The following is a 111484-nucleotide window of genomic DNA, read 5'->3' as shown; positions in this document are numbered from 1 at the left end:
GGAATGGGACACATGGCACAGCGCGTCGAGACTCCGTTCGGGTTCAGCTCCACCGCCGCCGAGGTGCTCGCCGGGGTGGACCTGACCGGCAGGCGCGCGATCATCACCGGCGGCGCGGGCGGAATCGGTGTGGAGACCGCCCGTGCCCTCGCCGGCGCGGGTGCGGAGGTCGTGTTGGCGGTCCGCCGCACCAGCGTCGCCGAAACGGCCATCGCGGACATCACGGCGACAACGGGAAACACCGCCATCAGCGCCCGGGAACTCGACCTGGCCGACCAGGGATCGGTGCGCAGGTTCGTCGACGGGTGGGACCAGCCCCTGCACATCCTGGTCAACAACGCCGGGATCATGGCGCTGCCGCACCTGCAGCACACCGCCGAGGGCTGGGAGATGCAGTTCGCCACCAACTACCTGGGCCACTTCGCGCTGACCCTCGGGCTGCACGACGCGTTGGCCGCCGCCGGTGGCGCCCGCGTCGTCTCGGTCGCCTCCAGCGGGCACCTGTTCTCCCCCGTCATCTTCGACGACCCGCACTTCCGATTCCGCCCGTACGACCCGTTCCTCGCCTACGGGCAGTCCAAGACCGCGGAGGTGCTGCTCGCCGTCGAGGCGACCCGGCGCTGGTCCGGCGAGGGCATCTACGCCAACGCGCTGAACCCGGGCGCCATCGCGACCGGCCTCCAGAAGCACACCGGCGGGCTGCGAACGCCCAAGGAACAGCACAAGACCCCGGAGCAGGGCGCCGCGACCACCGCCCTGCTGGCGGGCTCGCCGTTGGTCGACGGCGTCGGCGGGCGCTACTTCGAGGACGTCACCGAGGCCCCGGTGGTCGACGAGATGCCTGCGAACTACGCGGGCGTCGCCCGGTACGCGCTCGATCCGGCCAACGCGCAGCGGCTGTGGGACGTGGCCGTCGGGCTCCTCAGCTGAGAACACCCCGGCGGTCTGCTGCGCGACTGGCGCAGACCGGGGCGCACCGGTCATTCGCCGGTACGCCCCGCCCCGAGGGACCGGTGTGTCAGCTCGCGGGCACCACGTTCATCACGTACTGGCCTTCCACGTTTCCGGGCAGCGAGAAGTTGGCCACGATGAAGGTCTCCCACCACTTCGTGCCCTGGCCGGCGACCCGCCCTACGCCGAGCTTCGTGGTGTTCTTCCAGACCAGTGCGGTGAAGTGCCCGATGGGCTTCGCGGGGTCGATGGGTTCGCCCGTGGCGAAGTTGTAGTTGCTGTGCTCGGCGTACCAGTTGTCCACCGCGGCAGTTCCCGAGCCCGCCGTGGGGCCGGTTGAGGCGCCCGCCCACGACGCGTTCTCACCGGTGTCCGGTCGAAGGTCCTCGTGGGTGAGCTTGGTCTTCTCGGCCATGAAGGACGCCCTCGACTTCGCATACTCCACGAGTTCCGGGTCGAGGGTGAGCGGCGACGATCCGTGCCGCGCCCGCAGTTCGTTGACCTTGGTCAGCACCTCTTGCAGGAACTCGTCGTTGGTTCGATCGGAGAATCCAGCTCGCATGATGTGACACCCTTCTTCGGAAGACGAACGGCGGGAGATCTGCCCCCTGGCGGGTGGCTCGCCCTGGACGGCTCGCACCGGGGCTGGCCGGCCATCGGCAGCCTTCCATTCGCCAACGCGAAAAGGCCGTCACTGAAGGTGACAGAACAATGACAGAGAGACAAGTCGGGCTCTCGCCGATGAACCGGTGCGGAGACGCTGCGGCGAATCTGGCCGCAGCGCCCCAGGTGACCGGGGCAGCCGGGCTTGGACGTGGGCGTCAGCGCCACGTTGTGCCAGGCCCGGAACGACATCAGTGGCGGGACAGCGAATTTCCTGTCCTCTGCCACAACGGCAATTTCGCACCCCGCCACGTTGACCTCGAGACTTGCGCCCGCGCCTCGTCGTCGTCACCGTCGAGGCGGCGTGGGGACTAACGTTCGGGAAAGTCACGCTAACCTGCGCAAACGTCTCGGCGGCATGATCTTTCGGGTGGATCTGTCCGAGCAGATCCTGGAGGTGATGAGCTGGCACCCGGATTTCCCGGCGGCGTTCACCTCGGTGACCGGCGGCCGGGCCCGGCTGGCGGACCTCCACGTCTCGGTGGCGGCGCTGCTGACGGCGCACTCACTCAACGTCGGACTGTCCCCAGTGATCGACGACGAGATCCCGGCGCTGACCCGGGGCCGGCTGGCCCACGTCGATCAGCACTACCTGCGCCCGGACACCTACGCGGCGGCCAACGCGGTGCTCATCGACGCCCAGGCCGGCATCGGCCTGGCGCAGGCATGGGGTGGTGGGCTGGTCGCCGCGGTCGACGGGGTCCGGTTCGTGGTGCCGGTGCGCAGCATCGACGCCCGGCCGAACCACGCTCAGGTCAGGAGCGGCGAACCCCGTTTCTACTATGGGCCGATGGCATCGATCAAGCAGTTCCAGGTCACCTTCGATTGCGCGGAACCGGAGCGCCTCGCTCGCTTCTGGTGCGAGGTGTTGGGGTACGTCGTACCTCCGCCACCAGACGGGTTTGCAACGTGGGATGACTTCAAGCGCTCGCTGCCACTTGAGCAACAGGACGCATGGTTTGCCTGCGTTGACCCCTCAGGGGTGGGACCGCGACTGTACTTCCAGCGCGTCCCTGAAGGAAAAAGCGCCAAGAACCGGCTGCATCTTGACGTGCGGGTCGGCACCGGACTCGTGGGTGAAGAGCGCCTCGCCGCACTTGAGGCCGAGTGTGCACGGCTGGTCCCGCTTGGCGCGGTACACGTGCAAACGCTGTATGACGGCAATGATGCGTGCATCCCGATGCAGGACATCGAGGGCAACGAGTTCTGTCTCGACTGAGTGGCCGCGAACGCGACACCCTCGCAAATCGACCGGTGCAGTCGCCATAAAGAGGGGCCGACGCCCCTGGCCCCGAGGCGGCGGCGTCACTCTCCGGTCGGTCCCCCGGCGAGCTCGGCGACCACGTCGAGGTGACCGAGGTGGCGGGCGTACTCCTGGACCAGGTGGAACAGCACCCGCTCCAGCGACGCCGGGGCCGCGCCGTTCCAGCGCTCCCCCGGCGCGCCGACGTCTGCCAGGTCGTGCGCCGTCACCACCGCCGTGGTGTGCGCGCCCTGCGCCCGCAGCGCCGCCACCAGGTCCTCCCGCGTCTCGTCGGGGGCGACGTACCAGCGATCCGCGCGGCGGTCGCCCCACGGCTGCGCGACGTCCCGGCCCTGGAAACCCCACTCGATCCAGCGCCGCTCGACGTGCCGCAGATGCGTGAGCAACTCCAGCGGGGTCCACCCGGACGGCAGCCGGCTGCGCCGCAGCTCCGACTCGGCCAACGCCGACACCCTGGCCACCATGGACTCGCGGAAGTAGTCCAGGTAGCGCAGGAAGACCTCGGTGCGGCTGCCGGCCGGGTCGGTCGGCTCGGGAAAGGGGATCACGACCCGGTCGGCAGGTCGCGGGCACGCTGGCGCACACCCGCCCCGCCGTACGGGTAGTCACCCACCAGCGGGGCGCTGGCCTCGTCGAGCAACCGCATCTGCTCGGCGTCGAGGACCAGGTCCGCGGCGGTCAGGTTGTCGTCGAGCTGCTCGCTGGTGCGCGCGCCGAGGATCACCGAGGTGACCGCCGGTCGGGCCGCCAGCCACGCCAACGCCACCGCCGACCGGGACACGCCACGTTCCTTGGCGACCCGGCCGACCGCGTCGAGCACCCGCCAGGTGCGCTCCTCGGCGTTGCGACCGGCGTACGCCTCCACGCCGCGCTGCGGGTTCTCACCGAGCCGGGTCGCGCCGGTGGGCGTGCTGTCGCGCTGGTACTTGCCGGTCAGCCAGCCACCACCCAACGGCGACCACGGCAGGATGCCGATGCCCTCGTTCTCGCAGACCGGCACCAGCTCGAACTCGATCTCCCGGGCCAGCAGGTTGTACTGCGGTTGCAGGGTCACGATCGGGGTGAGGTTGAGGTGCTGGGTGAGCAGGGCGGCCTTCTGCAACTGCCAACCGGTGAAGTTACTGACCCCCGCGTAGTGGATCTTGCCGGCGCGTACCGCGTCGTCGAAGAACCGCAGCGTCTCCGGCAGTGGGGTGAGCGGGTCCCAGGCGTGCGCCTGGTAGAGGTCGACGGCCTCGACGCCGAGCCGACGCAGGCTGGCGTCCAGGGCGCGGGTGAGGTGCACCCGGGACAGACCGGCGTCGTTCGCCCCCGGGCCCATCGGGAACCGCCCCTTGGTGGCGATCACCAGTCGGTCGCGTAGGTCGGGCCGGGCCCGCAGCCAGCGCCCGACGATGCTCTCGGAGACACCTGTGGAGTAGACGTCGGCGGTGTCCAGGAAGGTGCCCCCGGCCTCGACGAACCGGTCCAGTTGGGCGAAGCTGCCGGCCTCGTCGGTCTCCGCACCGAAAGTCATCGTGCCCAGACACAGGGTCGACACCACCGTGCCGGTGCCGCCCAGAGTGCGATAGCGCATATCGTCCTTTCGGTCCGAGTCCAGAAGCCGATCTTCGCACCCGGCTCGCCCACCTGCACGGGCAGGCCGCCGGAGCCTGCCACGGGCACCCGCGCGGCCGGCCCGCCCGTCATCATGTGCGCATGAGCGAGCCCGCGATCGACACCGACCGGCCGCAGCGTCCAGCCCAGACGGCACCGCCGACGCTGCCACCGGAGCCCGGTGCGCCCACGCGCGGGCCGTGGCTGGTGGCCCTGGCGACGAGTGTGGTCCTGCTGCTGCTCGCCGGCCGCTACGGCTATCACCGCGACGAGTTGTACTTCCTGCTCGCCGGCCGACACCTCGACTGGGGCTACGTCGACCAGGGCCCGCTGGTCCCGGTGCTCGCCCGCCTCCTGGACACGATCGCGCCGGGCAACCTGGTGATCCTGCGCACCCCGTCGGCGTTGCTGGCCGGCGGGGCGGTCCTGCTGGTCGCCGCCATCGCCCGCGAGTGGGGCGCCGGTCGGGGCGCCCAGACCTGCGCGGCGGTGCTGGCCGCACTGTCCGGCATCGTGCTCGCCAGCGGGCACCTGCTCAGCACCACCACCGTCGACCTGCTGGTCTGGCTGGCCGCGGCGTGGTGCGCGGTGCGGTTGTTGCGCTCCGGCGACAGCCGCTGGGCGCTGGGCATCGGGCTGGCGCTCGGCGTGGGCATGCTCAGCAAGGTGCTGCCCGCGCTGCTGGCCGTGGGCCTGATCGCCGGGGTGCTCATCGCCGGGCCCCGTCGGCTGCTGCGCGACAGGTGGGTGCTCGCCGCCGCCGGGGTCGCCGTGCTGCTGGCCGCACCCAACCTGATCTGGCAGGCGGCGCACGGCTTCCCGCAGCTCGGCGTGGCAGCCTCCATCTCCGACGGTGACAGCTCCTACAGTGGCCGCCTCGACGCGTTCACCCTCCAGTTCGTCATCATCAGCCCGTACGCCGTACCGATCTGGATCGCCGGCCTCGTCGCGCTGCTGCGCCGCCCGGCGTGGCGGGCCTACCGGGCGGTGGGCTGGGCCTGGTTGGTCGTGTTCGGCATCGTGTTGATCGCCGGTGGCAAGGGTTACTACGACGCGCCGCTGCTGCTGGTGCTCACCGCCGCCGGTGCGGTGGTGACGGTCGCGTGGGCGTCGCGAGGGTCGGTCCGGCTGCGTCGGGGGCTGCTCGCGCTCGGCGTGGTGCCGTTGCTGCTGCCCAACATCGTGCTGTTGCTGCCGGTGCTGCCGGCCGAGCGGTTGCCCGGGTTCGTGGTCGACGTCAACTACGACGCCGGTGAGACGATCGGCTGGCCGGCGTTCGCCGACTCGGTGGCCGCCGTCCATCGTGGGCTGACGCCCGAGGAGCGCTCCCGGGCGGTCATCCTGACCGACAACTACGGCGAGGCCGGCGCGCTGGCCCGCTACGGTCCGACCCGTGAGCTGCCCCGGGCCTACTCGGGGCACAACAGCATGGCCGACTTCGGTCAGCCGCCAGCCAGCGCGGACGTGGTCATCGCGGTCGGCTGGGAGCGTGCCGACCCGCTGACCGCCTGGTTCGACGAGTGCGCGCTCGCCGGGCGGGTGGACCAGCGGGTCGAGGTGGAGAACGACGAGAACGACGGCCCGATCCACGTGTGCCGAGGGCTGCGGCGTCCGTGGGCGCAGATCTGGGACAGCGAGGTACGCCACACGGGCTGAGCGTGGTCAGCCCGTGCCGCCTGTCAACCAGGCCTGGATGCCGGCCAGTGCCTCGGGGCCGGAGGTCGCGTCGACGTCGCCGGCGAGGTCGGCGATCGTGACGGCGGCGAGTGCCTGGCGCCACGCGTCCTCGGCCGCCCACATGGCGCGGGCGACCGGGCACGGCGTGGTGCAGGCGTCGGCCGGCGTCGCGAACGGGCCGCGCTGGCGGATCTCGGTGCAGACGAAGGTCGGGCCGGGGCCGTCGATGGCCTGGACCACGTCGAGCAGGGTGATGCTCTGCGGTGCGCGGGTCAGCACGTAGCCGCCCGACTTGCCCTGCACGGAGTGGATCAGGCCGGCGCGGGCCAGGGCCTGGAGCTGCTTGGCGAGGTAGCTGCCGGAGACGTCGTGCAGTTCCGCCAGTTTGGCCGCCGAAACGGGTGTGCGGCTGGCCGTCAGCACCACGCAGCAGTGCAGGGCCCACTCGACCCCGCCGGACATCTTCATGTCGTCACCCTAGTCACACCGCTACTCGGACTCACTGTGTCCGAGTATAGTTCTCGGACAAGAGAGGTCCGAGTATCGGCTGAACCTCAGCGGTCGGACCTCACAGTCACGGGAAGGTGCATGGTTATGAAGATCGCCGTACTGGGCGGGACCGGCCTCATCGGGTCACAGGTCGTCAAGATCTTGCAGGCGGCAGGGCACGACGCGGTGCCACTCTCGCTCTCCACCGGGGTGGACCTGCTCACCGGGCAGGGCCTGGCCGACGCCCTCACCGGCGCCGAGGTCGTCGTCAACCTGACGAACTCGCCGACCTTCGACGACGCCTCCCCCGCCTTTTTCCAGACGACCATGGACAACCTCCTGGACGCAGCCGCCCGCGCGGGTGTCGGTCACGCGGTGGTGCTCTCCATCGTCGGCGTCGACCAGGTGCCCGACCTGGCCTACTACCGCGCCAAGGTCCTCCAGGAGGACATCCTCAAGGCCGGTCCCGTCCCGTACTCGATCGTCCGCGCCACCCAGTTCTTCGAGTTCGTCGAGGCGATCCTGTCCTGGACGGCCGACGACACCACCGTCCGGCTGCCCCGTACCCCCGTGCAGCCGATGGCCGCCGCCGACGTGGCGCAGGCCGTCGCCCAGGTCAGCATGGGCGCACCCCTGCGCGGCGTCCGCAACGTCGCCGGGCCCGACGTCTTCACCCTCGACGAGCTGGGGCGGATCACGCTGGCCGCACGCGGTGACAAGCGCACCGTCACCACCGACGACAGCGCCGGCATGTTCGCCGCCGCACCCGGTGCGGCCCTCGTCGCCGCCGACGACGCCGTCATCGCACCCACCGCCTACCGGGAGTGGCTCGCACGCTGACCCCGGCTCCGAACCGAACGGCGGGTGACAGCGCCCCGAGACGATCGTCGACTCGGGGCGCCCACCTCACCACCGGTACCGCCGCCACCGCCACCGCCCTGCCCTCCTTTACCGTCGGCTATTCGATTGCGTTCTTGACGGATGTTGGTTTCTGTTCCGGAATGGAGCTGTCTACAGTGCCGATGTCATGAGCCGGCGGTGGCCGCTCACCGGACGGGCCGAGGAACTGCGGTACATCGCTGCCGCCAGCCGGCGCTCCTCCGGGCCGCGTGGCGTGGTGCTCGCCGGGGCAGCCGGGGTTGGCAAGACACGGCTCGCGCGGGAGGCGCTCGACATCCTCGCCACCCGCGGTGTGAGCCCACGCTGGGTCACCGGCAACGCCTCGGCCCAGAGCCTGCCGCTCGGTGCGTTCGCCAGCGTGCTCGGCGACATCGAGCCAGGCCCGACCCGCCTGGTCAGCGCGACAATCACCGCGCTGCTCACCGGCGCACAGGCGGGCGTGGTGGTCGTGGTCGACGACGCACACCTGCTTGACGAGTTGTCCGCGCTTGTCGTGCACGAGCTGGTGATGAGTGCGGCTGCGCCGGTCGTGTTGACCCTGCGCAGCGGCGAGCCGGCGCCGGACGCCGTCACGAGACTCTGGAAGGACGGGCACCTGGAGCGGCTGGAGGTGCAGCCGCTCTCCGAGGCCGAGACCACCGGGCTGCTGGAGTCCGTGGTCGGCGGGCCGGTGGACAGCCACGCCGTCCGGCGGCTGTGGGCGCTGGCCCGGGGCAACACGTTGTTCCTGCGCCAACTCGTCGACGACGAACTGGCGGCCGGGCACCTGGCGGCGACGAACGGCGTGTGGCGCTGGTCGGGGCGGCCGGCGATGTCGGCGGGCCTGACCGACCTGATCCGGGCTCGGATGGGTGCCCTGCCGGAGGGACTCGTCGACGTCGTCGACGTGCTGGCGCTGAGCGAGCCGCTCGGGGTGCCGGTGCTGGCCGCGCTGACTGGCTCGGGCCAGGTCGAGGAGGCTGAGATCCGTGGGCTCGTCGAGCTGCGCCCGGACGGGCGGCGCTGGCAGGCCCGACTCGCACACCCGCTGTACGGGGAGGTCCGCCGCGCCGGGATCGGCCAACTGCGAGCCCGGCGGATGCGGGGCGAGATCGCCACGGCACTGGCTGGCACCGGCGGGCGCCGGGCCGATGACACGCTGCGCCGGGCCATGTTGACGGTGGAGTCGGACCTGCCGCCGGACCCCCGTCTGCTCACCCTGGCCGCCCGCGACGCGATCCGGCTGCTGGACATCGCCGCCGCCGAGCGGCTTGCCCGGGCCGCGACCGACTCGGGCGGTGGGACCGAGGCGCGGCAGACCCTGGCGCTGGCCCTGTCGTGGCTCAACCGCGGCGCCGACGCCGAGATCGAGTTCGCGGCGCTGGCCGAGCGGGCCGGCAGCGTCGAGGAACAGCTCACGATCGCAGTGCCTCGGGTGGCGAACCTGTTCTGGCCCGGGCGTAGCCCAGGGCGGGCCGAGGCGGTGCTGGCCGGGGTCGCGACCGCGACGAACCGGACCAGTCTGCACGTGGTCGCCGTCGCCCAGGCTGTGATCGACGTCTTCCTCGGCCGACCGGCCGAGCCCGGCGTGACGGCCTCGGTGGCGGCGCTTGCCGTACCCGACCTGCCCGACGTGGGCATCCTGCTCGCCTCGTACGGCGTCACCGTCGGCCTCGGGGTGCTCGGCCGGGCCAACGAGATCGGCCCGATCGCGGCTCGGGCATACGCTGCCGCCCCGCAGTCCGTCGGCACCGCGGTCGGCGCATTCGGGCTGTGCGACATCCACCTGTCCGCGCTGCACCTCGCCGGTTACCTGGGTGAGATGGACGGCCTCGCCCAGCTGCACTACCGGCGGGCGGCCGACATGCCGGGCCACTCCCGACTGCGCGGGGTCGCGCTGCTCGGACACGCCGCGCGCTACCAGGGCCGCCTACGGACGGCAATCCGCAACCTGCGTGAGGCGTGGGCCGGGTTCGCGAACGTCGACACCGAAGGGTACAGCTTCCGCACCCTGCTCAGCCTGACTCACGCCCTCGCCATGGCGGGGGACGCGCCGGCGGCCCGGCAGGCGCTCGGGTGGCTGGAGGAGCAGCGGCATCCCAGCTTCGCGTTCTGCGACCCCGAGGTTCTGCTGGCCCACGCGTGGGTGTCGGCCGCGGAGGGCTCGCTCACCGAAGCGGTCCGGCTGGCCCGGGACAGCGCGGTGCTTGCCGCGACCCGGGGGCATCCCGGCTACGAGGTGCTGGCGCTGCATGCGGCGGTGCGGTTCGGCGACCGGACGGTGGCCGCCCGGCTGGCCGAGCTCGCGACGGTGGTCAACGGCCCACGGGCGCCGGCCGCGGCCGAGCACGCCGCCGCGCTGGCCGCCGACGACGGTGACGCACTGCGCACGGCATCCGTCCGGCTGGAGGAGATGGGTGACCGGCCAGCCGCCGCCGACGCGACGAGCCACGCCGCCGCCGCGTACCGGCGCCGGCACCAGGACGTCACCGCCGATACCGCCGCCGCCCGAGCCCACCGGCTGGCCGAAGAGTCCGAGGGTGCCCGCACGCCGGGCCTGGCCCTCGCCCGCCCGCTGCCGCTCACCGACCGGGAGCGCGAGATCGTCACGCTCGCGGCCGAGGGCCTGTCCAACCGGGCGATCGCCGATCGGCTCGTCGTCTCGGTGCGCACGATCGAGGGACACCTGTACCGGGCAAGCGCCAAGCTCGGCACCAGCAACCGCGCCGAGTTCGGAGACCGGCTGCGGGGCGCCTGAGCGTTACTGCCCGGTGGGCGTCCGGCCGAAAATGCCCTCAAGTTTCGCCTCGGCTACCGCCAGCAGCGGGCCGACCGCCTCTGGCTCCACGCCGAGCCGCCGCGCGATAACGTCGTCGGGCTCGCCTGCGTCGTGCAGCCGCAGCCCGAGCTCATACGCCGCAGGCAGCTGCCGCAGGGCCTCCGCCCGTCGATCCGCAAAGTCCATACCGCCCATGTTCGTCCCGCAGGCCGTCATCCGCACGAGTAGCACTCCACCCGGACGCGCGGCGATTCGAGTACGCCGCTACTCGTGACCCCTGGCGGTGCCCGGCTCGATGCTGACAGCCATGGTGGACGACTGGCATCGCTACTTCGCCGATGTGGTAGTCAGCGGGGACAGCAACGAGATCGACGTCGCGGCCCGCGCCGCGATCGACGCCCGGGCGAGCGGCGCGACCGAGGCGCAGGCGAAGACGGCCGGCCGGGCCGCGGCGAAGAGTTACCGCGAGGGCGGCACCCCGCCGCGGGCCACGCGCACGGAGGCGCGAGCACAGGCGTGGACCGGCGCACCGGCCCAGCCGAACACGAGGACGCGGACGGCGGCCCGCGACGACTGGCCCGCGCTGTTCGCGCCACGGCTGTTCCAGCCGCCGCAGCGATGGGGCTGGCAGGCCGCGGACCTGGTCGAGGCCGTACCGTCGGCGTCGCTGGCGACCCTCGGACCCAAGCCGGTGTGGGTCGACCCGCCGCACCCCGACGCGAGTGCGCTCTACGGGCGGCGGGCCGGGGCGATGCGCAAGGTCGTGGTGCGCTCGACCCTCGCGGTGCTGATGTTCCTCGCGTTCGGCGTCTACCAGGTGACGATCGAGAGCACCGTGTCGGGCTACGGCGGCGGCGACGCGATGAAGGTGTACGGCTACGCGCTGCCCGCGGCCGGTCTCCTGCTCGCGCTGTGGGTGCTGGGCGCACTCGCCCAGGTCCGGCGCACGAACGCGGACCTCGACCGGTTCAAGCAGCCCTACGTGGCTCTGCGTAAGGCCGAGAGACAACGGCACGACCAGGCGCTGCGGGAGTGGACGGACGCCAAGCGGCGCCACGACGACGCGGCCAAGGCGTCCCGGCAGGCGCAGGCACGGCAGCAGAGCGGACCGCAGTGGTACCCGGTGCGCCCGGTGTCGGAACCGGCGAGGGTCGATGTGATCGGCGGCGACCCGGCCCGCTACGGCTGGGCCTGCCTGCTCGTCCTGCTCGGTACGTCGCTGCTGTCCGCCGGGCATCGGTTGGCGGTGCTCGACCTGACCGGGCAGGAGGTGGGCGGCGAGTTGGTCCGGCTGGCGGCCGCGCGCGGGTTGGACACCCGCTGGGCCGTCCTGGACGGTGCGACCGACTTCGACCTGTTCACCGGCCTCACCAACGACGAGATCGCCGACAGTCTGGCCTACGTCCTCACCGACCGCCCGGACGCGGCCGGCCGCTCCGGCGGCGGCGAGCAGTTGCACGAGCGGGTGCTGGCCGTCGAGGTGCTGCGCACGGTGCTCGCAAGCCTGGACCGGCCGGTGACGCTCGCCCGGCTGGCCGCCGGGCTGCGCGTGCTGCGCCGTGGCGCGGAAACCGAGCTGCTGACACCGACGGAGCTCGAGCGACTGGTGGCCAGCATCGGCGACATCGACCAGAACGACTGGACCGGACGGCAGCTACGGCTGTGGGCCGCGCACCTCGACCTGCTGCACGACGTCGCGCCGGGCGGCGCGCGTCCACTGTGGGCTCGGCTTGACGTGTCGGTGCTTGCCACGCCCGGCGGCAAGGACGACCGCAAGGAGCTCATCGACCGGCTGCTGCTCCAGCTGGTACGCCACGCGATCGCGGACAACACCCTGCGCGGCCGTCAGCTCGTGGTGATCGGCGCCGACCGGCTCGGCGGCTCAGCCGTGCGGGCGCTGTCCGAGCAGGCCCGGGTGGCGGGCGTACGGCTCGTGCTCTTCCTCGATCAGCCCCAGGACGACCTGGAGAAGATCGTGGGTACCGGTGGCGCGGTGTGCATCATGAAGATGTACAACCACAAGGACGCGAACATCGCCGCCGAGTTCATCGGCAAGGGCTACAGGTTTGTCGTCAACCAGCTCAGCCACTCCGAGGGCCGGACGTTCAGCGACGGCGGCGGCGACAGTTTCTCCGCGACCACCAACGCCGGCACCAACTCGTCCAAGTCATTCCTGAAGTCCTCAAGCGGGCTCTCCGATTCCCGCGGGCACACCTGGGCCGGCAACCGCTCCTGGTCGACTGCGGAAAACCTCGGCTCCTCGACCACCACCGCCCGGGTGTACGAGTTCATCACCGAGCCACAGGCGATCCTCGGCATGGACACCACCGAGTTCATCCTCGTCGACAGTTCCACCGGCGGCCGGCAGGTCGTCATGGCCAACTGCTACCCGCCGATCTGCTTGTCGGACCGCGTCTCGGGCACGATGGCGCCGCCCCGGGTCACGCCTTGACCGGCCCGACGCCCTGGTCGGGCATCGAGTTCCGTCAGGTCACGGAGGTCCCGGCCGCCGACCGCCGCGAGCAACCGCCACAGGACGGTCAGCGGCCCGTACCACCGGACGACGCGGACGGCGCGGTGCTGGCCGCACTCGGCGGCGCCCACTCGACACTGCTCGCGGCCGGCGGCCCGGCCCCGGCACTGCTGGCGGCGTGGGCCCGTGACGAGACCGGCCAGGTGCGCTTCCTGCTCGGCGGCCGGCCTCGCCTGCCGCTGGTCGTGGAGCCCGCCGAGCCGGGCGGACGGCCCCCGGAACTGCTGTTCCCGCCCGGCGCGCGGGCGTTTCCGCTGCCCGCCGGAGCCGAGTCCGTGTTGCTGAACTTCCCGCACTGGGAGCTGGCCGCCGGGCGGCCGGACGCGCTGTGGGCGCCGGCGTCGTCGAAGTCGGTGCCCGGGCAACGCCGCCGGGGGTCGTTCCAGCAGCACGTGGCGCACCTGCGCGAGCCGTTCGCCTGGGTGGTGGTCGCCGAGCCGTTGCGCCCACCGGAGGTGCAGCCCCACCTGGACCGGTTGGTGAGCGAGATCCTGCCGCTGTCACGGGGCGAGGTCGGCGAGGCGAAGCGGGTCGAGCTGGAACGCAAGCAGGCCCGGCACCGCGAGCTGTCCCGCTCCCAGAACGGCCACGTCTGGCGGATCCGGGTGCTGGTCGGGGCGGGGACCCGGGCCGCGGCGCAGCGTACGGCGGGTGTGCTGTGTGCGGCCGCGGACCTGGCCGACCAGCCGTACACGATGTTCCCGGCCGGCCCGGCCGAGCACCCGGGGGACGGGCGCGCCGCGTTCGTGGCGAGCACGGACCTGTTGGTCGCGTTGACCCGGCCGCCACGCCGCGAGGTGAGCGGGATCCGGGTGACCGAGCCGCACCGGTTCGACGTGACGCCTGAGCGGCCGCCGACGGGCCCGGCCGCGGGTGCACTGCTGCTCGGTCACGTGCTCGACACGGCGTACGCGCGGGTCGGTGGGCTTGAGGTCAGCACGGAGTCGCTGAACCGGCACACATTCGTCTGCGGCGCGACCGGCAGCGGCAAATCCTGGACCGTCCGACACCTGCTCACCGAGGTGACCCGGCTGGGACTGCCGTGGCTGGTGATCGAGCCGGCCAAGGCCGAGTACCGGCGAATGGCGAGCCGGCTGCGCTCCCTGGGCGGCGACCACGATGTCGTGGTGATCCGCCCGGGTGACCCCTCGGTGCCGCCGGCCGGGTTCAACCCACTCGTGCCGGCGGCCGTCCACACCGCCGCGGGTACGCTGCGCCGCTTCCCGTTGCAGACCCACCTGGACCTCATGCGCGCCCTGTTTCTCACAGCGTTCGAACCGCACGAGCCTTTCCCCCAGATCCTCGCCGCTGCGCTGACTCGCTCGTATGAGGATCTCGGCTGGGACCTCGTGGTCGGCACGCCCACCCGCGACGGCGCGCGGCCACGTTATCCCACACTCGCCGACCTACAGCGGGTCGCGACGGAGGTCGTTGCGGGCCTCGGCTACGGCAGGGAAATGGCCGCCGACGTGCACGGCTTCATCACCACCCGGCTGTCGAGCCTGCGCCTGGGCACCACCGGCCGCTTCTTCCAGGGCGGTCATCCGCTGGACTTCGAGCGGCTGTTGCGCAGCCGGGTCGTGTTCGAGATCGAGGACGTCGGCGACGACGCGGACAAGGCATTCCTCATGGGCGCGCTGCTCATCCAGCTCACCGAGCACCTTCGGCTGCTGCGCGGCGACAACACGGGCAACGAGTTGCACCACCTCACAGTCATCGAGGAGGCGCACCGCCTACTGCGCCGGCCCGAGGGCGACAAGGCGGGCGTGGCGGCCAAGGGCGTGGAGATGTTCGCGGCACTGCTCGCCGAGGTCCGCGCGTACGGCGAGGCGCTTGTCGTGGTCGAGCAGATCCCGAGCAAACTCATTCCGGACGTCATCAAGAACACCGCGGTGAAGGTCGTGCACCGCCTGCCGGCCGAGGACGACCGCCGCAGCGTCGGCGCGACGATGAATCTCGACCGGGACCAGACGCGGTCGGTGGTGTCACTCAACAGCGGTGAGAGCGCGGTGTTCACCGACGGCATGGACCGCCCCGTGCTGGTGGCGATCCCCGACGGCCGTGCCGCCGAATCGGCGCGCGGCGCGGTCGCGCCGGTGGACGGTCTGATCGGCCGCCGCGGTGTCACCTGCGGGCGGCACTGTGTGAATCGGGCGTGCACGCTCGGCGAGATGGCCGCCGCGCGCCGCCTGCTCGCGCAGTGGCCGGTGCTCACACTGCTCACCGAGTTGACCGTGTTCGCGCATCTGGCGAACCAGCTCAACCCGACGCTGACCCCGGGTGAGCGCCGCCTCCTCGCCGACCTCGACCCTCGACTGCTCGACTGCGCGCTCGCCCACGCCGTCGACGACGCGGTCGCCGTACGGTCCGGGCAACTCCAGCCGGACACCGCTGCCGATGACCTGGCCCACCACTGCGTCTCGGTGCTGCGCGACTCGGTGGCCCAGGACGGCGCCAACCACTGCCCCGACGACGACTGGGGCTTCATCGGGATGCCCTACCGCTGGGCGCCGGTCAAGCAGGAGCTGGACTGGTCGAAGGCCGGGGAGGACCGCCACCCGGACTCGGCGGTCTGGGAGCACCGCTTCGGGCGCTCGATTCCCGGCGACCACTGCTACCACCAGTTGCAGGCCGTGGCGGCCTGGGTCGCGCAGGACGACCGGGAGCAGAGGACCCGTGACGCGGTGACGTTCGGGACGCTGCGCCCGTCGGCGATCGAGGCGGTCATCGGGGGCATCGTCGCCGACGGTGAGAGCTGGGACGACCGCGCCGCCGCCGCGCTGGGCTGGTTCACCGACGCCAATTGGACGCTCCTGCATCTCGTGCCCCGAGACCGCCAGCCAGAGGAGAAATGATCTATGCCAATCGATACTCCGCGACCGCCGGACGTTCCGCAGCCGCCGCCCGCGCAGCAGCGACCCGACCCGACCGCACAGGCCCGCTGGCGCGACAGCAACGAGGCCACCATGACCCGGCGCCCGGAGAAGACGCCCGACACCCACCAGGGCCGCCCCGACGCCGGCCGCCCCGACGCGGGCCGAGTCGGCCCAACCAGGCTGGAGGCGGCCAGTCCGCGGCAACCCGGGCTGGTCGGCGCCGACCGGCAGGGGGTCCCACCGAACGCCGACCACAGGGCCTGGCGCGATGCCACGCACGTCGTGCACGAGACCAGGGATGTCAACCAGTTCCGTGTCGACGGACGCGTCGACATGCAGCGTTTACAGAACGGGTTCACGCAGGAGGTGAAGCAACTCGCGGCCGAGCGCAAGGCGGCCGGCCACCATGGCGTGGTGCTCCTGGACGTGCGGTTGAAGAACGTCGCGACCGGCAAGGGCAGCGAGGCGCAGAGCATCGAGAAGACCCTCAAGTCAGTCGGCGCGAAGGAGGGAATCCTCGTCCGCGTCTCCGTGGTAACCAACCGTCAACTGACGACGACCGACGGCAAGCTGATCGCGCCAGTGCATCCCCGAGGGCCCGAACCGCCGCGACCGCCCGACACGACTCAGACCGGACCTGTCCCGAAGCCGGAGGTTCGCAAGGGCGACCAGCCGCGGCAGCAGCCAACTCGAACGGCCCCGGTGCACGTCCCACCGCCCCCGGTGCACATCCCACCGCCACCTCACCAGCCACCGTATGACCCCCGCCGCCGTTAGGAAGGTCCATGTCACCGACCGATCGCCCGCAACCGCAGGAGGTACCGCCCAGGATTGATCCGCCGCCCGCGCGCGTGTCGCAGGACTCCTGGCAGCTCAAGCACGAGGCGACGATGACTCCGCGCCCGGGCCGCCCCGCCCACACCGCCCCGACCGCGCCGATCCCGACGGCGCCGATCCCGACGGCGCCGATCCCGACCGACCTGACCAGGGCGGCCCGGGAGATCCGTGGCTGGGTGGCCGCCGAGCGTAAGCCCGCCACCGAGGCCGAGCGGCTCATCCCCGCGAACCCCGCTGACCGCGAGCACAACGCCCGCGTGTCCTACACGGTCAACTGGGCGCTGCAGAAGGCGGGCGCGGCGCCCGGCCGGGACTACCCGCCGGCCCGGTGGGAGGCCCTGGCCGAGAAAGCGCTGTGGACGGTCACCGCCCTGCGGCAGTCGGACGCGAAGATCGGATCCTCCGAGAGCCTCATTCTCAGAGACGCGCAGCGCTACCTGTACGGCACTCTCGGCGACGCCTGGCTGGAACGGCACGTGATCCGGAAGTACCACGTGCCGCCCAAGGTCGGGCCCGTGATACCGGGAAAGGCCATCGACCGCGGCTACGAGTACGTCGTCAAGCCGGCCGACATCGCGTACAACTCGTTGACCGAGGAACTCACCGGCAGCAACCCCGGAGCCGGCCGCGGCAAGCCCGGGTTTCCGCACAGCCGACCCGGCGGCGAGGCATGGTACGACCGCGGCCAGGCCCGCCGGGCCCAGTCGGACCTAGCCAGCGGCCCGGCGCCCGCGCCGTTCGTCCGCACGGTCCCCGAACCGGCCCCCGCACCCGCCGACACGGCGGCGGAGCTGGCCGCGCCGCCCGGACATGTCGACCTCGGTCACGGTGAGTCGGTGAACCTCGAGACCGGTCGCTACACGCCCGGCTTCGGGCCCAAGTACTGACACCGGGATTGCGAATCGGTACACCGGTTAGTGCCGAAAACGATCTCGCGTCGAGGTTTCACGGAAACTGTCGTTTTCCGATAGGCCTAGTTTGACCCGGGGTCCAATCAGGGTGGCCCCAAAGCCAGGGGCATCTGGATACTCAACCTCATCGACCCTAGGGCCAACTGATCAGTGCCGCAGCAGGCCGGTCGTGTGGATCGGCTCCAGGTGACCGGTGGGCGGCGCGCTGCGGTGCAGCTCCAGACCGACGTCGACGACGACGGAACGCTCCATCGTCACGACCTGCGCCAACGGAACCCACCGCGCCAGGTCGGTCGACCCACCCGTCTCGGGCCGAAGCTCACCGCCGACGATCCCGGCCCGGTAGAAAACCGCCACCATGTGTAGGTCGACAACGCCCGAGTCGTCGTAGGACTGCACCTGCCTGGTCCGCGAGTTTACGCCGAGCAACTGCTCGACCCGCGCCTCGTACCCCGTCTCCTCGGCGACCTCGCGCACGACGGCGTCGAACGGATCCTCGGCGTGCTCGACCCCTCCGCCCGGCAGCGTCCAGTGCCGCCGAGCCCCGTCGGGCGACACCCAACGGGCGAGCAGCAGACGATCGTCGCGCAGACACACCGCGTACGCGGCGACCCGAAGCCGTTGTGTGGTCACAGTGACCAGGGTAGGTGTCTACCTGCCGACCGGCCTGCTCGTCGCCGCCCGGGCAGGACTACCCTCGCCGGTATGCCGGATTCTCGCCTGCTGCGCATCGGTACCCGCAACTCCCCGATGGCGCTGGCCCAGGTCGAACGGGTCCGCGCGCTGCTCGCCGACCGGCACCCCGACATCTCCGTCGAGGTGCTGTCGATGTCCACAAGCGGGGACCGCTGGCACGGCGACCTGGCCGCGCTGGGCGGCAAGGGCGCGTTCACCAAGGAGGTGGACGCCGCGCTGCTCGCCGGGCACGTCGACCTGGTCGTGCACTGCGTCAAGGACGTCCCCGGGGACCGGCCGGCACCAGCCGGGACGGTGATGGCCGCCTACCTGGCCCGCGACGACGTCCGGGACTGCCTCGTGCACCCGTCCGGCCTGCCGATCGAGCACCTGCCCGCCGGCACCCGGATCGGCACCTCCGCGGTACGGCGGGTCGCGCAGTTGGCCCTGCACTGGCCGCACCTGACGCCGGTGCCCATCCGCGGCAACGCGAACAGCCGACTGGCCAAACTCGACGCCGGCGACACCTACGACGCGCTGCTGCTCGCGGTCTCCGGGCTGCGACGGATCGGCCAGGCCGCTCGGATCACCCACCCGATCGACGTCGACACGATGGTCCCCGCCGTCGGCTCCGGCACCCTGGTCCTGCAGTGCCGCGACGACGACACCCGCACCCGGGACCTGGCCGCCAGCCTCGGCGACCCACGGGCACAGCGGGAGACCGTGGCCGAACGGACCATGCTGCACATCCTGCAGGGCAACTGCCACTCCCCCATCGCCGCGCTCGCCCGCACCGAACCGGACGGCCGCCTCGGCCTGCGGGCACGGGTGATCAGCCTGGACGGCAAGACGGTGCTCGACGTGCACGAGTGGGCGGCGGACCCGATCACCCTCGGCACCTCGGTCGCCGCGGCCCTGCTCCGGCAGGGCGCCCGTGACCTCCTCGAACTACCCGCCTGACCTAACCTGGCGAGATGCTGTCGCAGCTGACGGGTCTGTCCCGACATTTCACGGAGGAGACGCTGCGCGCGTACCTCATCGATCGTTCGGTGCGACGAGACGACGGCTGCCTGATCGTGCGCGGCTACGGCAGCCAGCGGGGCGTGCACCAGAAGGTCGCCGGGAGGGCGTGGGCGCACATCACGGCCTACGTCGTCTTCGTGGGTGGTTACGACCCCGAGCTGGACGTGCGCCACCTCTGTGGCACGCCGGACTGCATCGAACCCACCCACCTGCGCCAGGTGACCCACGCCGAGACCTGCCGCGACCGCGCCCAGCAGCCGCTCTGCCGCAACGGGCACGAGCGGGAGATCGATCCCACGAGCGGTCGATACCGCAAGGTGTGCCGAGTGTGTAACAGCGAGGCCCAGAAGAGGTGGCGCGCGCGCCAGTCCGCGGAGGTCGCCGCCGCACGGGCTGCCCACGGGCGGTAGGTGGGCGGACCGCGCACCGCGCCATGTCCGAGCTGGTCCATCCCGCCGCGCGATGCCGGCGGGGCGTCGGCGATGCTGTGGGCGTGGAGTACGTGTCCAGAGTGCCGCGACCGCCGCTGGACGGGCTGATCGACGACCTCTACTACCTGGAGGGTGTGCCGCCGTACGCCCGACTGACGCTGCCGCCGCCGTCGGCGTTGCTCATCGTCAACCTCGGGGCGCCGTTCCGCATTCGTGGCGGCACCGACGTCGAGACGGGCGACTACGCCGACGGTTGCGTGGTCACCATGCCCACCCGCGCGTGGGAGTTCGGCTACCCACTCTGGACCCGGTCCGTCGGCGTGCACTTCAAGCCGTGGGGGCTGGCACCGTTCCTGCCGATGCCCGCGGCCGAGCTGTCTGACCGACCGGTGACGGTGGAGCAGGTCTGGGGCCGACCCGCCATCGCCGAGTTGCGGGACCGGCTGGCCACGGCGGCCGGGCCGGACGAGATGCTGACGCTGATCGAGGACGAGTTGATGCGACGGCTGTGCGAGACCCCCGGTCTGGGGCTGGTCCGCCACACGAGCAGCGTCATCGCGGCGACCAGCGGGGCGGTGGCGATCGGCGACGTGCGGGCGGCAGCCGGTGTCAGCAGCACTCACCTGGTGCAGCGGTTCAAGGAGCTCATCGGCGTCACACCGAAACGGTTGGCCCGCACCTACCGCTTCGCCACCACCGTGCTCTCGATCGACCCCACCGGCCCGATCGACTGGGGCGACCTCGCCGGTGGCGCGGGCTACTTCGACCAGGCCCACTTCGGCCACGAGTTTCGGGCGTTCACCGGGCTCACGCCGACCCGCTACGTCGAAGTCCGGCGGCGGTTCCTGCGCGAACATCCCGGCCACGTGCTGGACAACTGGCCGCTGCCGGCCGATTGATTTCTTACAAGAACGCCAGCTCACGACACGCTAACTTGAAGGCTCCCAGAGCAGAGGAGAGCCCCGTGGGCAAGGTGGTCATGTACGGCTCGGTGTCGGTGGACGGCTTCATCGCCGACGAGAATGACCAGCCCGGGCCGCTGTTCGACTGGTTGTCCAGCGGTGACGTCCCGTTGGACGAGAGCGGCGCGTTGACGGTGTCGCAGACGTCCTACGACTACACCCGGCCGTACTGGGACCAGATCGGAGTCACGATCGCCGGCCGCCACGTCTTCGACATGACGGACGGCTGGGACGGGAAGCCGCCGAGCGGGATCGACCACGTGGTCGTCGTGACGCACCGGCCGCAGCCCGAGGGCTGGGATCCCGAGGCGCCGTTTCACTTCGTCGACGGCGTCGAGGCAGCCGTGGCCAAGGCGCGGGAGCTCGCGGGTGACCGCGTCGTCGAGGTCGCCGCTGGCGACGTCGGTGGCCAGGTGCTGGCCGCGGGCCTGGTCGACGAGGTGCGTATGGACGTCGTACCCGTCGTGTTCGGGTCCGGCAAGCGCTACTTCGGGTCGGTCGACGCGCAGCACCTGTTGGAGGATCCGGACGTGGTGATCCAGGGCAACCGGGTGCTTCACCTGCGCTATCCGGTGCGGACGGCCGCCAGCGGCTGATCCAGCGATTGTCGCTCGGGTTGACGACCTGGGATGCTGGTTCGCACGGGCAGCATGATCGCCGCCAGATGGTGGCCTTCAGGAGAGCGGATTCGATGAAGTTTCTTCTCACGTCGTCGGGCATCTGCAACCCGAGCATCTCCAACGCGCTCGTCGACCTGCTGGGCAAGCCGATCGCCGAGGCCACGGCCCTGTTCGTCCCCACCGGTGTCTACCCCTTCCCCGGTGGAGCCGAGCGGGCGTGGAAGGCGATCCACGGCCGGGCTTCGATCCCGCTGTCCCAGCTCGGTTGGAAATCCCTGGGGATTCTGGAGCTCACCGCGCTGCCAACCATTCGACAAGAGAACTGGGTCCCGGCGGTCCGGGAGGCCGATGCCCTCCTGGTCTGGGGCGGCGACGTGCTGTACCTGACCTACTGGCTGCGCCAGTCGGGCCTGGCCGACCTCCTGCCGTCGCTGAGTGACACGGTCTACGTGGGGGTCAGCGCCGGAAGCATCGCGGTCACCCCGTACAACTGCGACGCCGACTTCGACCTCGGATTCGTCCCTGACGGCAGTGACATGGCGCAGGGTGCCGAACGGGCGTTGGGGCTTGTGGATTTCACGCTGTACCCCCACCTCAATCACCCGGACATGGAGGACACGGACCTGTCCACCATCCAGAAGTGGGCGTCCGGAATCCCGGTCCCGACCTACGCCATCGACGACAACACCGCCGTCAAGGTGGTCGATGGCACAGTTGAGGTCGTCTCCGAAGGCGACTGGAAACTGATCAATCCCTGACCGAGACGTCCCTTCAGCCGAGCCAGCCCCTACCGGGTGGGCCCATTCTCGCTCATCTCGATCCTCGTCGGCCGAGGTCAACCTTGGTGAGGACCGGTCGGGTCACGTCCTGGTTGTCGATGACGACGTGCGCGCGTTCGTGCGGCGTACAGGCGGCGAAGTACAGCCGCTGGCCGCCGACGTAGCGGCCGACGCTGGGATGGTCGGGATCCGGGTGCGAGCCGTCGCGTCCGGCCATCCGGGCCACGGTGACCGCGAACGGCGCGTCGAGAAAGACGGAGAAGTCCCAGAACTCCACCAGCTCGTCGCGGTGCAGGAACAGCCCGTCGACGATGAGTACGGTGCCGGGCGCCGCGGTCCGCCATGCAGGATCCAGAACCTCGTCGGTCCGAAGATCGTGGACAGCAGGGCGGTAACGGCGTGAGCCCCCGGGGCCGAACGGCTCCAGCACGTTGTGGATGAGGGCTTCCTGGTCGTAGCTGTCGAGCCAGAAGCCTTCCGGCGAATCCCGGCCCCGGCGATGCCGCACAGCCCGACGGTGATGAAAGTCGTCCGCCGACACGTGCACGACGTCACGGCCCCGGCCGCTCAGCGACGCGGCCCACTCGCCAGCGAACGTCGACTTACCCACCCCGTCGACCCCGTCGACGGCCACCCGTACGCACTGCGGCGCGGGGAACGTCGGAACCATGCCGGCAACATCGTCAAGCAACTGCGCCCGCACGACGCCCACGCCATTCCTCCATCCCTGACCGGAAGCTCAACACGCCCCACGGATCGAGGAAGTCATTCTGGCAGACCACGTCTGTCGGGGCAGGGCAAGCGGCGACCGACCACAATCACACCAGGCTGATCCATTACGCACAAGAACTGTCATTATGATGTAGTGATGTTTCGTCCTATTTGTAACGGGGAATTATCGAATTACTGTTACCGACAATTTGATAATCGGCACGAACGGCGGCTGTGAGTCGGGTGTTGGTAGGACGCGTGTCACCGGGGCCGGCGCCCAACTGGTCACCAAGCTCGACCGGCTCGGCAGGTCTTCTCTGCCGTGGTCAGCGGATGCCACCATGTGGCCATGCCCACGTCGGTCGAGGGAACCATGAGTGGCTACCTCGATGTCGTTGCCACCTGGCTGGCCGGGAAGCCGACGAGCGGCCTCTCCCTCTGGGGACACACCATGTTCTGGTGGGGACGGCTGGGCAAGGTCCTGCAGTTCGCGGCGGCGCTGGTCGCCATTGTCGATCTGTTGAGCCCCAACTGGTTACGGGCTCGCCGTGACTCCGCAGGGAGACGGGCACGCCTTGCTATAACCCGTGGCGGTCGGCGCCGACAACTCCGTCGGATCATGATCCGACGCGCCGAGATCCGCGCGGACTTCTTCATCGTTACGATCCACGCGCAGGGACGGACGCGGGCATCGGTCACATTCAGCGTGGTGCGGGTGCCGCCGGCTCGGGTACCGAGAGGCCTCAACCTGACGCTGGACGCGTACCGAGACCACCATCGCCGGATCATCGACCAGGCCGCGGACGAACACCCGTGTTCCGATCAACACGAATCGCCGTGCTCGACGCAACAGATGTATCTGAGGCGCGCTACAGATCAACTGCTGACCGAGCAGCTTCCGCCATCCCAACGCCATCTGATCGCTGACGCTGACGTGACCGAGGCCGGCGGCAGCTTCGGCTGGATTGTCATCGGGTTTGCTCTTGTGCTGATCGGCGGCGTGGCACAGGCTCCGCTGTTGGCTGTGGTCGGGATCGGCATCATCCCGCTCATGTGGCTCCCCTTCCAGGTACGGCTGTGGGGGATAACGCAGTGGCACCGCCTGCGTGGCCGGCTGGAGCAGGGCCTCAGACAGGAGATGACCGGGTCTGCCGACTCTCAGCCGTTCCGAAGGCTCAGGCTGCTGGCGTTACTACTGTTCATCGTCGGCGTTCACTTTGACCTGCTCGCATCGTGACAGCTGTGCGGGCGACGCGACTGCACCCCGCCCAGCCTGCTGCAAGCGCCCGACGACCCGTCATGGTTTGCGTACCGGTTGAGCTGGGTCAGGTGGTGGCAGGCCGCAGCCAGCGATCGAACCAGGCGCGGGTCCGGCGCAGAACGTCGAGTTGGTGCTGGCGTTCCCGGATCGAGTGGCCCTCTCTCGGGTAGACCACGAACTCGTGCTCGACGTCGAAGTGGCGCAGCGCCCGGTGCAGGTACACGGCCTGGCCGAGGGGAACGTTGGTGTCCTCGGCACCGTGCAGGATGAGCACCGGAGTACGGATGCGGCTGGCGAAGGAGATCGGGCTGACCGCGTCGTGCGGGTGGGGGCCGACGCCGGACCAGCCGGTGCTGCCACCGAGCGCGGCCTCGAACTGGCCGTTCTCCCCGGTCGCGGCGAGCATCCCCCAGTCGACGACGCCGGCGCCGACCAGCGCGGCGCGGAAGCGGTCGCTCTGCGCGATGCCCCACGCGGACAGGAAACCGCCGTGGCTCCAACCGGCGATGCCCAGCCGGTCGGGGTCGGCGATGCCCTCGGCGACGAGCAGGTCGACGCCGGTCAGGATGTCGGTCCACTCCTGCTGTCCAACCCGGCCGGCGACACCTGCGGCGAACTCGTGACCATGGCCTTGGCCGCCGCGCGGGTTGGGCAGGAACACCGCGTAGCCGGCGGCGGCCAGCCACTGCGCGCTGGGAAACCAGAACAACTGGCAACGATCGGCGTACCGCTCGTACGGGCCGCCGTGCGCGATCGTGACCAGCGGGAACGGGCCGTCCGACGCGGTTCTTCCGACCGGCAGGACGAGCAGGCCGTCCAGGTCGAGGCCGTCGGCGGCGCGGTAGGTCAGCGGTTGTTGCGTGCCGAGTACGACACCGTCCAGTTCCGGGCGGGTGTTGGTGATCCTGCGCAGCGGCCCGGTTGGCGCTCCGAGGTGGACGTTCGGGGGTTGGTAGCGGGTGCCGGTGAGAACCGCGATTTCTTCGCCGGTGGGCGTGGTGCTGAGGTTGTCGAGGCGTCCGGGGTGCCGCGACAGGGTCGTGAAGTCGGTGGGATCGAGCCGGGCCAGGGTCGTGTCCAGGCCGTCGGCGAACACCACCAGCGGGGCGGCTCCGGTCTGGCAGAGTTCGGTGGGGCACATCGCAAGACCAGCCGTACGGTTGCGCAGGACGCGGCTGTCCACGGCCAGGTCGAACGCGGCGGTGCCGGCCTGTAGCGCCGGTGGGGTGAGCGCGAGGTAACCGAGGTGCCAACCGTCCTCACTCGGCCACCAGACCAGTGAGCGCGCGTCTGCCGCGACCGGCCCGAGGGCCTGCGCAGTGCCGGTCGTGGGGTCGAACAGGTGCAGTTGGCCGGTACGCGGGCCGTAGTCGTTGTCGGCGCTGGCTGCGGTCAACACGGCGAGTGGGCCGCCGTCGGGACGTTGTCGCAGCTCCACGACGTGCCGGTCGGCGAACACGTTCGGGGTGGTGATCCGGCCGGTGCGCAGGTCGAGTAGCCGCAACCGGGCACACGGTTCGCGCTCGCCGACCACGACGGCGTCGTCACGGTCGCGGGCGCGGCGCACGTCCTGCTCGGTGGGTTCGTCCTCGGCGAGCAGCGCGACCAGGTTGGGGTCGGTCAGCGGCAGGTAATCGATGATGCCGGCGCGCCAACTGGTCAACGTGGTCGTCCTGGCGTCGGCGAGGGTGAGCCCGTGCAGCTGCGGGGTGCCACGGTCGGCGCGGTCGGACAGGAAGAACAGCGTCGCCGAGTCGGCCGACCAGCGTGGCCGGGACTCGGTTGCGGTGTCGGCGGTCGCCCGGCGCGACGCGACGGTGCCATCGGTGTCGACGAGCCACAGTTCGGTGTCGAGGTGGTCATCGGTCCGACTGAGGGGTGCGAGAACGTAGCAGAGCAGGCGCCCGTTCGGGGCGAGCGTCGGGGCCTGCGGGGCACGACCGTCGACCACGAGCTCGGCGGTCAGACCCGTCATGCGTTCAGTCTGTCAGCATCGACAGAACATGCGAGCGCTGCGGTGCCGGTTCGAGGCACGTGCCTCAGCGCTCCGTACGTCGACCTCGGCGGTGTTGGACGATCCGGTGGTCAGGATCCTGGGTGGGCACCCGGCCCGGGCAGCAGATCGATGTCCGTGGCCCGCATCGGCTGTTCGCACTCCGAGCACCGTAGTTCCACGTAGCTGATCTTGCCGCAGGCGTGGTGGCGGTAGAGCACCGGCGGGCCGGCGTCGCCCGCCGTCCACCGGTCACCCCACCGCACCATGACGAGCAGCAGGTCACACAGCTCCGTGCCCTTGTCGGTGAGCAGGTATTCGTGCCGGACCGGCCGGGCAGAATACTCACGTCGGGTCAGGACGCCCTGTTCGACAAGCCAGTTCAGCCGCTCGGCGAGCACCTTGCGGGACATGCCGAGGCCTCGCTGGAGTTGCTCGAAGCGGTGCGTGCCGGCGTAGACGTCCCGCAGGATCAGCGGAGACCACGGCTCACCGATGACGTCGAGGGTGCGGGCGATGGAGCATGCCATGGCGCCGAACTGCGTTCGCTGCATGGGACCACGATACGCAAGGTAGTTCCTTCAAGGAACTGACTCTGTTAGCGTCACCTCAGTCCATCCCCTCAAGGAACGGACTGCCCCTGTCCCCCACGACGAAGGAGGCCCGCATGAACCACCCGCCGATCGTGGCGACCGAGGACTGGCAAGACGCGGTGAACACCTTGCGCGTCCAGGAAAAGGCACTCACCCGCCAGCTCGACGCAGTGGCCGCGGCGCGTCGCCGACTGCCGATGACGCCGGTGGAGCAGGACTACGTGTTCGAGGGCCCGAGCGGGTCAGCCACTTTGAGTGACCTGTTCCAAGGGCGCCGCCAGCTCATCGTGTACACCTTCATGTGGCACGGCGGCGACGCCGTCTGCTCCGGCTGCTCGTTGTTCACCGACAACGTCGGACACCCGGCCCACCTCAACGCCCGCGACGTCACCCTGGCGTTGACGTCCCATGGCCCACTGGACGACCTGCTGGCGCTGCGGCGGCGGATGGGTTGGGACCTGCCCTGGTACTCGTCGCTGAACAACAGCTTCAACGCCGACATGGGAACCGGTGACGGTTTCGCGCTGAACGTCTTCCTCCGCGTCGACGACCGAATCTTCCGCACCTACACCACCACCTCCCGGGGCGTAGAGCGGCTCGGCAGTAACTGGACCTTCCTCGACCTGACACCGTACGGCCGCCAGGAGACCTGGGAGGACTCGCCGGAAGGCTGGCCGCAGACCCAGCCCTACCAGTGGTGGCGGCTGCACGACGAGTACGACACGACAAACGCTCCGTCATGACAGTCGGCACGCCAGTCGCTGAGCCCGCTGGCGGTTCAACCGCGCCTGACGTGCCGGCGGTGCCATCAGCGGACGGGCTCGGAGTGGAGCGAGAGCGTCGCCCCGAGCCCGTCCGCTGGCCTGGGATCAGTGGGCGGGCTCGCCGAACCAGCGGGAGAGGTGCTCGTCCAGATCCCGTTGATCCTCACCGACCCAGGCGACGTGACCATCGGGGCGGAGCAGGACACCCGGGACGTCCAGCTCCGCGGTGGGATCCGCCAGGTGATCGACCCGGTCCGACCAGCCGTCGAGGGTCAGGCGTTCCGTGCGGTCCAGCAGCAGGCCCCGGCCGCCGTGCAGCAGACCGTAGAGGTTGCCCTGTTTGACAGCGATGTCGCGCAGGCGGCGGCCGAGCAGGTCGGAGCCCGTCCCGAAGTCGTACCGGATGCCGATCCCGGTGATCTTCTCGATCAGATGGCGGTTCACCTCGTCGAGGTCCATCAGTTCGGTGAGCAGCCTGCGTACGGCCTGTGGGCCCGGTTCGGGGGACAGCAGTTCCACCTGCGCGCGGGTGTTGTCCAGCACGTCCTCGGCGACCGGATGACGTTCGGCCTGGTAGGTGTCCAGCAGCGTCTCCGGCGCCCAGCCCCGGACCTGTGCGGCCAGCTTCCAGCCGAGGTTGACCGCGTCCTGTACGCCCAGGTTGAGGCCCTGCCCGCCGATGGGTGGATGGATGTGTGCCGCGTCGCCGGCCAGCAGCACCCGCCCGACCCGATACCGTTCGGCCAGCCGGGTGGCATCCCCGAAGCGGGACAGCCAGCGCGGAGAGTGCACGCCGAAATCGGTCCCGGCGATGGCGCGCAACTGTTGTTGGAAGTCCTCGATGGTGGGTGGCTCCGCCCGGTCGCTGATCCCTGCGGCGGGGACCACCACGCTGTAGACGCCGTTGCCGAAGGGCCGGAGCCAGAAGGGGCGACGCGTTTCGCTGATCTCGGCCACCTTCGCGGCGACCTCCTCCGGTGGCGCGCCTACTTCCATCTCGCCCATCAGCGTCTCGGTCCGAGCGGGCTCGCCGGGGAAGCCGACACCGAGCAGTTTGCGTACCGTGCTGCGCGCGCCGTCGCAGCCGACGAGGTAGCGCGACCGCAGCCGCTCCCCGTCTGCCAGTGTGGTGGTCACGCCCTCGTCGTCCTGCTCGACACCGGCGACCGCGCAACCGCGCCGGACCTGCGCACCCAGTGCGATCGCGTGTTCTTCGAGCAGGTTCACGATGACCGGCTGCGGAATACCCAGCAGATAGGCGTACGCGGAATCCAGGCCCTTGGGCTCGGGTTTGGCGATGGCGGCGAAGAAGCCGGCGGCCGGACGCCGTCGTCCGTGCGGGAGGATGCGATCCAACAGACCGCGCATCGCCATCAGCTCAAGGCTGCGAATGTGCAGACCGACGATGCGGACGAACGACGCGGGCTCGGTGTCCTTCTCCAGAACGAGGACCCGTACGTCGTGCAGCCGTAGTTCGGCGGCGAGCATGGCACCGGTGGGCCCGCATCCGACGATGATCACGTCGAAGTCCAGGGATGCGCGGTCGGCGGGGACGTGCAGAGCAGGCATGGTGTCGCCTTTCGAGAGTGCCTTGGTGGCGAGGCGCTCCCGGCGACACCTACGTCAGTCGCTCGGCCATGACGGGAGGGGGAGCACCCACATCGATACAGCGTTCATGGGTCTCACCTCCTCGGGCGGTGTCACGGTCAGCTGCAAGCTACAAGCCGAGCGGCCTGCCCGTCGAGTCATATTCCCAGCGAGCGGTGCAGCCACTCCGTCATGAGCGCGCGTTCGGCGTCGCTGAGCCCCGGGAGCTCGGGCACCACAGTGGCGAAGGTGACCGCCACCGCCCGCACTGTCGTGTCGGGTGTCGCCGGGGTGTTCACCAGGATGCTGCCGAGCACGGCCTCGAACATGGCGTCACTCAGACCACTGTCGCGCTGCTGCGGGGGCGTCGCCAGGAGCGCGAGAATGGTGCCGTTGCCGGCGGCGTGGATCATCATGAGGGCCCGCTGCTCGTCGACCCGCAGCAGGCCGGTCGCGGCCAGTCGTCGCACGCGGATGCGCAGCACCTCGATGCCCGCGGCCGTCGCCGACGACGGACCGCCGCGCCCTCGCGTGCCGATGAGGGCGTACAGCTCAGGATTGGCCAGGCCGAACTCGACGTGCACCCGCCACCCGTGGCGCAGGTCCGCCACCGGGTCAGCCTCGGCGGCTTGGACGGCAGCCGCCTTGGCAGCGACGTAGGTGGCCATGACGTGTTCCGCGACGGCATCGATCAGGCCGTCCTTGTCACCGAAGAGGCGGTAGATGGTGGGTGCCTGCACACCCGCGGCCTCGGCCACGGCGCGCGTCGTCACCGCGTTCGCGCCCTTGTCACGCAGCAGTTGGCTGGCTGCCGTGACGATGCCGAGCCGTACGTCGTCCCGGGTTGCCGTGTCCTGCGCCGGAGTCATGAATCAATGCTAACAGCAACTTGTTATCCTCGGACTATCGCTGCTAACGTTGCGACGCTAACGCCGATAACAAGGAGTGCTCATCATGATCGTCATCACCGGCGCCACCGGTCAGCTCGGCTCCCAGATCGTCGATCGGCTCCTCGATCGGGTTCCCGCCGAGACCGTGGGCGTCAGCGTGCGCGACGTGACCAGGGCCGCGGGTCTCGCTGCGCGCGGCGTACGGGTCCGCGCCGGAGACTTCACCGAACCGGCCACGTTGCAACACGCCTTCGAGGGCGCCGAGAAGGTCCTCGTCGTGTCCGCTGCCATCCGCGGCAGCGGTGCGGTCACCGCGAACCTGGCCGCCATCGACGCCGCCCACGCCGCCGGAGCCAAGCGCATCCTCTACACCAGCCACCAGGCGGCATCCCGGGACTCGCTCTTCCCCGCCCAGCTCACGCACGCCGCGACCGAGGAGCACCTGGCCGGGCTGGGCGTCCCCTTCACCGCGCTGCGCAACGGCTTCTACGCGAGCACTCTCAGCTTCGCCATCGGTACGGCGCTGGAGACCGGTCAGCTCGTGGCACCGGCGGACGGTCCGGTCTCCTGGACCGCACACGCCGACCTGGCCGAGGCGGCGGCCGTCGCCCTCACCGAGGACGGTGCGCTCGACGGGGTCACCGCCCCGCTGACCGCGCCGGAGATGCTCGACCTCGAAGCGGTGGCCGGCGTCCTGAGTGCCATCACGGGCCGCACCATCAGGCGCGTCGTCCCGGACGACGACCAGTGGCGGGCCGAGGCCATCGCGCGGGGCCTCCCGGCGGCGGCAGCCGACTTCACCCTCGGCATGTACCGTGCGGCGCGCCGCGGCGAGTTCGCCGTCACCGACCCGACACTGGAGACTCTCATCGGGCGCCGCCCGACGTCCGTCCGCTCGGTGCTCGACGTCATCGCCGCCCAGGCCTGAGGGGCGCGAGCTCGCCGGGGCTGACTCAGCGGATCGGGGTCGACGGCCCGGCCGCGTCCTCCGTGCGGATGGCCGGCCAGCGACCGCCCGGACGTGTCGTCACCCACCGTGGGCCGGGGCCAGGCCAGCTCGTCAGCCCGCGCCACGTGTGCCCGGGCACCGGGCTGGCGCGGCTGTCGCATGGGCAGGACCACACCCTGGTGGACGGGCGCCGGGGCGCTTGTCAGGTGCGGGCTGGAGAGGAGTCCGACTACCACCGCGTCGCCCTGCGGGTGTGGGCCGTCCCAGGACGACTCCGACCAGGACGAGTGCCAGCCCGCACACCTGCTGGACTGTCAGCACATCTCCGGCTACTGCCGTGCCGAGCAGCACGCCCGTGACAGGGTTGAGCAGTCCGACCAGGCCCACGGTCCCCGCGGGCAGGTGCCGTAGCCCGGTGAACCAGGCGACGAAGGCCAGCGCGGTGGCGACGAGGGTGACGTAGCCGAACGCGAGCAGTGCCGGTGCGGAGAGTGCGGGCGGTGGGCCCTCCACGGCTGCGGCGACAGGCAGCAGGAACAGCCCTCCGGCGGTGAGTTGCCAGGCGGTCGAGGCGAGCACGTCAGTACCGGTGTCGTTCCACCGTTTGGTCAGGATGTGGCCGAATGCCGACACGAGCATGGCCGCGGCCGAGGCGAGGACTCCCGGCGCGCTCACTCCTCCTGTCCCCGTGAGCAGCATGAGGCAGACCCCGCCGAGCCCGATCGCGGCGCCGGCCAGGTGCGCGATGCCTGGCCGCTCGGAGACGAGAGTCCAGGCGATGAGCATCATGGCCAGCGGGGACACCGCCATGACGGTCGAGGCGATGCTCGTCGGGAGGAGCTGTGAGGCGGCGTAGACGAGCACGAAGAACACGCTCACATTGAGCAGCCCGAGCACTGCGGAACGCCACCACCACGCACCGCGCGGTCCCTGTCTGCACATACCCAGCAGAACGAGGCCGGCGGGCAGCGCCCGCAAGGCCGCTCCGTAGAGAGGGCTGTCGGGTGGTAGGAATTCATGGGTGACGTAGTAATTCGTGCCCCAGGCCACCGGTGCGACAGCGGTCAGGGCCACCCACCGCAAATTAGCTTCCACGGAAGACAATATAGCTTCTTAGGAAGCTATATTGGTGTGCATGGACGACCCGCAACCGCCCGACCGCGTGGCCCGCATCCAGGCCGACTGGCGCCGCGAGCGGCCCGACCTCGACATCTCCCCGCAGGGCGTGATCGGCCGGCTGCACCGCCTGGCCGGTTATCTCACCGAAGAACTCTGCCTCGTCTACGGGCGCTACGGACTCAGCGAGGGAGAGTTCGACGTTCTGTGCGCACTGCGGCGCGTCGGCGAGCCCTATGAGCGCGCGCCCGGCGAACTCGCCGCACACACCATGGTCACCACCGGCGCGATGACGAAGCGAATCGACCGACTAGAACGGGCCGGACTAGTCACCCGCCGCCGATCCGACGACGACCAGCGCGGCCGGATCGTGGCCCTCACCCAGCCCGGTCGCGAACTGATCGACCAGGCATTCACCGACCACATGCACAACGAACGCCGCCTGCTGAGCCTGCTGACGACCGCCGAGACCACGGCACTTGAGGGACTGCTCACCACCTGGATCTCACACGTGGAAAATCTGCGTCCGTCCGGCAGCAGGTAACGCGACCGGCGCCGAAAGGCCGAGCGGGTACGCGAGCCGTCACGCCTACAGTCGGTGTGGCGGCTCGCACACGCAGGAGGTGCAGGGACCTGGCGATCGGCCGGTAGCGCACGATCGCGCCCCCGAGCGGGCCGCCAGGCCACCACCCTCCAGCCAAGCCCCGCTGCCTGGTCGTCGTGGCTCAGTTCGCGCCGGCGGGCCGGACCAGTGACGGCGGCAGCTCGGCCGTGGCCAACGTCTGGAAGCACGGACGAAGCAGCTCGATGATCCGGTCGGGTGAGGCGTCCGCGAGTCGGCCGAGTCGCAGCAGGTAACGCTCGATGATCACGCCGTGGACGATTGCGCTGAGCAGGCTGGCGCGTAGTTCGGCGTCCTCGGTGGGAATCGCGGTGATGATCTGGCTGAGCTGGGGCTCGGCGGCGGCTCGGTACCGCTCGGCGGCGTCGGTGTTGGTGAGCATGGAACGCAGGACCGCGAGTGAGGCGACCGGTTCGCCGTCCAGGCGGCTGGCGAGCGAGGCGAGCAGGACGTCGACGATCTCTTCACCACCGCCGCTGGGCAGCTCGTCGGCGGGCAGCTCGGCGGCGCGGGAGAAGAGGTTGTCCTTGGTGCCGTAGTAGTGCATCACCAGGCCGGCGTCGACCCCGGCCGCCCTGGCCACGGCACGGATCGTGGTGCGCTCGAAGCCGAGTTCGGCGAACATCTGCCGGGCCGCCGTCAGGATGCTGTCCTCGGTCTGGCGGCGTTGCTGGGCTCGCGTCAACCGGGGGCTCGGTTCGGTCACCCGGTCATTCTACGGTTGTTGACCGGCCTTCTCGTTCGTTCTACGCTCGTTCAATCAACGCCTGTTCAACCAACGCTGGCCACCTGGGAGGTCGCGATGACATTCTCGTCCCGCACGGTCGTCGAGAAGGTCCTGCAGGCCGGCCGCGAGGTCGACATCGAGACATTCGTGGAATTGATGGCGCCGGACGGATACATCGAATGGCCGTACCGTCCGCCAGGCGTGCCCGGCCGCGTGCGGGGGCGTGCGGAGGTGCGCCGTCACCTCACGCAGACAGCCGGCTCCTTCGTCACGTTCGACGAATACCGCAACGTGATGCTGCACGAAACCACCGACCCCGAGGTCATCATCGTGGAGTACGAGGTGTACGGCAGCGTCGTCGCCACCGGCAGGCCGTTCGAGCAGACGGTGATCGCGGTCATTCGAGTCCGCAACGGGCAGATCATGTCCTATCGCGACTACATCAACCCCCTGCCCCTGGTCGAGGCGATGGCCAACGTCACGGCCCCGCCGACCGGCGGGGTCGTCTAAATCAGACCGAACCGCCGCTGGGCACTCACCGTGGCGTACACGTGGCAACCAGCGTCGTCAGGGGCGGCGTAGGCGCAGGGCGACGAAGCTCGGGCGCTCGGTCAACCGCTCGTAGCGCTCCGGGTTGATGGTGCGTAGCGTCTCGACCGCCCTCGGCTCGACCAGCCGCTCGAGCACGAACCCGGCGTCGAGCACCTCGGTCACCAGGGACTCGAGGGTCATCCGCTGGAAGCGCACAACGATCCCGTCGCCCACCGGGAACTCGACCCAGCTCTCGTCGAAGTACGATCCGCCGAAGTACCGCCAGTCCGAGGTCGGATGTATCGCCGACAGCAGGAACCAGCCGCCCGGCCGCAGCACTCGCCGCACCTCGCCGAGGAACCGGACACGGTCGGTCAGGTGATGCAGTACCAGCGCGCAGACGACCCCGTCGAACGACGCGTCGGCCGCGAACTCCAGCGGGGCGTCCAGGTCGTGCTGCTGCACGTCGGCGCGATCGCCGAGCAGAGCTCGGGCGTGCCGGACCAGCGTCGCGCTGCCGTCCACCGCCACCACCTCGGCTCCCCGGCCGACCAACTCGGCCGCGTAGTGGCCGCCGCCGCATCCGGCGTCCAGGATCCGGAGACCGGCGACGTCGCCGGCGAGTGACAGCATGGCCGGCCGGTCCGTGTAGGCGTTGTGCGGACCGTCGGCGGCGTGTGCCGCGAAGACGTCACCGGCCTGGCCGTGATACGCGTGGGCTGCGGGCATCCGGGAAGCGTGCCCGGGTGCTGGCGCGGGCCGCAACCTGAATCGGCGTCAACGCTGGCCCACGGCGGCGTGTGGCCGGCATCGCCGCCCGGGGCTGACGGGCTCGCTGGGAGATCACCGGCGCCGTCAATCCTGCGGCGGCGGACCGGATGGTCGACGGCCGCTGGCCCGGCAGAGCAAGGCCCACGCCCCGCTCTGCCGGGTCATCCGGACCGTCGACGAGATGAAACGCACCGGCCGCGCACCGATGAGAAATCCGCCGCCACGCCGTCGGTTCTGTTGGCCCTTACGCACCGGTGAAAGGATTAACGACCATGACCGACGCCAGACGGCTGGGCGCCGACGAGGCCACGTTCATCGCTGCGGTCCGCGCGGAGGATTCCGGGCGGTTCGCGCTCCTGACCGAGCGCCACCGGCGTGAGCTGCAGGTGCACTGCTACCGGATGCTCGCGAACTACGAGGACGCTCAGGACATGACGCAGGAGACGTTCCTGCGAGCGTGGCACAAGCGGGAGTCGTTCAAGGGTCACGCGGCCCTGCGGACCTGGCTGTACCGGATCGCGACGAACGCCTGCCTCGACTTCCTGGAGAAGCGCAACGACCGCACACCCGTGCCGTCCGGGCTGCCGGACCCCGACTCCGAAGTGCCGTACCTGCAGCCGTACCCCGACCGGATGCTCCCCGAGGACCCGCAGGAGTCGGTGGTGGCACGGGAGACGATCGAGCTGGCGTTCATCGTCGCCGTCCAGCACCTGCCGCCGCGGCAGCGGGCGGTGTTCATCCTGCGCGACGTCCTCGGCTGGCCGGCGTCGACAGCCGCCGACGCCCTCGAGCTGACCGTCGCATCGGTGACCAGCGCAGTGCAGCGGGCTCGTGTGACGATGCGTGAGCAGCTGCCCGACCGCCGCCTCGATTGGCGCAGTCCCGCCACCCACAAGCTGTCGAATGAGGAGCGCGCCGCGGTGACGTCGTACATCAGGGCCCATGAGCGCAACGACCTCGACGGGCTGACAGCCCTCCTGCGCGACGGCCTGCGCTTCGCGATGCTGCCCGACCCGGGCACCGTGACCACCACCGCCAAGGCGGCGGTGGACGGCTGGGTCTCCGGTGGGCTCTTCCAGCGCGGCCACGACGACTGGCGCGGTATCCCCACGACGGTCAACCGCATGCCTGCCGCCGCGCTGTACCTCCGCGCCCCCGACGCCCCGGAGTACCGGCTGTTCGCCATCGCGGTCCTGCACGTCGTCGACGGGAAGATCGCCGAGCTCACCGGATTCGACGCCGCCGACAAACCATGGCTGGACCTGCCACCGACACGGTGATCACACCTGTCGTCGACCAGGGCCTGGCCCGTGCTCATCGCCTCGTCTCGTATCGGGTCAACACCACGCCACCGGGAAACGTCCGGCTCTCCACCAGGTTCAGGTTCACCCAGTTGTCCAGGGCGGTGAAGAACGGCGTGCCGCCGCCCAGCAGGACCGGTGCGGTGAGCAGCACGTACTCATCGATCAGCCCGGCCCGCATGGCCGCTGCGGCAAGTGTGGCGCCGCAGATGTCCATGGGGCCGCCGTCTTCGGCCTTGAGCCGGGTGATCTCGGTGACCGCGTCGCCGATGACCAGGCGGGTGTTCCAGTCGACGGTGCGGGCCGTCGAGGAGAACACCACCTTCGGCATGTCCCGCCAGCGGCGGGCGAACTCGATCTGTGCCGGTGTGACGCCGGGCTGCTGGTCGGCCGTGGGCCAGTGAGAGCTCATCGCCTCCCACAGTTTGCGCCCGTACAGCGCCAGGCTGGTCGCCCCCACCCGGTCGGACCACCACTGAAACAGCTCGTCACTCGGTACGCTCCAGCCGAGGTCGTCGCCCGGCGCGGCGATGTAGCCGTCCAGGCTCACGTTCATACCGAAGATCAGTTTCCGCATCGTGTTCGCCTCTCGTCAGTCGATCTCACACGTACAGACGGGCCCGGCGCGCAAACCTCATCGGTGCGCGACCTGCGCCCGCAACGGCCGAAGCGCTGGCCGGCGTCACCACCGCTCGGTCCGGCCGACGCCGGCCCGCACGCCGGCCGGAGTCCCGACGACCCGTGGTCACCAGCAGACAGGAAAAATCCAGCCGTGTACGCCGAGGTGGTTCTGGTCCGGCACGCGGTGTCCGTCCAGCCGACCGCGGACGGCCCGCACGAGCGCACCCGGCCGCTCACCCCGACCGGCCTTGGGCAGGCACGTGACCTGGTCGACGCGCTCGTCGAGCCGTGCCCGGCCGCGGTGTGGTCCAGCCCGTACCTGCGGGCCGTCCAGACCGTCCAACCCACCGCTCACGCGCTCGGTCAAGCTGTGCACACCTGGGCGGAGCTGCGGGAGTGGGACGACGGGCTCCCGTTCACCACCGACTGGGAGCCCCACTACGAACGAAGTTGGGCCGAGCCGTCGTTCGCGCGACCCGGGGGCGAGAGCCTGGACCAGGTGACGATCCGTGCCGTCGCGGCGGTGCGGGCGCTGGCCGCGACGTACCCCGGCCGGTGTGTCGTCGCGGCCAGTCACAGCACCCTGATCGCCCGCGCGTTGGGTGGTCTCGGCGTTGCCGTGGACTGGTTTTTCGAGCGGCGCATGCCGATGCCCGCGGTCTATCGCCTCCGCTTCACCGACCGGAGCGCCAGGCCGACGATCCGCGGCCCGTACCTCGATGAGTCGGCGTAGCGCGGCTTCGTCCCCGCTGACAACCGCCGCGGCGGCTTGACCCTCGACCGGGTCGAGGCCCGACCATCGGCGACATGGACGACCAACCGACTCCCGACCCGACAATGACCCGTATCGGCGAGGCGGTGCAGCTCGGCCGATCAGGGCAGCACGGCCCCGCCCGCGACGCCCTCACCGCGTTGTGGGACGAGATCGGTCCCACCGGCGACGCCTTCCACCGCTGCACCCTCGCCCACTACCTCGCCGATCTCCAGGACACCACCGAGGCGGAGCTGAGCTGGGACGAGCGTGCCCTGGCCGCCGTGTCCGACCTGACCGACGAACGCGCCCAGCGCTACCTGTCCTCGCTCCAGGTCCAGGCGTTCCTGCCGTCGCTGCACCTGAACCTGGCCGACTGCCACCGCCGGCTGGGCAACCCCGCCCAGGCCCGGGAACACCTCGCTCGGGCCAGCGAACACCTGGTACACCTGCCGAACGACCCGTACGGCGCGGCCATCCACGCCGCCATCCGCGACTTCGCCGCGGACGACCCGACCGACGCTCGCGGGTAACGGTCGGCGAGGCGGCGCTATGCCGAACCCGACGAGCCCTCGGGGTGGCGAGAACGGGCGGCCGACTGGTGCAGGCCCGGGTGGACGCCGGCCGGGTTCCCGGTGTGCGCGGCGAGCCGTTGCAGGACAGCGACAAGCTGGGCGCGTTCGCCGGCGTCGAGCGCGGTGAGGATCTCGTCCTCATGCTGGTCGGCGACCTCGCGCGCGCGGGGTAGCAGCTGGCGCGCGGCTTCGGTCAGGTGGATGGCGTGGGCGCGACGGTCGCCGGGATGCCGCCGACGTTCGACCAGATCGCGCTGCTCGAGGTCGTCGAGCAGGCCCACCATGACCTTGCGGTGGATGCCCAGCGCGTCAGCGAGCTGTTGCTGGGTGTTGCCTTCACTTCGCTCCAGGTGCATGAGCAGCCCGAAGTGGTTCGGCGCGATGCCCAGCGGCGTCAGCCGCGCGGCGAACGTCTGCGCGATGTGGAACCCGAGCTGTGACAGCAAGAAGTTGGCCCGGCCGACCAGTGGCCGGTCCGTGCCAGGTGCGGACTCGTCGAACACCTCGATATTGTACGTCCTCGTTATTGTCCGATACGGTAACAGTTACCGGCGATCCACACCTGGAGGATGATGATGAGAATGACCGTCTTCGGTGCGACCGGGGGTATCGGCAGCCACGTCGTGCGTCAGGCACTCGACCGCGGCTGCACCGTGACCGCGGTCGTCCGCGACCCGGTCCGCCTCGACGTGCGACACCCGGCACTGGAGGTCACGACGGTGTCGACGCTCGACGACGCCGACGCACTGGGCCCCGTGGTGCGCGGCAGCGACGTCGTCCTGTCCGGGGTGGGCCCGCGCGGACGCCACGACGGGCCGGTCGCCTCCACCGCCACGCGCGCCATTCTGAGCGCGATGCACGCCGAAGGTGTCCGCCGACTCGTCGTGGTCAGCGCCGCTCCGGTCGGCCCGACACCGGACGAGGACAGTTTCCTCAACCGCCGCGTTGTCCTGCCAGTCATCAGTGCCCTGCTCAAAGACCTGTACGCGGACCTGCGTGCCATGGAGCACGCGATGGCGAACAGCCAGGCGCAATGGACGGTGCTACGGCCGCCGAAGCTGGTGAACAAGACGATGACCGGCCGGTACCGCACCACCATCGGCGGCAACGTCGTTCGCGGCTACACGATCTCGCGGGCCGACGTGGCCCACGCCATGCTCGCCGCCGTGGACGACCCCGCGACAATCCACCGGGCGATCGGCATCGCGTACTGACCGAGCACCGTCATCCTGATCCGTCGTGCGCCCACGCGTTCCGGCATGCCCGACCCGTCGCTCAGCGCAGCATCGCCCGGGTCATTCGGCGGGTGGCGACGGCCATCGCGATCGAGCCGAAGGCGAGCAGGTAGGCCACCGGAATGAGCAGGCCCCAGCCGAGTCGGCCCAGCATCGGTTCGCGCACCAGCTCGATGCCGTGGTAGAGCGGCAGCGCCTGGATCAGGGGCCGCACCGCCTCCGGATAGACCGACAGGGGATAGAACGTCGTCGCGAACAGGAACATCGGCAGCATGAAGAGCTGGATGTACTGGAAGTCGGAGTAGTCGCGCAGGTACGTCGTGACGGCCAGCCCGCCGGCGGCGAACGCGTAGGAGATCAGCACCGACGCCGGCAGGGCCAGCAGTGCCCAGGCCGAGGTGACCAGCCCGCTGACCGCCATGAGGGTGAGGAAACCGATCGACGTCACCAGCGCGTTGATCATCGCGCTGGTGACCTCGCCGACGGCGATGTCGGTGACCGACAGTGGTGTCGGCAGGATCGCCTCGTAGGTCTTCTCGACCCGCATCCTGGCGAAGACGCCGAAGCTCGTCTGGTTGAACGCGGTGTTCATCGCGGTCGTGGCCAGGATCGCCGGCGCCACGTAGACGGCGTACGGGACATCGACTCCGGGGACCGTGCCGACGAGCAGCCCGACGCCGACACCTATCGACAACAGGTACAGGACCGGTTCGACGAGCGCGTTGAGCAGCGGGGTGAGCGACCGGCGGTAGATCATGGCGTTGCGTTCGACGAGCGCGAGGGCTCGGCGGGCCGTCCAGGCCGGCACGACGACGGTGCTCATGCTGTCTCCCCGAGGCTCGGTGGGTGGGCCGTCACGGGTGCAGCCGTCGGCGGTAGGTGACCCGGGCGACCAGGAAGCCGCCGACCGCGAGTGTCAGCAGGTAGGCGATGTGGACGCAACTGCCGGTGATCGTGGCCGTGCCGAGGCTGAGGGTGCGGCACAGTTCCACCCCGTGCCACAGCGGCAGCACATAGGACAGCGGCCGGATCCACTCCGGTAGCTGCGAGACGGCGAAGAACGTGCCGGAGAACATGTAGAGCGGCATGATGACGAAGCGGAACACGGTGTCGATGTGGCGCAGCTTGCGGACGCCGACTGCCCACGCCGCGGCCGGCGTCGCGAACGCGGCTCCGGTCAGCGTCGCGCCGAGCAGGGCGCCGAGTGCCCACCAGCCGCCGATCAACCCGAACGCGGCCATCACCGCGACGAAGGCGCCGCTGGCGATGAGCACCCGGACGGTGATGAAGAGCAGGTGTCCGGCGGCGAGTTGCTCCGGTCGCAGGGGCGTCGGGGTGGCGCTGCGGTAGGCCCCGAAACCCGCGGCCCGGGCGACTCCCGCCGCCCCTTCCAGGAACGCGTTCTGCATCGCGGCGGCGGCCAGCATGCCCGGGGCGAAGAACGCCGCGTAGGAGACGCCGGCGATCTGGGGTGGCGCGTTGTCGTCGACGAGGGCGCCCAGGCCGGCGCCGATGCCGATGAGGAACAGCAACGGATTCAGTACGTTGAGCACGATCGAGCCACGCCAGGTGCGCCGGTAGCGCGTGACCCAGTATCCGAAGGCGTGCAGCACCGGTGGTCCTCCCTGCTACTCGATCAGCGATCGGCCGGTGAGGGTGAGGAACACGTCCTCCAACGTCGCGCGGCGGACCAGGGCGGTGAGCGGCGTGAGCGACATGGCGTGCACCGCGCCGAGGGCGGCCTCACCGTCTGCGGTGTAGACGAGCACCCGGTCGGGGAGCAACTCGACGCGCCCGTCGGTGTCGTTGCCGCCGGTGGCCAGGGCCGACGTGCGCAGTTTCTCCGCGACGGTGTCGCGTTCGTCGAGGCGGAAGCGCAGTTCCAGAACCTCGCGCGTGGCGTACCTGCCGATCAGGTCCCGGGGTGAGCCCTGCGCGACGATCCGGCCGTGGTCGACGACGATGAGCCGGTCACAGAGTTGCTCGGCCTCGTCCATGTAGTGGGTGGTGAGGATGAGCGTGACGCCCTCCTGCTTGAGCTGGAAGAGCCGGTCCCACAGGACGTGGCGGGCCTGCGGGTCGAGGCCGGTGGTGGGCTCGTCGAGGAGCAGGATGTCGGGTTCGTTGATCAGGGAACGGGCGATGGTCAGCCGTCGGCGCATACCCCCGGAGAGCGTCTCGACCTGGTCGCCGGCCTTCTCCTGAAGCTGGGCGAAGTCCAGCAGTCGGGTCGCGCGGTCCCGGATGACGGCCCGCGGCAGACTGAAGTACCGCCCGTAGATGTGCAGGTTCTCCCGGACGGTCAGCTCGTTGTCCAGGTAGTCGTCCTGCGTCACGACGCCCAGCCGGGCACGGATCTGCGGCCCCTGGCGCATCGGGTCCATGCCGAGCACGCGCAGGCTGCCGCCGCTGATCGGCGACGTCGCGGCGATCATCCGCATGGTGGTGGACTTGCCGGCGCCGTTGGGGCCGAGCAGCCCGAACGATTCGCCCCGCTGGACCTCGAAGTCGATGCCGGCGACGGCGTGGAACTCCGCTGTGGACCCGCGCGGCGGATAGATCTTCGTCAGCTGGGTCGCCTGGACCAGCGGGTGTTCGCTCACCACGGCAGCGTACGGAAAATCAACAGGCTTCTGCAAGATCTGGGCAGGGCACTGAAAAATCCCGGTGCCGCGGCAGATCCCGGTTGCGGCATCCGACCGGCAGTGCGAGGCTCGACGAATGTCCGCGCTGACCGGTGCCGACCTGCTCCAGGCGGCCGACGAGATGACGCGGGTGCTGCACCCGCACCGCGAGCGCGACTGGTCCGTGCCCGCCGGCACCCTGACCTGGAGCTGCTGGACCACCGCCGCGCACGTCGCACACGACCTGCTCGCGTACGCCGGCCAGGTCACCGCCAGCCCCACAGACAGCTACCTGCCGTACGACCTGCGGGTCTCCCCCGACGCGAGCCCGGCGCAGACCCTCACTGTGGTGCGGGCCAGCGCCGGGTTGCTCGCCACCGCCGTCGACGCCGCCCCGGCGCACGCGCGGGCCTGGCACTTCGGGCCCTGCGACCCGGCTGGCTTCGCCGCCATGGGGGCGGCCGAGACCCTGCTGCACACCCACGACATCACCCTCGGTCTCGGCGTGCCCTGGCAGCCACCACGGCGGTTGAGCGCGGCGGTGCTGCGGCGGCTCTTCCCGGACGCCCCGGACGGCGCCGCGCCCGAGGTTCTGCTGTGGATGACCGGCCGCGGCGAGCTGCCCGGCCGGGCACGACGCACCTCGTGGGTGTGGCGAGCGGCGGTGGACTGACCCTAGCCGGCGGTCAGCGAGTGCCGGTGACCGTCCAACGGGAACGGAGGCCGGGCCGGCAGCACCTCCTGGAACCGGTAGCCGCTCTTCTGCGCCACCCGGCAGGACGCCACGTTGTCCACCTGGTGCAGCAGGTCGAGGCGCTTCATCGCGGGAAACTCGTCGAACGCCCACCGGCTCAGCGCGGTGACCGCCCGCGGGGCGACGCCACGACCGCGCGCCCACGCCGCCGTCCAGTAGCCCACCTCGGGCTCCGGCCAGTGCGCGCTGACCGTCTTGAGCACCACGTTCGCCACCAGCCGTGGGCCGTCCGCGTCGTCCTCGACGACCGCGAAGCTGTACCGCCGACCGGCGTCCCAGTCCTGTCGCACCCGCTCCAACCACTGCCGACCCTCGGTCAGGTTGGTCACCGGCATCCGGGTCCACCGGCGCAACACCGGGTCCCGGTACACGTCCAGCAGGGCGTCCAGGTCGTCGTCGAGCCAGGGTCGCAGGGCGAGGCCCGGCATCGAGGAGGTACCGGACGCCCGCAACTCGATCACCATCCGCCCAGTCTGGCGGTGCCGTGCGAGGCCGACCACCCGGGTCAGCGCGAACGGCGACGCCAGGGCAACCACCAGGTACGGCGGGACCGGCGCGGCGCGGCGACGGCGCTCGCCCGCTCGGTCGGGGGCGTCGGAACGCGGGGCGGGGCATGCTCGGCGCGCCAACGGCGCACCACCTCGTCGACGTTCACCGGACGCACCGCGACGCGCGGACCGTCGGGGTTGCGCAGCCAGGCCACGATCTGCGTGTTCAGCTGGCCGACGAAGTCGCGTACGGACTGTTCGGTGGGCAGGTCGCGGACCTCGTCGGGGACCTGCTCGATGCGCCGACGCAGTTGCAGCGGGGTGGGCAGGAGCAGGTCGCTGGGCAGTGCCTCCCGCTCCAGGAAACTCTTGATCCACCACGACTCGTCGTACGGTGCTCCTCGACCGGGGATCGGCTTGCCCATGCCGGGCAGGTCGTCGAACTCGCCGCGTTGCACGGCTCCCCGGATCTGCGCCTCCACTGCCGCTTCCCACGCCTCGGTCACCCTGCGGCACCTCCCCCGGCCACCGTAACGCGCCGCCTCCGGACGGCGACACGCACCTGACGCGGATCAGCGCGTGCCCGGCCGTGACCATTCCCGGCGGCACCGGCCGGGGGTGGTTTCGGCCCAGGTGTCCGAATCGAGGGCCACGATCTGCCAGGTGGCCCTCGGTCCACACTGTCACCCGGCCTACCGTCGGTGCGAAGACGCCGAACGGGGGAAACGTCATGGTCGGTACGGGTGCACTGCTGGGTACCACACTTGTCGCGTTGGGGGTGGTCCTCACGCCCGGCCCGAACATGGTCTACCTGGTGTCCCGCTCGGTGGCGCAGGGCCGCCGGGCCGGGCTGGTGTCACTGCTCGGGGTGGCCGCCGGTTTCGGCGTCTACCTGGCGGCGGCGGTCGCCGGCCTAGCCGCCGTGTTCGTCCTGGTGCCGACGCTGTACGCGGTGGTGAAGTTCGCCGGGGCCGGTTACCTGCTCTGGCTGGCGTGGCAGACGCTGCGTCCGGGTGGGCACTCACCGTTCACCCCCACGCCGCTGCCACCGGACCGGCCCCGGCGGCTGTTCACCATGGGCCTGGTCACCAACCTGCTGAACCCGAAGATCGCCATCCTCTACGTGTCGGTGCTGCCCCAGTTCATCGACCCGGCGCGCGGGCACGTGGCGACGCAGAGTCTGCTGCTCGGCCTGACCCAGATCACCGTCGCGCTGATCGTGAACACGTTGATCGTGCTCAGCGCCGGCTCGTTGGCTGGGTTCTTCGCCCGCCGACCCGGGTGGCTGCGGGTGCAGCGCTGGGTGACCGGGACAGCCCTGGCCGCACTGGCCGTCCGGATCGCCGCCGACCGCTCCCGCGCGGCGGTCGCCACACCCTGACCGGAGCCTCGCCCCCCGGTGGCGGCGGACGATCATGCGCCACGCCCGGTCCTGAGCCTTACTGCCCCCGGTCGCGGCGGAGCATTGCGCGCCACGCCGGGCCGGGGCCTTACTGCCCCCGGTGGCGGCGCAGCATCGCGGCGGCCAGGGGCGCGGCGTCCAGGTCACCGGCGGCGAGCCGAGCCGCGAGGGTACGGCGTACCAGTCGGTCGGCCAGCGCGGGCGCGTGCCGCCCGACGGCCAGCTCCAGCCGTCCACGCCGGGTGGTCGCCACGTCCCGAGGTGCCCGGCGGGCGGTTGCGGCGCGCAGGATCGCCGCCACCACCCCCTCGACCGGCTCGGGACGGGACACTCCCCGCAGCGACAGCCCGGCCTCGGCGGTGCTGTGGTGGATGGGTGAGGCGACCATGCTCGGGTAGACCACGCTGACCCCGACGTGCGTACCGACCTCGTGGCGCAGCGCGTCGGCGTACGCGACCAGGGCCCGCTTGCTGACCCCGTACGCGGCGGCGAGCGGCAGTGGCAGGACCGCCATCCGGCTCGCCACGAAGATCACCCGGCCGCGTGCGGTGAGCAGCGGCGGCAGCGCCGCGGCGGTGGTCCGCCAGGCGGCCAGCAGGTTGACCTCCAGCTGTCGCCGGACCACCTCGTCGGGTGCCAGCTCGGCCGGGGCGGGGCCACCCACACCGGCGTTGTTGATCAGCAGGTCGAGCCCGCCGAGCCGGTCGGTAGCGGCCCGCACCGCCGCCGGCACGGCGTCCGGGTCGGTCAGGTCGCAACCGAGCACCGGCAGGCGGGCGTCGGGGCGGGCGTGCAGGTCGAGCCCCACCACCTGAGCCCCGGCGGCGGTGAACGCCGCGCCGAGGTGCCGGCCGAAGGTTCCGCTCGCGCCGGTCACCAACACCCGACGGCCAGCCAGCCCACCGGCCACCCGACCCTTCACTGCTCCACCCCGACCGACGAGGCAGCACCAGCCGCGTCGCCCGCACTGCCTGCGTGGCGCGCACTGGCCGCGCCACCCGCACTGCCTGCGCCGGCCGCGGCGGTTGAGTCGGGCGCACCGGCGGTGCCGGAACGGGCGCGGCGGGTTCCGGCGGTCAACTCGCGGGTCAACTCGGCCAGGTAGACGTCGAAGTCCACGCGCATCGCCGGACGGCGTTGCCCCCAGCGGGCGGTCGCGGCCCGCAACTCGGCCCGGCAGACGGCCCGCTGGCGGTCCGGGTCGGGCAGCGCGTACCGGCCGGCGAGGTGCGCGGCGATCAGCTTCGCCTGCGCCTCCACCAGGGGGAAGGCCGAGCCGGTGGACTGCATCAGCCCCACGAACGTCAGGCCCGGGACGTCGGGGTGGAACACGTGCCGGTACAGCGGCAGGCTGTCACCGTTCCCGCCGAGCAGCGCCGGATCGAGGAACGGGATCTCCACCCGGTAGCCGGTGCACCAGATGATCAGATCCACGGAGTCGCTGCGACCGTCGGTGAACTCGACCCGGTCCCCGTCCAGGGCGGCGACGCCGGGTCGGGCCTCGACGTCGCCGTGGGTCAACCGGGACAGCAGACCGTCGGAGAGCGTCGGATGATCCTGCAGGAAGCCGTGCGTCGGGGCGGGCAGCCCGTACCGGGCGGGGCTGCCGACGGTGGCGCTCAGCGTGGCCTGGCTGATGCGTTGGCGCAGTCGCCACGGCAGTCGGCGGGCCAGCGCCCCGTTCAGGGTGTCCGAGGGGCGGCCCAGCAGGTACTTCGGCACCACCCAGACGCCTCGGCGCAGCGACAGCAGGGTGCGGGTGGCGGCGTACGAGGCGTCCACCGCGATGTCCATCGCGGAGTTGCCGCCGCCGACGACCAGGACCCGCTTGCCGGTCAACTGCTCCGGACCCCGGTAGTCGTGGCTGTGCAGCTGCTCGGCCGTGCTCGTGCCGGGGTACGACGGGTCGGGCAGTCGGGGCACCCGGTTGTGCCCGTTGGCGACGACCACGGCGTCCACGGTGACCGAGACCGGCCCGTGCGGCCCGTTCGCGGCCACCGTCCACGTGCCGGCGGGATCGCGGGTGACCCGCTCGACGGTGTGCCGCAGTCGGATGGTGTCGCCCAACCCGAAGTGCTCGGCGTAGTCGGCGAGGTAGCCGGCGACCCGGCGGTGATCGGGGTAGTCGGGCCAGTCGGTCGGCATCGGGTGGTCGGCGAACTGGGTGCGCCCACGGCTGGTGTTCAGGTGCAGCGTGCGGTACGCGGGCGAGTCGGGTGCCCCGTACACCCAGAGGCCGCCGACCTGGTTGGCGGCCTCGAAGCCGATCGTCGGCACCGCGGCGTCGCGCAGTGCCTTGACGGCGGCGAGCCCGGCCGCGCCGGCGCCGATCACCGCCACCCGAGGTGGTACGCCCATCGCCGCCCCCCACTTAATCCAACGTCCGATGGATAATCGTCGTGCGGCGGCGACGCGTCAAGGGGCCGACGACCCGTACAACCCGTCGAGCAGGCGATGCACGAACGCCCGGAACTCGCGCCGTTCCCGGGCCCCGGGCGCGCCGGCGGCCAACGCCACCACGTGCCCGTGCGTCGCCCAGACCAGGCTGCGAACGGTGATGTGCGGGGTCGGCTCGGCCAGCGCGCCGGTCGCCGCGGCGGCGGTGAGCAACTCCGCGACCAGCCGGTACAACGGTTCGGCGTAGCGCTTGTCGAGCTCGGCGTGCCGCTGCGGTTCCAGCCAGCGGCGCAGCCACAGCGCGGTGGTCTCCGGGCGGTCTTCGAGGAAGTCGACGAAGACGTCGACCAGCTCGTGCAGGGCGCGTCGCGCCGCGTCCGGCCCCGCGTCGAGAGCGGCGCGGGCCTGCTCGGCGGCCTCGGTGAGCACCTCCCGCTCGGCGGCGAAGACCCGGGCGAAGCAGGCGTCGTAGAGCGCCGCCTTCGTACCCGTGTGGTGGGCGACGGTGGCGACGTCGACCCCGGCGGCGGCGGCGACCTCCCGCAGCCCGACGGCGTCGAAGCCACGCTCGGCGAACAGCGCGGTCGCCGCGGTGAGCACCACCTCGCGGGTCGGTCGGGTCTCCTCGCGCCGCGGTCGACCGGGACGGCGTCGGGGCATGGTCATGGCCGCCATTCTGCCCCTAGAATCCAGCAACCGTTGGATTACCGAGGGGATGCGGCGATGACCGGGCTGGACCGGCGGCCCGTGGCCGCCACCGACGCGACGCTACCCCGCGGCCCCCTGGCCGGCTTCGCCGTCGGGTCGCTCGGCATGGGGATCTGGGTGACAGTGCCCGGCCTGCTGCTGCTGTACTTCCTCACCGACGTGCTGGCGGTCGGGCCGTGGTTGGCCGGTCTCGCGCTGCTGCTGCCGAAGATCGCCGACGTGCTGCTGCACCCGTGGGTGGGGCACCGCGCCGACGTGGAGCAGACCCGACGCGGCGACCGCCGTCGCCTGCTGCTGCTCGGCTGCGCCCTGCCTGTCGCGTTCGCCGCGCTCTTCGCGGTGCCCGGCGGGCTGACCGGCGCGCCGGCGGCCGCCTGGGTGGCCGTGTTCTTCGTCGCCGGCAACCTCCTCTTCGCCGCCTACCAGGTCCCCTACCTGGCCACCCCGGCCGACCTGCGGATCGGTTACCACGAACGCACCCGGCTGATGGCGTTCCGGATGGTCGTGCTGACCCTGGGCATCCTGGTCTCCGGGCTGCTGGCCCCGCTGCTCACCGGCGGCGACGCCGCCACCCGGGGCGGCTACCAGCGCATGGGCGTGGTCCTCGCCGGGGGGATGCTGGTGGCCATGCTGGTCGGTGTCGCCGGCATCGCCCGGCTGCGCGGGTCCGCGGCGGGCGGCGTCGGGTCCGGGCACGGCGGGTGGCGGGCGTTGCGCACCGCCCTGCGCGACCGGCAGTTCCGGTGGCTGGTCGCCGCGTACCTGGCCATGTCCACGACCACCCACCTGGTGCTCGCCGGGGTGCCCTACTACGCCGAGTACGAGCTGCGCGCGCCCGGTCTGACCACGGTGCTGGTGGCCGCGTTCGTGGCGCCGGCGCTGCTGGTCACGCCGGCCTGGCTGGTGGTGGCCCGCCGCCTCGGCAAGCAGCGGGCGTTGCTCGGTGCGCAGAGCGCGTTCGCCCTCGGTTCGCTGGTGCTGGCGGTGGGTCGCCCGGCCGGCCTGCCGGTGCTCATCGGCGCGGTGGCGGTGCTCGGTGTGGCGTTCGCCGGCATGCAACTGCTGCCGTTCTCGATGCTGCCCGACGTGATCCGCGCCGCCACCGACACCAGCGGTGCCGAGACCACCACCACCGCGAGCGGTGCCGAGACCACCAGCGCCGCCAGCGGTGCCGGCACCTACACCGGGGTGTGGACGGCCACCGAGGCCACCGGTGCGGCGCTGGGCCCGTACGCGTACGCGCTGTGCCTGGCCGTTGGTGGTTTCGTGGCCTCGACGGCCGGTGAGTCCCCGACGCAGCCCGACACGGCGCTGGCGGCGGTCCGCTACGGCTTCGGGTTGCTGCCTGCGGTGGCGATGCTCGCGGCGCTGCTGCTGCAACGCCGCTACACCCTGGACGCGAGCGCCCGCGCGGCGAGCTGACCCTGGCGCGGTGTGGGCGGCCAGCGCCGCGGCACTAGACTGCCACCTCGATGGATGCCCAGCCCACCACCACCGAGACCCGCCCCTGCGCCCACTGTGGAGCACCGGTGCCGCAGCGTGTCGGCGCGGGCCGACCGTTTCGCTACTGCCGGGACAACGACGGCGCCTGCCAGCGGGCCTCGCGTAACAGCCGGATGCGGCACCGCAACGCTCCCGGCCTGCCGGGGCAGGTGGCCCGCACCTGGGAGGCGGTGGACCGCCTCGACCAGATCGTCGAGACGTTGACCGAGTCGCTGCACGCCGAGTTGTCGCCGGTGGGGGTGCAGCGGCAGATCGCGCAGGCTCGTGCGGAGGCCGCCACCGAGGTCGCGGCGGCGCAGACCGAACGTGACGAGGCCCGCGACGACGCCGAGACCGCCGCCGCCGACGCGGCGCGCGCCCGCGAGCAGGCCCGCGTGGCTCTCGCCGAGGCCGACGACGCCCGCCAGCGCGCCGAGCGGGCACACCAGCAGGCCACCGCCGCCGACGAGCGCACCCAGCGCGCCGAGGCCGCCCGCGACCAGGCCCGGCACGACGTCAGCGCCGCGCAGGCGCTGCGCGACCAGGCCGAACGGGACCGCGACCAGGCCCGCGTCGAGGTGCGGGACCTGCGCGCGCAACGTGACACCGAGCGGCAGCGGGTGGCCGACCTGACCGCCGAACGCGACGCGGTGCGCGCCGACGCCGAGCGGGCCACCCGGGTCGCCGCCGACGCGACCGAGCGGGCCGGGCGGTGGCAGGCCGAGGTGCAGGACGTGCGGCGTCAGATCGAGCAGGCCCGCGCCGACGCGGCGCGCGCCCGCGCGGAGGCCGCCGACGCCACCCGCGCGCGGGAGCAGGCCGACCGGGCCCGCGACCGGGCCCAGGTCGCCGCCCGGGAGCTCGACGACGCCCGGCAGGAGGCCGCGGAGTTGGCGGCGCGGCTGCGCGCGGAGCTGGCCGCCACCGCGGCGCAGCGCGACGCGCTCACCGGCGAGGTGACCGCGGCCCGGCAGGCGGCGGCCACCGCCGAGAGCCAGGTCACCGCCCTGACGGTACGACTCGACGCCGCCGAGACCGACCGGGACCTGGCCCAGCGGCGGGTGGCGCAGCTCGGTGACCAGGTCAGCGACCTGGCGGTGGCGCTGGCCCGGCTCGGGTCGGTGCCGCAACCGGCCGAGTCGGGCACGGCGCAACCTTCGCGACCCCCGGGCGGTTAACCTCCCCGGTGGCAGCGGATACACCCCGTTGCGGCCCGGCTGGGGATCACCTGGTCGGGTGCGCGTCCCGGCCGGCTACCCTTGGGTCGCGGCCCACCCCCGTGGACGCCTCACGCCCTCGGGCGGGAATGGCTCGACGGGAACGCACCGTTACACCCAGAAGACCAGCACCACGAACGAGGGGAAGTCGATCATGGGCGAGCGTATGCTGCGCGGAAGCCGCCTTGGCGCGGTGAGCTACGAATCCGACCGCAACACGGAGCTCGCGCCGCGTCAGACCCGCGAGTACCTCTGCGCCAAGGGCCATCAGTTCGAGGTGCCGTTCGCCGTCGACGCCGAGGTCCCGACGACCTGGGAATGCAAGTTCGACGGCAGCGTCGCCCGACTCGTCGACGGCAGCGAGCCGGAGCAGAAGAAGGCCAAGCCGCCGCGTACCCACTGGGACATGCTGCTGGAGCGGCGCTCGATCGCCGAGCTTGAGGACATCCTCGAGGAGCGCCTGCAGGAGGTTCGGACCCGCCGCGGCCGCGCCTGAGCCGCACGACGACCGACGCCCCCGGGTTCTCCCCGGGGGCGTCGTCGTGTCCGTGCAGGTGTCAGTGGCGACCGGGCTCGACGATCTCGCCCTCGATGGCCCGACCACCGTCGACGACCACCGGCTGTTCCGGTTGCGGGGTCGGTTGGGGCGCACCCTGGCGCACCCGCACCGTGCGGGGGCCGAACAGGTCACCGGCGACCATCGACGACACCCGCCGCTCGGTGGCCCGCCGCACACCGGCGCGGGCCAGATGACGCACCGGTGGCACCAACAGCAGCAACCCGACCAGGCCGCTGATCAGCCCGGGCACCGCCAACAGCAGGGCGCCGGCCAACCCGACGAGCCCGTCGGTGACCTGCCCGCCGGGTGGCTGCCCGGCCGCCGCGGCGGCGCGGAAACCCCGCCAGGCGCGCATCCCCTCCCGGCGCAGCAGCACCAGCCCCAGCAGGGACGCGGCGAACACCAGCAGCACCGCCGCGCCGAACCCCAGCGCCCGCCCGACACCGACGAACACCGCCAACTCCAGCACCACCGTCAGCAACAGGGCCAACGGTACGAACCTCAGTCCTCGGCGCATCTCACCTCATCGCCATTCTGTGCGGGCACCGTGGGCGTGCCCCGCCCATCCAGCATGACACGGCCGCGCTCACGGCCACCGCACCTGACCGGAGGGGGTGCCGTGCAGGCCACGACGGACCGCCTGGCGGCGGTCCTGCACACCCCAGGTGGTGATCCGCCACAGCGCCTCGGCCACGATCCGCGGGCTCATCTTGCTGTCTCCGCGTTCCCGTTCGGCGAAGGTGATCGGCACCTCCACGATCCGCACCCCGGCCCGGTGCGCCAGCCGGGACAACTCCACCTGGAACGAGTAACCCTGTGACGTCACCGACCCCAGGTCGATGGCGTCCAACGCGCTGATCCGGTAGACCCGGTAACCGCCGGTAGCGTCCGAGACGGGCATACCCAGGGCGAGGCGCGCGTACAGGTTGCCGCCGCGCGACAGCAGCAGCCGCCGCAACGGCCAGTTGACCACCCGCGCGCCGCTGGTCCACCGTGACCCGATCACCACGTCGGCGTCGCGGGCGGCGTCCAGCAACGCCGGCAGGTCCTCCGGCGCGTGCGACCCGTCGGCGTCCATCTCCACGACCGCCTGGTAGCCGCGCTCCCGCGCCCACCCGAACCCGGCCAGGTACGCCGCCCCCAGGCCCTGCTTGCCCTGGCGGTGCAGCACCTGCACGTGCGCGTCGCCGTCGGCGAGGGCGTCGGCGATCGCGCCGGTGCCGTCGGGGCTGTTGTCGTCGGCGATGAGGATCCGCACCGCCGGGACGGCACGCCGCAGGCGGCCCACGATCACGGCGATGTTGTCGGCCTCGTTGTAGGTGGGGATCACCACCAGCACCCGGCCCACACCCGGCACCTCGTCCGGGCGTCGGATCGTATCGGTCGCCTGGATCACGGTTCCTCCGCTCCCGCCGGCGAACCGGCTGTTGCTATCCGGGCCTGACCCGCTGCCGCCGGCGCAGCACCGCCGCGCCGATGAGGGCCGCCACGGCCAGCGCGGCGAGCGTCACCTCCGGCCACCAGCCCAGGCGGGTGGCGAGGGTACGTCCGTCGTCGAGCCGCAACTGCCGCACCACGACCTCCCGGGTGTTGAACCCGGTGGCATCGCTTACCCGCCCGTCGGGTGCGACGAACCCGGACACGCCGACCGTGGACGCCATCAACGCCGGCCGGCCGTGCTCCACCGCCCGCAACCGGACCATGGCCATCTGCTGGCGGGCCTCGGCCACGTTGAAGGTGGCGTTGTTGGTCTGCACCACCAGCAGTTGCGCGCCGCCGGTGACGGTGTCGCGGACGACCTCGTCGTAGGCGACCTCGAAGCAGATGACGTCACCGAGGACGGCCGGGCCGACGCGTACCACGCCCGGGGTGCTTCCGGGCACGAAGTCGGCGCGGATCAGGTCGACCTGCTTGCTGACCATCCGGGCCACGTCGCGCAGCGGCACGTACTCGGCGAACGGCACCGGGTGGCGTTTGGTGTACAGCTGGCTCAGGTCGGCGCCGGTGCCGGGCCGCCACAGGATGCCCGCGTTGCGGACCTGCCCGGGGCCGGGGCCCAGCAGCACCGCGCCGACCAGGATCGGCGCGCGGACCGTGTCGGCGGCCTGGGAGATCCGGGCCCCGGCTGCGGGGTTGCGCAGCGGGTCGATGTCGCTGGAGTTCTCCGGCCACACCACCAGGTCGGGTTGCCGCTCCTGCCCGGCGGCGACCCGCGCGGCCAGGTCGATGGTGGCGTCGGCGTGGTTGTTGAGCACCGCCTGCCGTTGGGCGTTGAAGTCCAGGCCCAGGCGCGGCACGTTGCCCTGCACGATCGCGACGGTGACCGTGGCGCCGGAACCGGCGGTGGCCACCGGCACGAGCAGACCCCCGACGACCACCGCGACCGCCACAACGGCCGGTACGCCCACCGGCGCCCACCGCCGCCCCCGGGTGACCCGTTCGTCCTGCGGGCCGTCAGCGGCCGGTGTGGCGTCCCGCGGGGTGTGTCGGGCGGTGACCCAGCCCCGCCAGGCGGCGGTGACCAGCAACCCGCCGACGAGCGCCGTCGCGAAGGTCACCAGCGGGGCACCGCCCCACGCGGCCAGGCGCAGCAGCGGCGAGGTGTCCTGGCTGAACGCCAACCGCCCCCACGGGAACCCGCCGAACGGGGTGCGGTCGCGCAGCGCCTCCTGCCCCACCCACAGCAGCCCGGTCAGCACCGGCCACGCCCAGCGGACGCGGTCGGCCAGCGGCGACACCCAGGCGGTGGCCGCGCCCAGCAGGGCCAGGTAACCGGCCTGCAGCAGCGACAGCAGCACCCACGGCAGGTATCCGGTGTGCAGGTTCGTCCAGGCCAGCATCGGGGCGAACAGTGCCACCCCGGTGAGGAAGCCCAGGCCGGCGCCGGCCCGCAACCGCCGCCGGTGTGCGGCGGCGGCCAGCAACGCCACCCCGACCGGCGCGAGCGGCCACACCCCGTACGGGGGGAACGCCACCAGCAGGGCCAGCCCGGCGGCCAGGGCCAGGAGCACGGCGACCGTGAGCGGCAGCGGCCCACCGGTGATCACCGGCGGGGGCAGCACCACTGCCGGGGTGGGGGTCTCATCCCGGTCCAGAATCGTCACCGCTTCACCTCGATCACAGGGCGAAGGCTACCTGGCTGGCCTGCGTACCGGCCGCGTCGGGCCGCCGGGCACAGACCGCCCAGCGGACATGAAATCGGGGCGCGGCTGACGCCGCGCCCCGATGCTCCCAGGCCCTTCCCGGCCGGTGTGGCGAGGATGGGGCACGACGACCTTCGGACCGACCAGGCGTGGACTGGCTGCCCCCGCCGGGCCGTTGTCTACTGGCCGTGCACCTCACCCTGCCCGTACACCGGTAACCGCGGCCGGTTCGCGCCGCCCCGCCGACCCCCGCCCGCTGGACCTGGCCGCCGCGACGATGACGCTCAAAAATGTCGCTCGGCCAGCGGACGAGAGGACGAAGCGAACAACAGCCGCTTCCCGTGGTAGGACTCAAAGACGGTACGTGCCGACCCCCGCCGGTTGTCAACCCACCCGGGCCTGTCGTGTGTTGCGCCACGGCGTGTCGGGTCGGCGAGTCTCAATGCGTGCGCAGATGGTGACGCAGCAGCGCCTGCGCGGCCGCCCGGTGTTCCTCGGCGAGCAACCCCCCGGCGGCCAGCACGTAGTCGGCGTCGACGACCGCGGCGGCGGCACGGGGCAACGCCCACCCGCCGGCGTGGTCGGCGAGGACCGCCGCCAACACCTGCCCGGACGTGCCGGTCGGCGCGTGCCGCAGCACCCCACCGGAACCCACCACCAGCCGCACGTCGCGCAGGTCCCGCCCGGCCCGCTCGCCGGTGGCGGCACCCCGGGCGTGCCGGCGCAACGCCACAGTCGCCGCGAGGGTGGCGATGCGGGCGTCGACGGCCCACTCGACGTCGTCGGCGGCCAGCAACGCCGGGTCGGCCGCCCGGCACGCCGCGGCGGCGCCCAGGTCGTCGGACTCGTCGGCGGTGAGCAGCCGCTCCTCGGCGGCGGCCCGCACCACCCCGGGGGCGCTCCACCGCATGCCCAGGTCACCCTCCACGGTGCGGGCCCGCCACAGGCTGCCAGCGACCTCCCGACCCGGCCCGGTGGCCCGCTCGTCCGGGGTGAGCACCGAGTACACGTCGGTGGTGGCGCCACCCACGTCGACCACGGCCAGGTCACCGCCGAGGGTGTCGGCGAGCACCTCCACACCGGTGAGCACCGCGTCGGGGGTGGCCGCGCGCACCAGCCGCGCGAACCGGGTGCCCCTCGACAGCCGCTTCCCACCGATGACGTGGCGCAGGAACACCGCGCGGATCGCCGCCCGCGCCGACACCGGGGCGAGCACCCCGATGCGCGGCAGGACGTTGTCGGCGTCGGTGACCGGCACCCCGGCGTCGCGCAGCAGCCCGGTCAACTGCTCGCGGACGTCGGCGTTGCCCGCGTACACCACCGGTCGGCGCCACCGGGCCCGGGCCAGGCGGGTCGCGTTGTGGGTGACCGTCTCGGCGTCACCGCCGTCGGTGCCCCCCACGAGCAGCACCACGTCCGGGCGGGACGCCCGCAACGCCGTCAGGTCCGCCGCACCGAGCCGACCGGCCGCGACGTGCACCACGTGCGCGCCAGCGGACAACCCGACCCGCCGGCCCGCCTGCGCGGTGACCAGCGGCTCGTAGCCGACCACGGCCAGCCGCAGCCCACCACCGGCCGACGAGCACACGTACCACGGCACGTCGCGCACCCCGAGCCCGACGGTGGCCGCCGCGACCGCGGTGTCCAGGCCGTGCAGCACGTCGGTGCCCACCGTGGTCGGCGCGGCCGCCGCGCCGACCAGGACACCGGCGGCCAGGTCCACCACCGCCACCTTGGTGTACGTGGACCCGACGTCCGCGCAGACCGCGAGGCTCACGAGGCGGGCGGAACGACCACGGTGCCGGTCGCGGTGACCGCCACGATCGGCGGGTCCAGGACCTCGGCGGCGGACGCGGAACGGTCCGGACGGCCCCGGCACACCACCGCGCAGGACAACTCCAGGGTGCGGCTGCGGGTGCCCACCCGCGACACCCGCGCGGTCACCTCCACCACGTCACCGGCTCGGATCGGGGCACCGAACCGCACGTCGGAGTACCCGGCGAACAGACCCTCGTCGCCGTCGGTGCGGATGCACACCTCCGTCGCGACGTCCCCGAACAGGGCCAGGGCGTACGCCCCGTCGACGAGGTTGCCCGCGTAGTGGGCGTGCGAGTACGGCACATACCGCCGGTGCGTCACCGTCAACCCGAGCCGTTCGTCAGTCATGCCATCGCCTTCCGCTGCGTGATCAGGGCGTGCACGAGGTAGCTGGCCACCTCGCCGGGCGTGGTGCCCCGACCGAAGATCCGGTCTACGCCCAACTCGTCGGTCATCGACTCGTCGAACCGGGGACCACCGACGATCAGCAGCGGCCGCCGCCCCGCCGGCATCGCCTCCCGGAACGCCGCCGACATCTCCCGGGTGTTGTGCAGGTGCGCGTCGCGTTGGGTGACCACCTGCGACACCAGCACCGCGTCGGCCTTCTCCACCCGGGCGGTCTCCACCAACTCCGGCACACTGACCTGCGCACCCATGTTGGTGACCTTCAACTCCCGGTAGTACTCCAGGCCTTTCTCCCCCGCGATGCCCTTGACGTTGAGGATCGCGTCGATGCCCACGGTGTGCGCGTCGGTGCCGATGCACGCCCCGACCACGGACAACTTGCGCCGTAACCGCTGCTTGATCACCGTGTTGACGTCCTTGGCCGACAACAACGCGAAGTCGCGTTCCGCCACCTGCACGGCGGTCAGGTCGACCAGGTGGTTGACCCGCCCGTACACCACGAAGAACGTGAACCCGTCACCCATCGGCTTGGCGTGCACCACCATCGCCGGGTCGATGCCCATCCTGTTGGCCAACTGCACCGCCGCGCCCTCGGCCCGCTTGTCGTGGGTCACCGGCAGGGTGAACGACACCTGCACCATCCCGTCACCGGTGGTGTCCCCGTACGGCCGCACGATCTGCTTCGCGGCGTCGGCGGCGCTCATGCCGCGTCCCCTTCCAGGATGTCCGTGGCCGGGTTGCAGTAGTCGGCCTCGTGCGCGGCGACCCCACCCAGGCCCTTGCCCCGGTCGGCGGGCCGCTTCATGATCCCGAACGTGCCCTCGGCGATCGCCGTGAGCAACGTCTGCTCCCCGATGCGCTCCAGCAGGTCCAGTGCCTCACCGAGGACCTGGTTGGCGCGGCGGCGGATGAACCCGCCCGGCGCCGGCACGAAGTCCTCGTGCAGCCCACCGGCCGCACCCAGCACGTAGCGCACGTTCTGCAGGGCGATGTCCCGATCCGACAACCACGGCGTCACCACCGCCTCGGTCATCATCCCCACCAGCAGGATGCCCTGACCGGTCAGCGCCCCGGCCAGGTTGAAGAACCCGTCGAGCAGGTTGCCCCGGAACACGTCACCGGTCATGTGCTTCGTCGGCGGCATCCACTTCAACGGCGCGTCGGGGAACAACTCCCGCGCCAGCAGGGCGTGCGCCAACTCCAACCGGAACGACTCCGGCACCTCCGGGTTGATCTCGAACGCGTGCCCCAACCCCAACTGCCAGTCCGCCAACCCCGCCTCGTGTGCGAAGAACTCGTTGAGCAGCTGCGACACCGTCACCGTGTGCGCCTCGTCCACCGCGTCGGCGGTGGTCAGGTAGTTGTCCTCACCGGTGTTGATGATGATCCCGGCACGGGCGTGCACCTGCCGGGAGAACCGCTGGTCGACGAACGTGCGCACCGGGTTGATGTCGCGGAACAGGATCCCGTACATCGAGTCGTTGAGCATCATGTCGAGGCGTTCCAACCCGGCCAGGGTCGCCATCTCCGGCATGCACAACCCGGACGCGTAGTTGGTCAACCGTACGTAGCGGCCCACCTCCCTCGACGACTCGTCCAACGCCGCGCGCATCAGCCGGAAGTTCTCCTGCGTGGCGTACGTGCCGGCGAACCCCTCCCGGGTCGCACCCTCCGGCACGTAGTCCAACAACGACTGCCCCGTGGAACGGATCACCGCGATCACGTCCGCGCCGGCGCGCGCCGCCGCCTGCGCCTGCGGGATGTCCTCGTAGATGTCACCCGTGGCGACGATCAGGTAGATCCACGGCCGCTGCTGCGGATCACCGTGCCGCTTGACCAGCCGGTCCCGCTCGGCGCGCCGCCGGTCGATGCGCCGAATGCCCGCACCGACCGCCTTCCGCGCCGCCGACCGGGCGGCCGTGGCGGCCCGACCGGACGGCACGGCGAACCGCACCGACCCGGCGGCGGCCTTCTGCGCCAGCAACGTCACATCCGTCATGCCGTCCCGGGCCAGGGCGTCGAACACCGGCACCGCCACCCCGTGCCCCAACCCCACCTCCGCGGCAACCGCGTCGACGAGCCGGTTGACCCACGGGATGCCGTCCGGGTCCGCGCCGGTCACCCCGGCCAGGCGCAGCACCGCCCGCTCCACCGACACCGTCGTGTGGCTACGCGCCAGGTCCACCACCGGCTGCCCGGCCCGCCGCGCCAACTCCCGCGCCCGCGCCACCAACACCGGATCAAGATCAAGCTTCCCGGTCATGATGACCCTTCCTCATAGATGACCTCACCGCGCAGCACCAACCGCCGGCACACCGGCAACGGCGTCGGGTCGTCCGGACCCCGCAGGTCCGGGTCCTCGGCCAGCAGCACCGGCAGACCCCGCTCCACCCCCGCCGGCGTCGACCACACCGCGAACGTCGCCGGCGCACCCAGCGCGAGAACCCCCTCGGTGTCCAGGTGCACCGCCCGCCACCCACCACGGGTGTGCGCGGCGAACGCCGCCCGCACACTCATCCGCTGCGCCCGGTTGTGGTGCGCCGCCGCCGCCCGCACCGACCCCCACGGGTCCAGCGGCGTCACCGGCGAATCCGACCCGAACGCCAACGCCACACCCACACCGTGCATGGCACCCATCGGATTCGACTCCAACGCCCGGTCCAGACCCAGCCGCGACTCGTACATCCGACCCGCACCACCCCACAACCTGTCGAACGCCGGCTGCATGCTCGCCACCACCCCGTACTCCACGAACCCGGCGATCAACCGCTTGTTCATGATCTCCGCGTGCTCGATGCGGTGCCGGGCGGCCCGCAACCGCTCCACACCCAGCGTCCGCGCCGCCTGCCCGAACCCGTCGAGGACCGTGCCGATCGCCGCGTCACCGATCGCGTGGAACCCGCCCTGCAAGCCGTGCACCGCGCAGTCCAGCAGGTGATCACGCACCTGCTCGGCGCTCAGGTAGGCGTGCCCACAACCGTCACCGTCGCCGTACGCCTGCGACACGTGCGCCGTACGCGCACCCAACGCACCATCGGCGAACAGGTCACCACCGGCACCCACCGCCCCCAACTCCCGGGCCCGCGCCGCACCACCCAACTCACCCCAGTACCCGTACACCTCCGGCAACCCCGCACCCGAGATGCCCAGCAGGCCGGTGAAGTCCTCCTCGTCGGAGATCTCCGGCCCACCGCACTCGTGCACGGCCGCGATGCCCAGCGACGCCGCGTGGGCGAGGGCCACCCGCTGCGCGGCGACCCGCTGCGCCCGACTCACCGACCCCTGCGCCGCCGCCCGCACCACGTGATGCGCGTCGCGACGCAACCACCCCGACGCGTCGTACCCGGTCGCCCTCACCACCTGCGGACACGCCGCCAGCAACGCCGACGACACCAACGCCGAATGCAGCGACGCCTGCGACACGTACACCTGCCGCCCACCGGCCGCCCGACCCAACGCCGCCGCGTCCGGCACCGTCGCATCCGACCAGGCCGACTCGTCCCAGCCGTGCCCGAGCACCACCGCGTCCGCCGGCAGACCCGCCGCGAACCCGGCCACCGCGTCCAGCAGCTGCCCCGCCGAGCGCACCCCGGCCAGATCCAGCCCGGACAACGCCAGCCCGGTGTCGGTGGCGTGCACGTGCGCGTCGACGAACGCCGGCGTCACCAACGCACCACCCAGGTCCACCACCTTCTCGGCCGGCGGCGCGTCACCGTCGGTCCCCAACCAGGTGATCCGCCCACCGGACACCAGCAGCGCGGTGGCGCTCGGGTCGGCGGGGCAGTGCAGCACGCCGCCGCGGTACAACGTCGAGGGGTTCGTCATGACCTCAGTCTGCCGCGATCCGCGCCGTGAACAGCTGACGCACCCCCGGCTCGGAGCGCAGCAGCCCCAACGCCAACTCCGCGTGCCCCGGCACGTACCCGTTGCCCACCAGCATCGTCACGTCCGCCGCCAGCCCCTCCGCGCCCAACGCCGCCGCGGAGAAGCTCGTCGCCATCGAGAAAAAGATCACCGTGCCGCCGTCCGCGGTAGCCAGGACCGCCCCGTGCTCACACCCCGGCACGTCCACGCACACCACAGTCACGTCCGCCGGCGCCCCCAACGCGGTGGTCACCGCCGTGGACAACCCCACCGGGTCCCGCGCGTCGGCCACCGCCACCACCGACGCCAGGCCAGCGGCCGTCAGCGCGTCGCGCTCCGCCGCCACCGGCACCACCCCGACGGTACGCGCGGCACCGGCCCGCCGCGCGGCGGCCAGCGACAGCGACCCGCTCTTGCCCGCCCCGCCGATCACCGCGACCCGCACCGGTGTGGGATCACCAGCCCGTTGGCGGTCCTCGACGTAGCGCGACACCACCCGGGCGGTCAGCGCGGGCGCCCCGCACACGTCCAGCACCGCCAGGGACAACTGCGGGTCCTCGTCCTCAGGCAACACCGCGGCGATGGACCGCGCGAACAGGATCGCCCACCCGTCACAGGGCACCTGCTCACTGCGCCCGTCCCAACGAGCCAGCCCGTCGGTAATCACCAACGGCGTCAGGGTCAACGACACCAGAGTGGCGACCCGCTCCCCCACCCGGAGCCCCAGCGGGGACCGCCGACCGGCCTCCTCGACCGTGCCGATCAGCATCCCACCCGACCCGGTCACCGGGTTCTGCATCTTGCCCCGCGTCGAGATGATCTCCAGCACCTCGGCCCGGACCGCGGCACCGTTCCCGCCGTGCTTCTCCGACAACTGTCGGAAACTCGCCGCGTCCAGGTTGAGCCGCCGCACCCGGATCCGCACCTCGTTCGGCGCGATCGCCGCCGACGCGTCCAGGCGCCAAGCCGCCTGCGGCAGCACCCCCGCCGGTTGCACGACGCGGTGCAGTCCCACCGGTGACGTCACGCCAACCTCCCCTGCCAAGCCGCTCGAAGCCCCGGTCAAGGCTCGCGTAACGGGAAAACTTACGGCAGACTAATTTCTTCACCGAATATTTTCCAGTAGCGTTCGGGCTCCGATGATCAGCCGCACCACCGAGGAGGGGCCGTGACCCACACCATCCCGCACCCGAGTCACGCCCCGGTCGCCACACCGACCGCCGGGCAACCCTACGAATACGTCCGCCGCCCCCTCGTCGAACCCGACTGGAGCCGCTTCCCCGGCTGGCGCCACGTCACCCGCGACCAGTGGGAATCCGCCCAGTGGCAACGCGTCAACTGCGTCAAGAACACCAAGCAGCTCCGCGCCGTCCTCGGCGACCTCGTCGACGACAGCTTCTACGCCGACCTCGAGGCCGACCAGAAGACCCTGGCCACCATGTCCATGCTGGTGCCACCACAAATGATCAACACGATGGTGCCGTTCGCGACCCCCACCACCGAGGCACTGCTCGCCGACCCCATCCGCCGCTACATGATCCCCGTCGCCTCCGACCGCCGCACCGACTGGCCCTCACACCCCTACGCCAGCCGCGACAGCCTGCACGAGCACGACATGTGGGTCGCCGAAGGCCTCACCCACCGCTACCCCACCAAGGTCCTCGCCGAACTGCTCTCCACCTGCCCCCAGTACTGCGGGCACTGCACCCGGATGGACCTCGTCGGCAACTCCACCCCCGCCGTCGACAAACTCAAACTCACCCTCAAACCCGTCGACCGCTACGACGCCCACATCGCCTACCTCAAGGCCCACCCCGGCGTCCGCGACGTGGTCGTCTCCGGCGGCGACGTCGCCAACGTCCCCTGGCGCAACCTCGAGTCGTACCTCATGCGCCTGCTGGAACTGGAGACGGTCCGCGACATCCGGCTCGCCACCAAGGCCCTCATGGGCCTGCCCCAACACTGGCTGCAACCCGACGTCGTCGAAGGCCTCGAACGCGTCGCCCGCACCGCCGCCCGCCGCGGCGTCAACCTCGCCATCCACACCCACGTCAACCACGCCCAGTCACTCACCCCACTGGTCGCCAAGGCCGCCCAGACCGCCCTCGACGTCGGCGTCCGCGACGTCCGCAACCAGGGCGTCCTCATGCGCGGCGTCAACGCCACCACACCCGAACTGCTCGACCTCTGCTTCGCACTCCAGGGTGAAGCCGGGATCCTGCCGTACTACTTCTACATGTGCGACATGATCCCCAACGCCGAACACTGGCGCGTCCCCGTCTGGCACGCCCAGCAACTCCAGCACGACATCATGGGCTACCTCCCCGGCTACGCCACCCCCCGCATCGTCTGCGACGTGCCCTTCGTCGGCAAACGCTGGGTGCACATGCTCACCGACTACGACCGCGAACGCGGCATCTCCTACTGGACCAAGAACTACCGCACCTCCATCGAATCCGCCGACCTGGAGGCGCTCAACAAGCGCTACGCCTACTACGACCCGATCGACACCCTCCCCGCCGACGGCCAGCAGTGGTGGCACGACCACCGCGACGACTGACCCACCGACGGCGGCACCCCCGGATTCCCCCCGGGGGCGCCGCCGTTCCCCGTCACCGGCAGCCCAGGGCCTGCACATACCCGGCCCGCACCGTCCCCGCCGCGACCTCGTCGGCGTACTCCCAGAACACCTCCGCCCAGTCACCGGCCCCGTCCAGGTCCCGCAGCACCCGCCACCCGTGACTGCCCCGCAACGCGTCCGCGGCCCGCCGCACCGCGGCCTCGTCCCCGCTCGCCCGCGCCCGCTGCCACTCCGCGATCCACCCGCACCCGACCCGGGACGCCACACCCACGCCGAACTGGTACGAGTCACTCACACCGATGCCGTCCAGCGAGGCGCCATCGAACCCGGGCGGCAGCGGCACGCCAACGAGCACCCGCACCGCCCGCTCCCGCACCGGCATCACCATCTCCGCCGGCAGCGCAGCCAACCACGTCCGCACGTCCACCCGCACGATGTCCGCGAGAATCCGGTCCAGGTCCGCACGCGACCAGCTCCCGGAGGTACTCATCTCCACGAACACGTCGTCGCGGGGACGCAACAGCACCGTGAAATCACCGTTGAGGTTCTGGAACAGCTCACCCGGCCACCCATCGACCCGCACCGACTTCGCGGGACCGTCGGCAAGCCGATCGGAATAGCGGTACGCGTACACGGACGCCGAATACCAGTTCATCTCCAACTCCCGCCCACCCCGGCGAAAACGGATCATGCCCTGCTCCTCGGCAAACCCGGACAGATCAGTCACCTTCCAGCCAGCCCGATCGATCAGCAGCCGTGGGTTCCGCTCCGCCGCCGCCATCGCCAACGGCGCATAGACCACGCCCGCGTCGACGGTGGGAATCGGCGAGACCCCACCACCCTCGGCCTGCCCCCGCAACACCACGGCGGCCGGCACGACGCTCATGAGCACGGCTGCCGCCGTCACGACGCCCGCGAAACGACGCACCCGCAACCGCCGCCGCGGCACCTCGACGACACGATCAGGCTCCGACCCGGACATGATCTCCTCCAGCAGGTCCTGCTTCACCCCGCCGAGATCCCCCAGCCCACCGAGCCCACCCGGGTCGGCAACCCGAACCAGCCGGTCGACACCCTCATCCGTGCTCACCAGTCCTCCTTCCGAGTCGATGCGCTCAGCACGTCGAGTACATGTCCGGGCGGCCCCGGGTCGTCACCGACCAGCCCCCGCAACCGCGCCCGCGCCCGCGACAGCCGGGTCCGCACCGCGGCAGGAGCCACCCCCAGCACCGCAGCCACCTCATGCGGCCGCAGACCCTCCCACACGGTGAGCATCAGCACCTCCCGATCCACCTCGGCCAGACCCGCCAACGCCGCCCGCACGGCAAGCCGCTCCGGCACCTCACTCCCCGGATCCGTGACCGAAGCAGAGATCTGCTGGCGCAACCGCTCACCGAGACGCTGCCGGCGAACACCACCACGGTGCTGGTTGGCCAACACCCGCCGGGCCACCCCGTACAACCACAGCCGCGCCTCCCCGCCGACCGGAATGTCCTGCCGGCGACGCCACGCCACCAGGAAGGTCTCCGCGACGACGTCAGCCGCGTCCTCCGGATGCGCGACACGGCGCAGCGCGTACGCCAACAACGACTCGAAGTCCTCGGCATACGCCCGCCGGAAGCGGTCCTCGTCCTGCGCTGTCCCTGAGCTCACGTCCAGTCCATGTCCGGTGCGACCACAACCGTGACAGCCCGCACCAGTCAGGCGCGGATACCGGCGAGCACGAGACCGGCGACCCTACCGATCACCTCGGCACTCGTCGTCGCCGGCAACCGCCGTAGCGACGCAATGGCCAGCAGGCCGGCCCGGACATCGCCCGCGTCGACGCCGTCGCGCAGCACACCCGCGGCCCGCGCCCGTACGACGAGCACATTCAACGCCTGCGCATGCTCCCGCCGCTCCTCCTGGAACGCCGCACCCACCTCACCCGGCCCCAACAACGCCTCGTTGAGCGCCCGGTCATGGATCTGCCGCTCAGCGAACTCGCGCACCACCCCCGACAGCGCCCGCCACGGGTCCGGGTCGTCGAGCGCACGGCGCATCCGCACACCGCAGTCCTCGACACGCTCGGCCAAGACCGTCGCGACCAACTCCGTACGCGTCGGAAAGTGCCGGTACAGGGTCGCCACCCCCACCCCAGCCCGTCGCGCCACCTCCCGCATGGGCACCTCGAGCCCCGCCGACGCGAACGCCGCCCGCGCCGCCGCCACCACCCGATCACGGTTGAACCGGGCATCGGCACGCTGCATCTGAGACATCCTCGGCCGGTCTCCCTCTCACTTGACCCCACAACGGAACAGCTGCTCCGTTTCCCGCCTACGGTACGACCAACGCCCCGTCACCCCAGGCAGAGGAGCCCTTCATGTTCGCCGTCCAGTACGACCGGTTCGGTGGCCCCGAGGTACTCCACCTCGGCACCACCGACGCGCCGCACCCCCGGGCCGGCCAGATCCGCATCCGCCTCCAGGCCGCCGGGGTCTCCCCCGTCGACGTCGGCCTCCGCTCCGGCCGCACCCCGACGAGCGCCCAACTACCGCTGCCCCACATTCCCGGGGTCGACGCGGCCGGCATCGTCGACGAGATCGGCGACGACGTCGACGATGTGACAGTCGGCGACCACGTCTTCGGCATCGTCGAGCTGGCCAGACTCGGCGGCGCGAGCGCACAGTTCGCGGTACTACAGCTCTGGGCGCACAAGCCCAGCACCATGCCGTGGGCCCAGGCGGGCGCGGCGGGCACCAGCATCGAGACCGCCACCCGAGCCCTCGACCTGCTGGACCTACGGCCCGGCCTGACGCTCCTCGTCGACGGCGCCGCTGGCGGCGTCGGCAGCATCGCCATCCAACTCGCCGCCGCCCGAGGCATCAACGTCATCGGCACCGCCCGCGCCGACAACCACGACCTCCTCCGCCAGCTCGGGGCGACACCGCTCACCTACGGCCCCGACCTCACGAACCGCCTCGACGCCCTCGGCGTGACCCGGGTCGACCGCGCCCTCGACGTCGCCGGCGCCGGGTCCCTGCCCGAACTGCTCCACCTCACCGGCGACCCGACAGCGGTCGTCACCCTCGCCGACTTCACCGCCCCCACGCACGGCGTCCGCCTGTCGATGGGGCAACTGGCGGGCGAACCCGACGGCCGCCACGGCCTACCCGCCGCAGCCGAACTGTTCACCGAGGGCCGGTTCAGGGTGCCGATCGACGCCGCCTTTCCCCTGGAGAAGGCGGCCGACGCGCACCAGGCGGCCGAACGCGGCTCCCGCCGCGGCAAGATCGTCCTGACTGTCGACGACGTGCGGGAAAGCTGATCCTCAGCCGCCGGCCAGCACCTCCGACAACGGCGCCGGCGCCAAGCCTCGCTCCCGCAACCCGGCCAGGATGTGCGGCAACGCCTCGTCGGTCATCGCCGCGTTCGCCTCGGTCACGTGCATGATCACCACCGAGCCGGGGCGGACGTGATCCAACACCGCCCGCACCAGCGGCTTCCACGCGGTCGCGAAGGGATCACCACTGACCACGTCCCCGTCGACGACAGTCACACCCAGCGGGGCCAGGGCATCCAGCGTCGCCGCGTTGTGGCACAGCCCCGGAAAGCGGAAGTACCGGGTCTGCCGACCCCCGTACGGCTTGATGACCTCGAACGTCTTCGCCACGTCCCCGGCCAACTTGTCCACCGGCAGTGAGGGCAGGTCATAGCAGTCAGCGGTGAACGCCGCGTGCCCGTAGGTGTGGTTGGCCAGCTCGAAGCGCGGGTTGCCCGCGATCCGCCGGGTCACGTCCGGGTACCGCTGCACCCACTTGCCGGTCAGGAAGAACGTGGCCGGCACCTCGTCGCGCTCCAGCAGGTCGAGGATGCGCAGGTTGGCGTACGACGTCACCCGACCGGCACGCAGACTGGCCAACATCGCGTCGGTCATGTCCGCGTCGAAGGTCAACGCGACCCGGTTGCCCCGACGTGGCCCGTGGTCCACCACCGGCGCCCGGGTCCCCACCCGCGTCGCCCCCGGGACGGCCGACGCCCCCTGCGGTGCGGTGGCGCTGACCGACGGGGCGGCCGTGGTCTCGGATGAGCCGACGAAGGCCGGTCGCTCCGTCGGCGGCACCCGGGACGCCGAGCACGCGGCGCTGCCGAGAACAGCCGCCGCCACCAGGACGCCCAACCGGAAGCGAAGCCGAGGTCGATTCACGCCGCCGATCATCGCAGAAGCGAGGGACGCTCACCGTCCCCGAAGCTCAGGGCAGCAAGGACCTCAGGCGCCCCGGGGGGCGTACATGATGACCGCGACGCCGAGCAGACAGAACGCCGCGCCGGTCAGGTCCCACCGGTCCGGGCGGAAGCCGTCCACCACCATCGCCCAGCCCAACGAACCCGCCACGAACACCCCGCCGTACGCGGCCAGGATCCGGCCGAAGTGCGCGTCCGGCTGGAACGTGGCGACGAACCCGTAACAGCCCAACGCGACCACCCCGGCGGCGATCCACCACAGGCCCCGCTGTTCGCGCCAGCCCTGCCACACCAGCCAGGCGCCACCGATCTCGGCCAACGCCGCCAACGCGAACAACACCAGGGAACGCAGCACCGTCACCGGCCGACCCTAGCCGCGGACAGCGACGGGTCCCCGGGCGGCAGTGCCACCCGGGGACCCGGGGACCGCTCAGGTCACTTCGTGAAGGAGTCCTTCACGTTGCGACCGGCGTCCTTCATGTTCTGACCGGCCTGCTTGGCGCGCGCGTCACTCTCCTGGCTGGCGCCCTCGCCACGCATCCGCTCGTTGTCGGTCATGTCGCCGACGCGCTCCCGTGCGGCGCCGGCCATCTGCTCGACCTTGTTTCGTGCCTTCTCGGTGAAGCTCATCGCGCCTCCTCGGTCTGGCGGTTGTCCTGGTTCGCTTGCCCGCTGTCCGGGTGCCGAAACCGGCGGTGTCGGTCGGCACACCCGCTAAGGCATCCTAGGAAGATAGGTTGAGGGAGGGTCGCCTGCCGGGGTCGATCCCGATGGTTAACTTGCCGCATGGGAGAGCTCCTGCTGATCCGGCACGGCGAGACCACCTGGAGTGCCAGCCTGCGGCACACCTCGTACACCGACCTGGAGCTGACCCCCGACGGCGAGCGACAGGCGCGCACGCTCGCCGCGTTCCTGGCCGGACGGCGGTTCGCGACGGTGCTGTCCAGCCCCCGCTCCCGGGCGCTGCGCACCGCACAGCTCGCCGGCCTCACCGTCGACGCCGTCGACGAGGACCTCAGCGAGTGGAACTACGGCGAGTACGAGGGCCGCACCACCGTCGACATCCACGCCGACCAGCCGCACTGGAACATCTGGACCGACGGCTGCCCCGGCGGCGAGTCACCCGCGCAGGTGGGCGAACGACTCGACCGGGTGCTGGCACGGGTCACCCCGCTGCTCGACCGGGGCACCGTCGCACTTGTCGGGCACGCGCACAGCCTGCGGGTCCTCGGCGCCCGCTGGATCGGCCTGCCCCCGTCCGCCGGCGGACGGCTGCGCCTGGAGACCGCCACGGTCAGCGCGCTCGGTCACGAGCACGGCCGGCAGGTCATCCTGCGCTGGAACCAGCCGGCTCCTCCGGCACCCGGGACCGCGACCGACTCGGTGCCGCCGCGTTGAGCTGACCCGGTGCCGCCGCGCCGATCTTCGGCGGCCGATTCTCGTACGGGGTGGACAGCACCACCGTGGTCCGGGTCGTCACGTTCGCCGAGGTGCGGATCTCCTGGAGCACCCGCTCCAGGTCGGTCGGGCTCGCCACCCGCACCAACAACAGGTAGAAGTCCTCCCCCGCCACCGAGTAGCACGAGTCGATCTCGGGCAGGTGGGCCAGCCGCTCCGGCGCGTCGTCCGGCTGCGACGGGTCGAACGGGCGGATCGCCACGAACGCGGTGAGCGGCAGGTCCAGCGCCTCGAACGACACCCGGGCGGCGTACCCCTTGATCACCCCGCGCTGCTCCAGCCGACGCACCCGCTGGTGCACCGCGGACACCGACAACCCCACCTTCTCGGCCAGGTCGGTGTACGACAGTCGGCCGTCGGCGGTCAGCGCGGCGACGATAGCGCGGTCGATCTCCTCCACGGCGTGCAACCTACCGGGAAAACGGCCCGACGGCGACGAGGTACCCGCCGGGTCGGCCGCGGTGGGTCCCGCCGCGGCCGCCCCGGCACTGCTCAGCCCTTCGCCAACGCCCGGGAAATCACCATCCGCTGGATCTGGTTGGTGCCCTCCACGATCTGCAACACCTTGGCCTCGCGCATGTACCGCTCCACCGGGTGATCGGCCACGTAGCCGGCGCCGCCGAGCACCTGCACCGCGTCGGTGGTCACCCGCATCGCCATGTCGGTGGCGAAGAGCTTCGCCTTGGCCGCCTCGATCGCGTACGGGCGGCCGGCGTCGCGCAGCCGGGCCGCGGCGAGGGTCAGCGCGCGGGCGGCGGAGATCTGGGTGGCCGCGTCGGCGAGGAGGAAGCCGAGGCCCTGGAGGTCGATGATGGAGCGGCCGAACTGCTGCCGCTCCCGGGCGTAGGAGACCGCGTAGTCCAGGGCCGCCTGGGCCAGACCGACCGCGCACGCGGCGATGCCCAGGCGACCGGAGTCGAGCGCGGACATGGCGATGGTGAAGCCCGCGCCCTCGCCGCCGATCAGCCGGTCGGCCGGCACCCGCGCCTCGTCGAAGGCGATCTGCGCCACCGGGGAGGCGCGCAGCCCCATCGTCCGTTCCGCGGCCTGCGGGTTGATGCCGGCGGTGCCCGCGTCGGCGAGCAGGCAGGAGATCCCCTTCGGCCCGGGCCCGCCGGTGCGGCAGAAGACGTTGTAGAAGTCGGCCGTGCGCGCATGGGTGATCCAGGCCTTGGTGCCGGACACCAGGTACGCGTCGCCGTCGCGAACCGCCCGGGTGCTCAGCGCCGCCGCGTCCGAGCCACCCTGCGGCTCGGAGAGGCAGTACGCGCCCAGCAGCTCCCCGCCGATCATGTCCGGCAGCAGCTTGCGCTGCTCGTCACTGCCGAACGCGAACACCGGGTAGCAGGACAGGGTGTGCACGCTGACCGCCTCGGCGACCGCGAGCCAGCGGCTGGCCAGGATCTCCAGCACCTGCAGGTACACCTCGTAGGGCTGGGCCGCGCCGCCGTACTCCTCGGGGTAGGGCAGGCCGAGCAGACCGGCACGGCCGAGGGTCCGGAGCACCTCGCGGGGGAATTCGGCGCGCTCCTCGAAGGCGGCGGCCTTCGGCGCGAGCTCGCGGTCGGCGAGCTCGGTGGCGAGACCCAGCAGGTCGTGGGCCTCGTCGGTGGGCAGGATCCGGTCGACAGTCATAGCGCGATGAGCTCCGTGGGGGTGGTGTTGAGCCGTTGCACGCCGTCCGTGGTGCAGACGACGATGTCCTCGATGCGGGCGCCGTGCCGGCCCGCCAGGTAGACGCCCGGTTCGATGGAGAACGCCATCCCGGCCTCGATCGGGCGGTCGTTGCCGGCCACCAGGTAGGGCTCCTCGTGACCGTCGAGACCGATGCCGTGGCCGGTGCGGTGCAGGAAGGCGGGGCCGTAGCCGGCGGCGGCGATCGGGTCGCGGGCCGCGGCGTCGGCCGCCGCGGCGGTTACTCCGGGCCGCACCGCGGCGACCGCGGCGCGCTGGGCGTCGTGCAGCACCGCGTAGTAGTCCAGGAAGTCCGCCGGCGCCGGCGCACCCATCAGGTAGGTGCGGGTGCAGTCCGAGCGGTACCCCGACGCCATCGTGCCGCCGATGTCGACCACCACCGGCTCGCCGGCGCCGATCGGCCGGTCCGAGGTGCCGTGGTGTGGGCTGGCCCCGTTGGGTCCGGCCGCCACGATGACGAAGTCGACGGTGACGTGCCCGGCGGCCCGGATCGCCGCGGCGATGTCGGTGGCGACCTCCGCCTCGGTGCGACCGGGGCGCAGCCACTGCCCCATCCGCAGGTGCACCTCGTCGATCGCCGCGCCGGCCTCGGCGAGGGCCGCGACCTCCGCCGGGGACTTGCGGATCCGCAGCTCGCGCAGCACCTCCCCGGCGAGGCGTTGCGCGGCGCCGGGCAGGGCGGCGCGCAACGCGAGGACCTGCTCGGCCCACATCCGGTCGGCCAGCCCGACCGCCGCGACCGGCCCGCCGAGGGCGGCGACCACCAGGGGGTACGGGTCGGAGCCGTCGACGTGGTCGACGATGCGCACACCGGTGGCCGGTGCCGCCTCCGCCGCCGGACGTTCCAGCCGGGGCACGACGAGGGTCGGCTCACCCACGGCGGGCAGCACCAGGCAGGTCAGCCGCTCCCCCGCGTGGGCGTCATACCCGGTCAGGTACCGCAGGTCGGAGCCGGGGGTGAGCAGCAGGGCATCCAGACCGGCGGCGGCGGTGGCGCGCTGCGCGGCGATCAGCCGATCGGGCGGGTACAGCTCGTCGATTCCCACCCCAGCAGCTTAACGGTCGTTTGGGTAAACCCCCATATCGGTTCCGGCTCGCGGAAATCCACAGGCGTTGATTGACGCGGACAGTTAACACTCTTTAAGATTTGGCTGCCTCGAGGCCCACCCGTTCCTGCGTCCCGCACTCCCGCCCGCGACAACCCTGCGCGGGTGGCGTCGTTCCCCGCCCACGGGAAGGCCCCCGATGTCCTCACCACTGCGCCGCGCCCTCGCCGCCGGCCTGCTCGCGCTGGCCACCGCCGGCGCCACCCTCACCGTCACCTCCACCGCCGCGCAGGCCGTGGTGCTGCCCAACAACTTCAAGAGCGTCGGCTACATGCCCTCCTGGGCCGGCAACATCAACACGATCCAGTACAACAAGCTCACCCACATCAACTACGCCTTCATCCTGCCCAACAGCGACGGCAGCCTGCAGGGGGTCGACGGGGCGCGACTGTCCTCGCTGGTCTCGCAGGGACACGCCAACAACGTCAAGGTGTCGATCGCCGTCGGCGGCTGGAACGACGGCAACGACTCGGCGTTCGAAGCCCTGGCCGCCAACTCCGGCAGCCGGACCAACTTCGTCAACAACCTGGTCAACTTCGTCAACCAGTACAACCTCGACGGCGTCGACATGGACTGGGAGTACCCCGACGCGGGCGCCTCGGCCAACAACTACACGGCGCTCATGACGCAGCTCGGCAGCGCCCTGCACAGCCGGGGCAAGCTGCTCACCGCCGCCGTGGTCTCCGAGGGCCCCAGCGTGCAGGGTGTGCAGACGGCCGTGTTCAACCAGGTCGACTGGCTCAACATCATGGCGTACGACGGCGGCAACCCCCACGCCAACTACGACTGGTCGATCAACAGCATCAACCTGTGGAAGGCGCGTGGCCTGCCGGCCAGCAAGGCGGTGCTCGGCATCCCGTTCTACAGCCGCCCGGTCTACTACAACTACTCGTACATCGTCGGCCTGGACCCGGCGAACGCCAACCGGGACTGCGCCACCATCGGCGGGTCGCAGCAGTGCTGGAACGGCATCCCGACGGTCAAGCGCAAGACGCAGTGGGCGTTGGCCAACGCCGGCGGCGTGATGAACTGGGAGCTGAGCCAGGACACCAGCGGCTCGACCTCACTGCTCAGCGCCATGTACGACACCATCATGGGCGGCACCACCCCGCCGCCGACCGGTCGCACCGGCCAGATCACCGGCCTCGGCGGCAAGTGCGTCGACGTGGCGGCGGCCAGCACCGCCAACGGCGCCGCCATCCAGCTCTACGGCTGCAACGGCACCAACGCCCAGACCTGGACGGTGGCCGGCGACAGCACGCTGCGCGCCCTCGGCAAGTGCGCCGACATCGCCAGCGGCTCCACCGCCAACGGCGCGAAGGTGCAGCTCTGGGAGTGCAACGGCAGCGGCGCCCAGGTGTGGCAGGCCCAGTCCAACGGCACGTTGCGCAACCCGCAGTCGAACAAGTGCCTGGACGTCACGGACAACAGCTCCGCCGACGGCACCCGGCTGCAGATCTGGGACTGCTTCGCCGGCGCCAACCAGCGCTGGACGCTCCCCGCCTGACCGTACGGCCCGCCCGGTCCCCGGTCGACGCCAGGCGTCAGCCGGGGACCCGCGCGTGTGCGCGGGCCAGGGCGAGCATCTCCTGCACCGAGCCGGCCGGGTCGGTGACCGGGAACTGCACGGCACGCACCACCGCCGCCGGGTCGACAAGCAGCGTCAGCCGCTTGAACCGGGTCACCCCGCCGGCCCGGAAGACCGGCAGCAGCAGCCCCGCCGCCAACCGGCCGTCCTGGTCGGACAGCAGCGGAAACGGCAGCCCGGCGTACGCGGCGAAGTCGGCGAGCTGGTCCGGACGCTGGGTGCTGATCCCGTGCACCCGCACCCCGGCGGCCTCGAAGTCCGAGTGACGCTTGGCGTACGTGCTCGACTCCAGGGTGCAGCCCCGGGCGCCGGGGATCTCCGCCCAGCCCGGCGGATAGCCGGGCGTTCCCGGCGCGTACGCCCCAGGGAAGAGGTAGAGGACCGCCCAGGTGTCCATCGTCGCCAACGCGACCGGCCGACCGTCGGGACCGGGCAGGACGACCTCGGGCAGTCGCCGCCCGACCAGGTGGTGGGCCCGGCGCGCCTCGGCGGAGTCGGCGTCGGCCGTCGCGGTCAGCTCACCGTCACCCATGAGATGCCTCGTTCCCCAGTCCTGTAGGGCGATCAGCACCGGCAGCAGCCCCTCGCCCCGAGCGGTGAGCAGGTAGTCGTAGCGCGGTGGGTGTCGCGAGTAGGACCGGCGCTCCAACACCCCGTGCTCGACCAGGGCGGCGAGGCGTTCGGTAAGCGCCCGCCGGCTGACGCCCAGTTCACGTTGCAGCGCGTCGAAGCGGGTCGTCCCCCCGGCGACGTCGCGCACGATGAGGAACGTCCACCAGTCCCCCAGTACGCCGAGCGCCTGCGCGATGCCGCAGTCCGCGTCGGCGAGATCCTCTCGCCGCACCCGCTACCTCCGTCGGTCCTCATCCGACTATAGTGCGTTCCAGATTGGAACTCATTGGTCCGACGAAACGGGGGCCGACGACACGCGCGTCGACGATCGGGCCGGGATCTTCTGGCGTTGGTGGGCCGCCGGCACGACCAGCATGGTCGGGTCGGCGGTCGGCTCGGTGGCCCGGCCGCCGACACCCGTCAGGGCGGTGCGATCACCCGGCGCGCGACGACGCCATCCGTAGCGCGGTGGCGGCGTCCGGCGGACCGAGCACGATCCACGAGCCGTCGGCGAAGAGCAGGGCGAGACGCCCGATCGTGCCGCCGGGCAGCGCGTCGAGGCGGACCAGCGACTCCACGCCCAGCTGCCAGGCCACCTCCAGTGGCACGTCCCGGTCCACCGGGCCGGGCCCCTGCCAGGCCGCCCGCACCTGGTTGGCCGCCGCCGCGAGGCGATCCCGCAGACCGCCGCCGGCAGGTGGCGGCGTCGGGGCCGGTCGACCGCCCTGGCGGCGCAGCACCAGCACACGACGGTTGGTCAGCGCCAGCACCTGGGCGACCGTGGGCTCGGGCAGCCGCTCGTCCAGCCCGACGCCCACCGAACCGGGCGGGCCGCCGAGCACCCCGTTGCGGGCCGCCTGATACCACTCCACGCCGGGCCCGGTGGAGGCGGTCACCCCGACGGCATCCCAGGCCAGCCCCTCCGCCACCCGCAGCGGATTCAACTCGGCACGGAACACCTCCCCGGCCGATCGCCGGCCCGGGACGCGGGTGAACCAGCACGCCTCCCGCAGGGTCTCGCCCGGGGCCAACCCGGCCCCCACCTGAGCGAGCAGCTCCGCTCGGCGCGCCGCCTGCTCGTCCATCGATCCTCCCCGCGTCACGGCGCCCGGTCGGCTGCCGGGTCCGTCCAGGAACTCACGGTACGCCGCCAGCGACTGCCGTCGCCGTCGTCACCGCCGCGGCGATCCTCGTACTCGTCGGCGGAGGAGTTGATGACCATGTCACCGACCGACTGCAACCCCTCGCCGACGATCGACCCGTCCAGTGGGGTGGCGAGCTTGATGCCCATCTTCAGCATGGCCTTCGGGCCGTACAGCTTGTTGATGGTCCACGCGGCGATCTTGCCGACGGTGCCCAGCGCCTTGAGGGCCTCCATCATGGCCTTGTACGCCTCCAGCGCCCGGTGCAGCTGCGCCATGATCCGGGTGGTCCGGCTGACCGCGATGCCGGTCTCCGCCGCCGAGGCGACGGCGGCCGCCGCCTCGGACGCACCGGCGGTGATGATCGCCAACGCCTGCGCGGCGAGCCAGGTGATCACCAGCCACTCGACCAGCTCCCGGATGATGGTCCGGATGATCTCCTCACAGTCGCGCAGGTCCATCGCGGTGTCGCCGAGGCTGTCGGCGGTCCGGGCCATCTCCCCGGCCGCCGCGTCCAACCCCTGCACCAGCGCGTCAATCCGCTTGGCGTACGCCTCGGCCGCCTGACCGGTCCATTCCGGACGCAGCGCGTCCAGGCCCTGCCGCTCCTGCTCGGCGACCTGCCGCAGCTGGGTGGCGGCGTTGCGCCAGGCACCCGCGTGCGCGTCGAGCTGGTCGGGGTCGCCGACGCACAGCTCCAGCAACTGCAGCAGCGGCCAGACGAACGGGTAGAGCAGCGCGTCCAACCCGGTGTTGAGCGCCTCGGAGGCGGGGCTGGTGACCTGGTCCCAGGTGTCGCGGACCTGCTGGTAGCCCTTGGCGACGTCGACGGCGCCCGGCTGGCTCATGACCGCTCCGGGTACTGGCTGGCCAGGTGGTCGGCGTTGCCCGAGTCGGTGTGCTCGTACGCCTCGGCGTTGGCGTGCAGCCCGTCGGCCAGGTCGTGCAGGTACTGGACGAGCGCCTCCAGCGAGGTCACCTCGTCGGCCACCCAGCCGCGGTAGCCGGCGTCCAGGCCGGCCATCTGCCCGATCACGCCGAAGAGGTTGCCCTGGGCGGTGGCCGACTCGACGGTGCGGGCGGTCGACTCGGCGGCCCCGGCGACGGCCTCCTGAGCAGCGGCAGCCGCGCGCAGCGCCGCCGGCTGGACGGTGAAGCCGTCGCCGCTCACCGACGCCTGCCGAACTGGTCGTCGGCGGAGTCGAGCTGCTCCGCGGCCGCACGGAACCGGCCCTTGTCGACCGCCCGGTCGACCATCGATCGCACGTCGACGGCCCCGCCGGTGGCCGGGCCGATGAGCTCCTGGACCACCTCGGCCTGCCGCCGCCCGGCCTCGGCCGCGGCCTCCCGCTGGGTCGCCACGATGCGCTCCGCCAGCTCCTGCGGCCCCAGCCGCAACGCCGAGGTGCTCAGCGTGAGCCGGACCGGCATCCCCCCGGGCGCCACCACCGCGACGACGCCCTCCGGGGACCGCGCCTCGCCGTACAGCCGCTCGGGGTCGTCACCGAGCTCGGCCAGCCCCGCGAACCGCTCCCGCGTGTCGGCCACCAACCGCCCGAACCAGGCCCGGGTCTCGTCACTCACACTCACCGTCACCCCCGTCAGAACCGTACGAGCGACGAGCGTACCGATGCCGGTCCAACCTGGCTGTCCCGTGCCGTGGCTCGGCGTGCGCGCGGATCCGCCAGCGCCGGGGTTTTCCCCTTCGCACGGCGGGTGGGGCCATAGCCTGGATCCGGGAACGCCCGCGCGGGCGCCCGGCCGGGAGGATCACGTGGCAACGAACGAGGCGAACCGGACGGCCACCCGCCGACGCCGTCAGCTGTGGGCCGGGGTCCTCGCGCTCGTCGGCCTGGTCCTGCTGATCATCGGCGTCACCGTGGCCGACGGTGTCGCGGCCTGGGTGGAGGTGCTTGTCGCGATCCTGCTGCTGGTGACCAGTTACGTCGTGCAGCACCTGGCCCGGCGGGCGACCGTCTACCGGCACGACGAGCGGCGCTGACACCGCCGACGGCCGGGCGTACCCCGGATCGTCGGGGGCTTGTGCCAGGCTGTCCGGCGTGGCACACCGACCCCCGATCCTGCTGATCGACGCAGCCAGCCTCTACTTCCGGGCCTACTTCGGCATTCCGGAGTCTGCCGCGCGCACCGCGGACGGCACCCCGGTCAACGCGGTGCGCGGCTTCCTCGACATGCTCGCCACCCTCATCCGCGGGCGCGGCGCCGACCGGATGGTCTGCGCACTGGACCACGACTGGCGGCCCGCGTGGCGGGTCGACCTGTTGCCGTCGTACAAGGCGCACCGGGTCGCCCCACAGGGCGGCGAGATCGTTCCGGACACCCTCTCCCCGCAGGTGCCGATGATCCTGGAGGTGCTGGCGGCGGTCGGCATCACCGCCGTCGGCGCGACCGGCTACGAGGCCGACGACGTGCTCGGCACGCTGTCGGTCACCCAGCCGGGGCCGGTCGAGGTGGTCTCCGGCGACCGGGACCTGTTCCAGCTCATCGACGACACCCGGCCGGTCCGGCTGCTCTACGTCGGGCGCGGCGTGGCCAAGCTCGACGACTGCGACGACGCCGCGGTGCGGGCCCGCTACGGCGTGCCGGCCGACCGCTACGCCGACTTCGCCGCGCTGCGCGGTGACCCCAGCGACGGGCTGCCCGGCGTGACGGGCGTCGGCGAGAAGACCGCCGCCCGGCTCATCGAGCGCTACGGCAGCATCGCCGGCATCCTGGCCGCGCTCGACGACTCCGACTCGTCCTTCGCACCGGGCCTACGCACCAAGCTGGCCGCGGCACGCGACTACCTGGCCGTCGCGCCGACGGTGGTCCGGGTCGCGCTGGACGTGCCGCTGCCGGAGCTGGCCACCGAGCTGCCGACCGCGCCGGTCGACCCGGACCGGCTGGTCGAGCTTGCCGGCCAGTGGAACCTGGCCGGCTCGACCCGCCGCCTGGTGGACGCCCTCGCGGCCCGCACCGACGCCGCCTGAGCGCCGGGTTCGCAGCGCCCCGGGTTCGCAGCGCGCCGATGTCGCAGCGCGCCTGCTTCGCAGCGCCCGGCCCGCGGGCGTGGTCGCCGCCGTTGGCGGCGGCGCGGGCGGGCGAGGCCGGGCTTCAGGGGCGCAGCCTCGCCGCGAGGTCGCCGATCGCGCCCATCGCGTACCGCTGCATCCCCGGGCCGAAGGTGATGCGCGTGGCGCCGTGGCGGCCCAGCTCGGTCACGGACTCCCGGTCCGGGTCGGCGGCCATGTTGAGCGGCCCCGCGATGCCCTCCCGCAAGCGCGGGAGCACCGCCAACGGGGCCAGGATCGGGTAGACGCAGTCGGCGCCGGCCGCCACGTAGAGACGGGCACGACGCACCGCGTCGGCCGGGTCACCCTGCCCGACCAGGAAGGTGTCGACGCGCGCGTTGACGAAGAGCGCGTCACCCGCCTGCGCCCGCACCTCGGCCAGCCAGTCGGCGTGCCGCTGCGCATCCTTGAGCGTGCCGTGACCGTCCGAGTCCTCCAGGTTGCAGCCGACGACACCGGCGTCCAGGAGCCGCCCGATCAACTCGCGAGGGGCGAGCCCGTAACCGCCCTCGACGTCGGCGGACACGGGCACGGACACGGCCCGGACGATCCGCGCCACCGCCGCGAACATCTCATCGGCCGGGGTCGCGCCGTCCTCGTACCCGAGCGAGGCGGCGACCCCGGCGCTCGGGGTCGCGAGCGCCGGGAAGCCGGCGTCGGCGAACACCCGCGCACTGCCGGCGTCCCAGGGCCCGGGCAGGACGAGCGGGTCGCCGTCGGGGCGGTCGTGGTGCAGGGCGCGGAAGGTGGAGGCTGTCATCGTTCAGGGCTCCCGGGGGTTGCGCAGGGGCGGGATCAGGCGGTGTACCCGCCGTTGGAGTCAAGCACGGCGCCGGTGATGTACGAGGCCGCGGGGCTGGCCAGGAACGCGATGGTGGCGGCGGTCTCGGCGGCGTCGCTGACGCGTTGGAGCGCGACGTCCGCGCCGGCGTCGGCCAGAGCGCGGGCCGTGGCCGTGCCGAGACCGCGTGATCCGCCGGTGACGAGCGCGACCTTGCCCGCAAGAGGCTGTGTGATGAGTCGTTCCTCTCCGTGACCGAATTCTTGACCGTTCGGTCCACCATAGGCTTGATGGACTGAGCGGTCAAGAATCGCTAAGCTGGTCACATGGCCAGGCCACGGCAGTTCGACGAGGAGCAGGTGCTACGCGCCGTCCGGGACCAGTTCTGGGATGCCGGTTACGCGGCGACCTCGCTGGAGGACCTGGTCCGCGTCAGCGGGTTGGGAAAGGGCAGCCTCTACGGCGCCTTCGGCGACAAGCACCGGCTGTTCCTGCGCGCGCTGCGGGAATACACCGACACCAGCGGCGGCTACCTGCGCGACATGCTCACGTCCACCCCGCGTGCCGTGGACGCGCTGCGCGCGTTCGTCATGGCACCGGTGCACGACCCGGGCGGGGCCGCCGCCCGGCGCGGTTGCCTGATGGCCAACAGCACGTACGAACTCGCCACCAGCGACCCGGACGTCCTCGCCGAGGCCCGCCGCACCTACGAGGCGACGACCGACCTGGTCGCGCAGTGCGTCGGACGCGCCCAGGACGAGGGTGACCTGCCACGCGACGTCGATCCGGTCGAAACGGCGCGCGCCCTGCTCGCCGCGCAGCAGGGACTCGTGTTCATGGGGCGGACCGGCCTGGACATCGACACGCTGACCGCCACCGCCCGCACCATCGCCGCCAGGTTCCTCCCGGACGCCTGACCGGGGCGCGTTTACTTGATCTTGCGGGTGGACCGGACCACGATGCCCTCGTACTCCGGGTGCTTCACCAGCCAGTCGGCGAGGAACGGACAGATGGGCACGACGGTCCGCTTCCTGGCCCGCGCGTCGTCCATCACCGCGCGCGCCAGCGTCGACCCGACACCCCTGCCCTCGAAGGCCGGATCGACCTCGGTGTGGGTGTAGGCGATGATGCTGCCGGTCAGCTGATAGGTGACAAACCCGGCGAGCGCCCCCGCCTCGTCACGCGCCTCGAAACGCTCCCGCTCCGGCGCGTCTGCCACGGTGATCTGCATCCGACCATCCAACCACCCACCCCGCGCCACCCACCGTGCGGCCGGGCTGGAGGTGACGCCGCGCGCATTGTCCCGGCGGTAACGGGAAACGCAGCGCCGCCGGCCGGGACGTGGGCCGCCGGCCGGGACGTGGGAGGAGACGCGCCACATGACGAACCCGTCGAGGGACCTCGGCTTCGCCGTGGTGGAGATGTTCACCTCGCAGGGCTGTTCGAGCTGCCCTCCGGCGGAGGAGGTGCTGACCGAGATCGAGCGCGACGCCCGGGATCGGGGGCAACCCGTCTTCGCCCTCGGCTTCCACGTCGACTACTGGGACGATCTGGGCTGGCCCGACCGCTTCGCGGACGCGGCGTACACCGCGCGGCAGGAGGCGTACGCCCGCGCCTTCGGCACCGGACGGCTGTACACACCGCAGATGGTCGTCAACGGAACCGTCGAGTTCGTCGGCTCCGACCGTCGGCGTGCGGCCAGCGCGATCGCGTCCGCCCTGACGTCGACCGCCACCACGCCGGTCACACTCACCGCACCGGACCTCGGCGGGCAGCGGGTGGCGGTGGACTACCAGATCGCGCAGCCGCCGCAGGGGGCGGTGCTGCACGTGGCGATCGTGGAACGCGGCCTGGACAGCGAGATCGCCCGGGGGGAGAACGCCGGACGGACGCTCCGACAGGACAACGTGGTCCGCGCCTTCACGTCCGTGGATCCGCACGCCGAGCGGGGACGGGTGGAGCTCGCGGCGCCACCGGATCTCGATCCGCGCGGCGCCACCGTCGTCGGCTACGTGCAGGAGAACGGCAACCGGGCCGTCCTCGGTGCCACCGCCGTCGACCTGTCCACCGCGTAATCTCGGCACATGCTGATCGTGTGCGCTGCGGGGGGCCTCGGTGGTTGACGCCGATGACGTACGCCGGATGGCGCTGGCCCTGCCGCACGTGGTGGAGAATCCCAGTGACGGCTTCGACTTCCGGGTGGCCGACAAGGGCTTCGTCTGGTCCTATCCGGAGCGCGTCCCCGGAAAGCCCCGGGTGATCCGACTCGACATCGCCGTGCTGTTCGTCGGTGACGAGGCCGAGAAGCAGGCGCTCCTGCTCGGCGAGCCCGACCTCTTCTTCACCACGCCCGGCTACCACGGCCTGCCCCTGGTGCTGCTGCGGCTGGCGGTGGTGGACCTCGAGCGTCTGCGCGAGCTGGTGACCGACGCGTGGCGGATGCGGGCACCGGAGGCGCTCCTGGGCGACGTCGACGACGGCGTGTCGGTCGACGCGACGGAAGCGGGCACCGGCAGCTAGGGTCTGCGTCAAAGCCCCTGGCCGGCCTGCGGCGAGTCCAGCTCGACCGAGGGCTTTGACACAGACCCTGGCGACATCGGCACGCAACGGGTTGGACACATTGACGGGGATCTCGGTGCTCCACTACCGTGACCTGTGAGAGCGCTCTCTCACTCGACCTTCCCCCCAATTCAGACGCACCGCGTCGGGCCCGGCTAGGGCCGCATCCCGGCGCGCGATGGAGGCACCATGAAACCTCCCGTCCCCCGCCGCCGCTGGGCCCTGGCCACGGCCACCGCTCTGGCCCTGGTCGTCGGCGGTCTCGCGATCCCCGTCACCCGCGCCGCGGAGGCCGCACCCGTGGGCGCCGGCAGCTACACCACCACCGGAGTCGGCCCGCTCCCCACCGGATGCGGCGCGATGTCCAGCAACCCCCGGCAGTTCGCCACCGCCAACGCGCCGGCCGGGCCGATACCCACCAACGACTGGTGGTCCTCGCTGCTGTGGAAGCGCACCGACTGCTCCTTCAGCGAACCGCTGCACGCCCACCCGATCTCGTACGACACCTTCACCGACGGCCTGGGCTTCTCCGCCAACTCCACGCCCGCCATCAGCGGCACCGCGACCGGCGTCGGCGAATACCACTACCCCTACGTCCAGGACATCCGGGTCGGCGTGGCCGGGCTCGGCGCACCCCAGGTCAGGGTGGACGGCTGGACCGACTGGACGGTCAGCCCACACTGGAGCGACGGCACCCGCACCATGCGCGCCACCATCGGCCACGGGCTGCCCTTCGCGTACTTCCAGACCACCGGCGGCGACGCGGTGATCGGCACCGCCGGCACCCCCGAGGTGTGGTCCGCAGGCGGCGCCACCATCGGCTTCCGGGTCAACGGTCACGACTACGTCGGGTACGCGCCCAGCGGCGCCACCTGGACTGTCGCCGGGGGCCGGCTCTCGTCCACCCTCGCCGGTCGGGGCTACTTCTCCGTCGCCCTGCTGCCGCCCACGTCCAGCGCCACGGAACGCGCCGACCTGGCCGCCACCTACGGCCGGTACGCGCACGCCCACGTGACCGGCACCCAGGTCTCGTACGCGTACAACCCGGCCACCAGCGGCGTGACCACCACGTACGCGTTCACCACCACCGCCCGGGAGGGCACCGCCACGCAGACCGTGGTCAGCCTCTACCCGCACCAGTGGAAGTCGCTGAGCGGATCCACCGCGATCACGCCGACCTACCCGTCGGCGCGCGGACGGATGAAGGTGCTCACCGGCGTCAACCAGTTCCGTACCGCCATGAAGTTCCAGGGCATCCTGCCGGAACTGCCGGCCGTCGGCGACGGCAGCGGCAGCGACCTGGCGACGCTCACCGGTCAGTTGGCCGCCGCCCGCGCCAACCCGATGGACCAGCGCGGCAACGACACCTACTGGACCGGCAAGGGGCTCGGCCGGGCCGCCCGCATCGCCGAGATCGCCGACCTGGTCAACGACACCGCGACCCGCGACAGCGCGCTGAACGCCATCCGCAGCACGCTCACCGACTGGTTCACCGCGTCCAGCGGCAAGGCCAGCCGGGTCTTCTACTACGACAACAACTGGGGCACCCTGATCGGCTACCCGGCGTCGTACGGCTCCGACCAGGAACTCAACGACCACCACTTCCACTACGGCTACTACATCGCCGCCGCCGCCACGCTTGCCAAGTTCGACCCGACCTGGGCCACCACCAGCCGCTACGGCGGCATGGTGGACCTGCTGATCCGCGACGCCAACAACTACCGCCGCGACGACACCCGCTTTCCCTACCTGCGGGACTTCGACATCTACGCCGGCCACGACTGGGCGTCCGGGCACGGCTCGTTCGGCTCCGGCAACAACCAGGAGTCCTCGTCGGAGGGGATGAACTTCGCCAGCGCCCTCATCCAGTGGGGGCAGGTCACCGGCGACACCGCCGTCCGTGACGCCGGCGTGTTCCTCTACACCACCCAGGCCGCCGCCATCGCGGAGTACTGGTTCGACGTCAGCGACCAGAACTTCCCCGCCGCCTTCGGGCACTCGACGGTCGGCATGGTCTGGGGCGACGGCGGCGCGTACGCCACCTGGTTCAGCGGCGAGCCGGAGATGATCCAGGGCATCAACCTGCTGCCGATCACCGGCGGGCACCTCTACCTGGGCAACAACCCGGCGTACGTGCGGACCAACTACGCCGAACTGGTCCGCAACAACGGCGGACCGCCGACGGTGTGGCAGGACATCCACTGGCAGTTCCAGGCCCTCGGCGACCCGGACGCGGCGCTGGCGAACCTCCGCGCGAACCCCGGCTACACCCCGGAGGAGGGCGAGAGCCGGGCACACACCTTCCACTGGATCCGCAACCTCGCGGCGCTGGGCACCGTCGACACCACGGTGACCGGCAACCACCCGCTGTCGGCGGTGTTCTCGCGCAACGGCGCGCGCACCTACGTGGCGTCGAACCCGACCGCCGCCCCGATCACCGTGACGTTCTCCAACGGCACCACCCTCACCGTGGGAGCCGGGAAGACGGCGACCACCGGGGCGTACACGTGGAGTGGGGGCAACGCCTCCGGCGGCGTACCTCCGACGACCACCCCACCGACGACCACGCCGCCACCGACGACGGCGCCGCCGACGACCCCGCCGCCGACGACCGGCGGTCCCACCCGGTACCTGCTGCCCGGGGGTGGGTTGGGCGCCGCCGGCAGCGCGGCCACGGCGACTGTCGCGGCCGCCAACGGCAACCACGACGGTACGCCCACCAACCCGCAGGTCTTCACGGCGACCGGCCTCAACCTCGCCTACTCCGGCGGGCAGACCGCTGTCGACCTGTTCGTGGATGCCGGGACGGCGGTCGGCAACGGTGTGCAGGTGCGGGTCTCCTACGACCTCACCGGCAACGGCAGTTGGGAGCGGGTGGAGACGCTGCGCTACTTCGCCACCGACCCGGTGCCCGGCTACGAGCACTACACCCAGAGCGCCGGCCTGGCCTCGGCCACCGGCACGTTGGGCACGTTGAGCAACGGCACGGTCCGGGTGGAGATCTGGTCGGCGATCGGCAACAACCCCAGCACCGTGGGCATCGGCAACCAGTCGGTGGTGCGGCTGCCGTACTCCTGATCGGCTCGTGCACGGCGAACGGCCGGTGTGCGGGACCAGGAATGGTCCCGCACACCGGCCGACGGGGACGGGTCGATCAGTCGTGCTCGGTCAGTCGTGCTCGGTCAGGAGGCGGTGCAGGTGGGCGTGATGCCAGCCCCGCTGCCGGTGCCCTGGAAGCCGAACTCGGCGACCTGGCCGGCGGCGAGCCGGCCGTTGTAGTTGACGTTGGCGAACCGGACCGTGCCGGTGGAGCCACTGGCCGTCGCACTCCAGGTGTTGGTGACACTCGCGCCACTGGGCAGCGTGACGCTGACGTTCCACCCGTTCGTGCCGGCCGAGCCGGCGGTGACCTTCACGCTGGCCACGAAACCACCGGTCCACGAGTTGACCGACACCGACGCCGTGCAACCCTCCGGGCCCGGCGGGGGCGTCGTGGGCGGCGGGGTGGTGGGCGGAGGAGTCGTGGGCGGCGGGGTGGTGGGGCCGGGCGTCGTCGGCCCCGGCGTCGTCGGCGACGGGGTGATCGCCGGGCCGGCGTTGAGGGCGTTCAGAACGCTGGTGTACGCGGCCTTCTTGTTACCGCTGCACTCGAAGAGCAGGGCGTTGTCCGACCCACGCCACGAGTCACAGTCGCGCACACCCCACGTGGTGATGCCGGTGCAACGCGAGACGTTCATGCACGCGCGGGTGACCCCGGCGAAGACGTTCGCCTGGTTGCCGCCGCTCATCACGTCCAGCTCGGTGATCTGCACGTCCACGCCGAGATCGGCGAAACGCTGCAGATTGGCCTGGTAGTCACTGGACAACGACGTGCCCAGGTGCGACTGGAAACCCACGCAGTCGATCGGCACACCACGGGACTTGAAGTCCCGCACCATGTTGTAGATCCCGGTCGACTTCGCGTTGATCCCGTCGGTGTTGTAGTCGTTGTAACACAACTTCGCACCCGGATCCGCCGCCCGCGCCGCCCGGAACGCCGCCTCGATCCAGTCGTTACCGGTGCGCTGCAGGTTCGAGTCACGCCGCCCACCACTGTTGCCGTCGGCGAACGCCTCGTTCACCACGTCCCACGCGTAGATCTTGCCCTTGAAGTGGGTCGCGACCTGCGTGACGTGGTTCATCATCGCGCTGCGCAACGCGCTGCCAGACATGTTCTGCGCCCAGCCGGGCTCCTGCTGATACCACAGCAGCGCGTGGCCCCGCACACTCATACCGTTGGCCTGCGCGTGCGCGACCAGCCGGTCACCACCTGTGTAGTTGAACCGACCCTGCTGCGGCTCGGTCGCGTCCCACTTCATGTCGTTCTCGGCCACGACACTGTTGAACTCGCGGTTCAGGATCGTCACATACGTGTTGTCGGAGAGCTTCTGCCCCGCGACGGCCGCGCCGAAGTAGCGGCCCTTCTCGGCCGCCGACGCCTTCAGGGTCGTGCCGGCACTGGCCGTGGAGGTCAGCGTCATCGTCATGCCGGCGGCGAGTGCGCCGGTGGCAGCGACGGTCACCGCCAATCGCAGGACTCTCTTGTGATTCATGCGAATTCCTTGTCTGTGGTGGTTCGGTGATGGAGGTGCAGCGCCCGAATCTGCTCCTGCGAAGTCGGTGACATCGGCGCTGTCGACGCCAGCCCGCCGTGGGGTCGGCTCACCAGCGCGAAACCAGGAAGCCCAGTCGCCAGCACGGCACCGGTGGTGGGAGACCCCGACACGACGTCCGGCATGCCCTGGGCGGACGTCGCGCTCCGAGGTGCGGCCGACAGGCTCGCCCGGTGAACCACAGGTGCGGCCGCCCTCAACCATCGACTGTGAGCGATAACATGCCGTTCGTCAAGTCGTAACGATCCGCCGCCGGGATGCGTGTCGCTCCGGTCGTCACGCCGGGGCACGGCGCTGCCGGAGCCGCCCACGGACGGCTCCGGCAGCAGGCGTCACTGGAACGAGGCGTCGTCGACGAGGAGGCCGTCGGTGCCCGCCGCCGTCTCGACGTAGAAGGTCGCGTTGGACAGCGTGCCGCTCCACGACACGGTCGTCGTGCCGGTGAGCAGGGTCCAGCCGTTGACGTTCACCCCCACGGCCGGGGTGAGCTGGACGTAGTTCGTCGTGCCGTTCGCGGTCAGCGACAGGGTCGCCTTGGCCGACGGTGTGCCGCTCTGCGCCCGTACCCAGACGTTCGTGGTGTAGGTCTTGCCGTTGGTGAGCTTCGAGGTCACGTCCTGGCCGGGGCCGTTCCACGCCCCGGTCCGGCCGGTGATCGACAGCGACCCGCCGCCGCCGTGGGCGACCGACGTGTTCCGGGAAAGCGTCCCGCTGCCGTGCACACTCCAGCCCGTCGTGCCGTTCTCCACGTCACCGTTGGTGAGCACGGTGCCGCTGCCGCCGGTGCCGGTGAACTGCCACCAGTTGATGTTGAACAGGTTGCCGCTACCGCCGGCGAAGCGCAGGTACAGGTCGTGGGTGCCGGTGGCGCCGTTGACCGCGCAGGTGGTGCTGGTCCAGGTCTGCCAGCCGCCGGTGCCGCCCACGGTGCAGGTGCCGACGACCGGGCCGGTGGCACTGTCGAGGCGGACCTCGATGCGCCCACCGCTGGTGGCCGAGGCGACCCGGGCGGTGAACGACGTCGCGCCCGCGCCGAACGCGACGCCCTTGACCTTGACGTAGTCGCCGTTCTCGATCCACCCGACGTTCATACCGCCCTCGCTGGCGACCTCGGTCTCGATCCCGGAGCCCCACGCGATCGTCTCGGCCTCCTGGCGCACGTACGGGTTCAGGGTGCCCACCTGCGGCGCCCCGGTCGTGCTCATCGTGATCGTCGGGAACGTGCCATTGGAGTTGTAGGAGAACTTCTCCACCGCCACCGACCTGGTGTAACCACTACCGCCGGGCAACGCACCGTTGTGGTAGAAGAAGTACGATCCGCCGTTGAAGTCGACGACCCCGGCGTGATTGGTGAAACTCGCACCCTGCCGCGGCATGATCGTCCCGCGGTACGTCCACGGGCCCGTCGGACCGGTAGCCGTCGAGTACGCGATGAACTCCGAACAACACTCCGCCGCGAACACGTTGTAGTACAACCCGTTGCGCTTGAACACCCACGGCCCCTCCTCGTACAGCGTCGGCCGGGAGGCGTTCCCCGTCCGAGTGCCGAAGCCCGCGGTCGTCAACGGAATCCGCGTCGCGCTGCCCGAGTAGGAGATCATGTCCGCGTTCAGCCGCACGTACCACAGACCGGGATTACCCCAGTACAGGTAGGCCTGCCCGTCATCGTCGATGAACACGTTCGGATCGATCTCGTTGTTGCCCACCAGGGGCCGACCGAGCGCGTCACGGAACGGCCCGGTCGGGCTGTCCGCCACGCCGACGCCGATGACCATCTGCCCGTTCGACCGCTGCCGCACCGGCACGTACCAGTAGAACTTCCCGTTGCGGGCGACCACGTGACCGGCCCACGCGTTGGCGTCCGCCCACGCGAACGTCGCCAGACTCATCGGCGACCCGTGATCGGTCCAGTTCACCATGTCCGCCGACGAGAACACCCGCCAGTCGCGCATGGTGAAGTACGTCGAACCGTCCTCGTCGTGCCCGGTGTACAGATACACCCGACCGTCGTGCACCAACGGTGCCGGATCAGCGGTGTAGACGTGCTGGACGATCGGATTGTCCGCCTTCGAGGCGGTGGCGGGGGCCAGTGCGAGGACGCAGACGAAACTCGCCAGCCAGGCGACGGCGCGCCTGAGCCCGCGGGTGGTCCGGGTGGTGGTGGTTCGGGTTCTCACCTTCACGATTACTCCCAGAGAGAGCGCGCTGTGCGCGAGGCCCGCGTCGAGTCGACGAGTCACCGCTACCCGGGTTGCCGGTCGAACGGGCCGCACCGTGCGCGTGCGAAGGAGCACGGGCACCCGTGTTAGCGCTAACAGATCTTCGTCAATGCTTTCCTCGGCGCCTGACCTGGACTTTTGAGCGATGCGGAATGGCCGCCGTAACGACATCGCCGCACGGATGTAGCGACGACGACATCCAAGATTTACGATGCAACGTACTGAGCTGTGCCGCCGACGTCAACGGGGCGGCACCGCCGGCCGGCAGCGACTGCCCGTTACGCGCTGTTATCTTGTGGTGGCCAGAAGCCCCATCCGCGTCCATTCCGGACCAACGGCCACCCCCTCGACGGCCGCCGACCAGGGGCCACGGGGTGCCGCCACCCGACCGACGCGCAAGGGCGATCAGCGAGGCGCACTCGGGGGTTGCGGGCGTGTTAACGACCAACTATGTTAGCGATCACATCGATGTGCCGCGATAGGCCTCCGGGCAGCCCGTCGCGACCACGGCGGCAACCGCTCCACCACGCCGCGCCGACGACCGCCAGCACCGACGCGCACCGTGGCAGTTCGAGCACCGCCGACCGCCAGAACCCCACCGTGCGTAGCACCCCCCATAGCGCACCCGTCCCCGTACCAAAGTCCCTGGAGGTTTCCATGCCACCCCTGCCCCTCAGCCGTCGCCACCTCCTTCAGGCCGCCGGAGCCACCGCGGTGGTGTCCGCCACCGGCACCACCCTCGCCGCCGGCAGCGCCGCGGCCGCCGTGGTTCCCCCGGTCCGGGCGGACATCGGCGTCTCGGCGTACGCGTTCGACCTCGGTCAGGTGCGGCTGACCTCCGGCCGTTGGATGGACAACCAGTCGCGGACGCTCAACTACCTGCGGTTCGTCGACGTCGACCGGATGCTCTACAACTTCCGGGCCAACCACCGGCTGTCCACGAACGGCGCCGCCACCAACGGGGGCTGGGACGCGCCGAACTTCCCGTTCCGCACCCACATGCAGGGCCACTTCCTGAGCGCGTGGGCGTACGCGTACGCGGTGCTGGGCGACACCACCTGCCGGGACAAGGCGAACTACATGGTCGCCGAGCTGGCCAAGTGCCAGGCGAACAACGGCGCCGCCGGATTCGGCGCGGGTTACCTCTCCGGCTTCCCGGAGTCCGACTTCAACGCGCTCGAGGCACGGACGCTGTCCAACGGCAACGTGCCCTACTACTGCATTCACAAGACCCTCGCCGGCCTGCTCGACGTCTGGCGCTACATCGGCAACACGCAGGCCCGCACCGTGCTGCTGTCCCTCGCCGGCTGGGTCGACAACCGGACGAGCCGACTGAGCTCCAGCCAGATGCAGTCGATGCTGGGCACCGAGTTCGGGGGCATGAACGACGTGCTCGCCGACATCTACCAGCAGACCGGCGACAGCCGGTGGCTCGCCACCGCGCAGCGGTTCGACCACGCCGGCGTGTTCGACCCGCTGGCCAACAACCAGGACCAGCTCAACGGCAAGCACGCCAACACGCAGGTGCCCAAGTGGATCGGCGCGGCCCGGGAGTACAAGGCCACCGGGACCACCCGTTACCGGAACATCGCCAGCAACGCGTGGAACATCACCGTCGGCGCGCACACCTACGTCATCGGCGGCAACAGCCAGGCGGAGCACTTCCGGCCGCCCAACGCGATCGCCGGCTACCTCACCAATGACACCTGCGAGCAGTGCAACACGTACAACATGCTCAAACTGACCCGGGAGCTGTGGCTGATCGACCCGAACCGGGCCGACTACTTCGACTACTACGAGCGCGCGCTGATGAACCACCTGATCGGCGGACAGAACTCGGCCGACAGCCGCGGCCACATCACCTACTTCACCCCGCTGCGGCCAGGTGGCCGTCGGGGCGTGGGCCCGGCGTGGGGTGGCGGCACCTGGAGCACCGACTACAACTCGTTCTGGTGCTGCCAGGGCACCGGCCTGGAGATCAACACGAGGTTGATGGACTCCATCTACTTCTACAACGGCACCACGCTGAGCGTGAACCTCTTCACGCCGTCGGTGCTGGACTGGACGCAGCGCGGCATCACCGTCACCCAGACCACCAGCTTCCCGGTCAGTGACACCACCACCCTGACCCTGGGCGGCTCGATGAGCGGCTCGTGGAGCATCCGGGTGCGGATCCCGTCCTGGACCAGCGGTGCGACGATCTCCGTCAACGGCACGGTGGAGAACGTCACCACCACGCCGGGCAGCTACGCCACCGTCACGCGCACCTGGGCCGCGGGCGACACCATCACCGTGCGGCTGCCCATGCAGGTCGCCGTCAAGGCCACCAACGACAACGCCAACGTCGGCGCGGTCACCTACGGCCCCACGGTGCTGGCCGGCAACTACGGCAACACGGCGCTGAGCACCCTGCCCACCCTGACCGTCTCCTCGATCACCCGGACCAGCACCAGCTCGCTCGCGTTCACCGCCACCGCCAACGGGTCCACGGTGAACCTCGCCCCCTTCTACGACGCCCACGGCTACAACTACACGGTCTACTGGAACACCAGCGGCAGCGGCGGCGGCCCCACCGGCAGCTACCGCCTGGTCAACGTCGGCACCGGCCTGGTCCTCGGCGTCCAGAACATGTCCACCGCCGACGGTGGTCTGGCCGTGCAGTGGAGCGACAGCGGCACCGCCGACCACAACTGGGTGGTCGTGACCGATGGCAACGCGGTCCGCTTCCGCAACGCCCACAGCAACAAGGTGCTCGGTGTGGAGAACATGTCCACCGCCGACAACGCCCGGGTCCTGCAGTGGGCGGACAACGGCACCGCCGACCACCGGTGGATCCTCGTCGACAACGGCGACGGCACCTACAAGATCCGCAACGTCAACAGCAACAAGCTGCTCGGCATTCTGAACGCCTCGACCGCCCTGGGCGCCCAGGCCGTGCAGGACTCGGACAACGGCAGCGCGGACAACCGCTGGCGGCTGGTCCGCAACGCCTGACGATCCGCCCAGGGCCTGTGTCAAAGTCCTCGGTCGAGCCGAGGCGGAGTCCAGGCGGCGATCCGGCAAGGCGGAGATTGGTCCGGATACCGGTGTTGTATCCGGACCAATCTGCAACGCGGCCGGTCGTCGTCTGGGGCCGTCGCAGGCCGGCCAGGGGCTTTGACACAGGCCCTAGGCCGGCGCGGTCACCCCGCGGACCGCGCCGGCGACGCCGGGCGGGCGGTCGGCAGCGGTCGTACAGTGGCAGGGTCCTGGCCCCAGTGATCGTGGCGGATCTGTCGGCGCGTGCCGCCCTCCGCCCGGAAGGAGCACAGTGAACCGACCCATTCGGGCCGCGCTCGGCGGTGCCCTGACCGCCGTCCTGCTGACCTCCGTCGCCGTCGCGCCCGCACAGGCGCACCCCGCAGGACGGCTGCCCACCGTCCTCGCCCTGCCCGACGGGTTCCCACCCGAGGGCATCGCCACCGCCGGCCGGTACGCCTACGTCGGCTCCCGCGCCACCGGCGCGATCCAGCGCCTCGACCTGGTCACCGGCCGGGGCACGACGATCGGCGCACCCACCGGCACCCCGTCCCTCGGCCTCAAGATCGACCCACGGGGCCGGCTCTTCGTCGCCGGGGGCACCGCCGGCGACGCCCGCGTGCTCGACACCCGCACCGGCGAGGTGCTGGCGAGCTACCAGTTCGCCACCACCCCGACGTTCGTCAACGACGTCATCCTGACCCGCGACGCCGCGTACTTCACCGACTCGAACCGGCCGGTGCTCTACCGGCTGCCGCTCGGTCGCGGTGGGGCGTTGCCGTCCGCCGACGGCTTCACCACCATCGCCCTGACCGGGGCGTACGCGCAGGTCGGCACCGGCGTGAACCTCAACGGCATCACCACCACACCGGACGGCAGTGCGCTGATCGTCGTGCAGTCCAACACCGGGACGCTGTACCGGGTCGACCCGGCGACCGGCGCTACCACCGTCGTGGACGTGCCCGGCTACACCTTCACCAACGGCGACGGGCTGCTGCTGCGCGGGCGCACCCTCTACGTCGTACAGAACAGCCTCAACCAGATCGCGGTGGCCACGCTGAACCACGCCGGCACCAGGGGCACGGTCACCGGCACCATCACCGACCCGAGCTTCGACGTGCCCACCACCGTCGCCGAGGCGCTGGGCCGGCTCTACCTGCCCAACGGCCGCTTCACCACACCCCCGACGCCGACCACGCCGTACACGGTCGTCGCGGTCCGCGCCGGCTGAGCGCCCGAGGGGGTACGCGCACCGCGGGTGCCCCCTCGGCAGCCCAGGCCAGGGCCGGTCGTCAGTAGGATCACGGGCACCTCGGCGAAGACTGTCGCCCTCTGCACCCGGAGCCCGCGTGGCCGACCGCCGTTCGCACCGCCCTCTGCGTCGCGCCCTGGCCGTCGGCTGCCTGCTCGCCGCCGCCGCACTACCCGGCGGGGCGCCGGTGACCAGCTCGACCGACAGCACCGGGCCCACGATCGTGCGGGTGCTGCAGATGAACCTCTGCAACAGCGGTCGCGCCGGCTGTTTCACCGGCCGAGCGGTGCACCGGGCCGCCGAAGTGATCAGCGCCGAGGCACCCGACCTGGTCACCCTGAACGAGATCTGCCGGGACGACGTCACCACCCTGGAGGGGGTGTTCGCGACAGTCCACACCGGCCGGCGGGTCGTGTCCGCGTTCCAGGCCGCCGGTGACCGCCCCAGCGGGGACGACACCCGGTGCCGCAACGGCCAACCGTACGGCGTGGGACTGTTGACGCGGGTGCGGACAACCGACACCCCGCCCGCCGTGTATCGCGGGATCCACCCGACGCAGGACCTCGCGGACCCCGAGGAACGCGCCTGGCTCTGCGTCGACGTCGACGGGGTCCTGCTCGCCTGCACCACGCATCTCGCAAACACCGGTGACGGTGTCGCGCTCACCCAGTGCCGGCACCTGCTCGACACGATCCTGCCGACCGTCCGCCGGCGGACCGGGCACGCGCCAGTCCTGCTCGGCGGCGACCTCAACCTCCGCGACGGCGGCGACCCGGACGTACGGTCCTGCACGCCGCCGGGTCACCAGCGCATCGACGACGGCGCGCGGCAACACATCGTGGCGACGACCGACATCGGTCTCTGTTGTCGCAGGTCCGTGGCGATGGGTGGGGCGACCGACCATCCCGGGCTGCTGGCCACCCTCCGCATCGACGGCAGTCGGCCCGGCCGGCCGCCGACCTGACCCCGTACCCGCCCGGTCGCCGCTCAGCGCGGCGGGTTGTCCCGGCGGGACGGGAACGGGGTGCCCGGCTGACCGAGGGTGGATCGGGCCCGCAACCCGACCGGGTCCGGGGCGACGGCAGGCGTCGCGGGCGTCGGCTCCGGGGCCCGCCGCCCATCGAGGTACGCGGCGGCGGCCCGGTCGTCGTCGGTCGGGGCGGCGAGCAGGGCGTAGAGCAGACCGACCACGCCGAAGATCACCGCCACCATGATCGGGACCAGCAGCGTGCTCACCTGGGCGCCGGTCACCCCGCCCACCCGTTCGTGCCGGTGCACCGACAGGGCACTCATGCCGGTGAAGTGCATCCCGTTCACGGCGACGCCCATGACCAGCGCGGAGGCGAAAATCGCCAACCCTCGGCGGACGGTCATCGCGAGCCACAGCGCGACGGTGGACGCCACGACGGCGATGACCACCGAGAGCACAACCCGGGTGGTGTCGTAGCCGAGGCTGCCGTTGAGGCGCATCGCCGCCATCCCGGTGTAGTGCATGGAGGCCACCCCGGCACCGGTGAAGACGCCACCGGCGACAAGTCGTAGCGGATTCAGCCGGCCGGTGCCCACGATGGCCAGGCCGATGCCGACGGCCACCACGGCGATGGCCGTGCTCGCCGCGGTCAGCGGCACGTCGTAGCGGATCCGGGTGCCCTGCACGGCGAAGCCCAGCATGGCCATGAAGTGCATCGCCCAGATGGCGGTGCCGCCCAGCGCCCAGGCCGCCAGCAGACCCCACCAGGCCCGCTGGCCGGTGGTGCGCGCGGTGCGGATACGTCCGGCGCACACCAGCCCGAGGACCGAACCGAGCACGGACAACGCGTAACTCAACGCGGGCGTGATCCACCCGTACTCAAAGTGATTGATGTCCGCCACAGCGGTCTTCCCCCGTTCGTTACCGGCGCGTTAACAGGCGCGCTCGGCAATGATCAGGGGTGGCGTGAACAGGCGCAACAGTGCCCCCCAAGCTATTCGGGGGGTGCTGTCGCGGTGACTGTCCGAAGCGCCGACTCGTCGGCGCCCGTAACTGAGTGTGACGATCAGGCGGAGGTGTGGTAGGCCAGCACGCCCCGGTTGACGGCCGCGATCGCCTGGCGGGCGGTGGACCGCAGCTCTGGCGAGGCACCGCCGGAGTCGGCGAGCTGACCCAGCAGGTCGACCACCTGTCGCGCCCACCGGACGAAGTCACCGGCGGGCATCTCACCGTCGATCTCGTGACCGCTGCCGAGCACCTTGGCCAGCGCCTCGCCCCGCGCCCAGCGGTAGACGGGCCAGGCGAAACCCAGATCCGGCTCCCGGGTCGCGGTCAGCCCGCGTGCCGCCTCGTCGGCCTCGATCTCGCCCCACAGTTTCAGCGTCTCCTCCACCGCGTCGGCCACCGGCCCGCGCGGCAACGACGCCCGCTCGTCGACGTCGCGGCGCGCCTCGAAGACCACCACCGACACCGCGGCGGCCAGCTCCGACGGCGACAGCCCGTTCCACACCCCCCGGCGCAGACACTCGGCGACCAGCAGGTCCGCCTCGGTCCAGATCCGACCGAGCATCCGACCGGCGTCGGTGACCGCGCCGTCGCGGCCCAGGTAACCGCGGTCGGTCAACAACGCCACGATCCGGTCGAAGGTCCGCGCGAGCGACCCGGTCCGCCCAGAGACCCGCTCCCGCAGCTCCTCGGTGTCGCGCTCAAGCCGCCGACGCCGCTCCGCCCACCGGGCATGGTCGTCGCGCTCCGGGCAGGCGTGGCAGGGGTGGTTGCGCAGCTCCGTGCGGAGCTGGGTGAGCCGATGGTCCTCGCCGGTCGCCTGCCGGGAACGGCCACCCCGTCGGCCGCCGTGCCGGTCCAGGCCGGTGCCGCTGACCTCGGCGGCCAGATCCCGGCGGGCGGCCGGTGAACGGTGGTTGAAGTGCTTGGGCACCCGGATCCGGGCCAACACCTCGGCGGGGGTGGTGAAGTCGCCGAGGCTGACCCGACCGGCCCAGCGGTCCTGGGTCAACACCATCGGCCGGGGCTCCCCGAACCCGCCGGTCGCCGGGTCCAGCACGACGGCCAGCCCGGCCCGCCGGCCCGACGGCACCCGGATCACGTCGCCGACCCGCAGCCGCTCCAGCGCCGCCACCGCGGCGGCCCTGCGCTGGGTCTGCCCCTGCCGGGCGATCGCCTTCTCCCGGTCGGCGATCGCCACCCGCAGCGCGAAGTACTCGTCGAAGTCGCCGTGGTGGCAGGCGGCCTCCGCGCCGTACGCGTCGATGGTCTCGGTGTTGCGCTGCACCTGCCGGGCCAGGCCGACCACCGACCGGTCGGCCTGGAACTGGGCGAACGAGGACTCCAGCAGCGCCCGGGCCGGCTCCGCGCCGACCGTGCCGACCAGGTTGACCGCCATGTTGTACGACGGTCGGAAGCTGGAGCGCAGCGGGTAGGTGCGGGTGGACGCCAGACCGGCCACCTGCCGTGGGTCGGTCTCCGGGGACCACACCACGACGGCGTGCCCCTCCACGTCGATGCCCCGGCGGCCGGCCCGGCCGGTGAGCTGGGTGTACTCCCCCGGGGTCAGGTCGACGTGCGCCTCGCCGTTGTACTTCACGAGGCGTTCCAGGACCACGCACCGGGCCGGCATGTTGATGCCCAGCGCCAGGGTCTCGGTGGCGAAGACCGCCTTGACCAGACCGCGGACGAACAACTCCTCGACGATCTCCTTGAACACCGGCAGCATGCCGGCGTGGTGGGCGGCCAGGCCGCGCTCCAGGCCGTCGAGCCACTCCCAGTAACCCAGCACCGACAGGTCCTCGCCGGGGATGGCGGTGACCCGCGACTCGACGACCCGGCGGATCTCGGCGCGCTCGTCGGGCGAGGTGAGCCGCAGCCCGGCGGCGAGACACTGCTGCACGGCGGCGGCGCACCCGGCGCGGCTGAAGATGAACAGGATCGCCGGGAGCAGGCCCTCGCGGTCCAGTCGGTCGACGATGTCCGGTCGCATCGGGCCACGCCAGCGCGGGCCACGGCGGCCCGCACCGGGCCCCGCGCTGCGCCCCTCGCCCAACTCCAGTCGCCGCGCGGTCTCCCGGGTGTAGCGCAGCAACTCCGGGTGCACGTCGTGCTTGCGCGCCGCGTCGGCGTCATGGAACAGGTCGAACATCCGCTTGCCGACGAGCATGTGCTGCCACAACGGCACCGGCCGGTGCTCGCTGACCACCACGGCGGTCTCGCCGCGCACGGTGACCAGCCAGTCGGCGAACTCCTCGGCGTTGGACACGGTCGCCGACAACGAGACCAGGGTGACCGAGGCCGGCAGATGGATGATCACCTCTTCCCACACCCCGCCCCGGAACCGGTCGGCCAGGTAGTGCACCTCGTCCATCACCACGTACGCCAGCCCCTGCAACGTGCTGGAGCCCGCGTAGAGCATGTTGCGCAGCACCTCGGTGGTCATCACCACCACCGGCGCGTCACCGTTGATGGCGTTGTCGCCGGTCAGCAGGCCGACCTGGTCGACGCCGTACCGGGCGACCAGGTCGTGGTACTTCTGGTTGGACAACGCCTTGATCGGCGTGGTGTAGAAGCACTTGCGCCGGGCCGGCGGGGTCGCCGCGTCGTCGGCCGCCGCCGGGTCGCCGGGCCGCCCCCGCAGAGCCAGGTGTACGGCGAACTCCCCCACCACCGTCTTGCCGGCGCCGGTGGGGGCGCAGACCAGCACACCGCTGCCCCGCTCCAACGACTGACACGCCTCCCGCTGGAAGTCGTCGAGGTCGAACCCCAGGTCAAGGGCGAACTCGTCCAGCGCCGGAAACTCTGCGGCCTGTGCGGCCCGGCGGCGCGCCGCTGCGTACCGCTCGGCGGGGCTCGACATGACACCAAGATTAGTGCGTGCCGGCACGGGACACCCCACAAGGCCGTCCGGTTGGGCCATCGGGGGCGATCGGTAGGGTGCACGGCGTGCCGGACCATGCCGAACCGCCCCAGACCCGTCCGCCGGGCAGCGCCGAGGCCGCCGCCCCCCGGGCGTCCCGACGGCCTGTCAAGGCGGTGCTCTTCGACTTCCACGGCACCCTGGCCCAGGTGGAGGAGCCCCGGCAGTGGGTGCTGGAGGCCGCGGCGGCGTGCGGGGTCACCCTGGACCGCGTCAAGGCCACCTCGCTGGCCGACCGGCTGCTGACCGCCGGGCGCGCCGGCGGGCCCCTGCCGGCACGGGTGCCGCCCCGGCTGGCCGAGCTGTGGGCCGACCGGGATCTCTACCAACACGCCCACCGGGGCGCGTACGTCGGGCTCGCCGAGACCGTCGACGCGGGAATCGAGGGCTTCGCCGACGCGCTCTACGAGCGGCTGCTGACCGCCGAGGGCTGGCAGCCGTACGCCGACGCCGCGCCCACGCTGACCGCGCTGCGGGACGCCGGGGTGCCGGTGGCGGTGGTCAGCAACATCGGCTTCGACCTCCGGCCGCACTTCGACACCTGGGGGTTGACCGACCTGGTCTCCGCGTTCGCCCTGTCGTACGAGGTGGGACGCTGCAAACCCGACCCGGCGATCTTCTGGCGGGCCTGCGGGATGCTCGGCGTCGACCCGGAGCAGACGCTGATGGTCGGTGACACCCCGTCCGACGCGGGCGCGGTGGCCGCCGGCTGCTCGGTGCTGGTGCTCCCGGCCGCCGAGCCGGGCCGGCAGAACGGGCTGGGCGCGGTGCTCGACCTCGCCCTGCCGGCCTGAACCCGCCGTGCTGTGCCGTCAGCCGGGGAGGTGAATCACCGGTAGCTCGTCGCCGTACCGGGCCTCCCCGGTGAGGATCGAGGCGTCGTGTTCGAGGACGGCCAGCGCCGTGGTGGCCAGGTCGGCACGGCCCGTCAGCGTGCGCCAGAAGCTGAGCTCGTGCCAGGAGTGCCCCTCGGTCGAGAGCACCGCACAGGCGTCCAGATTCAGCAGCCGATGCAGAGTCGCTCGTTCCTTCGGGTCGTCGACGATCGCCAGGGCCTCCGCCGCGGTCACGGCGGTGACGCCGAACCTGTTGCGGTCCTGGATGACCTCGTGCAGCGGCTCCCCGACATGCACCGACCCCGCCAGGTACGCCAGCAGTGCCGACCGGTCCAGCACGAGCCGGACCGGTCGGTCGTCCTCGGGGCTCACGCGGCCGGTTGTTCGGGCGTTCCGGCGGCGGCGTCCAGCGCGTGCTGGCGGGCCCGTTCGCGAAGGGCGCTGCGGCGCTCCGGCGACCAGTCGGCCTCCACGGCGGCCCGGCGGGCGCGCGCCTCGGCCACGCCCTGCTCGGTGATCGGGATGCCCTGGTGGGCCAGCTCCGCGTCCAGGGCGTCCAGCCGCATCCGGTCGCGGACGGCCTGGGTGATGTAGGCGCTGGCGTTGGACTCCCGCTCCAGGCGCTCAGCCACGTCGGGTGGCACGGAGATCGATAGTTTCCGCATCGCACTCGTCACACCAGGAACCGTACGCCGGTAGCACCGTGGGTGGCGAACATCTACCGCCGTGTCGGCTTTGCGGTCTCGCGGCGCACGGCCAGAGCGGTCGGAACCTCGGAGCGCCAGCCCGGATACCCCGGTGGCGAGCGGCGAGACACCGCCGCTCGACACCGAGGCCAGGGCGGTCAGGCGGCTCCAGCTTCGCGCAGGGGACGCCAGGCGAGGACGGTGATCGTCACCATCACGGCGGCGGCGATCCAGAACGGTGTGGTGATCTCCCAGACGCTGGCGAACAGGCCGCCCAGGAGCGACCCCAGCGCGGCTCCGCCGAGATCCAGCAACGCGTACACGCTGCCGACGCGGCCGCGTAGCGGTGGCGGCACGACCCGCTGCCGGGCCGAGGTGACGACGATGCCCCACACCATGGCATGGATGCTGAACACGACCAGGGCGATGGCGGCCAGCCAGGGTGTCGTCGTGATCGCGAGGGACACGTGGGTGACGATCTCGACGACGAGGCCGGCGCGCAACACGGTGGCGTTGCCGAGCGCTCGCGTGAGTCTCGCGGCGATGGTCGTGCCGACGAGGCCGCCGACCGCGAACGCGGTCAGCAGGAAGCCGTAGCCGACGCCAGACACACCCAGACGCTCCCGGCAGTAAAGTACGAACACGGCGAACGCGGCACCGAACGCGATGTTGCTCAGGCCCATGCTGACAGCGAGGAGCCGCAGCAGGCGGTGTTGCCACAACCACTTCAGACCTGCGGCGACCTCGGCACGCAGTGAGGTCTGCTGACGGGGTTTCGCGGAGACCGGCTGAGGTCGGATACCCGCTATCAGCGCCGCGGAGATCGCGAAGGTGAGCGCGTCGACGCCGAAGGGTACGGCGGCGGAGATGACGAACAACCATGCGCCGAGCGGCTTGGCGACGAACTGGTTGCCGACGGTGAAACTCGCGTAGAGCCGGGCGTTGGCGCTCGCCAGTTCGTCGGGGGCGACCACCGCCGGGAGTAGGGCACCCATGGCGGTGTCCGCGAGGGTTTCTCCGACACCCAGGATGAAGAGCACCAGGTAGATGATGATCACGCTGACGGTCTCGGTCGCGATGGCAGCCGCCAACCCCGCCAGGGCTCCTGCCCGCGCCAGGTTGACAACCATGACCATGCGGCGCCGGTCGAGTCGGTCGACATAGGCGCCGCTGATCAGGGCGAACAGCAGCCAGGGCAGTTGCTGCGCGAAGACGGCGCCGGCGATGAGGGCCGGTTTGTCGGTGACGGAAGCGACCAACAAGGGGCCGGCAGCCATGGTCACGCCGTCGCCGACGTTGGACACCGCGGCGGCGGTCCACAGTCTGGTGAAGTCCGCGCCAAGACGCGCGGATACAAGGGCACGCAAAAGAGCTCCTCGAGCCAGGGAAGGAAACGGTCGTCGTCAGACCGCTCCGCGGCGAGGAGCACCAGAGCACCGGCGGGAATCCCCGGTGCTGCCCGATCAGTACCGGGCGGGCTCTCGCGGCGAAGCGGAGACCGTGACCAGGTCGAGGCGCATCCCTGCTCCCAACTGTGGATCGATATCGTTCCGAACAGGGTAGCCGCCCATCGAGGCTCCTGTATCCCCGCAGACGCTCGCCAGACGGACGAGCAGCAGACGCGGGCTTCGCCACGAACCGACTGGGAGGGCACGCATTTCGGCAGGTGGACACCGCCGCCTGACGGCCGGAGCCGAGCGCCTACCGTCGTGCCCGTGACCGAGACCCTGCTGCCCACGCCATCGCCGGCCGAGACGCCACCGGCCCAGCGGGGTGGCGTCGTCGCCGTGGGGCTGGTGCTCGGCGGGGCGCTGTCGGTGCAGTTCGGCTCCGCCATGGCCGCGCTGCTGTTCCCGCGTACCGGCGTGGCCGGCGCGGTGACCCTGCGGCTGACCATCGCGGCGGTGCTGCTGCTCATCGTGTGCCGGCCCCGACTGCGCGGCCACGACCGGTCGGCCTGGCTCGCGGCGGGCGCGTTCGGGCTGGCGCTGGCCGGCATGAACTCGCTGTTCTACCAGGCCATCGAACGCATCCCGCTCGGCCCCACGGTGACGCTGGAGGTGCTCGGGCCGTTGGCGCTGTCGGTGGTCAGCGCCCGACGACTCGCCAGCTGGGGCTGGGCCGGACTGGCGTTGGCCGGGGTGGCGCTGCTCGGGCAGGGCGGCTTCGACCGGCTGAACCCGGTCGGGGTGGCATTCGCGTTCGGCGCGGGCGCCATGTGGGCCGCGTACATCGTGCTGAGCGCCCGGGTCGGCGGACGGTTCCCGGGCGCGGACGGGCTGGCCCTGGCGCTGACCCTCGCCGCGCTCGTCACCCTGCCGCTGGGCATCGTCGACGGCGGCGCGGTGCTGCTCGACCCACAGGTGCTGGCGCTCGGCACCGGGCTCGCGGTGCTCGCCTCCGGGCTGCCCTACACCCTGGAGCTGCTCGCGCTGCGGCGGATGCCGACCGCCACGTTCGCGGTGCTGATGAGTCTCGGCCCGGCCATCGCCACCCTCGCCGGGTGGCTGGTGCTGCGGCAGGCTTTGACCCTGCTGGAGTGCGCCGCCGTCGTGCTGGTCATCGCGGCCAGCATCGGGGCGGTGCGGTCACCGCAGCAGCCGCAGGGCGCCCGGGACGGCGCTGATCGTGACCGGCAGCTCCAGGGAGCGTTCCCCGTCGGCGTAGGTGACGATGCCGTCGGCGGCCAACTCCACGGTCCGGGCCCGATAGCTGGTCACCAGGGGGTGGCTGACGTGGGTGCCCTGGTAGATGCGCGGCTTCACCCGGATCAGGGTCCGGCGGTTGACGCGACCCGCGACCACCACGTCGAGCAGCCCGTCGGTCGGGTCGGCGGCGGGACAGATCCGCATGCCGCCGCCGTACGTCGGGCAGTTGCCCACCGCCACCAACACCGCGTCGAGGTCGAGCGGCACCCCGTCGAGGCGCAGCGTGTAGTGGCGGGGCCGCAGCCGGGCCAGCTCGACCAGGATCGCCAGGTCGTACCGGCGGGGGCCGCGCGGCCAGCGCATCCGGTTGGCCCGCTCGTTGACGATCGCGTCGAACCCCGCCGCGAGGACCGCCCCGAACCAGCGCTCGGCGCCGTCGACCCCGGTCATCCGGGCCAGATCGACGACGTGGGTCCGGTCGGCCCGCAGCGCTGACGCGATCACGTCCACCGCCGCCACCGGGTCGGCGGGGAAACCGGTGTCCAGGGCGAAGTCGTTGCCGGTCCCCGCCGGCACCGGACCGAACGGCACGGCGGTGCCGGCGACCGCCTGCATCGCCCGGTGCACGGTGCCGTCCCCGCCGATCGCGACCAGCGCGCCGACGCCCTCGGCGACCGCGGCCCGGCAGGCCGCCTCCGCCTCGCCCGGACCGGACGCGGCCAGCAGCCGGACCGGTCGGCCGGCGCCGGCCAGCCCGTCCAGCAGCCGCGGCAGCAGGGTGCGGTGGCGTCCCCGACCGGCGGTCGGGTTGGCGAGCACGGCCACCGGGCCATCAGCGAGCGGCAGGCGGTCGATGGGGCCACCAGCGACCGGCAGGCGGTCGGCCGGTCGCCCAACGACCGGGAAGCGGTCGGCCGGGCCATCGGCGGGCGGGCCGGGCAGGTGATCGTCTGCGGTCACGGGCAGCACCGTACCGGTCGGGCGCCCGACGTTCACCGGGGGCACGTGCCGTCACCGACGCCGCGGGTAACGCGACGACGCCGCCCCCGGGAAACGGGGACGGCGTCGGCTGACCGGGTGGTGCGGGGCCGTCAGGTCATGTCGTCGTAGCGGCGCTCGATCGGTGCCGGTGGGGCGACCGGCTCGGGTACGCCGATCGGGGCGGTCGCGTCGACCCGCTGCCCGGCCACGACCGGGTCCGCGTCGAACTCCAACGGCGACACCTCGTCGTCGTCGATGCCGGCGTAGATCTCCTTGCCCCGCCCTCGCCGCCTGTCGTTGAGGAAGGCGATGCCCACCGCACCGAAGTAGAGCGCGGAGAGGCAGATCGCCAACGCGGTCATCCCAAACGGGTCCGGGGTCGGGGTGACCACTGCGGAGAACGCGAAGAACACGAAGATCGCCACGCGCCACCAGCTGAGCAACCGCTTCGCGCTGGCGATGCCCACGAAGTTGAGCATCAGCACGACAAGCGGGAACTCGAAGGCCACACCGAACAACAGGATCAGGTTGGTGACGAAGGAGATGTACTTGGTGATCTCCAGGGTCGTGCTGATCTCGCTGTCCGAGATGCTGAGCAGGAACTCCAGGCCCTTGGCCGTGACGAAGTACGCCAGCACCGCGCCGGCCGCGAACAGCGGCGCGGCGAGGGCGGTGAAGAAGTACGCATAGCGCCGCTCGTGCCGGTGCAGGCCGGGCGCGATGAACGCCCAGAGCTGGTAGAGCCAGATCGGCGCGGCCACGATCAACCCGACCCAGAGCGCGACCTTCAGGTTGAGCAGGAACAGGTCGGCCGGGCCGAGCTGCACGAACTCGCACTTGCCGTCGACATATCGGGCCTGCGGCAGGTCACAGTAGGGCTGCTGGAGCAGGTGCAGCACCGGCTTGGCCAACCAAAAACCGAAGCCGAAGCCGATCAGGATCGCCACGGACGCGCGGAAAAGACGGTTGCGCAGCTCGCGGACATGCTCGATGAGCGTCATCGACCCGTCGGCGGCCCGCTCGAACGCCTTGGGGCCGCGTTTACGCAGTGCGAAGGCCACGGTGGTGGGGCCCTTCGGTCAGTTGTCGCGGACGCGGTGCACCGGGTCGACGACCGGCTGCTGCTGCGGCGGCGCCTGCTGGTACGGCGCCTGCTGCGGCTGCCCGGCGTACGGTGCCTGCTGCCCGGCCTGCGGCGGCAGCGGCTGGTAGCCGGCCTGCGCGTCGGCCTTCTCGGCGAGGTCGCGGTCGTCTTCCTGCAGGCTCTTGGTCTCGGCCTTGATGATCCGCAGCGACCGACCCAGCGAACGGGCCGCGTCGGGAAGCCGCTTCGCACCGAAGAGCAGGATCAGCACAACCACGAGAACAGCGATGTGCCACGGCTTGAGGGCACCCATGAGAAGCTCCAGTCGCTTTGTGTCCGAGGGGTGGTACGCAGCCCATCGTACGTGCGGATCGGCTGCCCGCCACCCGCCGGGTGGGGGTGGTTCGACCCGAAGGGTGAAGTCTTGACCAACGCGCGATGATCGTCAACTGCCGCCGGGAACCGGCTCGGCCGGGCCGGATCAGCCGCGCTTGGCCTTGATCACCGCGAGCCGCTGGGACGTGGTGTCGAGCTGGCGTTGGACATCCTCGGCACGTTGCTGCAACACCTCGGCGGTCTCCCGCAGCGCCTCGGCCTCGGCGGCCCGCCGCTGCAGGGCCACCGCGGCACGGTGCAGCCGAGGCAGCCGGGTCAGCACCGGGCGCACGGCCAGCGCGAGCGCCACGAGCGGGAGCAGCACCACCGCGAGCACGATCCAGATCAGCACGGCGGTCAGCCTACTGGGTGCGGCCGGCCACCGCCGGGTCACCCGTCGGCGCGCTCGGCGCGTCGAGGGCGGGCAGCCGGGGTGCGGCCGTGGGGGCGGGCACGGCGTACGCGTCAAGTGCGCTGGCCGCCGCCGCCCGCACCTGCTCGGCCAGCTCGACCGGGGCGACCACGACGGCGTCCGGGCCGAGGCCCAGCACGAACCTGCGGGCCCACCCCAGGTCGGTCACGCGCAGCGAGACGAGCCACTGGTCGCCGTCGCCGGCCTCCACCCGCTCGCACGGATAATATTCGGTGATCCACCGCTCGCCCCGACCGATGCGCAGCGTGATCAGCGGCAGGTCGGCCGAGGGGCGGAACACGCCCTCGGTGAGGTCGTGCGGGACGGCCTGCGGCGGCACCGTGGCCGGCTCGGCCAGCTCGGTGATCGCGTCGATCCGGTCGGCCCGGAACAGTCGGACGGCCTCCGCGCGCCGACACCACGCCTCCACGTACGCCCGACCGCCGACCATCAACATCCGCAGCGGGTCGATGACGCGCTCGGTGGTCTCGTCCCGGGCGGCCGTGTAGTAGGTGATCCGCAGCGCCCGGCCGCCCTCCACGGCGGCACGCAGCGCCTCGACCCGCGGGGTGTCCCCGGGCAACCGCACCGCCACCGGGGCGCCGACCAGGTCGCCCGCGGCCTCGATCTTGGCCAGGGCCCGTTCGACGGCCTCGCGGTTGGCCACCCCGGGCGTCTCGGCGAGCATCCGCAGTGCCACCACCAGCGCGAGGGCCTCGTCCGGGGTGAGTCGCAGTGGCCGGTCGATGCCGGCGTCGTAGGTGATGGTCACCCGGTCACCGTCGAACGCCATGTCGATCAGGTCGCCGGGGCCGTAGCCGGGTAGCCCGCAAACCCACAGCAGCTCCAGGTCCTCCCGGAGCTGACGGTCGGTGACACCCAGGTCACCGGCCGCCTCGGCGATCTCGATGCCGGGTCGGGCCAGCAGGTAGGGCACCAGGTTGAGCAGTCGGGCCAGCCGGTCGGCGGACGCACGGGAACCGCCCCGGGCGGCCGGGCGGGTCACCGGGCACCCCCGGCGACGGCCAACTCGTCGTGGCGGACGGCGATCTCCTTGAGTCGTTGGATGACCGCCTCGCGGACCTCCGGTGGGTCGAGCACCCGCACGTCCGGCCCGTAGCCGACGAGGTGACCGGCCAACCCGTCCGGGTCCGCGTACGGCAGGACCAGGCGGTCGCCGTCCGGCCCGGTGGTCACCTCCACGGCCCAGCGGCGCAGCCCGGCGGCCCGGCCCGGTGCGGCCAGCACGGTGGCCCGGCCGGTGCGCTCCACCGGACCCGACCAGCGGGCGACGTGGCTGATCAGGTCGACGTTGGCCGGCGGCTCGTACGCACCAGGCGCACCGGTCACCCGGACCGCGCCGACCACCCGGGACAACCGGAAGCAGCGGGTCGCCGCCCGGTCCAGGTCGTAGCCGACGACATACCACCGGCCGCGCCAACAGACCACGCCCCACGGTTGCAGTCGCCGACGGCTGGGCGCGTCCCGGTCGGGCACCCGGTAGTCGAAGCCGACCTCGCGGCGGTCCCGGGCCGCGGCCGTCAGCGGCGCGAACGCCGGATCGACAGTGACCATCGGCTCCAGACCCAGGGTGGCCTGCGGGTCCACGTCGACCCCGGCGGCGCGCAGCTTGGCCAGCCCGGACGACGCGGCGGCGGCCAGACCGGCGTGCTGCCACAGCCGGGCCGCGATGCCCACCGCGGCGGCCTCGTCCGGCTCGAGCAGGATGTCGGGCAGCGCGTACTCGCGGTGGGCGATGCGGTAGCCGGGCTCGGCGTCGAAGGCGCTCGCCGTGCCCGTCTCCAGTGGCACACCCAACTCGCGCAGCTCGGCCTTGTCCCGCTCGAACTTGCGTTGGAACGCCTCGTGGTCGCGCACGTCGTCCGGGTCGTGCTCATAACCGGGCACGGTCGCGGCGATCTGCGCGGCGGTCAGGAACCGTCGCGTGGACAGCAGACAGATCACCAGGTTGACCAGGCGTTCGGTGCGGGTCCGCGACACCCGGTAGACGCTAGCAGCCGACACGCCCACACCGTGCACCCACGCGGGCGTGCCGCACACATGTTCGGATCGGGCCTCCCCCGGCGCGCCGCCGCCGCTCGGTCATAGGGTGATCCTCATGTCGCAAACGGAGGCCAGGCCGGAGAGCGAGAGCATCGGCACCGTCGTCGTCGCCGGCGCCGCCAACCTCGCCATCGCGATCGCCAAGCTGGTCGCCGGGCTGATCTCCGGCTCCGCCGCGATGCTCTCCGAGGCGGCACACTCGGTCGCCGACACCACCACCGAGGTGCTGCTCTTCCAGGCGCTGCGCCGGGGCGCCCGGCCCGCCGACCAGCGACACCCCTTCGGGTACGGCAAGGAGAGCTACGTCTGGGCGTTCTTCGCGGCGATGTTCACCTTCGTCGCCGGTGCCGGTTTCGCCGTCACCCACGGCGTCACCACGATCCTGGTGCACGAGCACAGCGGCGACTACCTGGTCTCGTACATCGTGCTCGGGGTGTCGTTCGTCATCGAGTCGATCTCGCTGACCCGGGCCGTGCGCCAGGTGCGCCGCGAGTCGCGACGCTGGCAGACCACGCCCCGGCGCTTCCTGCGGCTGACCGCCGACACCACGATCAAGGCGGTCTTCCTGGAGGACAGCGCGGCCCTGATCGGTCTGCTGCTGGCCGGGGCCGGTGTCGGCCTGTCGCACGCCACCGGCGACGAGGTGTGGGACGGCGTCGCGTCGATCCTGATCGGGCTGCTGCTGCTCACGGTCGCCGGGATCCTCGCCGGCAACAACCTGTCACTGCTGGTCGGCCGGGCCGTCCCCGAGCGGCTGCGCCGCGAGATCGAGCAGGATCTGGCCGGGCTGCCCGAGGTGGAACGCATCGACACCCTGTTGACCATGCAGCTCGGCCCGCAGGACATCCTGGTCGCCGCGAAGGTCGACTTCCGCGACGAGGCCACCGGCGCGCAGATCGAGGCCACCGCCGACGAGGCCGAGCGCCGGCTCACCGACCGGTACCCGGAGATCCGCTTCGTCTTCCTCGACCCGACCCGTTCGATGCCGGGCGCCACCGGACCCGTCCGACACACCCAGGCCGGGCCGACCCCGGACGCCGGCGGCCCCGACCCGACCTGATCCGACACCCCCACCGCACCCGGGCGCGGACCGTCCGGGCCGCGCGGCTAGCGTGCCCGTCATGGTGCGATGGCGTACGGGGACGGTGGCGACGCGGCGACGGCAGTGGACCGGGGCGGTGGAGCTCGACGTCGACCTGCCCGACGGCACCCGCATGCGGGCGCTGGCCTACCCGGAGCTGGTCGGCACGCCCGAGCCCGGCGACCGGGTACTGCTCAACGCCGGCGCGCTGCTGATGGGGTTGGGCACCGGCGGGTACGCCCTCGTGGTGGCCCTGCCGGACCGGCTGCCCCCGGACCCGCCGGACGTCGGCGACACCCGCGACGCCGGGCACCTGGTCAAGGCCCGCTACACCCCGTTGCAGCCGATCCTGCTCGGCGTCGACGAGGAGGCGTCCCCGCACCGCGCGGTGCTGGCCGAAGCGGACCACCTGGGCGGCCTGCCGGTGGTCACCGCCGACCTGCACTCGGCGCTGCCGGCGATCCTGGCCGGCATCCGGGCCGACGCCCCGCAGGCGCGGGTGGCGTACCTGCTCACCGACGGCGGGGCCCTGCCCGCCTGGTTCTCCCGCACCCTCGCGGGCCTGCGCGCCGACCTGGCCGGCACCATCACCGTCGGGCAGGCCTTCGGCGGCGACCTGGAGGCCACCACCCTGCACGGCGGCCTGCTCGCCGCCCGGTACGTGCTCGGCGCCGACATCGCCATCGTGGCCCAGGGGCCCGGCAACCTGGGCACCGGCACCCGGTGGGGGTTCTCCGGCGTCGCCGTCGGCGAGGCGGTCAACGCGATCGTCACGCTGGGCGGACGGCCGGTCGGCTCGCTGCGCATCTCCGCCGCCGACCCCCGCCCCCGGCACCGGGGCGTGTCGCACCACAGCCTCACCGCGTACGGCAGGGTGGCACTCGCACCGGCGGAGCTGGTGGTGCCCGACGACCTGGACCCGACCCTCGCGGCCGAGGTGGACGCGGCGCTGGCCCCCCTCGCCGCCCGGCACCGGATCGTCCGGGTGCCCACCGCCGGTCTCGACGCCGCACTGCGCGCCAGCTCCGTGCCGCTGTCCACGATGGGCCGCGGTCTCGACGCCGACCACGCGTACTTCCTCACCGCCGCCGCAGCAGGCCGCCACGCCACCACCCACCTCACCTAACCGCCCCCGGCCCCCGCACCCCGCACCCCGGTGGTTGATCATGAGGTTATTGCCCGCCGCTTCGGCGTGTCATGGCAATAACCTCATGATCAACGCGCGCTGGGGGTGGGGTGGGGTGGGGTGGGTGGGGGGTCGGGGTGGGTTAGGCCAGGAAGATTAGGGCTAGCCAGCCGCCGACGATGAGCACCAGCGCCAGGGCCAGCACCCACGTCGGCACCGTGTAGTCGCCGCGGCGGTTACGGTCGACCTCGGCGCGGATCTTCTCCCGCCGGCGTTCGACCCAGTTCTGCCGCTCGGTGCCGCCCTCAGGGCGGTCGGAAGGTCCAGAAGTCGTCATGGCGCGCTCAGCTTAACCGCTCGGTGCGCCGGGCTGACCGGCCCCGTCGGCGCAGCGCACCGCCGGGGCCGGCAACCGGTCACATGCTGGCGATCAACCGCTCCACCCGCTCGTCGTACGCCCGGAACGGGTCCTTGCAGAGCACGGTGCGCTGCGCCTGGTCGTTGAGCTTCAGGTGCACCCAGTCGACGGTGAAGTCCCGCCGCTTCTCCTGGGCGTGCCGGATGAACTCGCCGCGCAGCCGGGCCCGGGTGGTCTGCGGCGGGGTCTCCTTGGCCTCGAAGATCTCCGGGTCGGTGGCCACCCGGTCGACCTCGCCGCGCCGCTCCAGCAGACCGTAGAGGCCGCGGCCGCGACGCACGTCGTGGTAGGCCAGGTCCATCTGCGCGACCCGGGGGTGCGACAGCGGCAGGTCGTGCTTGCGCTGGTAGCGCTCGATCAGCCGCAGCTTGCTGACCCAGTCGATCTCCCGGGAGACCGGCTCCAGGTCACCGCTCTCCACCGCGTTCAACACCCGCCCCCACAGCTCGACGACCCGCTTGGCGGCCTGGTCGCCCCCGCGCCGCTCGACGAACTCGGTCGCCTTGGACAGGTATTCCTGCTGGATGTCCAGGGCGCTGACCTCCTTGCCATTGGCCAGCCGCACCTTGCGCCGACCGGTGATGTCGTGCGACACCTCCCGGATCGCCCGGATCGGGTTTTCCAGGGACAGGTCCCGCATCACCACCCCGGCCTCGATCATCCGCAGCACGATGTCGGCCGTGCCGACCTTGAGTAGCGTGGTGACCTCGTTCATGTTGGAGTCACCGACGATGACGTGCAGCCGCCGATAGCGCTCGGCGTCGGCGTGCGGCTCGTCGCGGGTGTTGATGATCGGGCGGCTGCGGGTGGTCGCCGAGGAGACACCCTCCCAGATGTGCTCGGCCCGCTGCGACAGGCAGTAGACCGCGCCGCGCGGGGTTTGCAGGACCTTGCCGGCCCCACAGATCAACTGCCGGGTGACCAGGAACGGGATGAGGACGTCGGCCAGCCGGCCGAACTCCCCGTGCCGGGAGACCAGGTAGTTCTCGTGGCAGCCGTACGAGTTGCCGGCCGAGTCGGTGTTGTTCTTGAACAGGTAGATCTCACCCGCGATGCCCTCGTCGTGCAGCCGCTTCTCCGCGTCGACGAGCAGGCCCTCCAGGATCCGCTCGCCGGCCCGGTCGTGGGCGACGAGATCGGTCACCGAGTCGCACTCCGGTGTCGCGTACTCCGGATGCGACCCGACGTCCAGGTAGAGCCGGGCTCCATTACGCAGGAAGACGTTGCTCGACCGACCCCAGGACACCACGCGACGGAACAGATACCGCGCGACCTCGTCCGGGGACAGCCGCCGCTGCCCGCGATAGGTGCAGGTGACGCCGTACTCGGTCTCGAGGCCGAAGATTCGCCGCTCCATGGTGAGACATTAGCCGCCCGGAGGCCCCGTTCGTCACTGTCACACCACAGGTCGTGCCCCGGGGGCGGTCACATACCGGTTGAGTGCGACATTCCGTCCGGCCCGATGCTCGCCACGAACCGCCGGCAGTTGTCGTACTCCGGCAGCAGGCCGGTCTCGCGGGCCTGGGCGAGCGTCGGCGCCGCGTCGTCGCGCGCGGACAGCAGCGGGACGTCGGCCGGCCACTCGATGCCCAACTCCTCGTCAAGTGGGTGCACCGCGTGCTCACCTGTCGGGTTGTAACTGGCCGAGCAGAGGTAGCTCAACGTCGCGTCGTCGGTCAGCGCGCAGAAACCGTGCCCCAGCCCCTCGCTGAGGTAGACCGCCCGGCGGTCGGTGTCGTCCAGCCGGACGCCCTCCCAACGACCGAAGGTCGGCGAGCCCACCCGCAGGTCCACGATCACGTCCAGGACCGCGCCACGCACACAGGTGACGTACTTGGCCTGCCCCGGCGGGACGTCGGCGAAGTGGATGCCGCGCACCACACCGCGGGCGGAGACCGACAGGTTGGCCTGGGCCAGCCGCAGCGGATGCCCCACCACGTCGGCGAGCTTGTCGAAGCGGTACCACTCCATGAACATGCCGCGCGGGTCGCCGTGCTGCTGGGGGGTGATCTCCCAGGCGCCCTCGATGCTCAACTCCCGGATCTTCACCAGGTCACCCCGTGGCTGCCGTTCGGCTCGCCGAGCAGACCGAGCAGGTAGTCGCCGTAACCGCTCTTGGTCAACGGCGTGGCCAGCGCGCGCAGCTGGTCGTCGTCGATGAGGCCGGCCCGCCAGGCCACCTCCTCGACACAGCCGATCTTCAGACCCTGCCGCTCCTCGACCACCCGGACGAACTCGGCCGCCTGCATCATCGAGGTGAACGTGCCGGTGTCCAGCCAGGCGGTGCCCCGATCCAGCACCGTCACCGACAGCTCCCCGGTCTCCCGGTACACCTCGTTGACCGCCGTGATCTCCAGTTCGCCGCGGGCGCTCGGGGTGAGCTTGCGGGCGATGTCCACCACCCGGTTGTCGTAGAAGTACAGACCCGGCACCGCGTAGCGGGACTTCGGCCGGGCCGGCTTCTCCTCGATCGAGAGCACCCGACCGGCGTCGTCGAAGTCGACCACACCGTATTCCTGCGGGTTGGCCACCTGGTAGGCGAAGACCCGCCCACCGACCGGGTCACCGTGGGCGGCGAGCTGCCGGCCCAGGCCACCGCCGTGGAAGATGTTGTCACCCAGGATCAGCGCCACCGACTCGGCGCCGATGAAGTCCGCACCGAGGATGAAGGCCTGCGCGATGCCCTCCGGTCGCTCCTGGCTGACGTACTCCAGCCGCAACCCGAACTGGCTGCCGTCGCCGAGCAGCCGACGGAACTGGTCCTGGTCGTCCGGGGTCGTGATCACCAGGATCTCCCGCACCCCGGACATCACGAGGGTGGAGAGCGGGTAGTAGACCATCGGCTTGTCGAAGACCGGCATCAGCTGCTTCGAGACCGCACGGGTGATCGGCCAGAGCCGGGAACCGGTGCCGCCGGCAAGTAGGATTCCACGCACCGGGGCAGCCTAGCGGCACAAAAGCCGGCTGCGCCGGGGGGTCGCGCCCCGCGCACCGCACCCAACTTCGCGTACACTTCCCGACCCGTGAGGATCCTCGTCACCGGCGGAGCCGGATTCATCGGGTCGGAGTACGTTCGCCTGCTGCTGGGCAAGCCCCTCGGTAGTGCCGACGGC

At 71.6% G+C, this 111484-nt stretch carries 111 protein-coding genes and 2 pseudogenes; 46 read left to right on the top strand and 67 right to left on the bottom strand.

Annotation, left to right across the window (positions count from 1 at the left end; translation table 11 throughout):
* The first annotated feature begins 12 nt into the window (after positions 1-12).
* Positions 13-930: an SDR family NAD(P)-dependent oxidoreductase gene (locus AB0B14_RS21910; protein WP_357523848.1), complete on the top strand. Its 918-nt coding sequence runs from the start codon at positions 13-15 to the stop codon at positions 928-930.
* Between the two features lie 88 nt (positions 931-1018).
* On the opposite strand, the gene AB0B14_RS21905 is transcribed toward AB0B14_RS21910, so the two are convergent.
* Positions 1019-1513 carry a CAP family protein gene (locus tag AB0B14_RS21905; RefSeq protein WP_357523846.1) on the bottom strand — a complete coding sequence of 165 codons (495 nt, stop codon included), beginning with the start codon at positions 1511-1513 and terminating at the stop codon, positions 1019-1021.
* A gap of 459 nt (positions 1514-1972) precedes the next feature.
* Between AB0B14_RS21905 and AB0B14_RS21900 the strand changes: the two are divergent.
* Positions 1973-2350, top strand: a pseudogene (locus AB0B14_RS21900) (Tn3 family transposase); the annotation flags it as partial.
* 54 nt (positions 2351-2404) lie between these two features.
* Positions 2405-2833 (top strand): VOC family protein, encoded by a 429-nt coding sequence (locus tag AB0B14_RS21895; RefSeq protein ID WP_357523940.1) that lies wholly within the window; start codon positions 2405-2407, stop codon positions 2831-2833.
* Between the two features lie 86 nt (positions 2834-2919).
* On the opposite strand, the gene AB0B14_RS21890 is transcribed toward AB0B14_RS21895, so the two are convergent.
* Together AB0B14_RS21890 and AB0B14_RS21885 are read right to left on the bottom strand one after the other, a co-directional pair.
* On the bottom strand, positions 2920-3426 hold the full coding sequence (locus AB0B14_RS21890) for a DUF664 domain-containing protein (RefSeq protein ID WP_357067449.1): 507 nt from the start codon (positions 3424-3426) through the stop codon (positions 2920-2922).
* Entirely contained in the window at positions 3423-4454 is a 1032-nt protein-coding gene (locus AB0B14_RS21885; RefSeq protein WP_357067447.1) for an aldo/keto reductase, read from the bottom strand. The genes AB0B14_RS21890 and AB0B14_RS21885 overlap by 4 nt, the downstream gene beginning before the upstream one ends.
* Positions 4455-4576: 122 nt before the next feature.
* Here AB0B14_RS21885 and AB0B14_RS21880 point away from each other — a divergent pair, with 122 nt between their 5' ends.
* Positions 4577-6130, top strand: coding sequence for a glycosyltransferase family 39 protein (locus tag AB0B14_RS21880; protein ID WP_357523844.1), 1554 nt, complete (start codon positions 4577-4579; stop codon positions 6128-6130).
* Positions 6131-6136: 6 nt separating this feature from the next.
* Here AB0B14_RS21880 and AB0B14_RS21875 read toward each other — a convergent pair whose 3' ends face one another.
* Positions 6137-6619 (bottom strand): Rrf2 family transcriptional regulator, encoded by a 483-nt coding sequence (locus tag AB0B14_RS21875; protein ID WP_357067443.1) that lies wholly within the window; start codon positions 6617-6619, stop codon positions 6137-6139.
* 126 nt (positions 6620-6745) lie between these two features.
* On the opposite strand from AB0B14_RS21875, the gene AB0B14_RS21870 reads away from it, so the two are divergent.
* Together AB0B14_RS21870 and AB0B14_RS21865 are read left to right on the top strand one after the other, a co-directional pair.
* On the top strand, positions 6746-7480 hold the full coding sequence (locus AB0B14_RS21870) for an NAD(P)H-binding protein (RefSeq protein ID WP_357523842.1): 735 nt from the start codon (positions 6746-6748) through the stop codon (positions 7478-7480).
* Positions 7481-7667: 187 nt separating this feature from the next.
* Entirely contained in the window at positions 7668-10277 is a 2610-nt protein-coding gene (locus AB0B14_RS21865) for a LuxR family transcriptional regulator (RefSeq protein WP_357067438.1), read from the top strand.
* A 3-nt stretch (positions 10278-10280) separates the two neighbouring features.
* On the opposite strand, the gene AB0B14_RS21860 is transcribed toward AB0B14_RS21865, so the two are convergent.
* A complete protein-coding gene (locus AB0B14_RS21860; RefSeq protein ID WP_357523840.1) occupies positions 10281-10520 on the bottom strand; it encodes a hypothetical protein in 240 nt (79 codons plus the stop codon).
* Between the two features lie 73 nt (positions 10521-10593).
* Between AB0B14_RS21860 and AB0B14_RS21855 the strand changes: the two genes are divergently transcribed.
* From AB0B14_RS21855 to AB0B14_RS21840, 4 genes are read left to right on the top strand one after another with little or no spacing between them, the layout of a single operon-like run.
* On the top strand, positions 10594-12750 hold the full coding sequence (locus AB0B14_RS21855) for a hypothetical protein (protein WP_357523838.1): 2157 nt from the start codon (positions 10594-10596) through the stop codon (positions 12748-12750).
* Positions 12747-15686, top strand: a complete 2940-nt coding sequence (locus AB0B14_RS21850) for a DUF87 domain-containing protein (RefSeq protein WP_357523836.1) — start codon at positions 12747-12749, stop codon at positions 15684-15686. The genes AB0B14_RS21855 and AB0B14_RS21850 overlap by 4 nt, the downstream gene beginning before the upstream one ends.
* 3 nt (positions 15687-15689) lie before the next feature.
* The gene (locus AB0B14_RS21845; RefSeq protein WP_357523834.1) at positions 15690-16484 is read left to right on the top strand and encodes a hypothetical protein; all 795 of its coding nucleotides are present in this window, start codon (positions 15690-15692) and stop codon (positions 16482-16484) included.
* Between the two features lie 8 nt (positions 16485-16492).
* Positions 16493-17431, top strand: a complete 939-nt coding sequence (locus AB0B14_RS21840; RefSeq protein ID WP_357523832.1) for a hypothetical protein — start codon at positions 16493-16495, stop codon at positions 17429-17431.
* A 171-nt stretch (positions 17432-17602) separates the two neighbouring features.
* Here AB0B14_RS21840 and AB0B14_RS21835 read toward each other — a convergent pair whose 3' ends face one another.
* A complete protein-coding gene (locus AB0B14_RS21835) occupies positions 17603-18088 on the bottom strand; it encodes an NUDIX hydrolase (protein ID WP_357523830.1) in 486 nt (161 codons plus the stop codon).
* 72 nt (positions 18089-18160) lie between these two features.
* Between AB0B14_RS21835 and hemC the strand changes: the two genes are divergently transcribed.
* The 5 genes from hemC to AB0B14_RS21810 all read left to right on the top strand — a co-directional run bounded on the left by hemC (position 18161) and on the right by AB0B14_RS21810 (position 21924).
* Positions 18161-19090: a hydroxymethylbilane synthase gene (hemC, locus tag AB0B14_RS21830; RefSeq protein WP_357067424.1), complete on the top strand. Its 930-nt coding sequence runs from the start codon at positions 18161-18163 to the stop codon at positions 19088-19090.
* A gap of 14 nt (positions 19091-19104) precedes the next feature.
* The gene (locus AB0B14_RS21825) at positions 19105-19563 is read left to right on the top strand and encodes an HNH endonuclease (RefSeq protein WP_357067422.1); all 459 of its coding nucleotides are present in this window, start codon (positions 19105-19107) and stop codon (positions 19561-19563) included.
* An 83-nt stretch (positions 19564-19646) separates the two neighbouring features.
* Entirely contained in the window at positions 19647-20483 is an 837-nt protein-coding gene (locus tag AB0B14_RS21820; protein ID WP_357523828.1) for a helix-turn-helix domain-containing protein, read from the top strand.
* 65 nt (positions 20484-20548) lie between these two features.
* Positions 20549-21142, top strand: a complete 594-nt coding sequence (locus tag AB0B14_RS21815) for a dihydrofolate reductase family protein (RefSeq protein WP_357523826.1) — start codon at positions 20549-20551, stop codon at positions 21140-21142.
* Between the two features lie 95 nt (positions 21143-21237).
* Entirely contained in the window at positions 21238-21924 is a 687-nt protein-coding gene (locus AB0B14_RS21810; protein WP_357523938.1) for a Type 1 glutamine amidotransferase-like domain-containing protein, read from the top strand.
* A gap of 52 nt (positions 21925-21976) precedes the next feature.
* Here AB0B14_RS21810 and AB0B14_RS21805 read toward each other — a convergent pair whose 3' ends face one another.
* Positions 21977-22657 carry a uridine kinase gene (locus tag AB0B14_RS21805; RefSeq protein ID WP_357067416.1) on the bottom strand — a complete coding sequence of 227 codons (681 nt, stop codon included), beginning with the start codon at positions 22655-22657 and terminating at the stop codon, positions 21977-21979.
* A 348-nt stretch (positions 22658-23005) separates the two neighbouring features.
* On the opposite strand from AB0B14_RS21805, the gene AB0B14_RS21800 reads away from it, so the two are divergent.
* The gene (locus tag AB0B14_RS21800; protein ID WP_357067414.1) at positions 23006-23893 is read left to right on the top strand and encodes a hypothetical protein; all 888 of its coding nucleotides are present in this window, start codon (positions 23006-23008) and stop codon (positions 23891-23893) included.
* A gap of 88 nt (positions 23894-23981) precedes the next feature.
* Here the strand turns inward: AB0B14_RS21800 and AB0B14_RS21795 are convergent, their stop codons facing one another.
* Together AB0B14_RS21795 and AB0B14_RS21790 are read right to left on the bottom strand one after the other, a co-directional pair.
* The gene (locus AB0B14_RS21795) at positions 23982-25892 is read right to left on the bottom strand and encodes a prolyl oligopeptidase family serine peptidase (RefSeq protein ID WP_357523824.1); all 1911 of its coding nucleotides are present in this window, start codon (positions 25890-25892) and stop codon (positions 23982-23984) included.
* 110 nt (positions 25893-26002) lie between these two features.
* On the bottom strand, positions 26003-26464 hold the full coding sequence (locus tag AB0B14_RS21790; RefSeq protein WP_357523822.1) for a helix-turn-helix domain-containing protein: 462 nt from the start codon (positions 26462-26464) through the stop codon (positions 26003-26005).
* Between the two features lie 113 nt (positions 26465-26577).
* Between AB0B14_RS21790 and AB0B14_RS21785 the strand changes: the two genes are divergently transcribed.
* Positions 26578-27246: a DUF899 domain-containing protein gene (locus AB0B14_RS21785; protein ID WP_357067407.1), complete on the top strand. Its 669-nt coding sequence runs from the start codon at positions 26578-26580 to the stop codon at positions 27244-27246.
* A gap of 126 nt (positions 27247-27372) precedes the next feature.
* On the opposite strand, the gene rox is transcribed toward AB0B14_RS21785, so the two are convergent.
* Together rox and AB0B14_RS21775 are read right to left on the bottom strand one after the other, a co-directional pair.
* Positions 27373-28836: a rifampin monooxygenase gene (rox, locus tag AB0B14_RS21780; RefSeq protein ID WP_357523820.1), complete on the bottom strand. Its 1464-nt coding sequence runs from the start codon at positions 28834-28836 to the stop codon at positions 27373-27375.
* 176 nt (positions 28837-29012) lie between these two features.
* The gene (locus AB0B14_RS21775) at positions 29013-29723 is read right to left on the bottom strand and encodes a TetR/AcrR family transcriptional regulator (RefSeq protein WP_357067403.1); all 711 of its coding nucleotides are present in this window, start codon (positions 29721-29723) and stop codon (positions 29013-29015) included.
* 85 nt (positions 29724-29808) lie between these two features.
* On the opposite strand from AB0B14_RS21775, the gene AB0B14_RS21770 reads away from it, so the two are divergent.
* Positions 29809-30672, top strand: a complete 864-nt coding sequence (locus AB0B14_RS21770) for an NmrA family NAD(P)-binding protein (RefSeq protein WP_357067401.1) — start codon at positions 29809-29811, stop codon at positions 30670-30672.
* A gap of 132 nt (positions 30673-30804) precedes the next feature.
* On the opposite strand, the gene AB0B14_RS21765 is transcribed toward AB0B14_RS21770, so the two are convergent.
* Positions 30805-31788: an EamA family transporter gene (locus AB0B14_RS21765; RefSeq protein WP_357523818.1), complete on the bottom strand. Its 984-nt coding sequence runs from the start codon at positions 31786-31788 to the stop codon at positions 30805-30807.
* Positions 31789-31855: 67 nt separating this feature from the next.
* On the opposite strand from AB0B14_RS21765, the gene AB0B14_RS21760 reads away from it, so the two are divergent.
* A complete protein-coding gene (locus AB0B14_RS21760) occupies positions 31856-32353 on the top strand; it encodes a MarR family transcriptional regulator (protein WP_357523816.1) in 498 nt (165 codons plus the stop codon).
* A 181-nt stretch (positions 32354-32534) separates the two neighbouring features.
* Here AB0B14_RS21760 and AB0B14_RS21755 read toward each other — a convergent pair whose 3' ends face one another.
* Positions 32535-33137, bottom strand: coding sequence for a TetR family transcriptional regulator (locus AB0B14_RS21755; RefSeq protein WP_357523814.1), 603 nt, complete (start codon positions 33135-33137; stop codon positions 32535-32537).
* Between the two features lie 18 nt (positions 33138-33155).
* Here AB0B14_RS21755 and AB0B14_RS21750 point away from each other — a divergent pair, with 18 nt between their 5' ends.
* Positions 33156-33668, top strand: a complete 513-nt coding sequence (locus AB0B14_RS21750) for a nuclear transport factor 2 family protein (protein ID WP_357523812.1) — start codon at positions 33156-33158, stop codon at positions 33666-33668.
* A 57-nt stretch (positions 33669-33725) separates the two neighbouring features.
* Here the strand turns inward: AB0B14_RS21750 and AB0B14_RS21745 are convergent, their stop codons facing one another.
* Complete coding sequence (locus AB0B14_RS21745) at positions 33726-34418, bottom strand: class I SAM-dependent methyltransferase (RefSeq protein WP_357523810.1); 693 nt, start codon at positions 34416-34418, stop codon at positions 33726-33728.
* Positions 34419-34732: 314 nt separating this feature from the next.
* Between AB0B14_RS21745 and AB0B14_RS21740 the strand changes: the two genes are divergently transcribed.
* Positions 34733-35740: an RNA polymerase subunit sigma-70 gene (locus tag AB0B14_RS21740; RefSeq protein ID WP_357523808.1), complete on the top strand. Its 1008-nt coding sequence runs from the start codon at positions 34733-34735 to the stop codon at positions 35738-35740.
* Between the two features lie 34 nt (positions 35741-35774).
* Here the strand turns inward: AB0B14_RS21740 and AB0B14_RS21735 are convergent, their stop codons facing one another.
* Positions 35775-36338: a dihydrofolate reductase family protein gene (locus AB0B14_RS21735; protein ID WP_357523806.1), complete on the bottom strand. Its 564-nt coding sequence runs from the start codon at positions 36336-36338 to the stop codon at positions 35775-35777.
* A gap of 195 nt (positions 36339-36533) precedes the next feature.
* Here AB0B14_RS21735 and AB0B14_RS21730 point away from each other — a divergent pair, with 195 nt between their 5' ends.
* Positions 36534-37115, top strand: a complete 582-nt coding sequence (locus AB0B14_RS21730) for a histidine phosphatase family protein (protein WP_357523804.1) — start codon at positions 36534-36536, stop codon at positions 37113-37115.
* Positions 37116-37189: 74 nt separating this feature from the next.
* Positions 37190-37666: a tetratricopeptide repeat protein gene (locus tag AB0B14_RS21725; RefSeq protein ID WP_357067383.1), complete on the top strand. Its 477-nt coding sequence runs from the start codon at positions 37190-37192 to the stop codon at positions 37664-37666.
* Between the two features lie 17 nt (positions 37667-37683).
* Here the strand turns inward: AB0B14_RS21725 and AB0B14_RS21720 are convergent, their stop codons facing one another.
* The gene (locus AB0B14_RS21720; RefSeq protein WP_357067381.1) at positions 37684-38211 is read right to left on the bottom strand and encodes a MarR family winged helix-turn-helix transcriptional regulator; all 528 of its coding nucleotides are present in this window, start codon (positions 38209-38211) and stop codon (positions 37684-37686) included.
* A gap of 78 nt (positions 38212-38289) precedes the next feature.
* On the opposite strand from AB0B14_RS21720, the gene AB0B14_RS21715 reads away from it, so the two are divergent.
* Positions 38290-38922: an NAD(P)H-binding protein gene (locus tag AB0B14_RS21715; RefSeq protein ID WP_357067379.1), complete on the top strand. Its 633-nt coding sequence runs from the start codon at positions 38290-38292 to the stop codon at positions 38920-38922.
* Between the two features lie 61 nt (positions 38923-38983).
* On the opposite strand, the gene AB0B14_RS21710 is transcribed toward AB0B14_RS21715, so the two are convergent.
* From AB0B14_RS21710 to AB0B14_RS21700, 3 genes are read right to left on the bottom strand one after another with little or no spacing between them, the layout of a single operon-like run.
* Complete coding sequence (locus AB0B14_RS21710) at positions 38984-39766, bottom strand: ABC transporter permease (protein WP_357523802.1); 783 nt, start codon at positions 39764-39766, stop codon at positions 38984-38986.
* Between the two features lie 31 nt (positions 39767-39797).
* The gene (locus AB0B14_RS21705) at positions 39798-40556 is read right to left on the bottom strand and encodes an ABC transporter permease (protein WP_357067375.1); all 759 of its coding nucleotides are present in this window, start codon (positions 40554-40556) and stop codon (positions 39798-39800) included.
* A gap of 15 nt (positions 40557-40571) precedes the next feature.
* Positions 40572-41513: an ABC transporter ATP-binding protein gene (locus tag AB0B14_RS21700; RefSeq protein WP_357523936.1), complete on the bottom strand. Its 942-nt coding sequence runs from the start codon at positions 41511-41513 to the stop codon at positions 40572-40574.
* 151 nt (positions 41514-41664) lie between these two features.
* Here AB0B14_RS21700 and AB0B14_RS21695 point away from each other — a divergent pair, with 151 nt between their 5' ends.
* A complete protein-coding gene (locus tag AB0B14_RS21695; RefSeq protein WP_357067373.1) occupies positions 41665-42240 on the top strand; it encodes a maleylpyruvate isomerase N-terminal domain-containing protein in 576 nt (191 codons plus the stop codon).
* 2 nt (positions 42241-42242) lie between these two features.
* On the opposite strand, the gene AB0B14_RS21690 is transcribed toward AB0B14_RS21695, so the two are convergent.
* The gene (locus tag AB0B14_RS21690; protein WP_357523800.1) at positions 42243-42785 is read right to left on the bottom strand and encodes a GNAT family N-acetyltransferase; all 543 of its coding nucleotides are present in this window, start codon (positions 42783-42785) and stop codon (positions 42243-42245) included.
* Positions 42786-42826: 41 nt separating this feature from the next.
* Entirely contained in the window at positions 42827-43315 is a 489-nt protein-coding gene (locus AB0B14_RS21685) for a DUF1992 domain-containing protein (protein ID WP_357523798.1), read from the bottom strand.
* A 224-nt stretch (positions 43316-43539) separates the two neighbouring features.
* On the opposite strand from AB0B14_RS21685, the gene AB0B14_RS21680 reads away from it, so the two are divergent.
* Positions 43540-44190 carry a LysE family translocator gene (locus AB0B14_RS21680; protein ID WP_357523796.1) on the top strand — a complete coding sequence of 217 codons (651 nt, stop codon included), beginning with the start codon at positions 43540-43542 and terminating at the stop codon, positions 44188-44190.
* Between the two features lie 109 nt (positions 44191-44299).
* Here AB0B14_RS21680 and AB0B14_RS21675 read toward each other — a convergent pair whose 3' ends face one another.
* Genes AB0B14_RS21675 through AB0B14_RS21665 form a run of 3 tightly spaced genes read right to left on the bottom strand, consistent with a single transcriptional unit; the run spans position 44300 to position 47274 of the window.
* Complete coding sequence (locus tag AB0B14_RS21675) at positions 44300-45133, bottom strand: SDR family NAD(P)-dependent oxidoreductase (protein WP_357067365.1); 834 nt, start codon at positions 45131-45133, stop codon at positions 44300-44302.
* A complete protein-coding gene (locus tag AB0B14_RS21670; protein WP_357523794.1) occupies positions 45130-46569 on the bottom strand; it encodes an NAD(P)-binding domain-containing protein in 1440 nt (479 codons plus the stop codon). Before AB0B14_RS21670 ends, AB0B14_RS21675 begins: the two co-directional genes overlap by 4 nt.
* A gap of 57 nt (positions 46570-46626) precedes the next feature.
* Positions 46627-47274 (bottom strand): TetR/AcrR family transcriptional regulator, encoded by a 648-nt coding sequence (locus tag AB0B14_RS21665; protein ID WP_357067360.1) that lies wholly within the window; start codon positions 47272-47274, stop codon positions 46627-46629.
* A 57-nt stretch (positions 47275-47331) separates the two neighbouring features.
* Between AB0B14_RS21665 and AB0B14_RS21660 the strand changes: the two genes are divergently transcribed.
* From AB0B14_RS21660 to AB0B14_RS21650, 3 genes are all read left to right on the top strand, one after another.
* A complete protein-coding gene (locus tag AB0B14_RS21660) occupies positions 47332-48738 on the top strand; it encodes an MFS transporter (RefSeq protein ID WP_357523792.1) in 1407 nt (468 codons plus the stop codon).
* 50 nt (positions 48739-48788) lie between these two features.
* Positions 48789-49976: a hypothetical protein gene (locus tag AB0B14_RS21655; RefSeq protein WP_357523790.1), complete on the top strand. Its 1188-nt coding sequence runs from the start codon at positions 48789-48791 to the stop codon at positions 49974-49976.
* 193 nt (positions 49977-50169) lie between these two features.
* Positions 50170-50511: an RNA polymerase-binding protein RbpA gene (locus tag AB0B14_RS21650; protein WP_030327608.1), complete on the top strand. Its 342-nt coding sequence runs from the start codon at positions 50170-50172 to the stop codon at positions 50509-50511.
* A 61-nt stretch (positions 50512-50572) separates the two neighbouring features.
* Here AB0B14_RS21650 and AB0B14_RS21645 read toward each other — a convergent pair whose 3' ends face one another.
* From AB0B14_RS21645 to AB0B14_RS21605, 9 genes are all read right to left on the bottom strand, one after another.
* Positions 50573-51091, bottom strand: a complete 519-nt coding sequence (locus AB0B14_RS21645; protein ID WP_357523788.1) for an FxsA family protein — start codon at positions 51089-51091, stop codon at positions 50573-50575.
* Positions 51092-51160: 69 nt separating this feature from the next.
* Positions 51161-51970, bottom strand: coding sequence for a polyprenol monophosphomannose synthase (locus AB0B14_RS21640; protein ID WP_357523786.1), 810 nt, complete (start codon positions 51968-51970; stop codon positions 51161-51163).
* Positions 51971-52004: 34 nt separating this feature from the next.
* Positions 52005-53639, bottom strand: coding sequence for an apolipoprotein N-acyltransferase (gene lnt / locus AB0B14_RS21635; RefSeq protein WP_357523934.1), 1635 nt, complete (start codon positions 53637-53639; stop codon positions 52005-52007).
* A 517-nt stretch (positions 53640-54156) separates the two neighbouring features.
* Positions 54157-55494: a glutamate mutase L gene (locus AB0B14_RS21630; protein WP_357067349.1), complete on the bottom strand. Its 1338-nt coding sequence runs from the start codon at positions 55492-55494 to the stop codon at positions 54157-54159.
* A complete protein-coding gene (locus AB0B14_RS21625) occupies positions 55491-55883 on the bottom strand; it encodes a hotdog domain-containing protein (protein WP_357067347.1) in 393 nt (130 codons plus the stop codon). Before AB0B14_RS21625 ends, AB0B14_RS21630 begins: the two co-directional genes overlap by 4 nt.
* Positions 55880-56644 (bottom strand): OAM dimerization domain-containing protein, encoded by a 765-nt coding sequence (locus AB0B14_RS21620; RefSeq protein ID WP_357523784.1) that lies wholly within the window; start codon positions 56642-56644, stop codon positions 55880-55882. Before AB0B14_RS21620 ends, AB0B14_RS21625 begins: the two co-directional genes overlap by 4 nt.
* Positions 56641-58203, bottom strand: coding sequence for a lysine 5,6-aminomutase subunit alpha (locus AB0B14_RS21615; RefSeq protein ID WP_357523782.1), 1563 nt, complete (start codon positions 58201-58203; stop codon positions 56641-56643). The genes AB0B14_RS21620 and AB0B14_RS21615 overlap by 4 nt, the downstream gene beginning before the upstream one ends.
* On the bottom strand, positions 58200-59765 hold the full coding sequence (locus AB0B14_RS21610; RefSeq protein ID WP_357523780.1) for an amidohydrolase family protein: 1566 nt from the start codon (positions 59763-59765) through the stop codon (positions 58200-58202). The genes AB0B14_RS21615 and AB0B14_RS21610 overlap by 4 nt, the downstream gene beginning before the upstream one ends.
* A 4-nt stretch (positions 59766-59769) precedes the next feature.
* Positions 59770-60819 carry a zinc-binding alcohol dehydrogenase gene (locus tag AB0B14_RS21605; RefSeq protein ID WP_357067868.1) on the bottom strand — a complete coding sequence of 350 codons (1050 nt, stop codon included), beginning with the start codon at positions 60817-60819 and terminating at the stop codon, positions 59770-59772.
* 153 nt (positions 60820-60972) lie between these two features.
* Here AB0B14_RS21605 and AB0B14_RS21600 point away from each other — a divergent pair, with 153 nt between their 5' ends.
* On the top strand, positions 60973-62364 hold the full coding sequence (locus tag AB0B14_RS21600) for a lysine 2,3-aminomutase (RefSeq protein WP_357523778.1): 1392 nt from the start codon (positions 60973-60975) through the stop codon (positions 62362-62364).
* Between the two features lie 52 nt (positions 62365-62416).
* Here AB0B14_RS21600 and AB0B14_RS21595 read toward each other — a convergent pair whose 3' ends face one another.
* The 3 genes from AB0B14_RS21595 to AB0B14_RS21585 are packed head-to-tail and all read right to left on the bottom strand — an operon-like array spanning position 62417 to position 64634.
* A complete protein-coding gene (locus tag AB0B14_RS21595; RefSeq protein ID WP_357523776.1) occupies positions 62417-63475 on the bottom strand; it encodes a hypothetical protein in 1059 nt (352 codons plus the stop codon).
* Complete coding sequence (locus tag AB0B14_RS21590; protein WP_357067334.1) at positions 63472-64038, bottom strand: RNA polymerase sigma factor; 567 nt, start codon at positions 64036-64038, stop codon at positions 63472-63474. Before AB0B14_RS21590 ends, AB0B14_RS21595 begins: the two co-directional genes overlap by 4 nt.
* A gap of 47 nt (positions 64039-64085) precedes the next feature.
* The gene (locus AB0B14_RS21585) at positions 64086-64634 is read right to left on the bottom strand and encodes a helix-turn-helix domain-containing protein (protein WP_357523774.1); all 549 of its coding nucleotides are present in this window, start codon (positions 64632-64634) and stop codon (positions 64086-64088) included.
* Positions 64635-64747: 113 nt separating this feature from the next.
* Between AB0B14_RS21585 and AB0B14_RS21580 the strand changes: the two genes are divergently transcribed.
* Positions 64748-65692 (top strand): NADP-dependent oxidoreductase, encoded by a 945-nt coding sequence (locus AB0B14_RS21580; protein ID WP_357523772.1) that lies wholly within the window; start codon positions 64748-64750, stop codon positions 65690-65692.
* A gap of 3 nt (positions 65693-65695) precedes the next feature.
* Here AB0B14_RS21580 and AB0B14_RS21575 read toward each other — a convergent pair whose 3' ends face one another.
* From AB0B14_RS21575 to AB0B14_RS21565, 3 genes are all read right to left on the bottom strand, one after another.
* The gene (locus AB0B14_RS21575; protein WP_357067328.1) at positions 65696-66571 is read right to left on the bottom strand and encodes a polysaccharide deacetylase family protein; all 876 of its coding nucleotides are present in this window, start codon (positions 66569-66571) and stop codon (positions 65696-65698) included.
* Between the two features lie 63 nt (positions 66572-66634).
* A complete protein-coding gene (locus AB0B14_RS21570) occupies positions 66635-66970 on the bottom strand; it encodes a YnfA family protein (RefSeq protein ID WP_357067326.1) in 336 nt (111 codons plus the stop codon).
* A 74-nt stretch (positions 66971-67044) separates the two neighbouring features.
* Positions 67045-67239, bottom strand: coding sequence for a CsbD family protein (locus AB0B14_RS21565; protein ID WP_357067324.1), 195 nt, complete (start codon positions 67237-67239; stop codon positions 67045-67047).
* Between the two features lie 156 nt (positions 67240-67395).
* Here AB0B14_RS21565 and AB0B14_RS21560 point away from each other — a divergent pair, with 156 nt between their 5' ends.
* Entirely contained in the window at positions 67396-68007 is a 612-nt protein-coding gene (locus tag AB0B14_RS21560; protein ID WP_357067322.1) for a histidine phosphatase family protein, read from the top strand.
* On the opposite strand, the gene AB0B14_RS21555 is transcribed toward AB0B14_RS21560, so the two are convergent.
* The 3 genes from AB0B14_RS21555 to AB0B14_RS21545 all read right to left on the bottom strand — a co-directional run bounded on the left by AB0B14_RS21555 (position 67937) and on the right by AB0B14_RS21545 (position 70808).
* On the bottom strand, positions 67937-68467 hold the full coding sequence (locus AB0B14_RS21555; protein ID WP_357067320.1) for an Lrp/AsnC family transcriptional regulator: 531 nt from the start codon (positions 68465-68467) through the stop codon (positions 67937-67939). The genes AB0B14_RS21560 and AB0B14_RS21555 overlap by 71 nt on opposite strands.
* Before the next feature lie 92 nt (positions 68468-68559).
* A complete protein-coding gene (locus AB0B14_RS21550) occupies positions 68560-69702 on the bottom strand; it encodes an acyl-CoA dehydrogenase family protein (RefSeq protein WP_357523770.1) in 1143 nt (380 codons plus the stop codon).
* Positions 69699-70808, bottom strand: coding sequence for a Xaa-Pro peptidase family protein (locus AB0B14_RS21545; RefSeq protein ID WP_357067315.1), 1110 nt, complete (start codon positions 70806-70808; stop codon positions 69699-69701). Before AB0B14_RS21545 ends, AB0B14_RS21550 begins: the two co-directional genes overlap by 4 nt.
* 199 nt (positions 70809-71007) lie before the next feature.
* Here AB0B14_RS21545 and AB0B14_RS21540 point away from each other — a divergent pair, with 199 nt between their 5' ends.
* On the top strand, positions 71008-72375 hold the full coding sequence (locus tag AB0B14_RS21540) for a glycosyl hydrolase family 18 protein (RefSeq protein ID WP_357067313.1): 1368 nt from the start codon (positions 71008-71010) through the stop codon (positions 72373-72375).
* Between the two features lie 37 nt (positions 72376-72412).
* Here the strand turns inward: AB0B14_RS21540 and AB0B14_RS21535 are convergent, their stop codons facing one another.
* From AB0B14_RS21535 to AB0B14_RS21515, 5 genes are all read right to left on the bottom strand, one after another.
* Positions 72413-73300 (bottom strand): winged helix-turn-helix transcriptional regulator, encoded by an 888-nt coding sequence (locus AB0B14_RS21535; RefSeq protein WP_357067311.1) that lies wholly within the window; start codon positions 73298-73300, stop codon positions 72413-72415.
* 202 nt (positions 73301-73502) lie between these two features.
* Positions 73503-74153 carry a hypothetical protein gene (locus AB0B14_RS21530; RefSeq protein ID WP_357523768.1) on the bottom strand — a complete coding sequence of 217 codons (651 nt, stop codon included), beginning with the start codon at positions 74151-74153 and terminating at the stop codon, positions 73503-73505.
* A 14-nt stretch (positions 74154-74167) separates the two neighbouring features.
* Positions 74168-75058: a WXG100 family type VII secretion target gene (locus AB0B14_RS21525; protein WP_357067307.1), complete on the bottom strand. Its 891-nt coding sequence runs from the start codon at positions 75056-75058 to the stop codon at positions 74168-74170.
* Positions 75055-75381 carry a type VII secretion target gene (locus AB0B14_RS21520; RefSeq protein WP_357523766.1) on the bottom strand — a complete coding sequence of 109 codons (327 nt, stop codon included), beginning with the start codon at positions 75379-75381 and terminating at the stop codon, positions 75055-75057. The genes AB0B14_RS21525 and AB0B14_RS21520 overlap by 4 nt, the downstream gene beginning before the upstream one ends.
* A complete protein-coding gene (locus tag AB0B14_RS21515; protein ID WP_357523764.1) occupies positions 75378-75794 on the bottom strand; it encodes a YbaB/EbfC family nucleoid-associated protein in 417 nt (138 codons plus the stop codon). The genes AB0B14_RS21520 and AB0B14_RS21515 overlap by 4 nt, the downstream gene beginning before the upstream one ends.
* Positions 75795-75984: 190 nt before the next feature.
* Between AB0B14_RS21515 and AB0B14_RS21510 the strand changes: the two genes are divergently transcribed.
* Together AB0B14_RS21510 and AB0B14_RS21505 are read left to right on the top strand one after the other, a co-directional pair.
* The gene (locus AB0B14_RS21510; RefSeq protein WP_357067301.1) at positions 75985-76212 is read left to right on the top strand and encodes a hypothetical protein; all 228 of its coding nucleotides are present in this window, start codon (positions 75985-75987) and stop codon (positions 76210-76212) included.
* A 58-nt stretch (positions 76213-76270) separates the two neighbouring features.
* Positions 76271-77200 (top strand): 5'-3' exonuclease, encoded by a 930-nt coding sequence (locus AB0B14_RS21505; protein ID WP_357067299.1) that lies wholly within the window; start codon positions 76271-76273, stop codon positions 77198-77200.
* 124 nt (positions 77201-77324) lie between these two features.
* On the opposite strand, the gene AB0B14_RS21500 is transcribed toward AB0B14_RS21505, so the two are convergent.
* Together AB0B14_RS21500 and AB0B14_RS21495 are read right to left on the bottom strand one after the other, a co-directional pair.
* Positions 77325-78041, bottom strand: coding sequence for an isocitrate lyase/phosphoenolpyruvate mutase family protein (locus AB0B14_RS21500; RefSeq protein ID WP_357523762.1), 717 nt, complete (start codon positions 78039-78041; stop codon positions 77325-77327).
* Between the two features lie 35 nt (positions 78042-78076).
* A complete protein-coding gene (locus tag AB0B14_RS21495) occupies positions 78077-78388 on the bottom strand; it encodes an SDR family oxidoreductase (protein ID WP_357523761.1) in 312 nt (103 codons plus the stop codon).
* On the opposite strand from AB0B14_RS21495, the gene AB0B14_RS21490 reads away from it, so the two are divergent.
* The gene (locus AB0B14_RS21490; protein ID WP_357067293.1) at positions 78389-78979 is read left to right on the top strand and encodes a TetR/AcrR family transcriptional regulator; all 591 of its coding nucleotides are present in this window, start codon (positions 78389-78391) and stop codon (positions 78977-78979) included.
* 11 nt (positions 78980-78990) lie between these two features.
* Here AB0B14_RS21490 and AB0B14_RS21485 read toward each other — a convergent pair whose 3' ends face one another.
* Positions 78991-79293, bottom strand: a complete 303-nt coding sequence (locus AB0B14_RS21485; protein WP_357523759.1) for a GNAT family N-acetyltransferase — start codon at positions 79291-79293, stop codon at positions 78991-78993.
* Positions 79294-79441: 148 nt separating this feature from the next.
* Between AB0B14_RS21485 and AB0B14_RS21480 the strand changes: the two genes are divergently transcribed.
* The 3 genes from AB0B14_RS21480 (at position 79442) to AB0B14_RS21470 (ending at position 83699) form a co-directional block, all read left to right on the top strand.
* Entirely contained in the window at positions 79442-80137 is a 696-nt protein-coding gene (locus AB0B14_RS21480; RefSeq protein ID WP_357523757.1) for a DUF1223 domain-containing protein, read from the top strand.
* Between the two features lie 40 nt (positions 80138-80177).
* On the top strand, positions 80178-80582 hold the full coding sequence (locus tag AB0B14_RS21475; protein ID WP_357523755.1) for an MmcQ/YjbR family DNA-binding protein: 405 nt from the start codon (positions 80178-80180) through the stop codon (positions 80580-80582).
* 228 nt (positions 80583-80810) lie between these two features.
* On the top strand, positions 80811-83699 hold the full coding sequence (locus AB0B14_RS21470) for a glycosyl hydrolase (RefSeq protein WP_357523753.1): 2889 nt from the start codon (positions 80811-80813) through the stop codon (positions 83697-83699).
* Between the two features lie 104 nt (positions 83700-83803).
* Here AB0B14_RS21470 and AB0B14_RS21465 read toward each other — a convergent pair whose 3' ends face one another.
* Together AB0B14_RS21465 and AB0B14_RS21460 are read right to left on the bottom strand one after the other, a co-directional pair.
* A complete protein-coding gene (locus AB0B14_RS21465; RefSeq protein ID WP_357067866.1) occupies positions 83804-85147 on the bottom strand; it encodes an endo-1,4-beta-xylanase in 1344 nt (447 codons plus the stop codon).
* Between the two features lie 458 nt (positions 85148-85605).
* Entirely contained in the window at positions 85606-87390 is a 1785-nt protein-coding gene (locus tag AB0B14_RS21460; RefSeq protein ID WP_357067864.1) for a family 43 glycosylhydrolase, read from the bottom strand.
* 759 nt (positions 87391-88149) lie between these two features.
* Between AB0B14_RS21460 and AB0B14_RS21455 the strand changes: the two genes are divergently transcribed.
* The 3 genes from AB0B14_RS21455 (at position 88150) to AB0B14_RS21445 (ending at position 92726) form a co-directional block, all read left to right on the top strand.
* The gene (locus AB0B14_RS21455; protein ID WP_357523751.1) at positions 88150-90486 is read left to right on the top strand and encodes a beta-L-arabinofuranosidase domain-containing protein; all 2337 of its coding nucleotides are present in this window, start codon (positions 88150-88152) and stop codon (positions 90484-90486) included.
* 316 nt (positions 90487-90802) lie between these two features.
* Complete coding sequence (locus AB0B14_RS21450; RefSeq protein ID WP_357523749.1) at positions 90803-91741, top strand: superoxide dismutase; 939 nt, start codon at positions 90803-90805, stop codon at positions 91739-91741.
* Between the two features lie 118 nt (positions 91742-91859).
* The gene (locus tag AB0B14_RS21445; protein WP_357523747.1) at positions 91860-92726 is read left to right on the top strand and encodes an endonuclease/exonuclease/phosphatase family protein; all 867 of its coding nucleotides are present in this window, start codon (positions 91860-91862) and stop codon (positions 92724-92726) included.
* Positions 92727-92749: 23 nt separating this feature from the next.
* Here AB0B14_RS21445 and AB0B14_RS21440 read toward each other — a convergent pair whose 3' ends face one another.
* Both AB0B14_RS21440 and AB0B14_RS21435 read right to left on the bottom strand, forming a co-directional pair.
* On the bottom strand, positions 92750-93634 hold the full coding sequence (locus AB0B14_RS21440) for an MHYT domain-containing protein (protein WP_357523745.1): 885 nt from the start codon (positions 93632-93634) through the stop codon (positions 92750-92752).
* A 164-nt stretch (positions 93635-93798) separates the two neighbouring features.
* Entirely contained in the window at positions 93799-96600 is a 2802-nt protein-coding gene (locus tag AB0B14_RS21435) for a DEAD/DEAH box helicase (RefSeq protein WP_357067275.1), read from the bottom strand.
* A gap of 86 nt (positions 96601-96686) precedes the next feature.
* On the opposite strand from AB0B14_RS21435, the gene AB0B14_RS21430 reads away from it, so the two are divergent.
* Positions 96687-97454 carry an HAD-IA family hydrolase gene (locus AB0B14_RS21430; RefSeq protein WP_357523743.1) on the top strand — a complete coding sequence of 256 codons (768 nt, stop codon included), beginning with the start codon at positions 96687-96689 and terminating at the stop codon, positions 97452-97454.
* An 18-nt stretch (positions 97455-97472) separates the two neighbouring features.
* On the opposite strand, the gene AB0B14_RS21425 is transcribed toward AB0B14_RS21430, so the two are convergent.
* The 3 genes from AB0B14_RS21425 to AB0B14_RS21415 all read right to left on the bottom strand — a co-directional run bounded on the left by AB0B14_RS21425 (position 97473) and on the right by AB0B14_RS21415 (position 99549).
* Positions 97473-97868 carry a hypothetical protein gene (locus AB0B14_RS21425; RefSeq protein WP_357067271.1) on the bottom strand — a complete coding sequence of 132 codons (396 nt, stop codon included), beginning with the start codon at positions 97866-97868 and terminating at the stop codon, positions 97473-97475.
* Positions 97865-98161 carry a hypothetical protein gene (locus AB0B14_RS21420; RefSeq protein WP_357523932.1) on the bottom strand — a complete coding sequence of 99 codons (297 nt, stop codon included), beginning with the start codon at positions 98159-98161 and terminating at the stop codon, positions 97865-97867. The genes AB0B14_RS21425 and AB0B14_RS21420 overlap by 4 nt, the downstream gene beginning before the upstream one ends.
* Positions 98162-98340: 179 nt before the next feature.
* Entirely contained in the window at positions 98341-99549 is a 1209-nt protein-coding gene (locus tag AB0B14_RS21415) for an MFS transporter (RefSeq protein WP_357523741.1), read from the bottom strand.
* Positions 99550-100017: 468 nt separating this feature from the next.
* Between AB0B14_RS21415 and AB0B14_RS21410 the strand changes: the two are divergent.
* Positions 100018-100701 (top strand): annotated as a pseudogene (locus tag AB0B14_RS21410) (EamA family transporter); the annotation flags it as partial.
* Positions 100702-100770: 69 nt separating this feature from the next.
* Here AB0B14_RS21410 and AB0B14_RS21405 read toward each other — a convergent pair.
* The 6 genes from AB0B14_RS21405 to AB0B14_RS21380 all read right to left on the bottom strand — a co-directional run bounded on the left by AB0B14_RS21405 (position 100771) and on the right by AB0B14_RS21380 (position 105683).
* A complete protein-coding gene (locus AB0B14_RS21405) occupies positions 100771-101685 on the bottom strand; it encodes a diacylglycerol kinase family protein (protein WP_357523930.1) in 915 nt (304 codons plus the stop codon).
* A 236-nt stretch (positions 101686-101921) separates the two neighbouring features.
* Entirely contained in the window at positions 101922-102872 is a 951-nt protein-coding gene (gene tatC / locus AB0B14_RS21400; protein ID WP_357067267.1) for a twin-arginine translocase subunit TatC, read from the bottom strand.
* A gap of 18 nt (positions 102873-102890) precedes the next feature.
* A complete protein-coding gene (tatA, locus tag AB0B14_RS21395; protein ID WP_357067265.1) occupies positions 102891-103208 on the bottom strand; it encodes a Sec-independent protein translocase subunit TatA in 318 nt (105 codons plus the stop codon).
* Between the two features lie 168 nt (positions 103209-103376).
* Positions 103377-103622, bottom strand: coding sequence for a hypothetical protein (locus AB0B14_RS21390; protein WP_357067263.1), 246 nt, complete (start codon positions 103620-103622; stop codon positions 103377-103379).
* A gap of 10 nt (positions 103623-103632) precedes the next feature.
* On the bottom strand, positions 103633-104688 hold the full coding sequence (locus AB0B14_RS21385; protein ID WP_357067261.1) for a YafY family protein: 1056 nt from the start codon (positions 104686-104688) through the stop codon (positions 103633-103635).
* Complete coding sequence (locus tag AB0B14_RS21380) at positions 104685-105683, bottom strand: WYL domain-containing protein (protein ID WP_357523928.1); 999 nt, start codon at positions 105681-105683, stop codon at positions 104685-104687. The genes AB0B14_RS21385 and AB0B14_RS21380 overlap by 4 nt, the downstream gene beginning before the upstream one ends.
* Before the next feature lie 118 nt (positions 105684-105801).
* Between AB0B14_RS21380 and AB0B14_RS21375 the strand changes: the two genes are divergently transcribed.
* Positions 105802-106806: a cation diffusion facilitator family transporter gene (locus AB0B14_RS21375; RefSeq protein WP_357067259.1), complete on the top strand. Its 1005-nt coding sequence runs from the start codon at positions 105802-105804 to the stop codon at positions 106804-106806.
* Positions 106807-106867: 61 nt separating this feature from the next.
* The gene (locus AB0B14_RS21370; protein WP_357523739.1) at positions 106868-107953 is read left to right on the top strand and encodes a DUF3866 family protein; all 1086 of its coding nucleotides are present in this window, start codon (positions 106868-106870) and stop codon (positions 107951-107953) included.
* Between the two features lie 142 nt (positions 107954-108095).
* Here AB0B14_RS21370 and AB0B14_RS21365 read toward each other — a convergent pair whose 3' ends face one another.
* The 4 genes from AB0B14_RS21365 to rfbA all read right to left on the bottom strand — a co-directional run bounded on the left by AB0B14_RS21365 (position 108096) and on the right by rfbA (position 111307).
* Positions 108096-108290, bottom strand: a complete 195-nt coding sequence (locus AB0B14_RS21365; RefSeq protein WP_357067255.1) for a hypothetical protein — start codon at positions 108288-108290, stop codon at positions 108096-108098.
* 79 nt (positions 108291-108369) lie between these two features.
* The gene (gene pafA, locus AB0B14_RS21360) at positions 108370-109728 is read right to left on the bottom strand and encodes a Pup--protein ligase (RefSeq protein WP_124816920.1); all 1359 of its coding nucleotides are present in this window, start codon (positions 109726-109728) and stop codon (positions 108370-108372) included.
* 68 nt (positions 109729-109796) lie between these two features.
* On the bottom strand, positions 109797-110420 hold the full coding sequence (rfbC, locus tag AB0B14_RS21355; protein ID WP_357067253.1) for a dTDP-4-dehydrorhamnose 3,5-epimerase: 624 nt from the start codon (positions 110418-110420) through the stop codon (positions 109797-109799).
* Positions 110417-111307: a glucose-1-phosphate thymidylyltransferase RfbA gene (gene rfbA, locus AB0B14_RS21350; RefSeq protein ID WP_357067251.1), complete on the bottom strand. Its 891-nt coding sequence runs from the start codon at positions 111305-111307 to the stop codon at positions 110417-110419. Before rfbA ends, rfbC begins: the two co-directional genes overlap by 4 nt.
* Positions 111308-111484: the final 177 nt, after the last annotated feature.

The organism is Micromonospora sp. NPDC049171 (assembly GCF_040648275.1).
Classification (GTDB): Bacteria; Actinomycetota; Actinomycetes; order Mycobacteriales; family Micromonosporaceae; genus Micromonospora.
The sequence above is the reverse complement of the archived record's forward strand: the minus strand, read 5'-3'. Positions and strand labels throughout refer to the sequence as shown.

Excerpts from the sequence above, each read along its gene's own strand:
- AB0B14_RS21775 (WP_357067403.1), bottom strand. The coding sequence starts at position 29,723 with ATGACTCCGGCGCAGGACACGGCAACCCGGGACGACGTACGGCTCGGC.
- AB0B14_RS21665 (WP_357067360.1), bottom strand. The coding sequence starts at position 47,274 with ATGACCATGCCCCGACGCCGTCCCGGTCGACCGCGGCGCGAGGAGACC.
- AB0B14_RS21740 (WP_357523808.1), top strand. The coding sequence starts at position 34,733 with ATGACCGACGCCAGACGGCTGGGCGCCGACGAGGCCACGTTCATCGCT.
- AB0B14_RS21715 (WP_357067379.1), top strand. The coding sequence starts at position 38,290 with ATGACCGTCTTCGGTGCGACCGGGGGTATCGGCAGCCACGTCGTGCGT.
- AB0B14_RS21865 (WP_357067438.1), top strand. The coding sequence starts at position 7,668 with ATGAGCCGGCGGTGGCCGCTCACCGGACGGGCCGAGGAACTGCGGTAC.
- AB0B14_RS21910 (WP_357523848.1), top strand. The coding sequence starts at position 13 with ATGGCACAGCGCGTCGAGACTCCGTTCGGGTTCAGCTCCACCGCCGCC.
- AB0B14_RS21645 (WP_357523788.1), bottom strand. The coding sequence starts at position 51,091 with ATGCGCCGAGGACTGAGGTTCGTACCGTTGGCCCTGTTGCTGACGGTG.
- AB0B14_RS21810 (WP_357523938.1), top strand. The coding sequence starts at position 21,238 with ATGAAGTTTCTTCTCACGTCGTCGGGCATCTGCAACCCGAGCATCTCC.
- AB0B14_RS21880 (WP_357523844.1), top strand. The coding sequence starts at position 4,577 with ATGAGCGAGCCCGCGATCGACACCGACCGGCCGCAGCGTCCAGCCCAG.
- AB0B14_RS21695 (WP_357067373.1), top strand. The coding sequence starts at position 41,665 with ATGTCCGCGCTGACCGGTGCCGACCTGCTCCAGGCGGCCGACGAGATG.
- AB0B14_RS21550 (WP_357523770.1), bottom strand. The coding sequence starts at position 69,702 with ATGACTGTCGACCGGATCCTGCCCACCGACGAGGCCCACGACCTGCTG.
- AB0B14_RS21455 (WP_357523751.1), top strand. The coding sequence starts at position 88,150 with ATGCCACCCCTGCCCCTCAGCCGTCGCCACCTCCTTCAGGCCGCCGGA.
- hemC (WP_357067424.1), top strand. The coding sequence starts at position 18,161 with ATGCCGGATTCTCGCCTGCTGCGCATCGGTACCCGCAACTCCCCGATG.
- AB0B14_RS21655 (WP_357523790.1), top strand. The coding sequence starts at position 48,789 with ATGGATGCCCAGCCCACCACCACCGAGACCCGCCCCTGCGCCCACTGT.
- AB0B14_RS21490 (WP_357067293.1), top strand. The coding sequence starts at position 78,389 with ATGGCCAGGCCACGGCAGTTCGACGAGGAGCAGGTGCTACGCGCCGTC.
- AB0B14_RS21375 (WP_357067259.1), top strand. The coding sequence starts at position 105,802 with ATGTCGCAAACGGAGGCCAGGCCGGAGAGCGAGAGCATCGGCACCGTC.
- AB0B14_RS21565 (WP_357067324.1), bottom strand. The coding sequence starts at position 67,239 with ATGAGCTTCACCGAGAAGGCACGAAACAAGGTCGAGCAGATGGCCGGC.
- AB0B14_RS21800 (WP_357067414.1), top strand. The coding sequence starts at position 23,006 with ATGCCCACGTCGGTCGAGGGAACCATGAGTGGCTACCTCGATGTCGTT.
- AB0B14_RS21745 (WP_357523810.1), bottom strand. The coding sequence starts at position 34,418 with ATGCCCGCAGCCCACGCGTATCACGGCCAGGCCGGTGACGTCTTCGCG.
- AB0B14_RS21895 (WP_357523940.1), top strand. The coding sequence starts at position 2,405 with ATGGCATCGATCAAGCAGTTCCAGGTCACCTTCGATTGCGCGGAACCG.
- AB0B14_RS21735 (WP_357523806.1), bottom strand. The coding sequence starts at position 36,338 with ATGCGGAAACTGATCTTCGGTATGAACGTGAGCCTGGACGGCTACATC.
- AB0B14_RS21770 (WP_357067401.1), top strand. The coding sequence starts at position 29,809 with ATGATCGTCATCACCGGCGCCACCGGTCAGCTCGGCTCCCAGATCGTC.
- AB0B14_RS21485 (WP_357523759.1), bottom strand. The coding sequence starts at position 79,293 with ATGCAGATCACCGTGGCAGACGCGCCGGAGCGGGAGCGTTTCGAGGCG.
- AB0B14_RS21615 (WP_357523782.1), bottom strand. The coding sequence starts at position 58,203 with ATGACCGGGAAGCTTGATCTTGATCCGGTGTTGGTGGCGCGGGCGCGG.
- AB0B14_RS21435 (WP_357067275.1), bottom strand. The coding sequence starts at position 96,600 with ATGTCGAGCCCCGCCGAGCGGTACGCAGCGGCGCGCCGCCGGGCCGCA.
- AB0B14_RS21875 (WP_357067443.1), bottom strand. The coding sequence starts at position 6,619 with ATGAAGATGTCCGGCGGGGTCGAGTGGGCCCTGCACTGCTGCGTGGTG.
- AB0B14_RS21500 (WP_357523762.1), bottom strand. The coding sequence starts at position 78,041 with ATGACAGCCTCCACCTTCCGCGCCCTGCACCACGACCGCCCCGACGGC.
- AB0B14_RS21530 (WP_357523768.1), bottom strand. The coding sequence starts at position 74,153 with ATGGACGAGCAGGCGGCGCGCCGAGCGGAGCTGCTCGCTCAGGTGGGG.
- AB0B14_RS21670 (WP_357523794.1), bottom strand. The coding sequence starts at position 46,569 with ATGGGCGTACCACCTCGGGTGGCGGTGATCGGCGCCGGCGCGGCCGGG.
- AB0B14_RS21840 (WP_357523832.1), top strand. The coding sequence starts at position 16,493 with ATGTCACCGACCGATCGCCCGCAACCGCAGGAGGTACCGCCCAGGATT.
- AB0B14_RS21580 (WP_357523772.1), top strand. The coding sequence starts at position 64,748 with ATGTTCGCCGTCCAGTACGACCGGTTCGGTGGCCCCGAGGTACTCCAC.
- AB0B14_RS21690 (WP_357523800.1), bottom strand. The coding sequence starts at position 42,785 with ATGGTGATCGAGTTGCGGGCGTCCGGTACCTCCTCGATGCCGGGCCTC.
- AB0B14_RS21795 (WP_357523824.1), bottom strand. The coding sequence starts at position 25,892 with ATGACGGGTCTGACCGCCGAGCTCGTGGTCGACGGTCGTGCCCCGCAG.
- AB0B14_RS21370 (WP_357523739.1), top strand. The coding sequence starts at position 106,868 with ATGGTGCGATGGCGTACGGGGACGGTGGCGACGCGGCGACGGCAGTGG.
- AB0B14_RS21660 (WP_357523792.1), top strand. The coding sequence starts at position 47,332 with ATGACCGGGCTGGACCGGCGGCCCGTGGCCGCCACCGACGCGACGCTA.
- AB0B14_RS21420 (WP_357523932.1), bottom strand. The coding sequence starts at position 98,161 with ATGCGGAAACTATCGATCTCCGTGCCACCCGACGTGGCTGAGCGCCTG.
- AB0B14_RS21885 (WP_357067447.1), bottom strand. The coding sequence starts at position 4,454 with ATGCGCTATCGCACTCTGGGCGGCACCGGCACGGTGGTGTCGACCCTG.
- tatA (WP_357067265.1), bottom strand. The coding sequence starts at position 103,208 with ATGGGTGCCCTCAAGCCGTGGCACATCGCTGTTCTCGTGGTTGTGCTG.
- AB0B14_RS21620 (WP_357523784.1), bottom strand. The coding sequence starts at position 56,644 with ATGAGCGCCGCCGACGCCGCGAAGCAGATCGTGCGGCCGTACGGGGAC.
- AB0B14_RS21480 (WP_357523757.1), top strand. The coding sequence starts at position 79,442 with ATGACGAACCCGTCGAGGGACCTCGGCTTCGCCGTGGTGGAGATGTTC.
- AB0B14_RS21845 (WP_357523834.1), top strand. The coding sequence starts at position 15,690 with ATGCCAATCGATACTCCGCGACCGCCGGACGTTCCGCAGCCGCCGCCC.
- AB0B14_RS21470 (WP_357523753.1), top strand. The coding sequence starts at position 80,811 with ATGAAACCTCCCGTCCCCCGCCGCCGCTGGGCCCTGGCCACGGCCACC.
- rox (WP_357523820.1), bottom strand. The coding sequence starts at position 28,836 with ATGCCTGCTCTGCACGTCCCCGCCGACCGCGCATCCCTGGACTTCGAC.
- AB0B14_RS21365 (WP_357067255.1), bottom strand. The coding sequence starts at position 108,290 with ATGACGACTTCTGGACCTTCCGACCGCCCTGAGGGCGGCACCGAGCGG.
- AB0B14_RS21785 (WP_357067407.1), top strand. The coding sequence starts at position 26,578 with ATGAACCACCCGCCGATCGTGGCGACCGAGGACTGGCAAGACGCGGTG.
- pafA (WP_124816920.1), bottom strand. The coding sequence starts at position 109,728 with ATGGAGCGGCGAATCTTCGGCCTCGAGACCGAGTACGGCGTCACCTGC.
- AB0B14_RS21710 (WP_357523802.1), bottom strand. The coding sequence starts at position 39,766 with ATGAGCACCGTCGTCGTGCCGGCCTGGACGGCCCGCCGAGCCCTCGCG.
- AB0B14_RS21585 (WP_357523774.1), bottom strand. The coding sequence starts at position 64,634 with ATGCAGCGTGCCGATGCCCGGTTCAACCGTGATCGGGTGGTGGCGGCG.
- AB0B14_RS21540 (WP_357067313.1), top strand. The coding sequence starts at position 71,008 with ATGTCCTCACCACTGCGCCGCGCCCTCGCCGCCGGCCTGCTCGCGCTG.
- AB0B14_RS21870 (WP_357523842.1), top strand. The coding sequence starts at position 6,746 with ATGAAGATCGCCGTACTGGGCGGGACCGGCCTCATCGGGTCACAGGTC.
- AB0B14_RS21610 (WP_357523780.1), bottom strand. The coding sequence starts at position 59,765 with ATGACGAACCCCTCGACGTTGTACCGCGGCGGCGTGCTGCACTGCCCC.
- AB0B14_RS21625 (WP_357067347.1), bottom strand. The coding sequence starts at position 55,883 with ATGACTGACGAACGGCTCGGGTTGACGGTGACGCACCGGCGGTATGTG.
- AB0B14_RS21905 (WP_357523846.1), bottom strand. The coding sequence starts at position 1,513 with ATGCGAGCTGGATTCTCCGATCGAACCAACGACGAGTTCCTGCAAGAG.
- AB0B14_RS21560 (WP_357067322.1), top strand. The coding sequence starts at position 67,396 with ATGGGAGAGCTCCTGCTGATCCGGCACGGCGAGACCACCTGGAGTGCC.
- AB0B14_RS21725 (WP_357067383.1), top strand. The coding sequence starts at position 37,190 with ATGGACGACCAACCGACTCCCGACCCGACAATGACCCGTATCGGCGAG.
- AB0B14_RS21680 (WP_357523796.1), top strand. The coding sequence starts at position 43,540 with ATGGTCGGTACGGGTGCACTGCTGGGTACCACACTTGTCGCGTTGGGG.
- AB0B14_RS21825 (WP_357067422.1), top strand. The coding sequence starts at position 19,105 with ATGCTGTCGCAGCTGACGGGTCTGTCCCGACATTTCACGGAGGAGACG.
- AB0B14_RS21855 (WP_357523838.1), top strand. The coding sequence starts at position 10,594 with ATGCTGACAGCCATGGTGGACGACTGGCATCGCTACTTCGCCGATGTG.
- AB0B14_RS21790 (WP_357523822.1), bottom strand. The coding sequence starts at position 26,464 with ATGCAGCGAACGCAGTTCGGCGCCATGGCATGCTCCATCGCCCGCACC.
- AB0B14_RS21465 (WP_357067866.1), bottom strand. The coding sequence starts at position 85,147 with ATGACGATGACGCTGACCTCCACGGCCAGTGCCGGCACGACCCTGAAG.
- AB0B14_RS21525 (WP_357067307.1), bottom strand. The coding sequence starts at position 75,058 with ATGAGCCAGCCGGGCGCCGTCGACGTCGCCAAGGGCTACCAGCAGGTC.
- AB0B14_RS21650 (WP_030327608.1), top strand. The coding sequence starts at position 50,170 with ATGGGCGAGCGTATGCTGCGCGGAAGCCGCCTTGGCGCGGTGAGCTAC.